This is a genomic window from Paenibacillus guangzhouensis (assembly GCF_009363075.1).
Classification (GTDB): domain Bacteria; phylum Bacillota; class Bacilli; order Paenibacillales; family Paenibacillaceae; genus Paenibacillus_K; species Paenibacillus_K guangzhouensis.
On the sequence record NZ_CP045293.1, the window covers coordinates 3,056,585 to 3,171,927 of the forward strand.

Annotated in this window: 113 protein-coding genes (2 of these 113 running past the window's edge); 21 read left to right on the top strand and 92 right to left on the bottom strand. The window is 47.6% G+C overall.

Annotated elements, in window-relative coordinates:
• The 23 genes from GCU39_RS13760 to GCU39_RS13870 all read right to left on the bottom strand — a co-directional run.
• Nucleotides 1-392, bottom strand: the 5' portion of a protein-coding gene (locus tag GCU39_RS13760; RefSeq protein WP_152394048.1) for a hypothetical protein. The gene continues 43 nt to the left of window position 1, outside the view; 392 of the gene's 435 nt are visible here — the first part of the coding sequence; the start codon lies at nucleotides 390-392; the stop codon falls past the left edge of the window.
• Nucleotides 393-522: 130 nt separating this feature from the next.
• Nucleotides 523-1,377, bottom strand: a complete 855-nt coding sequence (locus tag GCU39_RS13765) for a TlyA family RNA methyltransferase (protein WP_152394049.1) — start codon at nucleotides 1,375-1,377, stop codon at nucleotides 523-525.
• 14 nt (nucleotides 1,378-1,391) lie between these two features.
• Complete coding sequence (gene dxs, locus GCU39_RS13770; protein ID WP_193726922.1) at nucleotides 1,392-3,281, bottom strand: 1-deoxy-D-xylulose-5-phosphate synthase; 1,890 nt, start codon at nucleotides 3,279-3,281, stop codon at nucleotides 1,392-1,394.
• 1 nt (nucleotide 3,282) lies between these two features.
• Entirely contained in the window at nucleotides 3,283-3,888 is a 606-nt protein-coding gene (locus GCU39_RS13775) for a hypothetical protein (RefSeq protein WP_152394051.1), read from the bottom strand.
• A gap of 145 nt (nucleotides 3,889-4,033) precedes the next feature.
• Nucleotides 4,034-4,915, bottom strand: coding sequence for a polyprenyl synthetase family protein (locus tag GCU39_RS13780; protein WP_152397236.1), 882 nt, complete (start codon nucleotides 4,913-4,915; stop codon nucleotides 4,034-4,036).
• A 31-nt stretch (nucleotides 4,916-4,946) separates the two neighbouring features.
• Complete coding sequence (gene xseB, locus GCU39_RS13785) at nucleotides 4,947-5,216, bottom strand: exodeoxyribonuclease VII small subunit (protein ID WP_152394052.1); 270 nt, start codon at nucleotides 5,214-5,216, stop codon at nucleotides 4,947-4,949.
• Nucleotides 5,209-6,567 carry an exodeoxyribonuclease VII large subunit gene (gene xseA / locus GCU39_RS13790; RefSeq protein WP_152394053.1) on the bottom strand — a complete coding sequence of 453 codons (1,359 nt, stop codon included), beginning with the start codon at nucleotides 6,565-6,567 and terminating at the stop codon, nucleotides 5,209-5,211. Before xseA ends, xseB begins: the two co-directional genes overlap by 8 nt.
• A gap of 11 nt (nucleotides 6,568-6,578) precedes the next feature.
• The gene (folD, locus tag GCU39_RS13795) at nucleotides 6,579-7,436 is read right to left on the bottom strand and encodes a bifunctional methylenetetrahydrofolate dehydrogenase/methenyltetrahydrofolate cyclohydrolase FolD (protein ID WP_152394054.1); all 858 of its coding nucleotides are present in this window, start codon (nucleotides 7,434-7,436) and stop codon (nucleotides 6,579-6,581) included.
• A gap of 111 nt (nucleotides 7,437-7,547) precedes the next feature.
• Nucleotides 7,548-7,994 (bottom strand): transcription antitermination factor NusB, encoded by a 447-nt coding sequence (gene nusB, locus GCU39_RS13800; RefSeq protein WP_152394055.1) that lies wholly within the window; start codon nucleotides 7,992-7,994, stop codon nucleotides 7,548-7,550.
• Between the two features lie 150 nt (nucleotides 7,995-8,144).
• Nucleotides 8,145-8,375 (bottom strand): DUF2273 domain-containing protein, encoded by a 231-nt coding sequence (locus GCU39_RS13805; protein WP_152394056.1) that lies wholly within the window; start codon nucleotides 8,373-8,375, stop codon nucleotides 8,145-8,147.
• A gap of 13 nt (nucleotides 8,376-8,388) precedes the next feature.
• Nucleotides 8,389-8,928 (bottom strand): alkaline shock response membrane anchor protein AmaP, encoded by a 540-nt coding sequence (amaP, locus tag GCU39_RS13810; RefSeq protein WP_152394057.1) that lies wholly within the window; start codon nucleotides 8,926-8,928, stop codon nucleotides 8,389-8,391.
• Nucleotides 8,929-9,038: 110 nt separating this feature from the next.
• Nucleotides 9,039-9,446: an Asp23/Gls24 family envelope stress response protein gene (locus GCU39_RS13815; protein WP_152394058.1), complete on the bottom strand. Its 408-nt coding sequence runs from the start codon at nucleotides 9,444-9,446 to the stop codon at nucleotides 9,039-9,041.
• Nucleotides 9,447-9,583: 137 nt separating this feature from the next.
• Complete coding sequence (accC, locus tag GCU39_RS13820; protein ID WP_152394059.1) at nucleotides 9,584-10,927, bottom strand: acetyl-CoA carboxylase biotin carboxylase subunit; 1,344 nt, start codon at nucleotides 10,925-10,927, stop codon at nucleotides 9,584-9,586.
• A 15-nt stretch (nucleotides 10,928-10,942) separates the two neighbouring features.
• Nucleotides 10,943-11,431 (bottom strand): acetyl-CoA carboxylase biotin carboxyl carrier protein, encoded by a 489-nt coding sequence (gene accB / locus GCU39_RS13825; RefSeq protein WP_152394060.1) that lies wholly within the window; start codon nucleotides 11,429-11,431, stop codon nucleotides 10,943-10,945.
• 141 nt (nucleotides 11,432-11,572) lie between these two features.
• Complete coding sequence (locus tag GCU39_RS13830) at nucleotides 11,573-12,388, bottom strand: SpoIIIAH-like family protein (protein ID WP_193726923.1); 816 nt, start codon at nucleotides 12,386-12,388, stop codon at nucleotides 11,573-11,575.
• 29 nt (nucleotides 12,389-12,417) lie between these two features.
• Complete coding sequence (gene spoIIIAG, locus GCU39_RS13835; RefSeq protein WP_152394062.1) at nucleotides 12,418-13,056, bottom strand: stage III sporulation protein AG; 639 nt, start codon at nucleotides 13,054-13,056, stop codon at nucleotides 12,418-12,420.
• 33 nt (nucleotides 13,057-13,089) lie between these two features.
• Nucleotides 13,090-13,860 carry a stage III sporulation protein AF gene (spoIIIAF, locus tag GCU39_RS13840; protein WP_152394063.1) on the bottom strand — a complete coding sequence of 257 codons (771 nt, stop codon included), beginning with the start codon at nucleotides 13,858-13,860 and terminating at the stop codon, nucleotides 13,090-13,092.
• Between the two features lie 34 nt (nucleotides 13,861-13,894).
• The gene (gene spoIIIAE / locus GCU39_RS13845; RefSeq protein ID WP_152394064.1) at nucleotides 13,895-15,088 is read right to left on the bottom strand and encodes a stage III sporulation protein AE; all 1,194 of its coding nucleotides are present in this window, start codon (nucleotides 15,086-15,088) and stop codon (nucleotides 13,895-13,897) included.
• 18 nt (nucleotides 15,089-15,106) lie between these two features.
• The gene (spoIIIAD, locus tag GCU39_RS13850) at nucleotides 15,107-15,496 is read right to left on the bottom strand and encodes a stage III sporulation protein AD (protein ID WP_152394065.1); all 390 of its coding nucleotides are present in this window, start codon (nucleotides 15,494-15,496) and stop codon (nucleotides 15,107-15,109) included.
• Between the two features lie 8 nt (nucleotides 15,497-15,504).
• Nucleotides 15,505-15,708, bottom strand: coding sequence for a stage III sporulation protein AC (gene spoIIIAC, locus GCU39_RS13855; RefSeq protein WP_018755121.1), 204 nt, complete (start codon nucleotides 15,706-15,708; stop codon nucleotides 15,505-15,507).
• 54 nt (nucleotides 15,709-15,762) lie between these two features.
• Entirely contained in the window at nucleotides 15,763-16,284 is a 522-nt protein-coding gene (spoIIIAB, locus tag GCU39_RS13860; RefSeq protein ID WP_152394066.1) for a stage III sporulation protein SpoIIIAB, read from the bottom strand.
• Entirely contained in the window at nucleotides 16,277-17,278 is a 1,002-nt protein-coding gene (gene spoIIIAA / locus GCU39_RS13865) for a stage III sporulation protein AA (protein ID WP_152394067.1), read from the bottom strand. The genes spoIIIAB and spoIIIAA overlap by 8 nt, the downstream gene beginning before the upstream one ends.
• 76 nt (nucleotides 17,279-17,354) lie before the next feature.
• Nucleotides 17,355-17,621, bottom strand: coding sequence for a YqhV family protein (locus tag GCU39_RS13870; RefSeq protein ID WP_152394068.1), 267 nt, complete (start codon nucleotides 17,619-17,621; stop codon nucleotides 17,355-17,357).
• A 164-nt stretch (nucleotides 17,622-17,785) separates the two neighbouring features.
• Here GCU39_RS13870 and comA point away from each other — a divergent pair, with 164 nt between their 5' ends.
• The 3 genes from comA to GCU39_RS13885 all read left to right on the top strand — a co-directional run bounded on the left by comA (nucleotide 17,786) and on the right by GCU39_RS13885 (nucleotide 19,925).
• The gene (comA, locus tag GCU39_RS13875) at nucleotides 17,786-18,604 is read left to right on the top strand and encodes a phosphosulfolactate synthase (protein WP_152394069.1); all 819 of its coding nucleotides are present in this window, start codon (nucleotides 17,786-17,788) and stop codon (nucleotides 18,602-18,604) included.
• A gap of 21 nt (nucleotides 18,605-18,625) precedes the next feature.
• Complete coding sequence (locus tag GCU39_RS13880; protein ID WP_152394070.1) at nucleotides 18,626-19,375, top strand: 2-phosphosulfolactate phosphatase; 750 nt, start codon at nucleotides 18,626-18,628, stop codon at nucleotides 19,373-19,375.
• Between the two features lie 85 nt (nucleotides 19,376-19,460).
• The gene (locus GCU39_RS13885) at nucleotides 19,461-19,925 is read left to right on the top strand and encodes a DUF441 domain-containing protein (RefSeq protein WP_152394071.1); all 465 of its coding nucleotides are present in this window, start codon (nucleotides 19,461-19,463) and stop codon (nucleotides 19,923-19,925) included.
• Between the two features lie 193 nt (nucleotides 19,926-20,118).
• On the opposite strand, the gene GCU39_RS13890 is transcribed toward GCU39_RS13885, so the two are convergent.
• The gene (locus tag GCU39_RS13890) at nucleotides 20,119-21,372 is read right to left on the bottom strand and encodes an aspartate kinase (protein ID WP_152394072.1); all 1,254 of its coding nucleotides are present in this window, start codon (nucleotides 21,370-21,372) and stop codon (nucleotides 20,119-20,121) included.
• Nucleotides 21,373-21,577: 205 nt separating this feature from the next.
• Here GCU39_RS13890 and GCU39_RS13895 point away from each other — a divergent pair, with 205 nt between their 5' ends.
• Nucleotides 21,578-21,808: a 3-dehydroquinate dehydratase gene (locus tag GCU39_RS13895; protein WP_152394073.1), complete on the top strand. Its 231-nt coding sequence runs from the start codon at nucleotides 21,578-21,580 to the stop codon at nucleotides 21,806-21,808.
• Between the two features lie 121 nt (nucleotides 21,809-21,929).
• Here GCU39_RS13895 and efp read toward each other — a convergent pair whose 3' ends face one another.
• The 4 genes from efp to GCU39_RS13915 form a co-directional block, all read right to left on the bottom strand.
• Complete coding sequence (efp, locus tag GCU39_RS13900) at nucleotides 21,930-22,487, bottom strand: elongation factor P (protein ID WP_152394074.1); 558 nt, start codon at nucleotides 22,485-22,487, stop codon at nucleotides 21,930-21,932.
• Nucleotides 22,488-22,528: 41 nt separating this feature from the next.
• A complete protein-coding gene (locus GCU39_RS13905) occupies nucleotides 22,529-23,602 on the bottom strand; it encodes a M24 family metallopeptidase (protein WP_152394075.1) in 1,074 nt (357 codons plus the stop codon).
• A 47-nt stretch (nucleotides 23,603-23,649) separates the two neighbouring features.
• Complete coding sequence (aroQ, locus tag GCU39_RS13910; protein WP_152394076.1) at nucleotides 23,650-24,087, bottom strand: type II 3-dehydroquinate dehydratase; 438 nt, start codon at nucleotides 24,085-24,087, stop codon at nucleotides 23,650-23,652.
• An 87-nt stretch (nucleotides 24,088-24,174) separates the two neighbouring features.
• Nucleotides 24,175-24,729 (bottom strand): YqhR family membrane protein, encoded by a 555-nt coding sequence (locus GCU39_RS13915; protein ID WP_152394077.1) that lies wholly within the window; start codon nucleotides 24,727-24,729, stop codon nucleotides 24,175-24,177.
• 172 nt (nucleotides 24,730-24,901) lie between these two features.
• Between GCU39_RS13915 and GCU39_RS13920 the strand changes: the two genes are divergently transcribed.
• Complete coding sequence (locus GCU39_RS13920; protein WP_152394078.1) at nucleotides 24,902-25,849, top strand: DUF1385 domain-containing protein; 948 nt, start codon at nucleotides 24,902-24,904, stop codon at nucleotides 25,847-25,849.
• A 24-nt stretch (nucleotides 25,850-25,873) separates the two neighbouring features.
• A complete protein-coding gene (locus tag GCU39_RS13925; protein WP_152394079.1) occupies nucleotides 25,874-26,179 on the top strand; it encodes a hypothetical protein in 306 nt (101 codons plus the stop codon).
• A 71-nt stretch (nucleotides 26,180-26,250) separates the two neighbouring features.
• Here the strand turns inward: GCU39_RS13925 and GCU39_RS13930 are convergent, their stop codons facing one another.
• The 20 genes from GCU39_RS13930 to adhE form a co-directional block, all read right to left on the bottom strand.
• The gene (locus GCU39_RS13930) at nucleotides 26,251-27,225 is read right to left on the bottom strand and encodes a patatin-like phospholipase family protein (RefSeq protein ID WP_152394080.1); all 975 of its coding nucleotides are present in this window, start codon (nucleotides 27,223-27,225) and stop codon (nucleotides 26,251-26,253) included.
• A 72-nt stretch (nucleotides 27,226-27,297) separates the two neighbouring features.
• The gene (locus GCU39_RS13935) at nucleotides 27,298-28,911 is read right to left on the bottom strand and encodes a family 10 glycosylhydrolase (protein ID WP_152394081.1); all 1,614 of its coding nucleotides are present in this window, start codon (nucleotides 28,909-28,911) and stop codon (nucleotides 27,298-27,300) included.
• Between the two features lie 188 nt (nucleotides 28,912-29,099).
• Nucleotides 29,100-29,525, bottom strand: coding sequence for a transcriptional regulator MntR (gene mntR, locus GCU39_RS13940; RefSeq protein ID WP_152394082.1), 426 nt, complete (start codon nucleotides 29,523-29,525; stop codon nucleotides 29,100-29,102).
• A 93-nt stretch (nucleotides 29,526-29,618) separates the two neighbouring features.
• On the bottom strand, nucleotides 29,619-30,323 hold the full coding sequence (locus tag GCU39_RS13945; RefSeq protein WP_152394083.1) for a cytochrome c biogenesis CcdA family protein: 705 nt from the start codon (nucleotides 30,321-30,323) through the stop codon (nucleotides 29,619-29,621).
• A 15-nt stretch (nucleotides 30,324-30,338) separates the two neighbouring features.
• Complete coding sequence (locus GCU39_RS13950) at nucleotides 30,339-31,148, bottom strand: metal ABC transporter permease (RefSeq protein ID WP_227793632.1); 810 nt, start codon at nucleotides 31,146-31,148, stop codon at nucleotides 30,339-30,341.
• Between the two features lie 21 nt (nucleotides 31,149-31,169).
• Nucleotides 31,170-31,949 (bottom strand): metal ABC transporter ATP-binding protein, encoded by a 780-nt coding sequence (locus GCU39_RS13955; protein ID WP_152394084.1) that lies wholly within the window; start codon nucleotides 31,947-31,949, stop codon nucleotides 31,170-31,172.
• A 29-nt stretch (nucleotides 31,950-31,978) separates the two neighbouring features.
• Complete coding sequence (locus GCU39_RS13960; RefSeq protein ID WP_152394085.1) at nucleotides 31,979-32,968, bottom strand: metal ABC transporter substrate-binding protein; 990 nt, start codon at nucleotides 32,966-32,968, stop codon at nucleotides 31,979-31,981.
• 245 nt (nucleotides 32,969-33,213) lie between these two features.
• Nucleotides 33,214-35,196: a methionine--tRNA ligase gene (gene metG / locus GCU39_RS13965; RefSeq protein ID WP_152394086.1), complete on the bottom strand. Its 1,983-nt coding sequence runs from the start codon at nucleotides 35,194-35,196 to the stop codon at nucleotides 33,214-33,216.
• Between the two features lie 368 nt (nucleotides 35,197-35,564).
• A complete protein-coding gene (gene yidD / locus GCU39_RS13970; RefSeq protein WP_152394087.1) occupies nucleotides 35,565-35,816 on the bottom strand; it encodes a membrane protein insertion efficiency factor YidD in 252 nt (83 codons plus the stop codon).
• 5 nt (nucleotides 35,817-35,821) lie between these two features.
• Nucleotides 35,822-36,289 carry a Fur family transcriptional regulator gene (locus tag GCU39_RS13975; RefSeq protein ID WP_152397238.1) on the bottom strand — a complete coding sequence of 156 codons (468 nt, stop codon included), beginning with the start codon at nucleotides 36,287-36,289 and terminating at the stop codon, nucleotides 35,822-35,824.
• A 164-nt stretch (nucleotides 36,290-36,453) separates the two neighbouring features.
• Complete coding sequence (locus GCU39_RS13980; protein WP_152394088.1) at nucleotides 36,454-38,646, bottom strand: stalk domain-containing protein; 2,193 nt, start codon at nucleotides 38,644-38,646, stop codon at nucleotides 36,454-36,456.
• Nucleotides 38,647-38,813: 167 nt separating this feature from the next.
• A complete protein-coding gene (locus GCU39_RS13985) occupies nucleotides 38,814-40,439 on the bottom strand; it encodes a glycoside hydrolase family 3 protein (RefSeq protein WP_152394089.1) in 1,626 nt (541 codons plus the stop codon).
• Nucleotides 40,436-42,034 (bottom strand): response regulator transcription factor, encoded by a 1,599-nt coding sequence (locus GCU39_RS13990; protein WP_152397239.1) that lies wholly within the window; start codon nucleotides 42,032-42,034, stop codon nucleotides 40,436-40,438. The genes GCU39_RS13985 and GCU39_RS13990 overlap by 4 nt, the downstream gene beginning before the upstream one ends.
• On the bottom strand, nucleotides 42,009-43,847 hold the full coding sequence (locus GCU39_RS13995; protein ID WP_152397240.1) for a cache domain-containing sensor histidine kinase: 1,839 nt from the start codon (nucleotides 43,845-43,847) through the stop codon (nucleotides 42,009-42,011). The genes GCU39_RS13990 and GCU39_RS13995 overlap by 26 nt, the downstream gene beginning before the upstream one ends.
• A 21-nt stretch (nucleotides 43,848-43,868) precedes the next feature.
• Nucleotides 43,869-44,696, bottom strand: coding sequence for a carbohydrate ABC transporter permease (locus GCU39_RS14000; protein ID WP_152397241.1), 828 nt, complete (start codon nucleotides 44,694-44,696; stop codon nucleotides 43,869-43,871).
• Between the two features lie 2 nt (nucleotides 44,697-44,698).
• Entirely contained in the window at nucleotides 44,699-45,583 is an 885-nt protein-coding gene (locus GCU39_RS14005; protein ID WP_152394090.1) for a carbohydrate ABC transporter permease, read from the bottom strand.
• Between the two features lie 113 nt (nucleotides 45,584-45,696).
• Nucleotides 45,697-47,094 carry an extracellular solute-binding protein gene (locus tag GCU39_RS14010; protein WP_152394091.1) on the bottom strand — a complete coding sequence of 466 codons (1,398 nt, stop codon included), beginning with the start codon at nucleotides 47,092-47,094 and terminating at the stop codon, nucleotides 45,697-45,699.
• A gap of 194 nt (nucleotides 47,095-47,288) precedes the next feature.
• The gene (pflA, locus tag GCU39_RS14015) at nucleotides 47,289-48,035 is read right to left on the bottom strand and encodes a pyruvate formate-lyase-activating protein (protein ID WP_152397242.1); all 747 of its coding nucleotides are present in this window, start codon (nucleotides 48,033-48,035) and stop codon (nucleotides 47,289-47,291) included.
• A gap of 52 nt (nucleotides 48,036-48,087) precedes the next feature.
• Nucleotides 48,088-50,349, bottom strand: coding sequence for a formate C-acetyltransferase (gene pflB, locus GCU39_RS14020; protein ID WP_152394092.1), 2,262 nt, complete (start codon nucleotides 50,347-50,349; stop codon nucleotides 48,088-48,090).
• Nucleotides 50,350-50,523: 174 nt separating this feature from the next.
• Entirely contained in the window at nucleotides 50,524-53,142 is a 2,619-nt protein-coding gene (gene adhE, locus GCU39_RS14025; RefSeq protein WP_152394093.1) for a bifunctional acetaldehyde-CoA/alcohol dehydrogenase, read from the bottom strand.
• 373 nt (nucleotides 53,143-53,515) lie between these two features.
• Here adhE and GCU39_RS14030 point away from each other — a divergent pair, with 373 nt between their 5' ends.
• Nucleotides 53,516-54,235, top strand: a complete 720-nt coding sequence (locus tag GCU39_RS14030) for a Crp/Fnr family transcriptional regulator (RefSeq protein WP_152394094.1) — start codon at nucleotides 53,516-53,518, stop codon at nucleotides 54,233-54,235.
• A gap of 36 nt (nucleotides 54,236-54,271) precedes the next feature.
• Here GCU39_RS14030 and GCU39_RS14035 read toward each other — a convergent pair whose 3' ends face one another.
• The 12 genes from GCU39_RS14035 to GCU39_RS14090 all read right to left on the bottom strand — a co-directional run bounded on the left by GCU39_RS14035 (nucleotide 54,272) and on the right by GCU39_RS14090 (nucleotide 65,137).
• Nucleotides 54,272-55,582 carry a sensor histidine kinase gene (locus GCU39_RS14035; RefSeq protein ID WP_152394095.1) on the bottom strand — a complete coding sequence of 437 codons (1,311 nt, stop codon included), beginning with the start codon at nucleotides 55,580-55,582 and terminating at the stop codon, nucleotides 54,272-54,274.
• On the bottom strand, nucleotides 55,582-56,286 hold the full coding sequence (locus GCU39_RS14040; RefSeq protein ID WP_152394096.1) for a response regulator transcription factor: 705 nt from the start codon (nucleotides 56,284-56,286) through the stop codon (nucleotides 55,582-55,584). The genes GCU39_RS14035 and GCU39_RS14040 overlap by 1 nt, the downstream gene beginning before the upstream one ends.
• A gap of 88 nt (nucleotides 56,287-56,374) precedes the next feature.
• On the bottom strand, nucleotides 56,375-56,761 hold the full coding sequence (locus GCU39_RS14045; RefSeq protein WP_152394097.1) for a hypothetical protein: 387 nt from the start codon (nucleotides 56,759-56,761) through the stop codon (nucleotides 56,375-56,377).
• A gap of 100 nt (nucleotides 56,762-56,861) precedes the next feature.
• Nucleotides 56,862-57,200, bottom strand: coding sequence for a hypothetical protein (locus GCU39_RS14050; RefSeq protein ID WP_152394098.1), 339 nt, complete (start codon nucleotides 57,198-57,200; stop codon nucleotides 56,862-56,864).
• A gap of 227 nt (nucleotides 57,201-57,427) precedes the next feature.
• Nucleotides 57,428-59,506 (bottom strand): copper-translocating P-type ATPase, encoded by a 2,079-nt coding sequence (locus GCU39_RS14055; protein WP_152394099.1) that lies wholly within the window; start codon nucleotides 59,504-59,506, stop codon nucleotides 57,428-57,430.
• A gap of 208 nt (nucleotides 59,507-59,714) precedes the next feature.
• A complete protein-coding gene (locus GCU39_RS14060) occupies nucleotides 59,715-60,557 on the bottom strand; it encodes a DegV family protein (protein ID WP_152394100.1) in 843 nt (280 codons plus the stop codon).
• Between the two features lie 115 nt (nucleotides 60,558-60,672).
• Nucleotides 60,673-61,236, bottom strand: coding sequence for an FAD-dependent oxidoreductase (locus GCU39_RS14065; protein ID WP_152394101.1), 564 nt, complete (start codon nucleotides 61,234-61,236; stop codon nucleotides 60,673-60,675).
• Nucleotides 61,237-61,311: 75 nt separating this feature from the next.
• A complete protein-coding gene (locus GCU39_RS14070) occupies nucleotides 61,312-61,902 on the bottom strand; it encodes a GNAT family N-acetyltransferase (RefSeq protein ID WP_227793570.1) in 591 nt (196 codons plus the stop codon).
• Nucleotides 61,886-62,602: an HAD family hydrolase gene (locus GCU39_RS14075; RefSeq protein ID WP_152394102.1), complete on the bottom strand. Its 717-nt coding sequence runs from the start codon at nucleotides 62,600-62,602 to the stop codon at nucleotides 61,886-61,888. The genes GCU39_RS14070 and GCU39_RS14075 overlap by 17 nt, the downstream gene beginning before the upstream one ends.
• A 22-nt stretch (nucleotides 62,603-62,624) precedes the next feature.
• A complete protein-coding gene (locus GCU39_RS14080) occupies nucleotides 62,625-63,716 on the bottom strand; it encodes a nucleotidyltransferase family protein (RefSeq protein WP_152394103.1) in 1,092 nt (363 codons plus the stop codon).
• Nucleotides 63,717-64,165: 449 nt separating this feature from the next.
• Complete coding sequence (locus tag GCU39_RS14085) at nucleotides 64,166-64,693, bottom strand: YfiT family bacillithiol transferase (protein WP_152394104.1); 528 nt, start codon at nucleotides 64,691-64,693, stop codon at nucleotides 64,166-64,168.
• Nucleotides 64,694-64,711: 18 nt separating this feature from the next.
• Nucleotides 64,712-65,137, bottom strand: a complete 426-nt coding sequence (locus tag GCU39_RS14090) for a GNAT family N-acetyltransferase (RefSeq protein WP_152394105.1) — start codon at nucleotides 65,135-65,137, stop codon at nucleotides 64,712-64,714.
• A 111-nt stretch (nucleotides 65,138-65,248) separates the two neighbouring features.
• Here GCU39_RS14090 and GCU39_RS14095 point away from each other — a divergent pair, with 111 nt between their 5' ends.
• Entirely contained in the window at nucleotides 65,249-65,992 is a 744-nt protein-coding gene (locus tag GCU39_RS14095; RefSeq protein ID WP_152394106.1) for an MOSC domain-containing protein, read from the top strand.
• Here the strand turns inward: GCU39_RS14095 and GCU39_RS14100 are convergent.
• From GCU39_RS14100 to GCU39_RS14115, 4 genes are all read right to left on the bottom strand, one after another.
• The gene (locus GCU39_RS14100; protein WP_152394107.1) at nucleotides 65,986-66,456 is read right to left on the bottom strand and encodes a GNAT family N-acetyltransferase; all 471 of its coding nucleotides are present in this window, start codon (nucleotides 66,454-66,456) and stop codon (nucleotides 65,986-65,988) included. The two genes, GCU39_RS14095 and GCU39_RS14100, sit on opposite strands and share 7 nt — an antisense overlap.
• 36 nt (nucleotides 66,457-66,492) lie before the next feature.
• Nucleotides 66,493-67,284 carry a lipid II flippase Amj family protein gene (locus tag GCU39_RS14105; protein WP_152394108.1) on the bottom strand — a complete coding sequence of 264 codons (792 nt, stop codon included), beginning with the start codon at nucleotides 67,282-67,284 and terminating at the stop codon, nucleotides 66,493-66,495.
• A 189-nt stretch (nucleotides 67,285-67,473) separates the two neighbouring features.
• Nucleotides 67,474-67,767 carry an antibiotic biosynthesis monooxygenase family protein gene (locus GCU39_RS14110; RefSeq protein ID WP_152394109.1) on the bottom strand — a complete coding sequence of 98 codons (294 nt, stop codon included), beginning with the start codon at nucleotides 67,765-67,767 and terminating at the stop codon, nucleotides 67,474-67,476.
• Between the two features lie 95 nt (nucleotides 67,768-67,862).
• Nucleotides 67,863-69,071, bottom strand: coding sequence for a peptidylprolyl isomerase (locus tag GCU39_RS14115; RefSeq protein WP_152394110.1), 1,209 nt, complete (start codon nucleotides 69,069-69,071; stop codon nucleotides 67,863-67,865).
• A 210-nt stretch (nucleotides 69,072-69,281) separates the two neighbouring features.
• On the opposite strand from GCU39_RS14115, the gene msrB reads away from it, so the two are divergent.
• Nucleotides 69,282-70,247, top strand: coding sequence for a peptide-methionine (R)-S-oxide reductase MsrB (gene msrB, locus GCU39_RS14120; protein ID WP_152394111.1), 966 nt, complete (start codon nucleotides 69,282-69,284; stop codon nucleotides 70,245-70,247).
• Nucleotides 70,248-70,322: 75 nt separating this feature from the next.
• On the opposite strand, the gene GCU39_RS14125 is transcribed toward msrB, so the two are convergent.
• Entirely contained in the window at nucleotides 70,323-70,607 is a 285-nt protein-coding gene (locus tag GCU39_RS14125; protein WP_152394112.1) for a HesB/YadR/YfhF family protein, read from the bottom strand.
• A gap of 198 nt (nucleotides 70,608-70,805) precedes the next feature.
• Here GCU39_RS14125 and GCU39_RS14130 point away from each other — a divergent pair, with 198 nt between their 5' ends.
• Complete coding sequence (locus tag GCU39_RS14130) at nucleotides 70,806-71,759, top strand: L-lactate dehydrogenase (protein WP_152394113.1); 954 nt, start codon at nucleotides 70,806-70,808, stop codon at nucleotides 71,757-71,759.
• Here GCU39_RS14130 and melA read toward each other — a convergent pair.
• From melA to cdr, 3 genes are all read right to left on the bottom strand, one after another.
• Nucleotides 71,756-73,054 carry an alpha-glucosidase/alpha-galactosidase gene (melA, locus tag GCU39_RS14135; protein WP_152394114.1) on the bottom strand — a complete coding sequence of 433 codons (1,299 nt, stop codon included), beginning with the start codon at nucleotides 73,052-73,054 and terminating at the stop codon, nucleotides 71,756-71,758. The two genes, GCU39_RS14130 and melA, sit on opposite strands and share 4 nt — an antisense overlap.
• Nucleotides 73,055-73,191: 137 nt before the next feature.
• Nucleotides 73,192-73,452 (bottom strand): metal-sensitive transcriptional regulator, encoded by a 261-nt coding sequence (locus GCU39_RS14140; protein ID WP_152394115.1) that lies wholly within the window; start codon nucleotides 73,450-73,452, stop codon nucleotides 73,192-73,194.
• A gap of 19 nt (nucleotides 73,453-73,471) precedes the next feature.
• A complete protein-coding gene (gene cdr, locus GCU39_RS14145) occupies nucleotides 73,472-75,976 on the bottom strand; it encodes a CoA-disulfide reductase (protein ID WP_152394116.1) in 2,505 nt (834 codons plus the stop codon).
• 184 nt (nucleotides 75,977-76,160) lie between these two features.
• Between cdr and GCU39_RS14150 the strand changes: the two genes are divergently transcribed.
• On the top strand, nucleotides 76,161-77,015 hold the full coding sequence (locus GCU39_RS14150; RefSeq protein WP_152394117.1) for an AraC family transcriptional regulator: 855 nt from the start codon (nucleotides 76,161-76,163) through the stop codon (nucleotides 77,013-77,015).
• A gap of 65 nt (nucleotides 77,016-77,080) precedes the next feature.
• Here the strand turns inward: GCU39_RS14150 and GCU39_RS32530 are convergent, their stop codons facing one another.
• The 6 genes from GCU39_RS32530 to GCU39_RS14175 form a co-directional block, all read right to left on the bottom strand.
• On the bottom strand, nucleotides 77,081-77,359 hold the full coding sequence (locus GCU39_RS32530) for a DUF6171 family protein (protein ID WP_227793571.1): 279 nt from the start codon (nucleotides 77,357-77,359) through the stop codon (nucleotides 77,081-77,083).
• A 113-nt stretch (nucleotides 77,360-77,472) separates the two neighbouring features.
• The gene (gene aspA / locus GCU39_RS14155) at nucleotides 77,473-78,897 is read right to left on the bottom strand and encodes an aspartate ammonia-lyase (RefSeq protein ID WP_407671679.1); all 1,425 of its coding nucleotides are present in this window, start codon (nucleotides 78,895-78,897) and stop codon (nucleotides 77,473-77,475) included.
• A 164-nt stretch (nucleotides 78,898-79,061) separates the two neighbouring features.
• Complete coding sequence (locus GCU39_RS14160) at nucleotides 79,062-80,276, bottom strand: MFS transporter (RefSeq protein ID WP_227793572.1); 1,215 nt, start codon at nucleotides 80,274-80,276, stop codon at nucleotides 79,062-79,064.
• Nucleotides 80,277-80,408: 132 nt separating this feature from the next.
• Entirely contained in the window at nucleotides 80,409-81,074 is a 666-nt protein-coding gene (gene thiE, locus GCU39_RS14165) for a thiamine phosphate synthase (RefSeq protein WP_152394119.1), read from the bottom strand.
• Nucleotides 81,071-81,904, bottom strand: coding sequence for a bifunctional hydroxymethylpyrimidine kinase/phosphomethylpyrimidine kinase (thiD, locus tag GCU39_RS14170; protein ID WP_152394120.1), 834 nt, complete (start codon nucleotides 81,902-81,904; stop codon nucleotides 81,071-81,073). The genes thiE and thiD overlap by 4 nt, the downstream gene beginning before the upstream one ends.
• Nucleotides 81,905-82,194: 290 nt before the next feature.
• Complete coding sequence (locus tag GCU39_RS14175; RefSeq protein ID WP_152394121.1) at nucleotides 82,195-83,889, bottom strand: M3 family oligoendopeptidase; 1,695 nt, start codon at nucleotides 83,887-83,889, stop codon at nucleotides 82,195-82,197.
• Nucleotides 83,890-84,169: 280 nt separating this feature from the next.
• Between GCU39_RS14175 and GCU39_RS14180 the strand changes: the two genes are divergently transcribed.
• The 3 genes from GCU39_RS14180 to GCU39_RS14190 all read left to right on the top strand — a co-directional run bounded on the left by GCU39_RS14180 (nucleotide 84,170) and on the right by GCU39_RS14190 (nucleotide 86,992).
• A complete protein-coding gene (locus GCU39_RS14180; RefSeq protein WP_152394122.1) occupies nucleotides 84,170-85,216 on the top strand; it encodes an ABC transporter substrate-binding protein in 1,047 nt (348 codons plus the stop codon).
• A 71-nt stretch (nucleotides 85,217-85,287) separates the two neighbouring features.
• The gene (locus GCU39_RS14185; RefSeq protein ID WP_152394123.1) at nucleotides 85,288-86,214 is read left to right on the top strand and encodes an ABC transporter permease; all 927 of its coding nucleotides are present in this window, start codon (nucleotides 85,288-85,290) and stop codon (nucleotides 86,212-86,214) included.
• The gene (locus GCU39_RS14190) at nucleotides 86,198-86,992 is read left to right on the top strand and encodes an ABC transporter ATP-binding protein (RefSeq protein WP_152394124.1); all 795 of its coding nucleotides are present in this window, start codon (nucleotides 86,198-86,200) and stop codon (nucleotides 86,990-86,992) included. Before GCU39_RS14185 ends, GCU39_RS14190 begins: the two co-directional genes overlap by 17 nt.
• Before the next feature lie 74 nt (nucleotides 86,993-87,066).
• Here GCU39_RS14190 and GCU39_RS14195 read toward each other — a convergent pair whose 3' ends face one another.
• Nucleotides 87,067-88,029 (bottom strand): acetylxylan esterase, encoded by a 963-nt coding sequence (locus tag GCU39_RS14195; protein ID WP_152394125.1) that lies wholly within the window; start codon nucleotides 88,027-88,029, stop codon nucleotides 87,067-87,069.
• Between the two features lie 97 nt (nucleotides 88,030-88,126).
• A complete protein-coding gene (gene fabF, locus GCU39_RS14200; RefSeq protein WP_152394126.1) occupies nucleotides 88,127-89,365 on the bottom strand; it encodes a beta-ketoacyl-ACP synthase II in 1,239 nt (412 codons plus the stop codon).
• Between the two features lie 138 nt (nucleotides 89,366-89,503).
• Between fabF and GCU39_RS14205 the strand changes: the two genes are divergently transcribed.
• A complete protein-coding gene (locus tag GCU39_RS14205; RefSeq protein ID WP_152394127.1) occupies nucleotides 89,504-90,367 on the top strand; it encodes a helix-turn-helix transcriptional regulator in 864 nt (287 codons plus the stop codon).
• Here the strand turns inward: GCU39_RS14205 and GCU39_RS14210 are convergent.
• The 11 genes from GCU39_RS14210 to GCU39_RS14260 all read right to left on the bottom strand — a co-directional run bounded on the left by GCU39_RS14210 (nucleotide 90,312) and on the right by GCU39_RS14260 (nucleotide 98,099).
• Nucleotides 90,312-91,412 (bottom strand): sensor histidine kinase, encoded by a 1,101-nt coding sequence (locus GCU39_RS14210; protein ID WP_152394128.1) that lies wholly within the window; start codon nucleotides 91,410-91,412, stop codon nucleotides 90,312-90,314. The two genes, GCU39_RS14205 and GCU39_RS14210, sit on opposite strands and share 56 nt — an antisense overlap.
• Nucleotides 91,402-92,088, bottom strand: coding sequence for a response regulator transcription factor (locus tag GCU39_RS14215; protein ID WP_152394129.1), 687 nt, complete (start codon nucleotides 92,086-92,088; stop codon nucleotides 91,402-91,404). The genes GCU39_RS14210 and GCU39_RS14215 overlap by 11 nt, the downstream gene beginning before the upstream one ends.
• Before the next feature lie 55 nt (nucleotides 92,089-92,143).
• Nucleotides 92,144-92,743: a class I SAM-dependent methyltransferase gene (locus GCU39_RS14220; protein ID WP_152394130.1), complete on the bottom strand. Its 600-nt coding sequence runs from the start codon at nucleotides 92,741-92,743 to the stop codon at nucleotides 92,144-92,146.
• A gap of 170 nt (nucleotides 92,744-92,913) precedes the next feature.
• Nucleotides 92,914-93,633 (bottom strand): DNA alkylation repair protein, encoded by a 720-nt coding sequence (locus tag GCU39_RS14225; RefSeq protein ID WP_152394131.1) that lies wholly within the window; start codon nucleotides 93,631-93,633, stop codon nucleotides 92,914-92,916.
• Between the two features lie 33 nt (nucleotides 93,634-93,666).
• Nucleotides 93,667-94,545 (bottom strand): radical SAM/SPASM domain-containing protein, encoded by an 879-nt coding sequence (locus GCU39_RS14230; RefSeq protein WP_152394132.1) that lies wholly within the window; start codon nucleotides 94,543-94,545, stop codon nucleotides 93,667-93,669.
• A 108-nt stretch (nucleotides 94,546-94,653) separates the two neighbouring features.
• Entirely contained in the window at nucleotides 94,654-95,316 is a 663-nt protein-coding gene (locus GCU39_RS14235) for a GNAT family N-acetyltransferase (protein ID WP_193726925.1), read from the bottom strand.
• Nucleotides 95,317-95,339: 23 nt separating this feature from the next.
• Nucleotides 95,340-95,924 (bottom strand): DJ-1/PfpI family protein, encoded by a 585-nt coding sequence (locus GCU39_RS14240; protein WP_152394134.1) that lies wholly within the window; start codon nucleotides 95,922-95,924, stop codon nucleotides 95,340-95,342.
• A 28-nt stretch (nucleotides 95,925-95,952) separates the two neighbouring features.
• A complete protein-coding gene (locus GCU39_RS14245; RefSeq protein WP_152394135.1) occupies nucleotides 95,953-96,540 on the bottom strand; it encodes an HAD family hydrolase in 588 nt (195 codons plus the stop codon).
• Nucleotides 96,541-96,563: 23 nt separating this feature from the next.
• Nucleotides 96,564-97,121, bottom strand: coding sequence for a hypothetical protein (locus GCU39_RS14250; protein WP_152394136.1), 558 nt, complete (start codon nucleotides 97,119-97,121; stop codon nucleotides 96,564-96,566).
• A gap of 74 nt (nucleotides 97,122-97,195) precedes the next feature.
• Nucleotides 97,196-97,591 (bottom strand): zinc ribbon domain-containing protein, encoded by a 396-nt coding sequence (locus GCU39_RS14255; protein WP_152394137.1) that lies wholly within the window; start codon nucleotides 97,589-97,591, stop codon nucleotides 97,196-97,198.
• 34 nt (nucleotides 97,592-97,625) lie between these two features.
• A complete protein-coding gene (locus tag GCU39_RS14260) occupies nucleotides 97,626-98,099 on the bottom strand; it encodes a GNAT family N-acetyltransferase (RefSeq protein WP_152394138.1) in 474 nt (157 codons plus the stop codon).
• Nucleotides 98,100-98,260: 161 nt separating this feature from the next.
• Here GCU39_RS14260 and GCU39_RS14265 point away from each other — a divergent pair, with 161 nt between their 5' ends.
• Nucleotides 98,261-98,470 carry a DUF6199 family natural product biosynthesis protein gene (locus GCU39_RS14265; protein WP_152394139.1) on the top strand — a complete coding sequence of 70 codons (210 nt, stop codon included), beginning with the start codon at nucleotides 98,261-98,263 and terminating at the stop codon, nucleotides 98,468-98,470.
• A gap of 47 nt (nucleotides 98,471-98,517) precedes the next feature.
• Here GCU39_RS14265 and GCU39_RS14270 read toward each other — a convergent pair whose 3' ends face one another.
• A complete protein-coding gene (locus GCU39_RS14270) occupies nucleotides 98,518-100,440 on the bottom strand; it encodes a bifunctional 2',3'-cyclic-nucleotide 2'-phosphodiesterase/3'-nucleotidase (RefSeq protein WP_152394140.1) in 1,923 nt (640 codons plus the stop codon).
• Between the two features lie 261 nt (nucleotides 100,441-100,701).
• On the opposite strand from GCU39_RS14270, the gene GCU39_RS14275 reads away from it, so the two are divergent.
• The 4 genes from GCU39_RS14275 to phnE (GCU39_RS14290) all read left to right on the top strand — a co-directional run bounded on the left by GCU39_RS14275 (nucleotide 100,702) and on the right by phnE (GCU39_RS14290) (nucleotide 104,127).
• Entirely contained in the window at nucleotides 100,702-101,667 is a 966-nt protein-coding gene (locus tag GCU39_RS14275; RefSeq protein WP_152394141.1) for a phosphate/phosphite/phosphonate ABC transporter substrate-binding protein, read from the top strand.
• 86 nt (nucleotides 101,668-101,753) lie between these two features.
• Complete coding sequence (gene phnC, locus GCU39_RS14280; RefSeq protein WP_152394142.1) at nucleotides 101,754-102,524, top strand: phosphonate ABC transporter ATP-binding protein; 771 nt, start codon at nucleotides 101,754-101,756, stop codon at nucleotides 102,522-102,524.
• Nucleotides 102,521-103,333 (top strand): phosphonate ABC transporter, permease protein PhnE, encoded by an 813-nt coding sequence (gene phnE, locus GCU39_RS14285; RefSeq protein ID WP_152394143.1) that lies wholly within the window; start codon nucleotides 102,521-102,523, stop codon nucleotides 103,331-103,333. Before phnC ends, phnE (GCU39_RS14285) begins: the two co-directional genes overlap by 4 nt.
• Nucleotides 103,330-104,127 (top strand): phosphonate ABC transporter, permease protein PhnE, encoded by a 798-nt coding sequence (gene phnE / locus GCU39_RS14290; protein ID WP_152394144.1) that lies wholly within the window; start codon nucleotides 103,330-103,332, stop codon nucleotides 104,125-104,127. Before phnE (GCU39_RS14285) ends, phnE (GCU39_RS14290) begins: the two co-directional genes overlap by 4 nt.
• 50 nt (nucleotides 104,128-104,177) lie before the next feature.
• Here the strand turns inward: phnE (GCU39_RS14290) and GCU39_RS14295 are convergent, their stop codons facing one another.
• The 4 genes from GCU39_RS14295 to GCU39_RS14305 form a co-directional block, all read right to left on the bottom strand.
• Nucleotides 104,178-108,401, bottom strand: coding sequence for an S-layer homology domain-containing protein (locus tag GCU39_RS14295; protein WP_193726926.1), 4,224 nt, complete (start codon nucleotides 108,399-108,401; stop codon nucleotides 104,178-104,180).
• A gap of 310 nt (nucleotides 108,402-108,711) precedes the next feature.
• Nucleotides 108,712-109,359: a response regulator transcription factor gene (locus GCU39_RS14300; RefSeq protein WP_407671681.1), complete on the bottom strand. Its 648-nt coding sequence runs from the start codon at nucleotides 109,357-109,359 to the stop codon at nucleotides 108,712-108,714.
• Entirely contained in the window at nucleotides 109,334-110,005 is a 672-nt protein-coding gene (locus GCU39_RS31975; protein ID WP_227793573.1) for a sensor histidine kinase, read from the bottom strand. Before GCU39_RS31975 ends, GCU39_RS14300 begins: the two co-directional genes overlap by 26 nt.
• Nucleotides 109,941-114,488: an AAA family ATPase gene (locus tag GCU39_RS14305; RefSeq protein WP_227793574.1), complete on the bottom strand. Its 4,548-nt coding sequence runs from the start codon at nucleotides 114,486-114,488 to the stop codon at nucleotides 109,941-109,943. The genes GCU39_RS31975 and GCU39_RS14305 overlap by 65 nt, the downstream gene beginning before the upstream one ends.
• 241 nt (nucleotides 114,489-114,729) lie before the next feature.
• Between GCU39_RS14305 and GCU39_RS14310 the strand changes: the two genes are divergently transcribed.
• Nucleotides 114,730-115,343, top strand: partial view of a winged helix-turn-helix domain-containing protein gene (locus GCU39_RS14310; protein WP_152394146.1) — the 5' portion only. It continues 562 nt past the right edge of the window; 614 of the gene's 1,176 nt are visible here — the first part of the coding sequence; the start codon lies at nucleotides 114,730-114,732; its stop codon lies beyond the right edge, outside the window.

Below are 115,343 nucleotides of genomic sequence, written 5' to 3' on the forward strand. Positions count from 1 at the left end.
TCCTTCTCATCGACATAGAGGATGCCATCGATGTCGCTATATAGCAGGAAATAAGGCAACAGCCGATCTCTTACGCTGCTGGCCGTCCACTCGATGGGCTTACGATCACGCGCCACCTTGACCAGATAGGTCTGTCCATCCCGCCTGGCAACGTAATCCACGAATAAACGGCTATCTAATTGTATATCATTCACAAGAAAATAAAATGGGATTCGAACCTTACCGCCGATGATCTCATAACCGTCCTGTTCCATAAGTTGGTAAGCAACGGTCTGCTCATTCATATCGGCATGGATTGGCACGCTTGAGTAGTTCGTACGAAGTGGGGAATGCAGCCATCTTCTAAGTCCAAAATAAGCCCATAGTACAGCGATTACCACGATTCCAATCATGACAATTCCATCACTGTGTCCCATTACGAATCACCTCGAGAAATATATTCGAGGCTGCGCACCAATTTCCTTTTTTTCAAGACAGATCAGGAAGGCTATCCTTCATATTGTGGCCTCAAGCAAAAGAAACTCACCCTTTGGTGGATGAGTTTCCTGTAAACGTGTTCGCTGCTTCTTGGACGACTGCCGCAATACCAGCTTCATCCAACGGTTCAGCTCCGCCTTGCACGTCGGATGGTCCCTTCCATTCCCAACATGCCAGGAATTCGATATTCCCTTCTCCACCGGTGATCGGGGAAAAGGTTAGGCCTTGTAGCTTAAATCCTAATTCAGACGCGAAAGTCAGAATGGAGGTCAGTACCTCTGCATGAACCTTGGGTTCACGCACAACTCCTGACTTTCCAACCTTCTCACGCCCTGCTTCGAACTGCGGCTTGATCAGCGCTACAACTTGTGCAGGTGCTTCAAGCAACTCAATAAGAGGCGGTAGAATGATTTTGAGTGAAATAAACGATACATCAATCGATGCCATATTGGGCTTTGGCCCTGTCAAATCTGCCGGCGTCGTATACCGGAAATTGGTTCGCTCCATGACATTCACACGCTCATGGTTCCGCAGCGACCAATCCAGCTGATTATAACCTACATCAATCGCATAGACATAACTTGCGCCATGCTGCAATGCACAATCGGTGAATCCACCCGTCGAAGCACCGATATCCAGCATCACACGATCGTTCATATCAATCTCGAAATAACGGAGCGCTTTCTCTAGCTTCAACCCGCCCCGTCCTACATAAGGATGCAGCTGCCCCTTTACACGTAGTTCTGTAGAACGCGGAATCTTCGAACCGGCTTTCTCTAACCGCTCTCCATCTTTGTTCAACACGATCCCCGCCATAATAGCGGCTTTCGCTTTCTCACGACTTTCAAAAAAACCTTGCTCAACGAGCAGAACGTCAAGCCGCTCTTTCTGTTCAGACATGCCATTTCCCTCTTCTATTTCGCTCGCGACCGAATGCGCGGTTTCATTTTCTTAATCTCAGCCATGACATGTTCAACGGTCAGACCAACTTCTTGACGTTGTTCCTTTACGCTGCCATGTTCAACGAAGTAATCCGGAATTCCCATGAGCTTCACACGCATATCGTAGATATCATGTTCGGCGAAGTGCTCCAGAATCGCACTACCAAGTCCACCCATTTGAGCAGTCTCTTCAAGTACGATCAGATCCATTCGCTCCTTAGCAAGCTGCTGCAGCATCGCTCCATCTAATGGCTTAATGAATCTCGCGTTAATTACACGGACATTCAGCCCTTCCCGTTTCAGCTGCTCTGCAGCCTCAAGCGCAACTTGAACCATCGGGCCAATCGCTGCAATCGCGAAAGATTCGCCATCACGCAGTACTTCCCATTGACCGATAGGAATTGGCGTCATCACAGGATCGTATGCCACACCGACTCCATTCACACGCGGGTAACGAACTGCAATCGGTCCATCGTTATATTCCACAGCCGTCTTCAACATATGCCGCAGTTCATTTTCGTCCTTCGGCATCATCATCACCATATTCGGAATATGCCGCATGAAGGAAATGTCGTACACCCCCTGATGGGTCTCGCCATCTGCGCCGACGAAGCCTGCACGGTCGATTGCGAAGATCACATTCGCGTCTTGACGGCAAATGTCATGGACAATCTGATCGTACGCACGCTGCATGAATGTTGAGTAAACCGCATAGATCGGTTTCATGCCTTCCATCGCCATCGCTGCACATAGAGTTGCAGCATGCTGTTCCGCAATCCCAACGTCGATCATTCGATCCGGGAATCGCGCTGCGAATTTCATCAACCCAGACCCGCCAGGCATCGCAGGCGTAATAGCAACGATTCGATGATCCTGTTCAGCAAGCTCAATGATCGCATCGCCGAACACTTCCGTATACATCGGGTTCCCTACAGCCTTTACCACTTGACCCGACTCAATTTTGTACGGCGTAATGCCGTGCCATTTATGAGAATCTGCTTCTGCAGGAGAGTAGCCTTTTCCTTTGGTCGTTAGGACATGCACGAGTACGGGCCCATTCACCTGACTTGCTTGCTTAAACGTATCTTGCAACGATCCAAGATCATGCCCATCGACAGGACCCAGATATGTAAACCCGAGTTCCTCGAATAGTACGCCCGATACGACAAGATATTTCAAGCTGTCCTTTAGACGCTCTGCTGTCTTCGCGAGTTTACCGCCGATGGCAGGAATTTTCTTCAAGAAGCTTTCGAGCTCTTCTTTGGCGCGTTTATATGTTTTGTCCGAACGAATTTTACCTAAGTAATGATGCATTGCGCCAACATTGGGTGCGATCGACATTTCATTATCGTTCAACACCACGATCAAATTCTTCTTCTCATGCCCGATATGATTCAGCGCTTCGAACGCCATCCCGCCGGTTAACGCACCATCGCCAATCACAGCGATGACACGGTTATCTTCCCCTTTGAGATCACGTGCTGTCGCCATCCCCATCGCCGCAGACAAGGAGGTACTGCTATGCCCGGCTTCCCAGACGTCATGTTCACTCTCGGAGCGTTTGACGAAGCCGCACAATCCTTTATATTTGCGAAGCGTATCGAACTGGTCTCGACGACCTGTTAAAATTTTGTGCACATAAGCTTGATGCCCCACATCAAAGATGATTTTATCTTTCGGACTATCAAACAAGTAATGCAAAATAACCGTGAGCTCGACAACACCCAAGTTCGGCGCAAGATGTCCCCCTGTGACCGATAGTTTCTCGATCAAAAATTGACGAATCTCTCCCGACAATTGAGCGAGCTCCTCAACCGAACATTTCTTTAAATCGTTAGGTTGATTAATCTGTTCGAGTAACACGTTATTTTCCTCGCTTTCCATTGTTCGGTTTGCTTTTTTTCTTAGTGAAAATTCGAATGTGGAGTCTTCGTTCCAATAGATCGAAGAACTTCCCGATCGAGAGCACGATCGCAGTGGCGTAGTGAATCGCAAAACTTTTGCCAACCGCCTTACCTCCAACCGTGAGTGCAGATACTAATCCTGCAAATACAACACTCGTGACCATTCGAATGATTTCATTGCCTTGATCCATGGAGAGAAGCAAATTACCGACGACGAGCGCGCTAGCGGCACCACTGATGACCCCCGTCATATCGCCGATGACATCATTACAAATATTTGAGAACCAATCCGCATTGCGGATAATATAAATTGCTTGTCTCGAGCCCCTGACACGTTCTGCTGCCATCGCGTGAAATGGTTTCTCGCTCGCAGCTGCTGCCGCCAGGCCCATCATATCGAACACGATGCCAATGAGGATGAGCAGTAAGACGATGATAACACCTACACCAAATCCGACACCAGACAAGACCGTTGTTGAAATAACCGAAAAGATACAGGCCAATATAAATGTAATAATAGAAATAAAAATACTCCATTTCATGGAGTGCTTCAATGAAAATTTCATTGTGGGAAGCCAACACCAGGAACTTCATCGATGTGCCCTTTAGCGAATTTTTAGCCCCGCCTTCAGAAACGGTAGACTGACTAGAATACTGTACCACTCTACGTACGACTTATTATATCATAATACTGTATTTTATACGCAGCAATTAATGGTCGCGTTTCATTAAATAATCAGCTAACTCGATGAGTCGCTGCGGGTTCATAAGGTTCGCGCCTTCAATCGCTTCTTTAGCTTCCCGCGTCAACCGCTCGATCTCCACCTGCGACGCCTCGATCCCGATAAAGAATGGATAGGTCACTTTGCTCTGCGCCACATCACTTTGCGTCTTCTTGCCGAGCTTCTGCTCATCTCCAATCAGATCGAGCACATCATCTTGAATTTGGAATGCCAATCCGATCTGCCGTCCGAAAGTCTCCAAGGCCGTGAGTTGTTCCTCTGACGCGCCCGCAATCCGTCCGCCTGCACGAAGCGAGAAGACGATGAGATCACCTGTCTTATGTAGATGAATGTATTGAAGCTGTTCGAGCGACGTAATACCTTGCTCGCCGATCATATCCGCGGCTTGTCCGCCAACCATGCCTTTCGCACCAGCCATAAGAGAGAGCTCATCAACGATAGCCAGCACCTGGTCCGCAGGGATGTGATGCTGCTTCGATGCTTGAACAACCTGATGGAAAGCGTGCGTTAAGAGCGCATCGCCGCCGAGAATCGCCATCGCTTCCCCATACACCTTGTGATTCGTCAGCTTCCCGCGGCGATAATCGTCATTATCCATCGCTGGCAGATCGTCATGAATTAACGAGTACGTATGGATCATCTCGATTGCGCCCGCAACGGGCATTGCAGCTGGAACTATTGCCGCGCCGCCAACAGCTTCCGCTGCCGCAAGAACGAGGATCGGACGAATGCGTTTGCCGCCTGCAAGCAATGAGTACAACATCGATTCACGTAAGGATGCAGGCATGTCCCATCCAGCCGGAATACTGTTTTTGAGCGCCTCTTCCACCGCTGTTCTGGATCTTGTCATATAGGTTGTAAAGTCTTCTGTCTCATGTAACTTAGCCAACAGTATCCCCCGCATCATCGGTTATTCCTGTGAAAGGTTTCTTGCGGAATTCCCCATTCTCTTCCACCAGCGCTTCGATTTTCCGTTCCACTTGCTCGAGCTTCTGGCCGCATAGCTGCGACATCATCATGCCTTCTTGGAACAGCTCGATCGCTTTCTCGAGCGGCACGTCCCCGCTCTCAAGCTCCTCGACGATCAATTCCAGCTTCTGTATCGCCTCTTCGAAGCTTACTGGAGCTTCCTTCTCGGCTTTCTTAGCCATCCTTGTCCTCTCCCTTCATTGACCATACTTGGCATTCCAGTTGTCCGTCATTCACTTTCACGTGTACCATATCCCCTGGCTGCACATCCGCCAGCGATTTAATCAATCGCTTCTCTTGCTCATCATAGACAAGACTATATCCACGCTGCATGACCTTAAGAGGACTCAGCGCATCGAGCTGCTTCATCCCTGTCATGAGCTTTAGCTTCTGTTCCTTGAGCATCGCCTGCATCGATTGTACAAGTTGATGCGTCTCCGACTGCACCCGCTTCCGTGCGAAAAGCACCTGTTCATGCGGATTGCGTCTCACAAGACGATGCTGCAGCTTCGAAGATCGCTCCTCCGACTTGCGAAGTAGCCCCTGGATGCGATAATGAAGCTGTTCCGTCAGCCGATCCAGTCGCTCCGCGTGCTGCAGCAAATATTTGCGCGGATGGACGAAATACGGGGAACGTCTCAACCGCTCCAGTCGCTCGCGTTCTTGCTGCATTCGCATCGCTAGCGCATGCTCCAACCGCTGCTCCTGACGGCGAAAATGCTGCCTGAGCTCCTGATGATGAGGTACCGCAAGCTCTGCAGCTGCCGTAGGCGTTGCCGCACGCAAATCGGCCACAAAATCCGCAATCGTAAAATCGGTCTCATGCCCCACAGCGGAAATGATCGGAATCGCGGATCCATATATGGCACGCGCCACGATCTCTTCATTAAATGCCCATAACTCCTCAAGCGAACCGCCGCCACGGCCGACGATCAAGACATCGGCTTCTTGCAATCGGTTCATCCCTTCAATCGCCTTTACAATGGAAGGCGCTGCTTGCGTTCCTTGCACGAGTACAGGATAGAGGAGGATCGGCACGGAAGGATAGCGGCGCTGAAGTGTAATAATGATATCTCGAACGGCCGCACCGGTAGGCGATGTAATGACCCCGATCGCTCTAGGGAACCTCGGCAGAGGCCGCTTCCGATGCGCCGCGAATAATTCTTCTTCATCCAGCTTCTTCTTCAACTGCTCATATGCAAGGTAGAGACTCCCGATGCCGTCGGGCTGCATATGCGTCGCATAGAATTGATATTGACCGTCTCGTTCATAGACCGATACATTGCCTCGTGCGATGACTTTCGTCCCTTCCTTCGGACGGAATGCCAGACGCTGGTTATGAGAAGCAAACATAATCGATTTGATCCGACTGTCGGCATCCTTCAATGTGAAGTACATATGACCGCTTGAATGGTGGGTGAAGTTCGAGATTTCTCCGCGAATCCAGACGTCCTGCATCAAATCATCGGACTCGAGCTTCATCCGGATATATCGATTCAGATCTTTAATGGATAATATGCGCTCTCCCGCCATTGACTTCATCCTTACTTCAGACCATGTGCTCTACGAGCCGCGATCAGTGTATTTTGCATCAGCATCGTGATGGTCATTGGACCCACGCCTCCAGGTACCGGCGTCACGGCGCCAGCCACTTCGAGCACATCTTCATAATCAACATCGCCTGCTAATTTACCATTGTCTAGACGATTCATCCCGACATCAATCACAATCGCACCTGGCTTCATGTACGTGTGATCCACGAAATTCGCGCGTCCGATTGCCACGACAAGAATATCCGCCTGTTTCGTAATTTCTCGCATATTTGCTGTTCTGGAATGGCACATCGTTACCGTTGCATTCTCACGTTGCAGCAGCATCGATACCGGCTTGCCGACAATATTGCTGCGTCCGATGACAACTGCATGTTTGCCTGCGATTTCGGTGCCTGTACGTTTGATCAACTCGATGACACCCGCAGGAGTACACGGCAAGAGACTATCGTCACCAATCATCAGATTCCCGACATTAATCGGGTGGAACCCGTCAACATCCTTCTCCACGGCAATCGCATCGATGACTGATTTCTCGTGAATATGCTTCGGCAGCGGCAATTGCACGAGAATCCCGTGAATATTCGCTTGATGATTCAATGTATCGATCAGCGCAAGCAGCGCTTCTTCTGTCGTTGATTCAGGCAAACGATGCACCTCGGAATAGTAACCCAACTCGATGCATGCTTTCTCTTTACTGCCGACATAGACTTTGGAACCTGGATCTTCCCCTACAAGGATAACTGCCAGCCCCGGCTCGATGCCTTGCTTCTTCAGACCAACAACTTCTTCTTGAATTTGTCCTCGAATGGACGCGGATACGGCTTTACCATCAATTTTTACTGCTGTCATGGTTTTCTCTCCCCTTCATATCAATCGCGAATCAATTGGTTTTTTTGATCTGTCAACAAAGCCTTCGAAAATTGTATTGCTCACACTTTGTTTACACAATGAAAAAGCCAATTAATTGGCTTTAATCTGCTCTAGCTCACGAATCATCTTCCCGAGAACACCGTTCACGAACTTACCGGATTCATCCGTACCGAAATGCTTGGCGAGTTCAATCGCCTCGTTGACAACAACCTTTGGCGGAACATCTTCACTGAATACCATCTCATAGCATGCAAGGCGTAGGATTTGACGATCTACACGCGATAGACGGTCCATCTGCCAGTTCTTCAAATATTCGGAGAGCAGGTGATCGATCCGTTCTTTATTCGTCCACGTGCCGTGAACAAGACTCAACACATACGTGTTCATCTCGCTGAAATTGCGAATCTCGATCTCCGTCTCATTCTCTTCTTTCACTTCCGTAAGCACCATGGCTACGGCTTCTTCAGCAGCCACACCATTCATTTCCATTTGGTATAAGCTCTGTACTGTAATTTCTCTCGCTAAGCGCCGCTTCATATTGTTCCTCCAAAAGTTATAATCGTCTTCACGTTGCCATCCCCGCTCTATCCTAGTATGGGACGGTTGTGATATAAAAAAACCTATGAACTGCTCCTAATCCGATTCCAAGGAAGGCGGAGTCATAAAATTAGGAGTCGCTCACAGGGTTCATTTAAACATTCTCCATCTGCCCGTCAGCCATTCCCACATCCGAGCCCATGGAAATAAGCTGCCCAGCTTCAAATCTCGTTGTTTGCCCAAGGTGTACCCAATAAAAATAATAAAGGCGAAGAACAGCATGTCCCAAAAACCAACGATAAAATAAATCAATCCTAGAAAGATCCCTGCTGCTACTCCGAGTATGCGTCCCCCGTGACTTTCCCAAATCTGCTTCAACATCGGAAAATCACCTCTATTCTACTCTAGACTTAAAAGATTGTGACTGCACAATATTCGCGATGAACACCGATACCGTCGCTACGGGAATGCCAGTGACCTCCGTAACATGCTCGCGAACTTGACGTTGAACTTCTTCGGTCAATTCTGGAATTGAGGTATCACCATCTACGAACGTGCGAACGATCAGTTCAAGCCCAGCCTCAGAGACACGGATTTTCACTTTCAAATCCTTAACCCCGCGAGCTCTGGATGCCGCTTTGAGCGCCAAGTTCTCGATGGTCTCCATCGAAATATGAATGTCGCCATGTTCATTACGCAGATCGATTGATTGGTGATTTGTGCGATCTCTTCGAATCGAGATATAGAAGAACCGGAGACTAATTAGAATGATGACAGCCGCAGCCGCGGTTACCACGTTATCAAGCCATAACTCTGTATCCATTAGCAAGGAGCGATCCATTACATTTGTAGCGTAGAGCAGCGTGAAGACGGCAACGGCTCCGATGACGATGCTATAGAAGAATAACAGGAGCCTGTCCAAAATTTTAATCATGCAAATGCATGCCTCCTTAAAATTAGAGCAAACCCCTGACACATATACGGCCCGGGGTTCTCCATTTGTAAAAGGTGACTCAGTCCAACAGGTTGCCGAGGATGGCTGAATTACCTTACCCTTTGTTGTGATTCTTCTTCTTCAGGCTTCTCTGCTGTCTTAAAATGCACGCCGTGAATATGTACGTTCACTTCAACAACATTCAGTCCCGCCATCATCTCAATGGAATGTTTCACGCTGCGTTGAATTTCAGCGGATACTTCCGGAATGCGATGACCGTATTCCACGATGATTGATACGTCAACCGCAGCTTCACGTTGACCTACCTCTACTTTAACACCTTTGGATAAGTTCTTACGCCCTAATAATTCAACAATGCCGCCTGCAAAGTCTCCGCTCATTCCAGCTACGCCGTTAACCTCTACTGTTGCTAAACCAGCGATCACTTCAATCACTTCAGGCGCAATTTGAATCGAGCCTAAATCTGTCTTTTCATAATCCATAGGGATCATATTCATGAATGTAAGCACCTCCAATAAGTTTGCGATGCAGTTCCGATCTTCGCATCTTATTATACATACTATATCATTTAGCAGGAATTATGACAAACCTAGGCCTATCCAACTGCCTGCGTTAAAGCCTGTATAATTCGCGATTATACCTCGTATTCTTCAAGGAATTTAATATCGAAATCGCCATCAATAAACTTCGGATGTTCAAGTAGGCGTTGATGGAATGGAATCGTTGTATGAATCCCTTCGATAGCAAATTCGCCGAGTGCGCGCTTCATCTTCGCAATGGCTTCCTCGCGTGACTCTCCCCATACGATAAGCTTCGCAATCATCGAATCGTAATGCGGCGAGATCGTATATCCTGGATAAGCGGCGCTATCCACACGAACACCTAGACCCCCTGGTGGAAGATAGAATGAAATATGACCTGGGGAAGGCATGAAATTCCGATCTGGATCTTCCGCATTAATACGGCATTCAATTGACCATCCATGGATCTGAACATCCTCTTGGCTAAACGACAACGGGTTGCCTTCCGCTACCGAGATCATCTCTTTAATCAGGTCCACGCCTGTGATCATCTCTGTTACCGGATGCTCGACCTGAATCCGAGTGTTCATCTCCATGAAATAGAACTCACCGTCCGGAGCGAGCAAGAATTCAAGTGTACCTGCGCCCGAATAATTCACGGCCAGCGCTGCACGAACCGCTGCTTCACCCATCTTCGTACGAACCTCAGGCGTCAGCACCGCACAAGGCGCCTCCTCGATGAGCTTCTGTCTACGACGCTGTACGGAGCAATCCCGTTCGCCAAGATGTACGGCGTTACCATGCTTGTCAGCCATAATTTGAATCTCGACGTGCTTCATGCCTGTTAAGAATTTCTCTAGATAAACGCCGGCATTTCCGAAAGCTTTCTGAGCTTCCTGTTGTGCCATCGTAATTTGCTGAATTAAGGCTTCCTCATTCTCCGCTAGACGGATCCCTTTACCGCCACCGCCTGCCGTTGCTTTGATAATAACAGGATAGCCGATATCGCGAGCGATCATCATCGCTTCATCTAAATCTTGAATCAATCCGTCCGAACCTGGAATAACCGGTACATTCGCATCTTTCATGGTCTGCTTTGCTACAGCCTTATCGCCCATACGGCTAATCGCTTCCGGCGATGGACCGATAAACGTCACGTTGCAAGAGTCGCAGATCTCCGCGAAATCTGCATTCTCCGCCAAAAATCCATATCCTGGATGAATGGCATCGCATTCCGTTAACGTCGCAACACTCATAATATTCGCCAAATTCAAATAACTGTCTTTGGACAACGTCGGTCCTATGCAATAGGCTTCATCAGCCAATCTAACATGCAGCGAATCCCGATCCGCTTCGGAATAGACAGCCACGGTCGATATTCCCATCTCACGCGCTGCACGAATAATACGAACCGCGATTTCACCGCGGTTAGCAATTAATATTTTCTGAAACTTCATGTTCGAGGCCTCCCTTTATTCGGCTTTCACTAAGAAAAGAGGTTGTCCGAACTCAACCAATTGACCGTTCTCCACGAGCACTTCAACGATCTCGCCTTTAACTTCTGCTTCCAATTCGTTCATTAATTTCATCGCTTCAATGATACATACAACCGACTTTTCCTTCACCTTGTCGCCAACGCTTACAAATGCGCTCGCTTCTGGACTGGAGGCGCTGTAGAAAGTTCCTACCATCGGTGACACAATTTTATGTAGATTGCTATTCGTCTCTTGTGCTACAGGCGCAGCTTCAGCTTGAACTGGAGCTACTGGCGCAGCCGTTGCTGCTGGAACAACTTGCGGTTGGTACGTTGGCTGAATTGGTGCAGCATGAACATTGACAACTTCGGTTTTACCTGGTTTGCGAATAAAAAGTCGTGTACCTTCGTTTTCAATTTCTAGCTCCTGAACGGATGTCTGATCAATCAACTTGATCAATTCTTTGATCTCGCTCAATTTAAACATGTATATATTCACTCCTTCAGCTTTGTTGACCCATTGGAAATAACCGGTACAGCCTGACACTTATACCGTTAGTATTATATCATAAACCTTTAAAATGGAAAGAGCCCAGTTTTTCTGGACTCTTCGCATAAACCTTCCAATTTATGGAGCGACGCGTTGGACGCTCACTTTGTCTTGTGTAATTTTCAATTCTTTGACGAGCAAGTCGACGATATGCACCGCTTCCGTAATTTCTAACTGATCACTGGCTACGACAACCTTGAATTTATCATTGTCGAGTTGAATCGCAGCTTTTCCGAATTGCTTGCGAAGCTCTTCTTCCAAGGTTGTAATCTTCTGTTCTTGACTCTCGATCGCGGACATCTCTTGTTCTGCTTTCATGGACTCGTCAGGAGATTTGCTCATGTCGTTCACAATCGCTTGGAGTTTATCGATTTGCTCGCTGTAATTTTGATTGCGTTGTTGCTGTACCGCTGCCAACGTATCTACCGAGCTCGCTCCTTCTTTGCTCAGTTCATCGAGAATCGCTTCATCTGTCTTATCGGAGGCGAGCACTTTGCTGTCCGCTGCTTTTCCTGCATCGCCAGCTTTAGCATCCGTTGCTTTGTCGGTTCCTTTCGTTGCATCCGATGCTTTGTCGGTTCCTTTCGTTGCATCCGTTTCGCTTGGTTTGCCCTTATCTGTCGTCGTGCCTTCTGTAGATTTATTCGCATCTTTTGTTGCATTCAGATTCGGATCTGTTACTTCATCCACTTTCACTTCCGTCAGACTATCCGGCGTTCCGTTTAAACTCGCTTCTGTAGCATTTTTCTTCGTTTGCTCGACTTGACCGTTCTGCGCTACCTTATTTGTATTAGTGTTCGTGCTTGCCGGTTCTGTGAACAAATAATACGCCGATAGTACCACCATAATGCTAAGCATGCTTACAAGCCAAATCGTTTGTCTTTTTGTATTCATTTTCATATTCCTCCTAAGGTTTATTATCTTTATTGCGCTTGTTTGCGCGGGGCAACTGAAATTTTGGAATAAGGGACGCTAAAGCCTTTCTCAATGGCATCAATGATTAAATTTTTAACAATGCGGTTCTCCGCACCCTTTGCTACAATGACAACCCCTCGAATTTTCGGTTTTACCTTCTTCACGATCGCCGGTGTCTGGTTGCCTGATACTTCGAGTGTTACAATCTCGCCGTCTCGTGAATACTGTGTGACATGACGCTTCGCGCCATTTGGATCCGACTCATCCGTAACTTGCTGACTATCTTTCATCTGCCTTTGATACACAATCTCTTCTGTTGAATCAATCGTAACCGCTGCTTCTACCTCGCCTACACCGACAATAGTCTCCAGAATGTTTTTCATTCGATTCTCCATGACCTGTTCAATCGAGGCATACGAGGATGGATCTTCTGGCGCAGGGACTGCTGTCGTCTGTTCATTTGGCGGCTCTCTGCCTTCATTCACGGAATCTACTTGCTTGACATTCATATGATTGAAGGCTGCGAAAAGGAGCAGTCCGATTCCGACTAATCCGAGAATGAGCAGCCAGCGGAAGGTCTGAACCCGTTTCGTCCCCCCAGGTCCACCGCCGACCCACTTCTCAAGCGATTGCAGCCATTTTGCCATTCATGTTCACCTCCAATTTTTTCAGTTCTCCAATTAATGAAGCTTCGTATCTTGCCCCAAATAAATATTGATTCGATTCGCGGCGACGCCCCAATTCGTCTTGAGGATGGCTACCGCATGATCGCTAAGCGCTTGCTCTTCTGGCGTTGCCTGTGCTTCCATTGGCTGGGCTTGCACTGGCGTCGCCTCATTCGCTTGGGTTCCAATTGGATCGATCTGAATATCCACTTTCACACCTTCAACGGGCTTCATTGCAGCGATCGGATCTCTTGTTTCTGGCTGCTTCACCTCTTGCTTCGAGTTAGGATCAAAATAAACTTCAACCGATTGAATATTCGGCTTCTCCAGTTCAGAATCCGTCTGCTCTGACTTCGAGGTGGAAGCCTTATTCGACTGCGTTAAGTTGCTGATCTTCACTTGGACCTTAGCGACCTGCGCTCCCGTCTCCTCTTCCATCTGTGTCTTGATCTGAGCGGCAAGCTGTGTCTCTACGGATTGAATCACTTTCTCCTCTTGCTTGCGCTTTAGCCGATCCCCCTCACGCATAATCTGATCTACACCAACGAACTTCCTTCCTTGACTCGTCCGCTCACTTATCTCGGTGTAATTCTCTGCGAGTTGATCCGCAAAGCTGTTGCGGAATATCGACATGATGGGGGTCATGATCGTGATTAGAATCAGTAAGCTGATCACTAATTTGACGTATCGCTGCATGGACCGATTCGGTAGTATCAGATCGATGAATGTCGCGAGCAAGATAATGAATATGATCTGCTTCAACCATCCCCCGAGCCATTCCATCATGGATCATCGCCTCCTTGAGGCCATCTGTCCTGCTTCATCGCATCATCACCGTCACATTCGCTGCCGTGAGCATGATCGTAATCGCCAGGAAGAACATCAGACCGACAGCCGCTAGCGCCGCGAACACATAAATCATGCTCTTCCCAATGGTCTGCAGACAGGTCACGATCGGACTATCGCCCAGCGGCTGCATCACGGCACCGGATATGTTGTAGATGAGCGCCAGCGTAAGTATCTTGAGCGCCGGGAACGCGCAGAGGAATAAGATAATAATGACGCCTACAAGACCGATTGCATTCTTCACGAGCAAGGATGCGGAGATGACCGTGTCCGCAGCGTCCGAGAACATTTTGCCGACGACGGGAACGAAGTTGCCTGTAATATATTTGGCCGTTCGGATCGTAACGCCATCTGCTGCCGCACCTGTAAACCCTTGGACAGAGATCACACCGAGAAAGACGGTTAACAGGATTCCGAGCAAGCCTACGCTAACGTTTCTTAGTAAATTCGCAAGATGTGTAACTTTATACTTATCCGACAATGTACTCACAATGTGTAAGACAGCCGAGAAGAAGAGCAAAGGGAAGACTACCGCATAGATAATGGTTCCAACCGTGTTAATCATGAAAATAATTAGCGGATGCATGACCGATACCGTAACGACGTTCCCCATGGAGGCGAGAAGCGTGAATAACAGAGGAATCATCGCCATCATGAAGTGAATCATGCTCTCGATGGCTTCTTTCGCATATCCAATCGCGACATTAAAACTATTAATCGCGATGATGATTATGATCATGTACGAAATGGAATAAGCGACCTTACTCACTGCATTTCGTTCAAATGCGGTCTGCAGCGTCTCGAGAATCATGCTGAATACGGTAAGAATCACGATGGTAACTAGCAGCTTGCCGTTATAGATCACTTCATGAAGGAGGAACTTCAGCAAGCCTTGGAAAGCGTATTTCAGACTAAACCCTTTTCCTTCAGGCAGGAGCATGTCCATGAAGCTGGGCGACTGCTGATCCGGGAAAAATCCTCCGTACTGCTTCATCAACTTATCCCAATACTGCTCGATCTCTCCTGTCGGTAAATCCTGAGCCTGACTCTGAACAAGTCCATCCATGGGTGCTGCCGCCACCAACTGGGTCGTCCAACTAATGAAGAAACAAAACATGAAGATTAATACCATGCGCAGCTTCGTATGATCTTCACCTATTCGGATCATGGCTTCATCTCCATTCATTTACGCCGGCAGCAATTGAATGACTGTCTCGATGATGATGCTGATAATTGGGATGGCTAGCACCATAATCAACACTTTTCCAGCAAGCTCAATCTTGCTCGCAATACTCTCTTGTCCCGCATCCTTCACGATCTGTGCCCCGAATTCAGCGATATAGGCAATCCCGATAATCTTCAGAATCGTCTTCAAGTAGACAAGTTGTATCCCCGAGCGTACGGCCAAGTCTTCCAGCACTTGAATGACCGCTTCAATCTTCCCGATCAGGAACAAGAATATCGCGATGCCTGTGAAGGTGGTGATTAGAAAAGCGAACATCGGCTTCTGCTCTCGAACAATCAGAACAAGTACCGTAGCGATCAGTCCAAGACCGACCATTTGAATCATTTCCATCTCATCACCTACTGAAAGAGAAAGATCGTCTTAATCTCTTGAAATAAATCATTGAGGAGCCGAACGACCATAAACAATACGACGACGAATCCGATGACCGTCACCCAATGCGCCATATCCTCTTTGCCCATTTGCTTCAACACGGTATGAATCATTGCAATGATGATGCCGATACCTGCAATTTGAAAAATTGCGCCTACATCTATGTTCATCCCTTTGGCACCTCTCCAAATCTACTTCGCTCTGTTGGAAGTGGAAGTAGATTGTTAGTAGATCAATATAACGATTAATGCTCCGGCGAGAAGACCGAGGCTCCTGCACATTTTCTCATAACGTCCTTGCTCTTGTTGTGCCGCTGATTCTTCATGCTGCAGCTGATTGATGGCAAGGCGAATATGTTTGATTTGGTCGTTCCTATCACTCGTTCCAAGGGTGAAGCCGAACTGATAGATGATATTCTTCTCACTTTGTTTCATCGCGGTATGTTTCCACTGTTCTTCAACAGCTAGCTGCCAGCTCTCTTGCGCCGTGAGACTCGTCCGATGATCCGTGAGTCGCCTCGCTGCTTCTGTAAAAATCGACTTCAGCGGGTCTGAAAGCTGCTGCCCGATTTTGTCCAGTGCATCGGCTAGCGGCGTAAATCCATATAGGATTTCCGTCTCGAGTCGCTGCATCGCCAAAATAAAAGCTCGAATCTGCTTCGGTCGATTGGCGAATTGCGCTGCTTGATAGAAACCGAATAACGTTCCGGATACAATCACCAAGATTGCGCCGATTAATTTAACCATCCAACCCGCCACCCTTCATAACTAGTCCTTCGGGGTGTAGAAGTCTTCGCCTGGCGTCATAGAATCGTCTGCTGATGCCACGGCCGGAACGCCGAAGTACGACATAAGACTGAAAGAGTTCGTCCGACATCAGCTTGTTCAGTACGGGCCTGCGAAGCACATCCTCCAGTTCACCGCCATGCGCGGTTGCGATCACGCGAATGCCTGCATGAAGCGCTTCACGAATGGCGTCAGCATCTTCTGGCCTACCAATCTCGTCAACAAGCATGACATCCGGTGACATCGAGCGGATCATCATCATCATGCCTTCGGCTTTGGGACAGCCATCGAGCACATCTGTTCTTGGGCCGACATTAAAGCTCGGTACACCTTTCATACAACCTGCAATCTCGGATCGTTCATCGACAATGCCTACCTTGAGTCCTTTCCATTTGGCTTCTGGATGTCTCCACTGCCCCGTACTCATGAGCCGAGCCAGATCTCGTATCAATGTTGTCTTTCCATGCTGGGGCGGTGATACGATCAGCGTATGATGAACCGTCTGGTGTCTAAAATCGAGGAGATAGGGTATGATTGCATCGCCAACGCCTTGCATTTCACGGGCGATCCGAATATTGAAGCTTGTAATATCGCGCAAATGATCGACATGCCCCTTCGTGAGAACAGCTCGTCCTGCTAGTCCAATGCGATGTCCACCTTGAATCGTGATGTACCCCTTCCGGAGTTCTTCTTCCATCGTGTAGAGAGAATGGTTTGTGATGAAGTCGAGGAGCCGGTTGCCATCTTCTCTTGTTGGTCTATATCCCTCATCTGGCGAATCCGTTAACACTCCACGTTTACTTACATAATGGAACTGCCCTGCATAATTCAATTCCAAGGGGCGTTCCTGACGCACACGAACTTCTTCGACACGATCAAGAATGGGTTCTTGCAACTTATGTAACAGCTCCTGAATACTGCTTGGAAAAATAGACACCCACGTTGAACTTTTCATCGTAAGAACCCCCATAGTTGTCCTAGCGTTTACCACATATGTATGCTTGTACGAAGGTTTTATGCCTAAACTCGTCCTATTTTTTGAAGATTCCAAATAGAATGCAGCTAATGCCGAGCAGTACCCAACCGATCTTATCCCAAGATAACTTCTCCGCAACCCCAACGAATCCAATCGTGGTGGTCGTAATTAAGACGAGCGGTCCGACTAATGCGAGCGAGCTATTCACAATGAGCGCCTTCTCCACTTGATTGAATCGTAGCATCAACAATGCGGCGATGATCTCAATCGAACCCGATATGACGCGAAGCGTCGCCATACTAAGTACAATCTTGTTCAGCATCCCATACTCCCCTTTCTTTTCATTTCATTTAATGTATGCTGGCTTGTCTTCAAATAGGTCAACACAATCGTGTCGAAATTAAGTTTGGAATAGGCACATGACTAGGGGTGACAGCATATATTGCTTGCATGAATTCAATCAGGCAACAAGAAGGAGCGTTGATTATGGAAGTCATAACAAGTCCGTGTTGGCATCCCCGTCTAGCGGATCCCTCCAATGTACGCACGCAGAAACCTAGAGCAACCGGCAGAACGATGGTTATAGACAAGGGGCTTGGGCCAAGAGCATTTGAGGACTTAATGCATACCGTCGGCAATTATATTGATATCCTTAAGCTTGGTTTCGGTACCTCCCCGTTGTACCCCACTGAAATCATTCGGCAAAAAGCTGAGCTCGCCAAACAATACGGCATCTGCTTGATTCCGGGTGGAACTTTTCTGGAAGTTGCCGTACAGCAGGGTGTTGTACCTTCCTTCTTCGATACGATTGAGGATTTAGGATTTACAGGGGTAGAGGTCTCCGACGGAACAATCGATTTATCTCGCGTGCTCCGAACGGAACTCATTTCGCGCGGGATCGATAGAGGATTTCGTGTGTTCTCCGAATATGGGAAAAAACTGTCGGGCAAGGGGATTGATTATGCTGAGTTGTTAAATACGATCTTGGAAGATCATGATCAAGGTTCGGAACTCATTACCATTGAAGGACGGGAGTCTGGGATGGGTGTTGGGATCTATAATGAACGAGGGGACTGTAAAGAAGAGGAATTTGAACGAACGCTGCTGCATATACCGAATATGGACTGGATCTTATGGGAAGCGCCTCTGAAGAGTCAACAGCTCTATCTCATCGAGAAATTAGGCCCCAAGGTCAATCTAGGCAACATCCCTCCTCAGGAGGTCATGTCGCTCGAAGCATTAAGACGGGGATTGCGATCTGATACGTTCGAGCTTCTCCATCAATCCTACGATTATAGTATTTAACTTATTTAGGAGTGGAAGACCATGCAGGTAGATGTGATCGCCAGTGTTAACGAGGCGAGATCGGATGATTTTATTCATAAAACAGCCATCGTCATTGACGTTCTACGCGCGACGAGTACGATTATTACCGCATTAACACATGGCGCGAGCGAGGTTCTGCCTGTAGAGACGGTGCAGCAAGCAAGATCTTGTCAACAATCGGGCGATATTCTCGGAGGTGAGCGATTCTGTCGAAGAATCGCTGGATTTCATGCGGGGAATTCACCTTATGAATATATGACGGAAGAGATACGAGACAAGAAAGTCATTCTCACCACCACCAATGGAACCCGAGGGATCCAAAAATCACATAAAGCATCGCATATTCTCGCCGGCGCGCTATTGAATGCTTCAACCTGCGCAAACGTCGCATTACAACTTCGCAAGGATATTGTTCTGCTCTGTGCCGGTGCACAAGACGTATTTGCTCTTGAAGACGGACTCTGCGCTGGATTACTCATTGATGAGCTTATGAAGCAGAGCGATATGGATGCCGTCGTTCAAGTGAACGACTTCGGATTAGCGATGCATAGCGCATATATTCAACATGAAGATCGCATACTTCACGCGCTGCTGCATTGTGCGGGCGGACGAAGATTGTCGAAGATCGGATTCAGAGAAGATGTCGAATATTGTGCCGGGGTGAACACCGTTCCACTTGTCCCTTACGTCTCCGGCCAATCAGCAGCAATGAAACCATTCACCCAGGATACGCCGCTGCTATTCAGATAGATGCTCCGATTCGTGAAATCAGTTCTAAAACAAGCTTCTGTTCATACACTTACTCTATGAATCCAAGTGGGACAGGAGCGTTACGATGAACGGCGAAATCATTATGGTTGTGCTTATTATCATCGGCTTAATTAGCCGCTCACCTATTATTACAACAGCAGCCTGCCTGCTCCTGATCGTGAAGCTGGTCCATCTGGACCGCTATCTGCCGACGATTGAACGTCGAGGTCTGGAGCTCGGGCTGCTATTTCTCACGATGGGCGTATTAGTTCCTTTTGTCTCCGGACGGATCGCAACCAAAGATGTCTGGGCTACGATCACATCTTGGCCAGGCCTCATCGCCATCGCTGGCGGTGCGATGGCTACGGTAATGAATGCCAAAGGGCTTGAGGCGTTAAAAATAGACCCACAAATTATTGTGGGTCTTGTACTTGGTTCGATCATAGGTATTACCTTCTTCAAAGGGATCCCGGTCGGGCCTTTAATGGCTGCGGGACTTACTGCGATCATTATGAAGCTTATCCAAATCATCCTCAACCGCATCTTATAGAGGAAGTTCAAAAACTCATCTTTGAATCACGAAGCTTTCCGTGAAGTATATTCGACATCGAATCTTGCGTTCACCCTCGAAGTCCGATGCTCATTTAGGTTTTGCCTAAACTCCGCTTCTCCTTCTTCAGCTTCTCGCAACCTTCTCGGTGCTGAAAATCTAACTTTTTGAACCTTTATTTTAAATTTAAAAATTAACGACGAACTTGCGGGCCGCCAACAACGGCCTGTTCTGCTGTGTCCAGACCATATGCGGTATGCAAAGCGCGGACGATGTCATGCAATTTCTCGCTATCAACAACGCAAGACGTCTTAATCTCCGATGTACTTACCATCTTAATGCTTACGCCTTGTTGAGAGATGACTTCGAACATTTTCGCTGCCACACCTGGGTTGCTGACCATGCCGGCACCAACGATCGAGACCTTCACAAGGTTCGTCTCGGATGTCACATGATCGTAAGGGACTTCGTCACGAATGCCATGAATGACCTCAATTGCACGCTCGCAATCATCCAAGTTAACGGTGAAGGAGAAGTCGGCTGTTCCGTTCTTAACTCCGCTCTGTACGATAATATCTACGTTAATTCCCGCTTTGGCAAGCGCTGTGAATACTTGCGCCAATACCCCCGGTAAATCCTGCACACCAAGAATACTGATTCTTGCCACGTTCTTATCAAATGCAATTCCGCTAACGACTACGCCCTGCTCCATGACTGTCTCCTCCTTCACGACCGTACCTTCATTATCTGTAAAGCTAGATCTTACCACTAGACATACATTGTTATGCTTTGCATATTCAACGGCACGCGGGTGAAGTACCGCAGCACCAAGATTCGCTAATTCGAGCATTTCATCATACGAGATCTCATCCAATTTACGAGCGCATTTTACAACGCGCGGATCTGTCGAATAGATGCCGTTCACATCCGTATAGATCTCACAGACATCTGCCTGAATGGCAGCTGCGAGCGCAACGGCTGTCGTATCTGATCCACCGCGTCCAAGCGTCGTAATCTCGCCTTCATCCGTCATCCCTTGGAAGCCTGCAACAACGACAATTTTCCCTTCGTCGAGCGCAGTATGGATACGATCTGGCTGAATATCTGTAATTCGTGCTTTTCCGTGTACAGCCTCTGTCCGAAATCCTGCCTGCCAACCCGTGAAAGAAACGGCCTCATGCCCTAACTGATGAATCGTCATGGACAATAGCGCAACAGAGATCTGTTCGCCAGTCGTGAGCAACATATCCATCTCACGCGCTGGTGGATTCGGATTAAGCAGTTTGGATTGATCGATCAGATCATCCGTGGTGTCTCCCATTGCGGATACAACAATGACACAGCGGTTTCCAGCTTCTTTTTTCTCTACAATTCGTCTAGCAACGCGCTTCATTCGCTCTGTGTCCCCAACAGAGCTACCCCCAAATTTCATGACGAATAAAGCCAATGTTGTCTCACTCCCTATTGAACAACTGTATAATAATTTTGAATATTATAACATAATCCTTCCGTCTTGTGGAAAAAAACAAGAAAAACGCGATATTTTCGTAATTTCTCACATACTTTTAACAGAATTTTAAGATAGTTTTAATGTTCGCCCTGTACAATAGGCTCATAAGTTCAATAACTTTATCATTTCGGAGGTGTCTCCTATGACAAAACAACTTATCAACTTTCAGAATAAAACAATTCCTGTATTTTACACTTCGATGAATAAAAAAACATTAACAGCACTTTTAACAGCCCTTGATTCTAAAATGAAAAATGGTAAAAAAGCGATCAAGAAATGCTTGGATACCTTAATCAGCATTGAAATTATCGGCTGCGAAGCCATTCTTCATTCGAAGCGTGAATCCGATACGTTGGCATTATCCCTATTCTAGGATTACGATCAGCTAATCAACTTTACGGTCTCTATATCCCCTACATATAGAGGTAGTTATACAACAAACCCCTTTCGACACATCTGTGCTGAAAGGGGTTTGTTGTATTGTAGTATATTCCTTATGCGCGGGAGCTGTATTTACCTTCACGTGTATCGATGATAAGTACATCGCCTTCATTAATGAATAGAGGCACTTGAACGTTATGACCTGTTTCGAGCTTCGCGTTCTTCGTTGCGCCTTGTGCTGTATTACCTTTTACGCCTGGCTCCGTCTCAGTAACTTTAAGCTCAACCGTTGTCGGCAAGTTAACTCCAAGAATTTCACCTTTATAGCTGACGATTTTAACGTTCATGTTCTCGACTAAGAAGTTCAATTCCCATTCCAACTGTTCTGCTGTCAGGCTGAATTGATCGTAAGTCTCGTTGTCCATAAATGTATATTCTGTGCCGCTGTTATATAAGTATTGAACGTCACGGTTGTCGATTTGCGCACGACCAATCGTCTCACCTGCACGGAATGTACGCTCAACGGTATTCCCGTTGCGAAGGTTCTTCAATTTCGAACGTACGAAAGCTGCGCCTTTACCTGGTTTAACGTGTTGGAAATCAAGTACGGTGAAGATATCGCCTTCTACTTCTACGGTCAATCCTGTCTTAAAATCGTTTACTGAAATCACTAAAAATTCCTCCTAAAGTTCGTATCCTGCCTAGCCCATTCTTACATATCTAATTGAAGATAGTCTTTCTTCGAATGAGTTAATATTTTAATCCCAGTCTCCGTGATGACAATGTCATCCTCGATACGTACACCGCCGATGCCCGGCAAATAAATGCCTGGTTCTACAGTAACGACCATCCCGGGTTTTAAAACCATATCACTGCCCTTGGCAACGCGGATCGATTCATGAACCTCCATCCCAAGACCGTGTCCGGTACTATGGCCAAAATATTCTCCATAACCATACCGTGTAATGATATCTCTCGTCAAGGCGTCCGCTTCGGCCCCAGTCATTCCCGGTCGAATGTTCTCGACGGCATGCAGCTGTGCTTCTAGAACGATATCGTAAATCTCGCGATGTTTCGCAGACGGTGTTCCTAATGCGACCGTACGTGTAAGATCCGAGCAATATCCTTTGTATAACGCGCCGAAATCGAAAGTAATCAGTTCATTCCCTTGAATGACACGCGGACTCGCTACACCATGAGGCAAAGCAGACCGTTCTCCAGACGCTACGATCGTGTCGAATGAGGAAGACGTTGCACCGTTCTTGCGCATGAACATTTCCATCTCGAGCGCAAGGGATTCCTCGGTTACACCTGGTTTGATCATCGGAAGAATATGCGCGAATGTAAGGTCTGCTAAATCGCAAGCCTCTTGCATGATCGCAAGCTCTTCCTCATCTTTAATATTACGAATATCTTCAACCAAGTCGGATGTCGGAATTAGATCGATGCCAGCTAGCTGCTCCGCATACTTCGTATACGTACCATAAGATACATGGGCTTGTTCGAATCCAAGACGTTTCACTTGCCCGCCCAGCAATTCACGGACACTCTCCATGACGACTGGTTTGTGCTGAACAATGTCATAACCCTTCACTTGACTGTTCGCTTGCTCGACATATCTGAAATCCGTTAAGAAGTAGGCTTTATCCTGTGTGATCAAGACATACCCGGAACTTCCTGTAAACCCCGTCAAATACCGGCGATTATATTCATTCGTAATTAGAATTCCTTCCAATTGAGAAGCTTGCATTGCTTGTCGAAGTTGAACTACGCGTTGATTGTCCATTGTTCCATCCTCTTTTCATCCCAAATTGAACTGCCTATAATCCGTCATTATGCAGATAAATGCCGATAAAGAGCGAGTAAACCTAACTCATAGCTCACGGCACCAAAACCGGCGATTTGTCCAATGACAACGGGTGCAGTGACGGATACGTGCCGGAACTCTTCCCGCTTATGGATATTCGACATATGCACCTCAACCGTTGGAATCGCTACACCGCTAATGGCATCGCGAAGTGCATAACTGTAATGCGTGAGCGCTCCCGGATTGATCAATATCCCATCCACATGCTGATAAGCTTCTTGGATCCGATCAATTAATGCACCTTCATGATTCGATTGGAAGAACTCTACAGCCAGTCCAAGCGATTCCGCTTGCGCGCTCAGCATCGATTCAATATCCTTCAGCGTAACCGTACCGTACACGCCAGGCTCTCGAATCCCGAGCATATTCAGATTAGGACCATTAAGTACTAGAATTTTTTGCATCGATTTCATCACCCGTCTTATGTACAATGTGGAACGTGTACCACACGATATTTTACCATAGGTCGGGGTAATTTGAGAAGCTGTCTCTCATGAATTCGTTGCCCCGCTAGGCTCAGGCATGTGTCCCATCCCCTGTTGATCCTTACCTTTCTTCGCATGCCCCGGTTCTCTCCCGCGTTCATCTGTATATTCTACGGCCACGGTATATCCGATAAACAATCCCCATAGCAAGAATAGACAAAACTCCGTAATGATCGTCGTTCTGCTCAGCTTCGTAAGCAGGGGCATCATATGCATCATTGGACCAACTAAGCCATATAGAATTACCCAGCAGACAATCCCATAGCCAATCCCAGGCCACGGGCCCTTCAGCTTGCGCAAACAAAAAGTATAGATCAGGGTTGCTAGGATCGAGAAGAAGATAAAATAGACCCAGCCCACGATTTGCCCCCGCCAGGTCATTAAATACAAATGTTTGTAGAATGGCTCTGCCAAATAACCCGGGAAAATCGTCGTAAATTGAAATATATAAAACACCCACCGCATGCCGCCCCAGATCAATCCCGCAAAAAAACCGATTTGCAGAGCGAATTTAAATGGATCCGTTAGCGTAGATTTCGTCTGCTCTTCATGTTGTATCATCTGAATTCAACTTCCCTTCATCTTTATATGTTCGCTAGTATGTGCAATTGCTGGAATCGTAAACAAGTGGAATTTCAACGCTAAATTCGTTACAATAAGAAGGAATCCGTTAACGAAGTGTGATGATGATCACGACTAATACGAATTGAATACACTAGGGAAGGTGAACTCGTTGTCGAATAACCAGAAAGCCGCTGTATACGGTGGACAAGCTGTGCTCGAAGGCGTCATGTTTGGCGGTAAAAATGTCAATGTGACAGCGGTTCGGCGCAAAAATAACGAAATTACATTTTATGAAGTACCGAAAAATGATAAACCATGGGTCAGCGCCCTCAAGAAAATCCCATTTATCCGCGGTGTAGTAGGGATCGTTGATTCCAGCGCCAAAGGGTCGCAGCATTTGAACTTCTCTGCCGAGATGTTCGCTGAAGATGAAGTGGATGATCCAGAAGAGAAGGCCAAGCTCAAAGAAAAGGAAAAATCCGGGTTCAACCTCGCAATGATCGTCGGGGTTGCCGTCGCGGGTATCATTGCTTTTATCTTTGGAAAAGTTGTTCTAACTTTAGTGCCAGTTTTTATAGAAAATCTGCTCTTTGGAAAAGCATTCGATAATAAAATATTACACAACCTTATTGAAGGCATCATCAAAATTATTCTTCTCTTAATTTATTTGTGGGCGATCTCGCTGACACCGCCAGTGAAGCGGTTGTTCCAGTACCATGGTGCAGAGCACAAAGTAATCAGCGCCCATGAAGCAGGTCTAGAACTGACGGTTGCCAATGTCCAGCGATTCAACACGCTGCATTATCGTTGTGGAAGCAGCTTCATTATTTTGTCCGTCATTGTTGGTGTTATTATCTACTCCTTCTTCACCTGGGATACGTTAACGGAACGGATCATCCAACGTCTCCTGTTACTGCCCGTCGTGCTAGGCGTATCGTATGAAGCGCTTCGCTTCACGAACATGCTCCGTGACACGCCAGTGCTCAGATACCTCGGATATCCGGGCCTATGGCTGCAGCTCTTAACAACCAAAGAACCGACAGATGACCAAGTCGAAGTATCAATCGCTTCCTTCAATCGAATGAGAGAGCTGGATCAGCAAATCTCTAAAGGGTAATTCATTTCGAGAGGATGATGTATTATGGTGAATCGGCATCGGATTTCCTTCATTGTCATTATGGCGTTAGCAGCGCTCGGGATCGTGTACTCCATTCTGAATGGAAAGTACGGGCTGCTCATCCCCGTGATCGTGTTCGGCGTTGTTTTCCTGCTCTTGAAATTTCCGCCTGGACGCTACCGCAGAACGCCTAAGGTCAAGGTATCACAGCGGACAGAAGCAAAATACGCGAAGTCACAGAAAACAAAACGCAAGACGGTCCCGTTCCGTGTCATTGAAGGGTCCAAAGGCAAAGATGACGGCGATGATAACATCCCGCGATTCCACTAGAGAACGAACCATCACTAAATCGATACAATAAAAAGCTCCTGATTTGCTTACGCAGACCAGGAGCTTCTTTTCTATTTCTTCCCTGAAGGATTCGATTGGAATTTCTTAAATTGTAATTCGTACCCTTCATACGTCCATCGCTCGAAAAATTGAGTTCCCGCTAGAAGACCAGAATCATATAAGCTGGCACTCTGCTCCGGCGTGATCTCAAATTGGGTATTCCGGATGCCTAGCGTTGGGATCTTAATCGTACGATATCGGTTATGCTGCTCAATGTAACGTTCATCATGGGCAGACATCATTGTCTCGAACATCGCTTCGAACATGGTAAATGGTCCTCGAATCGCATGCGGTTGTTGATCCTGCTTCCCGACCATCTGAAATCCAATCGTCGGAACCAGCTGCTTGGTTCTAGGATTACGTTCCTTCTCAAATAGCCAGAGTGGAAAATTACTGAGCAGGCCTCCATCCACGATATAAGAAAACTGCTTCGAGAATGGTTTCGCCGCGCCTTGCACCTTCCAACTTCGGATCATGACGGGGTCGAAAAAATAGGGAATGCTGGTACTCATTCGGATCGCCTTGGCAATTTCCAGCTTGTTCGGTTCTATGCCATAGAGCGCAATATCGTCCGGTAGAACCAGCAGCCTGCCATTGGAAATATCCGAAGCAATAATCCTCAGCTTATCAGGCGCAATATCACCGAAAGTTCTAATGTTCTTCTCCAGCAGCAGCTTTCGAATCCACGCTTCTAACGCTTCACCGGAGTATAACCCTTTTTTCAGCAATACGCGCGTAATCGGTCCAATCACCTTGATATTAAAAATAGGGGCGCGCTTCAAGAACGAGGTGAAGGGGGTGCTCATAATGATCTCCCGCATCTCCTCCGCAGTATACCTTGCTGCGATCAATGAAGCGACGATTGAACCTGATGATGTTCCTGCTACACGATGAAAGGTCACACCATGATCCTCGGCTGCTCGTACGGCTCCTGCTAGCGAAACTCCCCTAACACCGCCGCCCTCGAACACCGCATTCACGAGCATCCGCCCACCCCCTTCATGACATATCCATAGAACGTCTATTCGATGTATATGCCTGTAAGGGATGTCTTTATGTTAACGAGAATAATAGGTTTTCAATTGATCTGCGACGCCAAGCACGTTCGCTTGCAGATTCTTCGCTCGGAAGAATAGACTTCCAGCAACGCCTCCGCTCTGACGGTTATAATCCAGCTGATCGATGATCGTACGACTGCTTGACCATCCTGCCTCCGTCGTTCCAAGCTTATAGGCAGCATGGCCTACATAGAGCAACACATTCGTCCCTTTCGTTTCTTTGACCCACCAATCGACAAGCTTATCATAGGGTGCAGCCTTCGTTCCATTGTTCCAGTAAATTTGAGGTGCGATATAATCAATCCATCCGTTCTGAATCCATGTTCTTGTATCCGCGTATAGATCATCATAACTATTCACACCAGCGCTTGTCGGCGAACCCGTCGCGTCCAGCTTACTGTTGCGCCATACTCCAAATGGACTGATCCCGTATTTCACATGACGCTTCGATTGGTGGATTTGCTCGCCAAGCATGCGTACGAACTGATTGACATTGTCTCGGCGCCAATCTCCTTTATTGCTGAATTGTCCGTTATTATATGTGGTATAGCTTGCATCATCTGCGAAAGGCTCTTTATCTTGCCCATATGGGTAGAAATAATCATCCAAGTGAACGCCGTCTATATCGTAATTGTTCACGACCTCCATAATCGCTTGCAGAATATGTTCACGTGCCGCCGGGATCCCAGGATCGAACATCAACTTGCCTTGATGGCGCACGACCCAATCCGGATGCTGGACCGCAGGGTTATTGGCAGATAGATTCTCGGTTTTATTATCTACGCTTACTCGGAACGGATTGAACCAAGCATGGAATTCCATTCCCCGAGCATGTGTCTCCTCGATCATGAAGGCTAACGGATCGTAGCCAGGATCTTGCCCTTGTACCCCTGTCAGATACTTGGACCACGGCACAAGCTTCGACGGATAGAAGGCATCGGATGCAGCACGTACCTGTACGAACACGGCATTCATGCCTACATTCTTCAGATCATCCAGCAGCTTCGTAAATTCCGCCTTCTGCTGCTCGATTTGGAGTCCTGCCTTGGAAGGCCAGTCCAGATTATAGACCGTGGACACCCAAGCGCCGCGCATCTCCTGACTCGGGTTTGGATTCGGCTTCGGGTTTGGGTTCGGATTTGGTGTTGGGTCCGGATTCGGATATGTATCGTCATTGCCAGTCGATGAAGTCATCGAAATCGTACGTGAGGCGCCGTCCCATACGACGGTGACGCCCAAATTCTCAGCCACGAATCGCAGTGGCACAAGAACACGAGAATCTCGAATTGTTACCGCTTCATCGAGCTTTACCTCATTGCCATTGACATTCGCCACACGATCCTTCTCTTGTAAAATAAGCGTATTATTGTTCTGGTAGATTGTTGCGGTTCTATCCTTCCAATCTACCGTTGCGCCTAGCGATTCACTAATGACGCGCAGAGGCACCATCGTCACATTCGTACGGGGTGCCAAATATGGCGGCACGTCCGTCGCGACCTGCCGGTCGTTGAGGAACAGGGCAATTTCTTTCGTCTGACTCGCAGCGAATGCTGTCCAGGACGGGATCATAAGTAACATCATCAGTGCAATAAGTATCGTTCTACTAAACTTCATTCTCTACCTCCTGTTTCTAGTAATCATTCTATTATAAACGTCCAATTAATAGACAGCAAAACAACCCACAAAGTTGCGGGTAATGTGGGAATAAAGAAAGATTCGTAATCGCAATAAAGCAAAAAAAGCGCCCGCTCCCTTAGGAGACAGACGCTCTCTTCACTTGATGCGAATCAAAATCATTACGATTAGGATTCGTTATTCAGTTCATTATGTATCTCTTGCAGTTGGCGCAACCGCTCGGGATCACGCTTGAAGTATTCGACCAGCGTCTCAATGCAAGTGATCGAATCCCAACTCAAGTGATGTTCAATCCCTTCGACATCCGTGTAGATATTCTCATGTTGTACACCAATGATCGTTAAGAAATCCTCCAACAAATGATGACGATCAACGAGACGTTTCCCCATCTTCTTCCCTTTGTTCGTGAGGATCAAGCCACGGTATTTCTCATATATGAGGTAATTATCCTTATCGAGCTTTTGAATCATTTTCGTCACTGAGGAGGGATGAACTTCAAGACCTTCTGCAATGTCAGATACCCGTGCATAGCCTTTTTCGTCAATCAGTTTGTAAATTCGTTCCAAATAGTCCTCCATGCTCGGTGTAGGCATTGGTTCCCCTCTTTTCCAACATTATAAATTGTACTTCAATATGATACATGTTTTGCAGGACCAAATGCAAGTCTATCCGAACATTCGTGTCTTTTAGAACTTCAGCCATTCCGGCGTAATGGATTGCAGCCAGATCGTAATGCGGCTCATCTGATCAGTAAATAAGAGAATCGCCATGATGATCATAATGACACCGCCAATCTTCATCAGACGATTCGAATATTTCAGAATCCAACGTGTTGAACCAATGAAAAATGCAAATATAAAGAACGGTACCGCAAACCCAATCGTATACGCTGTAATCAGCCGGAGCCACGCATTCGGTTCTGTCGCAGCAAGTCCAATGATCGCGGTGAGAATCGGCCCTACACATGGTGACCAACCCGCAGAGAACCCAATCCCGAATACGAAGGAACCAATGTAACCAGCCGGCTTAAATTTAAACTGAAATTTCCGTTCTTTCATCAGAAACTGCGGCTGGAATAATCCAACGAGGAATAACCCCATCACGAGAATTAATATCGCGGAAATCTGACGAATCAAATCTTTATAATCTACAAATAAGTCCCCTACGAGGCTCGCACCGTAACTTAGCGCATAAAAAACGACCGAAAATCCTAATACGAAAAAGAACGTATGCGACATAACCCGCATCCGCACTTCACGCGTGTTCTGTTCGGTCTTCAACCGATTAACAGACACCCCTGTAATGAATGATATGTAAGAAGGATACAGCGGCAAACAGCAGGGCGAGATAAAGGAAGCTAGTCCCGCCCAGAAAGCAATCCATACGCTCATGTAGAATCGTTCCTCCTAAATTTTCAGTCCTCGACGGACAATCATGGTCACAATCAAAATCAGGATCAAAATGATAACAATTGTTGCCCCCGGTGCGAGACTCCACACACCTGCTACCAAGAGACCGGCAATGGCCGCAATCTCAGCGATAATCACTGAGAAAATTATGGATTGGCGGAATCCCCGCGCGATCAGCAAGCTGCAGGCGACAGGAATCGTTAACAAGGCGGAGATAAGCAATGCACCGACAATTTTGATCGATACGCTAATAATTAATGCTGTAAGAACGGTGATCATAATGTTCAACGCTCGTACGGGTAATCCCGACACAGCTGCTGCATCCTCATCGAACGTGAGCAGGAACAACTCTTTCCAGAACACGGCTACGACGATAAGAACAAGGACTGCAACCCCAGCCACGACATAAATGTCAAGATCCGTTAACGTATAGATACTGCCGAACAAATAACTAGTTACGTTCAAATTAAAGTTCTTCCCTAACGTGAAGAAAAGTGAGGCGAGCGCTACCCCACCCGACATAATGATCGCAATGGAGAGCTCTGCATACGTCTTATAGGCTTTACGGAGCCGCTCTATCGCAAAAGATGCAATCAGTGCGAAGATGAGTCCAACAACAAGTGGATAGACCTGCAGTAAAAACCCAAGTGCAACACCAGCAATCGTGACATGTGCGAGCGTATCCCCAATCATGGACAGCCGCCGTAACACGAGAAAAGTTCCCATCAGCGGTGCAACCACCGCGATGAGAACGCCTCCGACGAACGCTTTCAAGAAGAAACCGCTTGTCATTAACTCGATAATCATATTCAATTCCGTTCGTCCCCTTTAACGTGATTCTGTGTCTCGTACCGTAAGTGTATGTGATAGATCCAAAGCCTCGCAGTTCTCAATTTCATGGGAGTGCTTCACATAGAACTTTAACTTGCCGCTCTGCTGTGCAGGTTCTTTTCCCAAGTAGGCTTCGATCATATCCATGTCATGAGATACCATCAGGAACGTCATACGATGATGCTGATGCATATGCTGTACAAGCTGGAAGAAGTCATGCTGTGTCTCAATGTCAATGCCGACTGTCGGCTCATCCAGGATGAGCAATTCTGGATTATTGATGAGCGCCCGAGCCAAAAATACGCGCTGCTGTTGACCGCCTGAGAGCTGACCGATCCGCTTGGATGCAAGATCTGCAATACGCATCACGTCCATCGCATCCGAGCATTTCTGAATATCTTCCTTCGGAATCCGTCTCGCAACATTTCGTCTCCCATACACCCCGGACTGAACAACCTCACGAACAGTCGCCGGGAACAGAGGGTTAAATGAATTTTTCTGCGGTACATAGCCGATTCGCTGCCAGCCGTTAAATTGATCAATGGGTTCTCCGAACAGCTCGATGTTGCCACTCTTCGGCTTCAAGAGACCTACAATCATTCGCATTAACGTTGACTTCCCTGCACCATTAGAGCCGATGAGCCCGACGAAATCCCGCTGCTGTACAGCAAAATTCAAATCACGAATGACCGATTGATCTTGATAGTCAAATGAGACATGCTCGAGCCGAATCACATCTTGATGGCACCGTGCATTCGTAGATGATTCAATCGTCATTATCGCATTCCCCTTTACTTGTTCTCACTCTATTGTAAAGCCTGAACTAAATTTTGCAAATTGCGTTCCATTAATGTAACATAACTTTCACCAGATTTATCTTGTTCCGGTGTAAGACCTTCAATGGGGTTCAACACAAGAGTTCCTACTTTCGCTTCACTCGCCAGCATCTTCGCAATTTGATCCGATACCAATTCCTCGAAGAAAATGTATTTCACATCGTGTTCCTTTACATACTTCGTCAATTCAAGAATATCTTGGCTGCGTGGCTCGGCTTCAGGCGACAATCCCATGACGGATTTCTGGGTTAGCCCGTAGTCCCGTGCTAAATATCCGAACGCCTGATGCGATACGACAATCTCTTTCTTCGTGGTCTTCGCGAGTTCGGTCTCGAACTTCGCATCTAAATCTTTCAACTTCTGCTCGAGTTTCGTATAATTCGCCTCATAATCTGCTTGGTTCGCAGCATCGATCGCTATAAAACTATCTTTAATATTCTTCGCCATGATCAGCGCTGACTTCGGACTTACCCACGTATGTGGATCAAGATACATATCTTCGCCATGAGCAGCTTCGTTGTCATGATTGTGTTCATCTTCATGCCCGGCTTCCTCACCATGATGATGACCATCATCACCTTCGGCATGAATCAGATCAATCCCATGACTCACTTCAACCGTCTTCAGCTTCGCATTTTTATCTAATCCTTGCAGGAAATTCGGAATCCAGCCCTCAAGACCTGCCCCATTGTATAGCAGCAGTTGCGCTTTGGAGGTAACCGTAATATCCTGGCTCTTCGGCGTCCAGTCATGCGGCTCCACGCCCGTCGGGATCAAATTCATAACATGAGCATGATCGCCTCCGATCTGTCTTGCAAAATCATAGATTGGGAAAATGGTCGTTACCACGTTCACTTTGCCCTCTTCCAACTGCATCGCATTATTCTGTCCACAAGCAGCTAGCATGATCGCTAGGATCATGAAGATCGCTCCTATTTTATATTTACGCATCGATTTCATCGTCAATCCCCTCCCAAGGTTTTGTTCTTAATCGTAAACATTACTGTTAGGATTATAAGGAGTTTCATGAAACCTGTCAACATCAAATTATCCCCACAAACCGAACTATAGAAAATCTATTCAAATTCCCCCATGTCTCTATATGGTATAATCTCACCACTCTGAATCCCCTTCATACCTTCTAATGCAAGCAAAAAGACCGATAAGACGCCATTTTCATGGCTCTTACCGGTCCTTTCTCTATCTTATTTCACAATAGCGCCGTTCGGCATCGAATCCGGCACCGTAGCAAGCGTCAACTGATCTCCTGCCGATGCTGCAAGAATCATGCCTTGCGACAGCTCGCCGCGCAGCTTCACAGGCTTCAAGTTCGTCACACAAATGACCTTGCGTCCAACCAATTGTTCAGGCGTGTAGAACTTCGCAATACCCGATACGACTTGGCGCTGCTCATACCCTAGATCCAATTGGAGCTTAAGCAATTTATCCGCTTTCTTCACCGGTTCAGCGGCTAAGACTTGAGCAACACGCAGATCAACCTTCATAAAATCGTCAATCGCAATCTCTTCCACATCAGCTGGTGCTTCAATGACTGCCGCATCCCCCGATTGTTCAGGCGCTGCTTCTGCTGCTGGTGCTACACCGCCAGTCATCGATTGTGCGATGTAAGCCACTTCAATCTCCGCATCCAGACGTGGGAAGATCGGATCCCCTTTGACTAACTTCGTACCCGCAGGGATTAAACCGAAGGTATGGGTGCTGTCCCATGCTGTTAACTCGCCTGATTCTAAGCCAAGCTGCGCCCAGATCTTCACAGGCGTCTTCGTTAAGAATGGCTGCAATAACACGGAGCTGATTCGCAGCGCTTCGACCAAATGCACCATCACGGATGCGAGCTCTCCACGTTTAGCTTCATCCTTCGCAAGCGCCCACGGCTGTGTCTCATCAATGTACTTGTTCGTCCGGCTGATGAATCCGCCAATAGCAGCGAGTGCTACGGAGAACTCCATCGTATCCAGTGCTTCCTCGGCCTTCTGCACCGTCTGAAGCGCAGTTTCGCGAAGCGTCGCATCGAATGCTGTCACATCGCCTGCATATGCCGGAACTTCGCCGCCAAAATACTTGTCTACCATGGCTACCGTACGGTTAAGTAGGTTACCAAGATCGTTTGCAAGATCGGAATTGACACGCTCAACGAAGCCTTCTGGCGTGAACGATCCATCCGAGCCGAATGGCACTTCACGCAGTAAATAGTAGCGAAGCGCATCCAGACCATAACGATCGATCAAAGTAACAGGATCGACGACATTGCCTTTTGATTTGGACATTTTGCCGTCTTTCATAAGCAGCCAGCCATGCGCGAATACCTTCTTCGGCAGCGGCAGATCCAGCGCCATCAGCATGATTGGCCAATAAATCGTATGGAAGCGCACGATCTCTTTACCAACAAGATGCACGTCAGCCGGCCAATAGCGATTGAATAGCTCGTCATTGTCAGATCCGTAGCCAAGTGCCGTAATATAGTTCGACAACGCATCGATCCATACGTAGACGACATGCTTCGGATCGCCTTTCACTTTTACGCCCCAATCGAAGGTCGTGCGGGACACCGCAAGATCCTCAAGACCCGGCTTGATGAAGTTGTTCACCATTTCATTCTTACGCGATTCCGGCTGGATGAACTCCGGATTTTCTTCGTAAAAGGCGAGGAGACGATCGGCATATTTGCTCATGCGGAAGAAGTAGCTCTCTTCCTTCACAAGCTCAACAGGTCGACCGCAATCCGGACAGTTGCCATTCACGAGCTGACGCTCAAGGAAGAACGATTCACACGGTGTACAGTACCAGCCTTCATATTCGCCCTTATAAATATCCCCTTGTTGCAACAACCGATCGAAGATTACTTCCACCATCCGCTTATGACGGTCTTCTGTCGTACGAATGAAGTCATCATTTGAAATATCGAGCTTCTTCCACAGCTCTTGAATACCAGATACGATATCATCTACGAATTGCTGCGGCGTCTTCCCTGCTTCCTGCGCTTTACGCTCGATCTTCTGACCATGCTCGTCCGTTCCTGTTAAATAGCGGACATCAAATCCACGCAGACGCTTATAACGAGCCATAGCATCCCCTGCAACCGTCGTGTAGGCATGACCGATATGCAGCTTGTCGCTTGGGTAATAGATCGGGGTTGTAATGTAGAACGTGTTCGCTGATTTACTCATTGAGAAAGACATCTCCTTTAATGTGATGAGAATACAAAAAAACTCCCGCCCGTAATGGGACGAGAGTATGCTCACGTGGTACCACCCAAATTCCCTCTCTACTTCACAATAGAAAGGCTCAACCAGTCTGTGTCAGACTGTCCATTAACGCTGGGCACGCTGCAACCTTACAATAATGCTCGCACATGAAACATTGACTTCCTGCGCTAACACCTTGCTCGAGAGCAAATCCTCCAGGACCATTTTCCATATCCTCGCCTATACCGGTTTTCAGCTTCCCCGGCTCTCTGATCTAGGCTACTTACATGTACTTATCCCTTCCTCGGATAACATATATATCATGAATATAACGAGTCCGGCCTCCAATGTCAAGGTTGCGGGTTTCCAGTCGATTCCGGCTTCGACTTCGGTGGAGGAACCGGATCATATCCGCCAGGATGAAAAGGATGGCATTTGCCAATCCGTTTGATCGCGAGCCACGAACCTTTGGCAGGACCATGGACATCGATCGCCTCAAGCGCATATGCCGAGCATGTCGGATAGAAGCGACAGGTTGGCGGTTTCATTGGCGAAATGACTTTACGATAGAAATGAATCGGAGCCTTCAGCACCCATTTCATCTCTCCTACTCCGAACGAGCAGCAGTCCCACGTGATGGGCTGCCAGGATCGCCAGCTTCAGCCGCAAGGCAATCTTTACAATAGCCGAAGACTTCGAACTTATGCTTCACAACTTGGAACTGGTCAGGGACGTCCGTTAACTGCATCGGGCAGAATGTAATCGGATACGTCTTTTCGCAAGTAAGACAGATCAAGTGATGATGGTGATGATTCTCCGCACACCGCGCTTTGAATTTCACCCCTTCTTCGAACATAATCTGCTCGAGCGCACCAAGTTCCTGCATGACACGCAAGTTCCGATATACGGTATCGAAGCTTAATCCTGAGTAATGCTTACACATATATTCATACACATCTTTAGGTGTTAAATAGCCCTCAGACTCTGCGAACAATCTCGCCAACGTTCGACGCTGATCGGTGATACGCAGACCTTGTTTGGACATGATCTGCACAATTTCTTCTGTCTTGAGCAACGTCCATCCCCCCATCTGATCATTACGTGTCCATTGATACATCCATCCTCTTATAATGCAACATTATTAGACACCCGTCAATCGAACGGCAATACACGCTAACAAGCATGCATAAAAAAACCGTGAGGCCCTTCAGATAAAGGACCGCACGGTCATAGATATGTTTAGGATTGAGGCTTCTGAGCGAGTGGAAGGAACAACATGCTGACAGGCAAGTTGCTGCCGGACACTGGCGTGAAGAGAATCGTGACAGATTCCTCTGCGCTTCCTGTACGGTAGATGACACTCGCGTCGTTGCTGTTCACCAATGTTCCATTACTCGGTGCTTCAGTCATCTGACCGTTCACGACGAAGATCCCTTTGTAGATGCCGCCGCGTGGGTTAAATGCGATAAGCGTGTTCGGCGCAACATGGTTCAGTCTGATGGTGTACATAACACCATAGTTCCCCATATTGATGCTTGGCATGCCGTTCGAGTTATCGACCCCGTTCAGATATAAGTCATCGTTATTATCAGCGAGCGAGATGCGGGACGGCTTGTCGCCAACCACTTGGTTCAACTCAATCAGGCGGTTCGCATTCTCATACGTTCCGCGAATATGAATATTATCACGGTTGAGCAGCGTTAAGCTCGGCAATGTCTTCAGAATGTCTTTGCCACTTTCGACAGCTGCAACTTGATAAGTGACTTCGGAATCCGAGCTCACATCGCCCATCAAGCTAACGACATGCCCTGGTTTCATTGCTTGCGCGCTAAGCTCCGTGAAGATCACTTTCGTCTCACCTGGTTGTAGTGTCGTCGTCTGTCCAAGGAATCCGCTATTCACGGATTTGAAGTAGCGTTCAACGGACGATTTACCTGTTAGTGATTCATATTCATTCGGTCCAGCAAACCCAACATCCTTCACCGTTACATTCGTCGGCATCGTGCCTGGATTCGTGACGACAACATACACCTTCAAGTTCTGACTCGATACATTCTTATGGTGAACAAGGAATCTTGCTTCACCTTGAATCGTGTCACGGAAGACGATGCCTTCTTGGGACAAACTCTCTGGACTGTTACTGCGAAGCAACGTCTGCTGTGAATCCGTAGATGAGAATGGCGCTTTGGCTAGTTCCAAAATATCATTCTTCTGCAATGTAAATTTCTCGCCAATCGGAGTATATAACTTGAAGAAGTCATCATGCAGATACATCGTTTCATTCGTGATGGTAATCGTCTTCTGGTATTCTCCAACTTGACCAAGACGATCCGTTACGCGTAATGTAATCGTCTTCTCACCTGGCTCGAAATAACCGATCGATTTGTTTAACCATTCCGTTTTGGTAATTTGTCCTTCATCATCTGTACTCTCATCCTTAAAAGTGATCAATTCACCCATTTTGTACGTATCTTTGTCCGTTGTGAACATCGCCACTGGCGGCAAGTTCTTCGGTTTGACTTCGATTGTGACCGAGTATGGTTCACTCCATACACCGTTCGCATTCATGACCCAATGCGTGATCGTATGTGTTCCCGGCTCCGCAAAGATGTTCTCATTGCCTTCCCAGCGGTGCTGTACAATCGCTAGCCCACGTGGGTCTGAGGATTGATCTTTATAAGTAACCGGCGTCTGCTCAGCGAAAATCTCGCCCGGAGAAACGGTAAAATTCGCAGTTGGTGCAGCGTATAGGTTCAATGTAATTTTCTTTGCAACATTATCAACGGAATAAGGGATGTTTAACGCTTTTGTAATCGAAGTAAGCGGAACCATGAATACATCTTTTTGTTGATAGGCGTTACCGCTTGCTTTGTACGATTTACCATTGATCGTATAGGCTGAATTATTTGTTTTGAAACGAACTTCCTGCTGCCCACTCTTCAGAATGGTTTCTTTGGTTGCTGAATCATATTTGACAACAAATCCTGCTTGCTCCGCAATCGAGCGAAGAGCGATGTAGGAGATGCCGTTCGTCACTGTCAAAGGCTGAAGCGCCAATACTTCTTGACCATTACGATACATCTTGTTGCTGTTCATCATCAGTACCAGTACATCCTCAGATTTTACCGAAGTAACATCTGGGTCAGGTGTCACTGTCCCTGGATTGGTTGGTGTGGTTGGGTTCGTAGGTGTGGTCGGATCCGTAGGATTCGTCGGATCTACCGTACCATCTGTTTGTTGATTGTTTTCCGTTCCCGGCGCTACGGCCGATCCATCATTTGGCGTGTTTGGTGCCATATCCTGCGATTTTTGCTGCGTATTATCGCTTTGTGTCGATCCTGGCGTCGTGCTTGCTTCAGCAAAAGCCGGCAAAGCAATGCAGAGCTGAGCGATAATGAATGTCGATATGAGTGCTGTTTTAAATACTTTCATAAAGAACTCCTTCTACACGTGTCTATATATTTGATGAAGCATCCGCGGCTTCTTTCCAAGTATATAGACGTTGAAAATTAAAGAAAGTTTCTTGATTGTTAAAATATTATGAAAAAAGACCGACATCCGTTGTCCGTAGGATATCGGTCTGTAGCCTTTATTATTGCCTAATTGACAGCCATTCCAAACGAATAATCAGATGAAAGCGTAACCGGAAGGCGGCCCTGTGCAGGAATGTTCCCCGTCAATACTTTGGCTAATGCCCCCATCGTCATCGGACGATTCTCATAACAGCATACATAACGTTTGACTTCAGGGAACTGATTGAGATCATATGGGTTACGAGTCGACGCAACAGTTAAGTTCACATCCGGTCTTGACGCGATTTGTCGAACAATGGCTACTTGCCCTTCATGCAGCTCCGATACGGCGTTATATGTCACAACGACGATTTGCTCGTAATCTGCAGCATGCGCTAATGCCGAAGCCACCTCTTCGGAAGTTGGATGCGTGCTTAAGCGCAGTTCCTTCACATTCATCCCCAGTTCAGTAAGAGCAGGCCCAAGTGTGTATGCTTGCTCAATTGGTTCGTCTACCTCTGTATGATGCCGCACTTCCGGCCAGATCACGAGTGTTGGTGCTGTCGTATCGAATGCCGACTGTCCTTCATCCTTCACGACGGTAATACTCTTCTCTGTCAGCTGACGAATCACGGCTTTACTCTCTGGTGTGCCGAATTGCTCCGTAATTTCACCGGTTAGAGGTTGAATCTCGGCCATGCGGCGTTTCTCTTTCAGTGTTAGAATTCGCTCGACAGACGTATTAATCTGCTCTTCGGACAAGCGCCCTGAGCGTACAGCTTGCACCAAAGCCTCGATGGCAGCAACCTGCTCCCCTAACGTATGACTGACGAGGACAATATCTGCACCACCTTCAATGGCCATGACAGCGCCTTCCGCAACGCCGAACTCTTTGGAAATCGCATGCATTTCAAGGCAATCTGTGACAATAACGCCGTCATACTTGAGCTCGACGCGAAGCAAGTCGTGAAGCACCTTGCGTGATAAGGTCGCAGGAATTTGATCTGGTTCGAATGCCGGGAACATGACATGAGCAGTCATAATCATATCGACGCCAGCTTGAATCGCTTGAATGAACGGAGCAAGCTCAAGCTTCATGAGTCGTTCACGATCATGCGGCACGGAAGCGAGCCCATAATGCGAATCTACAGCCGTATCACCATGTCCCGGGAAATGTTTGGCTGTCGCAACCACATCCGATGCTTGGTAGCCTTCAATGGTTGCAATACCAAGCTCACTAACAAGCTCTGCACTCTCGCCATAGGAACGAACGCCAATGACAGGGTTCTTCGGATTATTATTAATATCGAGGCTCGGTGCGAAATTCACATTAATCCCCATCAGACGAAGCTCTTTCGCACAAATGACCGCCGCATCATACGCCAGTTGCGCATCACGTGAAGCGCCAATGGACATATTGCCTGGAACCAGGGTCACTTGATCATTATCAATCCGTGCGACCATACCGCCCTCTTGGTCGATGCTGATAAAGAGCGGAATGTCGGAATGCTTCTTATTAAATTGCTGCAATGCATAGGATAGGTCTGCCATTTGCTGAACATGCTTATAGTTGCGACGGAAATAAATGACCCCGCCAATATGATGTTTCTCAATCAATTGTTCGATATGCGCATCCGATGTATACGCGTTGAATCCGCAAATCACCATTTGTCCGATTTTTTGTTCTAATGATAACGCCGCTAATTTGCTCATTCTTCCTCCGCCTTTCTCTCCCGATAATCTGAAGGGGTCATGCCTGTGTACTTCTGGAATACTTTGGTGAAATATCTTCGTTCCATATAGCCAACCAGCGACCCAATCTGAGTAATGCTCTTATCGCTGATTACGAGCAACGACTTTGCGAGTTCCATCCGCTGCTTGGTTAAATACTCAACGAAAGTCTCCCCAAAGTAATTTTTGAACAATAGACTAAAATAACTGCAGCTAATGCCCAGGTGATCCGCAATCTCATCAATGCCGATATCCGAACCGAGATTACGTTGTATGTAGTCCTTGGCTGAGATCATCAGCAGTTCACTCGACTTCTTGCTCGATGTGACGTCGAGCGCACGGTTCACAAGTTCCGTAATGACGACGAGCAGCTCCTTCAGACTCACTTTATACCCGAATTTCGCCCATACCTCTTCCTCTTCCGCAGCGGACAGCACATCCATCTCCCGCATCTCTCGCAAGAGATGAATCACGATGTAGTAGAAGAATTTCTCTGCCTGCGCAAGCGAGTTGTCTGTGGATACAATCAGACTCGTCTTCAGGACGTGCAAGGATTTCTCAATTTTTCCGCGGTCACCGTGCCGCAAGCCTGAGACAATCTCTTCGATCAGCTCCCACTGGGAGCCTGTCGGCTCCGTTTGACTCGGTACGCTGTCGCCGACCGAAATGATCTGTTCCTTCTCAGGGTTCGTAAGTAGATAGCGCTGAATATTCTTATACGATAGCGCAAGCTCACGAATTAAGATAGGACCTCTGTCATAACCGACGCTCACAGTCATTTTGATATTATCCTTTACCGCCTTTTGCAGGCAGGCTGCCCACTTCTGAATCTCTTCCTTGCTCACATGGAAGGAATCATGGTAGAACTGAATAATGAGGCACCATTCCCCTTCACGTGTCTGCAGTGCCGCATACTTCAAGTGGAATTCTTTGAGCGCATCCTGAAGGACGTTGCTGACGGCGAAATTCCACAACTTCCGCTCATTATCATTCCAAGTCACCGATTTCACCGAGTACTGATCTAGATCGACAATCATGACTACATACTCTAAATCCTCGATACGTTGATCTTCATGTGAGATGAAATAATTCGCATCGCCATTCGAATACCCCATAAGCACATCGAACATCATTTTCTCATAAGCCAAATCGATCATCTTGCCCCAGCGGCGCTCAGCCATCTGCTTCTCCATTCGGGACGTCCGTATCATGCCGGCAATCCGTCTCACGACGTCCTCTAGGTTCTCATAATTGATCGGCTTCGAGATATAGTCGCGTACCCCATGCTGCAAGGCAACACGAGCATATTCGAATTCCTCATACCCCGTGAGCATTAGAACTTCGCATTCTGTATCGATCTTACGTAACTCTCGCAGGAAGTTCAGTCCATCCATGACAGGCATCCGAATATCACACAGGATCAAATCAGGCTGCTCTTCCTTCACAACCTCAAGCGCTTCAACACCATTGCGTGCCAAAGCTACGATCTCGATATCCATCTCCTGCCATGGAAGCACCATCTTCAAGTTGTTCAAAATGTGGATTTCATCATCAACGAGCATCGCTTTTAGCTTCATACACTTCACCTGGCCCATACTTCGGAATTCTGACTCGAATTGTCGTTCCTTGATTTTCTTCTGAACAGATATAGACACCATAGCGGTATCCGTATTGGATCCGAATGCGGTCCGCCACGCTCCGCAGCCCCAGACCTCGACGTTCATTCATCACGACATCCTGTCCTTCCTGGATAAGGATATCATCATTTTTCAAGTACTGGAATTTGCGCAGCTGACGATTCGAGATCCCGATCCCGTTATCTTGAATCGTGATAACAATATCCTCCCCATCGACATGACCCGTCACTTGCAGGAAGCCTTGATGCGTGATGCCTTCAAATCCATGCTGGATCGAGTTCTCGACGAGCGGCTGCAGCGTTAACTTCAGAATCATCGAATTCAATACTTCTCTTGGCATTTGGATATCGAAATTGAATAATTCATCGAATCGAAACTTCTGGATTTCGAGATAGCTTCGGAGATGCTCGATTTCTTGCGAGATCATGATCTCTTCTTTATCTTGAATACTAATACGCAAAATATTGCCGAGTCGATAGACCATCTGGCTAACCTTGCGCCCCTCATTCTGAATCGCCAGCACATTAATAGACTCAAGTGTATTAAATAAGAAGTGGGGCTTAATCTGCGCTTGCAGTACACGAAGTTCAGCTTGAGCCTTATGCTTCTGCTCCTTCTTCACTTCTTCGAGCAAGTTGTTGACCTGAAAGATTAGGCTATTGAAGCCCTTCGATAAAAGATACAACTCATCATTGCCTTCTTCATCCACACGAGCAGATAAATCCCCATTCTCTACCCGGCGCATGAAGCGTACAATGCGAATGATCGATTTGGTAATTCGATTCATGAATAACCAGAAGAAGAGGAACGCAGCGAGCAGACTGATAAATAGAATTCCAACGACCCATTTTAGGAAAATCCCCATGTCCTGCGACAGCGAGTTCCAAGAAGTCGTTGACACAAGGTACCACTGCTGATCCTTCAGCTTGTTCATCGAGACGACACTCTCATGTTGATTGAAATCATCCCGATAGCTCTGATAGCTGGAATTGAATTTCATCGGTTTGCCAAGATATTGATTAATATTTTCCCCATTATAGCTTTCTTGCGTATCATAGAGAATTAACCCGTCTTCATTCACGAGGAAAAAGCGGGTATCTTCTAAATTTTTACTATAGCGGAAGTCATTAAAAATGCGCTCAATCTCCCAGTTTTTAATCTGAGTAATTAGCACACCGATATTTTTCATCGTCGTTAATTCTTTGACCATCCGAATCTGCGTGAAGACAGGATCCGTACCTGTAATCTCTTTATATTCATAGGGACCAACCCATTTCGGCGCCCCGTTCAGTTCAACGACCTCTTGATACAGCGGCTCGCGCTTGAATCTTGCGAATGGCAAGGCCGTGAAGTTCTCTTTCGTAAAGATCGAAGCAATCGTCGCATCTTTAAGATTGTAGGCAAAGGCAAAGCTAATTGTCGGATGGCTGAAGAGATTGACCCGAAAATTACGTTGATTCTCATTCAGCTTCAACTGTTTTGCATCAGATAGATCAAGTTCACGGGAATTGACCGCACCGATCGCGGTCTGGACCACATTCCCTGCAATCCCGTTCTCCGTGACCTTGTCCATCTCACTAAATACGAATTGAATGTTCTGGCTAATCGCCTTGAGTGAGAATTCTGCTTGTTGACTATACCTCTTCTCTATCAAATCAAAAGTGACGAAGTAAGTGATAACCCCTACGAGAACAAGCGGGATAATGATGAGTGTTATAAAAGCCGTAAATAGTTTGAGTCTTAAATTCATCATCATAATCCCGCTCTCCTCCGGTTACCCCTTCACACTACCAGCTGTAACCCCTTCGATAATCTTCTTTTGTAATACAGCATAGATGACCATAACCGGTACGACACTATAGACGATACCCGCTGACATCTGTGCATAGTTCGATTGATACGCATCCCGGAACTGCACCATCCCCGTTGGAAGCGTTCTAAGTTCATCGTTCGAAATGAAGTAATTCGATAGCAAGAACTCATTCCAGTTCCCTAGGAAGTTCACGATAAAGACCGTGACGATCGCGGGAATCGTAAGTGGCAACACCATTTTAGCAAAGATACCGCCTACGCTCAACCCGTCCACAACCGCCGCTTCTTCAATTTCAGAAGGGATGGACTTCATGAACTGCGCCATGATGATGACCGTGAATGGAATCGCATTCGCAACATACGGGATAATGAGCGCCAAATGTGTATTTAGGACATTCATTTTCTGCATCAATAGATAGATTGGCAGCATCAGAGATGTATTCGGAATCAACATGCCAAGTAGAATCAATTGGAACAACAGCGTACTGATCTTGCCGAACCGCATTCGCGTCACTGCAAAGGACATCATCGCACCAATGAGAATCGTTACGCAGGATGACAGCACGGCAATGTACAAACTATTTAAGAAATAAACGTTGATCTTCGCATTGACCCACGCCGTTACGTAGTTGTCCCATACGAAATGCTCTGGTAGACCGAATGGACTTAACGCAATCTCAGAGTTATTGAGTTTGAAGGATGAAAAGATAACGAAAAGAAACGGGAACAAAATGATGAGCAAATAGCCCATTAGGACGATGTGGTTAATACTCTTCTTCAATGCTCTCATCATTAGTATTCAATCCTTTCGCTCCGTCTCGCAATCAAGACCTGATACAAGACCGTCAGAATCATTGTAAATACGAAAATGATGACCGAAATCGCATTACCGTATCCATATTTGAAGTTCGTGATCGCATATTTGATCATATATGTCGCCATAACGTCCGTCGATCCTGCAGGACCGCCTTTTGTCATTACGATAATAATATCCGCTGCCTTCATCGCACCTGCGATCGAGAGCATAATAACAACCGATACAACCGGCATGATCAGCGGCATTGTTATTTTCATCGCACGTTGGTACCCTGTCGCGCCATCAATTTCTGCCGCTTCATCTAGATCTTTAGGAATCGAGAGAATGGCCGCGAGCACCATAATAATGTAGAATCCAGTCCACTGCCATCCATTCGTGATCAAGATCGATAACATGGCAAACTTCGGATCACCTAACCAGTCAATTGCTTCGGCACCGAAGAACCCTAGAATCTTGTTAAATAAACCAACATCATAGTTGTAGATAAAGCCCCATAGTATCCCGATGACCGCCGTCGACATCACCGTTGGCATAAATACAGCCGTCTTGTACAAAGATTTAAACCGCTTCACATTCGCTATCATCAAGGAACTAATGACGATAATAGGAACCTGAATGAAGCAAGAGAAAAGAATAAAATATCCGTTATTCTTCACTGCGTTCCAGAACGTCTCATCGGTTAATGCTTTCGTATAGTTCTTGATTCCCCAGAATTTCAAATTATCTGATACACCGTTCCAATTCGTCAGACTGTAATATACCGCATTAATTAGCGGGTAGATAAAAAACATTACAAATAACACTAGGGCCGGAATAACAAAGAGCGCGTATATATAAGGGTTTCTCATCGCTTTGTTCATAACAGTATCCGCTCCATCCTCCAAAAAAATTGTAAATCGTTGTGTCAAAAAGTGAAAAGGGGCGCCACCAGTCAAGTAGCGGGTGGCGCCCTTCTTATCAACACATTCTAGAATTATTCAGCCGAAGCGTTGGCTTCTTCTTGAACTTTTTGAATGGCTTCTGCTGCTTTCTCAGGTGTTGTTTGGTTTCCGATCAGTTTCTGGATCTGAACGCCAATTTCAGTTGTCACATCTGCTGGTACGATCGCATCGAATGCAGCGTAGGATTTGTTTACGTGTGTCAGTACACCAGCGATTTCTTTCATTAATGGATCTTTAACCGATGCATCAACTTTTGCTTGATCCACTTTCATCGAAGGCAATACGCCGTCTTCAACCAAGCCGCGAACCTGCATATCTTCGTTGTACAAGTTTTTGATGAAGGATTTAACCGCTGCTAATTTTTGCGGATCTTTTGCTACTTCAGCGGAGAAGCCATAACCGTTGTTCACGTCTTGCATCAAGGACGTTTGATCACCTTTACCGTTCGTGAATGCAGGAAGGTTGAAGAATCCGACTTTACCGACCAACTTTCCTCCGTCTTGACCTTCTTTGAACAAGACGGATGCCCAAGTACCGTCGAACATCATGACTGCATCACCATTGAAGAATTGTGTACGCATATCAGCGTACTCAAGACCAAGCTCGCCTTTTTTGAAGTAACCTTTGTCTACCCAATCTTTATGTGTTTTGAATGCCGCAACAACATCAGCGTCTGTCCATTTTGCATCGCCTGTGTTGAATTTCTCAGTTACATCCTCACCTGCTGTACGGGACCAGAGGTTGTTCGTGATCATCAGAGGTACCCAAGCGGCTTTGGAACCTGCTGCAAGAGGGATTTTACCGTCTTTTTTGATTGTCTCAAGCAACGTTTGGAACTCGTCGAACGTTGTAGGCACTTTCAAACCTTTTTGCTCGAAGTATTCTTTGTTGTAGAATACCGCTTCAGCGGATGCGCCGATTGGCAAGCCGTATACTTTGCCGTCAACTGTCCAAGGACCTAAGTTCGTGAATTTATCTTTGATGCCAAGCTCGTCAAGGATTGGCGTAATATCAAGCATTTTGCCTGCTTTTGCATATGTTTTTGCATCTGGGCTACCGAATGCATCGAAGATGTCAGGTACGCTGCCGGATGCCATTTCGCCTCTCAGCTTTTCTTTACGGTTCACGTCGGAGTCAACGCCATCTAATTTGAAAGTAAGGCCTGGAACTTCACCTTGTGTCTTCGCAACGACTTCTTCAAGCATTTTAAAGCGAGTTTTCTTTTGCTCCCCAACTTGCGTATGACGGATTGTCATTTCGAACGGCTTCGCTTCTTCCGGTTTTGCTTCTTCCGGTTTCGTTTCAGTTGTCGTCGATGTGTTGTTATCCGTTGTCGCTGGCTTCTCTTCTGCTGTTTTCGAACCGCAACCTGTAAGCGCGATCGAAGCAACGAACACGAGTGTCAGGAACATCAATAGACTTTTCTTCATTTTAGAAGACCCTCCCAATAACTTTTATTTGTTTGCTACACCTTTATTATAGGACTTACTGCTTATTATGTAAGGACGTCATTTCGATGATCGAGGGATAAAATCATCTACAATCCAAATTACATTAGATAAAATTACAACAAAAGAACTGTCAATTTCTAGATTCCGAAATTGACAGTTCTTTATTCATAACTTTATATTTGAATCATTTTGCCTTCTTGAATCCCTTGCTCAATCAAGCGGTAAGCCTGTTTCACTTCATCTTCGGTAGGAGAAGGAACGCCTTGAAGCGGGTACTCCCGGCCAAGCTGCTCCCACTTATAGATCCCCATCTGATGATAAGGCAAGATCTCGAATTTCTCGACATTCTTCAAGGTGCCGATGAATCGACCGAGGTTCAATAAGTCATCCTCATCGTCATGAATACCTGGAACGTATACATGACGGATCCAGACTTTTTTCCCATGATCCGATAACCAACGCGCCGTCTTGAGCGTATGCTCCACGGACTGCGAAGTCAGCTTCAAGTGCTTCTCTGGGTTGATATGCTTAATATCGAGCAGCACGAGATCGGTCACTTCCATCAAATGCGTCATCCGTTCGGATTCCGGATCGTTGAATCCATTGGAATCCAGCGTCGTATGCAGATCCCAGCGTTTCTTCACTTCCCGGAACAATTCCGCAACGAAATCGGCTTGCAAGGTTGGTTCACCCCCGGAGACGGTTAGACCGCCTCCAGAGTTTTTGTAATACGGAATATATGGCTCAATTTCTTTGATGATATCATGAATCGTAACATGCTTGCCTTCAGATGTGTCCCACGTATCGGGATTATGGCAATACTGACACTTCATCGCACAGCCCTGCATGAATAACACGAAACGAATTCCTGGTCCATCAACGGTGCCAAAAGTTTCTAGTGAATGAATACGTCCCTCCACTCGCTTCACGCATCCTCTCTGCAATGCTCTGTGTAGCTATAACGTATATATATTACATGGAACCATGGAACGTACGGTTGATAACGTCCATTTGTTGTTCTTTTGTGAGCTTGATGAAGTTAACTGCGTAGCCCGATACACGAATCGTAAGCTGCGGATAGTTCTCTGGATGTTCCATCGCATCTAACAGTTGCTCACGAGCAAATACGTTCACGTTCAAGTGATGCGCGCCGCTGCCGAAGTAGCCGTCCATCATCGAAGTCAAGTTCGTTTTGCGTGTTTCTTCATCTTTACCCAGTGCTTTCGGCACGATCGAGAACGTGTTGGAAATACCATCTAAGCTATGCTCATACGGCAGTTTCGCTACGGAACTTAGGGAAGCAAGAGCACCCTTTTTATCACGTCCGTGCATTGGGTTCGCACCTGGAGCAAATGGCTCGCCAGCTTTACGTCCGTCAGGTGTTGTACCTGTTTTCTTACCGTATACAACGTTCGAAGTGATTGTAAGAACGGATTGTGTTGGCAAGGAATTACGATATGTTTGGTGCTTACGAATCATGCCCATGAATGTCTCGACAAGCTCGACTGCGATGGCGTCAACACGATCATCGTTGTTACCGTAGTTCGGGAATTCGCCTTCCACTTCAAAGTCAACAGCAATGCCGTTTTCGTTGCGGATTGGACGAACTTTCGCGTATTTAATCGCACTGAGGGAATCGGCAACAACCGACAATCCTGCGATACCGCAAGCCATTGTGCGAAGAATGTCTTTATCATGAAGCGCCATCTCAATACGCTCGTAAGAGTATTTATCATGCATAAAGTGGATGACATTGAGTGTGTTCACATACAGCTTCGCAAGCCATTCCATCACATTGTGATAACGTTTCATAACTTCATTGTAATCCAATACGTCTGAAGTGATGCGCGGGAATTCTGGGGAAACTTGTGCGCCAGATTTCTCGTCTACACCGCCATTGATCGCATAGAGCAATGCTTTGGCAAGGTTGGCACGAGCGCCGAAAAATTGCATTTGTTTACCGATACGCATCGCGGATACGCAGCATGCGATACCGTAGTCGTCGCCGAAGTATGGACGCATCAGATCGTCATTTTCATACTGGATGGAACTTGTCTCAATCGACGCTTTTGCACAATATTTTTTGAAGCCTTCAGGCAATTTAGTCGACCATAGTACCGTTAAGTTCGGTTCTGGTGCAGGACCTAGGTTGTACAAGGTATGCAAGAAACGGAAGCTGTTGCGCGTTACGCGTGTCTCGCCATTGACGCCCATACCACCGATGGATTCTGTTACCCACGTTGGGTCACCACTGAACAATTCATTGTAGTCTGGTGTACGCAAGAATTTAACGATACGCAATTTCATAACGAAATGGTCAACAAGTTCTTGTGCTTGTTCTTCAGTCAATGTGCCTTCTTGAAGATCGCGCTCAACATAAATGTCGAGGAAGGATGACGTGCGTCCTAAGGACATCGCTGCACCATTTTGTTCTTTAATTGCTGCAAGGTATCCGAAGTACAGCCATTGGAACGCTTCTTTCGCATTGGATGCAGGCTTCGAGATATCGAATCCATGCATTTCACCCATTTTCTTCAGCTCGCCTAATGCGCGAATTTGTTCGGAGATTTCTTCACGATCACGGATAACTTCCGGTGTCATGGAATCAAGCTCCAGATTCTTGAGATCTTGTTGTTTTTGCTTAATCAAGAAGTCTACACCGTATAATGCTACGCGGCGGTAGTCACCGATAATACGGCCACGACCATAAGCATCTGGAAGACCTGTAATGATACCCGCTTTACGCGCTGCTCTCATCTCGGATGTATAAGCATCGAATACACCTTGGTTATGTGTCTTACGAATATCTGTGAACATGTGAATGATCTCTTGCGGCAATTCGAAGCCGTATGCTTTACAAGCATCGATCATCATTTTGATACCGCCAAATGGTTGAATCGAACGTTTGAAAGGCTCATCCGTCTGAAGACCAACGATTTGCTCTTTATCTTTATCTAAATAACCAGGGCCATGGGATACGATTGTTGATGGATGATTCACATCCACATCCAGGACGCCGCCATTCGTGATTTCTTTTTTCGTTAGTTCGGATACGATCTTCCAAAGGGCCGTTGTATTCTCTGTAGGGCCTGCCAAGAAAGCTTCGTCACCAAGGTAAGGCGTAATGTTCAATCCGATAAAGTTATTTACGTTTACCTCTCTGCTCCATTTACCGTCTTTAAATCCACGCCATCCATTCTGTTTGTCCATAACTTCTCTTTCGATCACCGACATCGAAATCCCTCCGTTATTTCTATTTTCGCCACTCTTCAGAGCAGCTGGTCATACTTTGTAACTTTTTTCACTATCTCGTTACATCCTTATTCTAGCTCATTTATTGCAATAGAGGTGTGACATCCATCACACCTCTACGCATCCAATTCCTACATCTGTCGAAATCGTTAAAGTTTATTCAAATTTACCGTAGAAGGCGTTGCGATAAACGTCGGCAAGTTCGGTGACGAGCGGCAATTTCGGGTTAGCCGTTGTACATTGATCCTCAAATGCACGATCTGCCAAGTAATCTACGCGGGATTCGAAGTCCTTCGGATCAAAGCCAAGCGCTTGGAACGACTCCGGAATACCTAATTTTTTGTTCATATCACGAATCGCGTTAACCAAGCTGTTGACGCCCTCTTCGGTCGTCTTCGCTGGCAATCCTAGGATACGCGCAATTTCAGCGTAGCGCTCGTCAGCCACGAAATGATTATATTTCGGGAACGAAGAGAACTTCGTCGGTTTCTTCGCATTGTAACGAATGACGTGCGGCATCAAGATCGCATTGGTACGTCCGTGTGCTGTGTGATATTGGCCGCCCCATTTATGCGCCAAGCTGTGGTTGATGCCTAAGAAGGCATTCGCGAAGGCCATCCCTGCAATCGTGGATGCATTATGCATTTTCTCACGCGCAATTGGGCATGCTTCATTCGCAGACTTCTCTAGATATTGGAAGACAAGCTGGATCGCTTTGATTGCAAGACCATCCGTATAATCGTTCGCCATAACCGATACATAAGCTTCGATCGCGTGCGTTAATACGTCCATGCCTGTATCCGCAACAGCTACGCGCGGCAAGGAGTATACGAATTCCGGATCGACGATCGCTACGTCTGGCGTTAGCTCATAATCAGCAAGTGGGTACTTCGTATTGCCTTTATCTTTATCCGTAATAACCGCGAACGATGTTACCTCCGAACCCGTACCGGATGTCGTAGGAATTGCAACGAATTTCGCTTTTTTGCCCAGACGAGGGTATTTGTAAATCCGTTTACGGATATCCATGAACTTCTGCTTCAAATCGTTGAAATCGGTGTCTGGATATTCGTAGAATAACCACATGCCTTTCGCGGCATCCATCGGTGAACCACCGCCGAGCGCGATAATGCAATCCGGTTGGAAGCTGTTCATGAGCTTCGTACCACGTTCAACCGTTGTTGTCGATGGATCTGGTTCCACATCCGAGAAGATTTCGATCGCAACCGGCGTTTGACGTTTACGCAAGTAATGTTCCACTTTGTCAACATAACCGAGCTTCACCATCATTGGGTCAGTTACGATTAAGACGCGGCTGATATCCGGCATTTTTTCCAAGTATTGCGTACTTCCTTTTTCGAAATAAATTTTATTTGGAACTTTGAACCATTGCATATTCACAGTACGATGCGCCACCCTTTTCACGTTGATGAGATTGACTGCCGTAACGTTCGAGGATGTCGAGTTACGTCCATACGATCCGCAACCTAGCGTGAGTGAAGGCAAGTTGGTATTATAAATATCTCCGATCGCACCGTGCGTCGAAGGGGAGTTCACGATAATCCGGCCTGTCTGCAGACGATCCGCGAAGCGAGCGATAACATCTTGGTCGTTCGAATGAATCGCCGACGAGTGACCCATACCGCCAAAGGCAACCACTTCTGCTGCACGATCGATACCTGCTTGAGCATCTTTCACTTTGTAGCAAGCAAGAACGGGACTTAATTTCTCAGCTGACAATGGGTATTGCGGACCAACGCCTTCCAGTTCAGCGACGAGCATTTTCGTACCTTCCGGAACTTTAATGCCTGCCATTTCAGCGATTTTCGTTGCTGGTTGACCTACGATCACTGGGTTCACCGCGCAAGTATCGCCTTTCATCGCGCTGCCAGTCAATTTCGCAGTTTCTTCTTTTGTTAAGAAGTAGCACCCGTTATCTGTCATCGCTTTTTTAACTTTATTGTAGATCGGCTCTTCAATGATCACCGCTTGTTCGGAAGCACAGATCATGCCGTTGTCAAATGTTTTGGATAGAATAAGATCCGTTACCGCTTGTTCAATGTTCGCTGTCTTCTCAATGAATGCCGGCACGTTACCCGGTCCAACGCCAAGAGCTGGTTTACCGCAGCTGTATGCCGCTTTGACCATACCGGATCCGCCTGTCGCTAAGATGAGCGCCACATCAGGATGATGCATCAGGGAATCGGTTGCTTCCATCGAAGGGAACTCAATCCATTGAATGCAATTTTCCGGTGCGCCATGTGCGATTGCTGCATCGCGTAGAATGCGTGCCGCCTCCACACTACATTTCTGTGCGGATGGATGGAATCCGAAAATAATCGGGTTGCGAGTCTTGATGGAAATAAGTGCTTTGAACATTGTAGTCGATGTTGGATTCGTTACTGGCGTAATCCCCATTACGATCCCGACTGGTTCAGCGATCTTCTGGAAGTTCTCGAAGGAATTGTCTTCGATCACACCAACGGTTTTATCATATTTAATGCTGTGGTAGATGTACTCGGTCGCAAAAATGTTCTTCGTAATTTTATCTTCATATACACCACGACCTGTTTCTTCAACAGCCATTTTCGCGAGTGCCATGTGCTTGTCGAGTCCTGCGAGCGCCATCGCCTGAACGATATTATCGATTTGTTCTTGATTGAATCCCATAAATTCATTCAATGCTGATTTTGCGTTCTTTACAAGGGAGTTGATATGTTCTTGCACAGTAGGTACAGTTTTTTCGGCTTTTGATGTTTCTGTTTTCATTGCCATTTTCTCCATCCTCCATTTTAGCCCATTATTTGGCACTTCGAGATACCACCATTTTAAAATAATGTTCTCGAAATTTCTACTTTTTTCTTACGTTTGCCTTACAACTTGATCATACCGTATTGTTCCCGGAATATCTACGTGAAATCATTCACAAAGTGTGAACATATTGTGAAACAATTCACATGAGTGTTTCTTTCCTTGTCCCTTTCTTCATCGTCAGTGATTTTTTCCACAAATGTTTACTGAATATTCAAAATTACATAAAAATTAACGCTATTATGTGATCAAAAACGTGTTAAAATAAGTTTGTGAAGAAATGCACATCCTATTTTTTAACAACACAAAAAGTGAATATCCAGAGGAGGGAAATGATATGACACTTCTATCTCCAACCGATCTAGAAAGAACAGGCAACACTAGCGTATTCTCAGACACCAACTTCAATCGGTTATCTGTCGTCATGAAAGAACGAATTTTTCCGGAGGGATCCCATTTATTCTGGGAGGGCGATCCGACTGATAAATTGTTCTACATTAGCAAAGGCCGCGTTAAAATAACCAAATCGACAGATGAGGGCAAAGAGCTAATTATGTATATGTACCAAGCTGGGGACTTAGTCGGGAATGTAGACCCATTCAACCAAGGCAAACACAGCTTCACGGCAGAAGTCATGGAAGAGACTGAGATTGGTATTATCGAGCAGAAGGATCTTGAGCTTCTACTCTGTCAGCACTGCGACTTCTCCATTGAGTTCATGAAATGGATGGGACAGCATCATCGCCTGACACAGACGAAATTCCGTGACTTAATGCTCTATGGGAAGCCAGGTGCATTATGCTCCACATTGATTCGACTCAGCAACTCGTATGGTGAACCTCACGGTGAGCACATTCTAATTAACAAGAAAGTTACACATACGGACTTATCCAATATGATCGGTGCGACCCGTGAGAGCGTAAACCGCATGCTCAGCGACTTACGCAAGAAGGATGCCATTGAATACGAAGGCGGACTCATCGTTATTAAAGACATTAAGCAGCTGCAAGAAATTTGCCATTGCGAGAAATGTCCATTGTCCATCTGCCGCATCTAAAAATAAAGACCGCCTAGCATCACATGTAGGTGGTCTTTATTTTGTCTTATATTCAAATGTAAATCTTGCACCGCCTTGAGGAGATTCCAGACATTCGACCTTCGTCTGTAGTTTATCTGCAATATGCTTGCATATCGCAAGCCCAATTCCAGTCATCCCCGCTTCCCCAATGTAATTCCGTTCAAATACTGATTCGCGTTCAGCAATGGGCACCCCCGGCCCGTCGTCATCAACGATCATTCGAAATCCGTTCGGCACTTGTTCGAGCGTAACAGTCACTTCCGATGCGGCATACCGTACAGCATTCTGCAGATAATTCATGATCAACTGAAAAATTTGCTCCGCGGGTACAACATGCTCTATGGATGCAATCTGCAATTCGATCTTCACTTGGCGTTCAGCTGCCACGGGTCCGAGGAGCTGTACAGCTTGCTCTACTAGCTCGCTCACATCTACCTGCGTCATCTTCCACGCTTCATCTAACGTCTCGAGTCTCGTAAGCTGCAGGAGCTTATCGACCAACTGAATCAGACGCTTCGATTCCTTCGATACAACATCTACCCCTTTCTCAACCGAGACAACCTGATCCTTGATCGCCTCTGCGTAGCCTTGAATAGACATTAATGGCGTTCGCAATTCATGCGATATATTTTGAAGAAATTCCGTCTGCTGTTGATGATGCCTACCAATACGCTCGGACATGGACTGAAACGTATCCATCAATTGCCCAATTTCTGTATGATCACCCTTCGGTAATCGAACGCGTCGATACGAGGGGTCAAATCGGCTAACAGCCTCTTTCAGCTTCATCAGCGGCCTTGTTGTATTCCATACAAGCCACAACCCAACCACAAAAATCACGACAAAGCTTATAATAACGGACCGAATCGAGAGATGGAGGATACGATCGGACACTTGATTTAAGATATCCATCGGCGTATAGATCACAATACGCAGGCCATTCTTCAGATTCTGATGGGTATACATCATTTTCTCTTGATTCAGTTCGAAGAAGTGGTCACGTTTGTTCATAGAAATATGTGCACTTCGTCCAATCATTTCATCATCGCCTGCTGCAATAATCTTATCTGCTTTATCCAGAATAAAGAAATCGGCGTAATACATCCGATCCCGGAAGCGAAGCTCTAGATCATCCGAACTCAAATCTTCCGGATCACCGCCTTCAATGATTTGAATCCCTTTCTCCATCTGAATCCGCAATTGATTCCGCGCTTGGTCCATTAACATCCCGTCGATGAGCCGATCCACCATATAGACCGTCGTCGATACAGAGAAAACCATCACTATAATCAGCGCAATAAAAATACGTCCTCGTATCGTACGCATCAGGTTCTCACAGTCCCTTTGTAGCCAAAGCCCCACAACGTGTCAATATGGAAGATTGCACCCGCATCGCCAAGCTTCTTGCGGAGCCGCTTGACCAAATCGTCAACGACACGGACTTCACCCATAAAATCATATTTCCAGACTTGCTGGATCAACTGCTCCCGACTAAAGGGACGTTCCATATGATTCACGAGGAAGATCAGCAAATCGTATTCACGGGAGGTAAAGGAGATTTCCGTACCATCAACTTCAACATGGCGCAGCTCGTCGCTGATTCTCATATTGCCTACCGTCAGGTACTTTTCCGGTAAGGATGTCGCTGCATCATCCCTATGCTTATACATTTGTACGAGCCGCAGCATCCCTTTCACACGGCCAACAAGCTCGCGTGGATGAAACGGCTTGCGCAGGAAATCATTGCAGCCAAGCTCTAGGCCAATGATGCGATCCTCTTCTTCTCCGCGCGCTGATATCATGATAATCGGCATCTCCGTAAACGTTCGTATGGTGGTTAGCAGAGACAATCCATTGATGCCTGGCATCATAATATCGAGGATCAGACAGTCCGGTCCCTCGGAGCGAATGCGATTCACGAGTTCATGCCCATCAGGGAACGACGTCACGCGAAACCCATCTTTTCGTAAATACCCTGATATAAGCTCTAAAATATTCGGATCGTCATCAACGACAAATATATGAGACATTGCACGTTTCCTCCCCTCTCCTACCCACTAAATACATGCTTAGATACTACAAAAGGCAGGAAGACCTCCGTCCTCCCGCCTCACGTGTTTATTTCTTACTCACGGTGTTTGTTGCTTTTACAGCTTTTGTTACTTTCTCTTTTTTCTTAGCATGGTGCAGTTTTTTATGTTTTTTTGGATGCTTTTTGATTTTTGCCGTTTTATGTTTTGCCTTTACAGCTTTCTTAACAACTTTCACGGTTTTCGCTTTTTCTGCTGCTGGTTTGGATACTTTCGTCTTTACAACTTTTGCAACTGCTGTTTTGGACGGTACTTTTGCTTTCGTTGTTACTTTTGTTGTTACCTTTGCAGCAGCTTTCGCATCTGCTTTCTTCGCCGTTGTTGTTGCATCCGCAGCAAATGCTGCTGTTCCTGCACTAACCACCATCAGCGCTGCTGTTAATAAAGTGACAACCGTTTTTTTCAAATTCATCATTGGGTAATCTCCTCTCAATTGGGTATGACCTTATATTAGCGCCCAATTGTGAGAGGATTTTCGAATAATGATGTGAAAAGTATATGAAAATCCATATTATTTATTTGGCTTTCACTTTTGCTCGGATCGTGGATTCTTTCACCACAATCTCGAGAATATCATCTTCCTTAATGATCATATCCATTCTTTTCTCACTTGTCAGCGCATCACCATTGAGGAGAATTCCCCAGTGAAGCCGTGAGTCCAAGGCAACTTCATTCACCGATACGATATCCTTACCATCTGCTGTTAATTTGATGACCCCGCTGCCTTCCAGCAGCTGTCTTAGTGTAATACCTTCTTTATACTTACTTAGAACGGAATTCGTAAGATTCGGAACAATATTCCCACCATTAATTCCAATCGCGATGGTAGGAACAGTCTTCGCCTGCGTACTCATTTGTACTGAGGCTTGGGAATCGAGATGATCTGTTGTAGAACACGATATGATGAACAAACTTAACATCAAAACGTATATTCCGAGGACTATTTTCTTTGAATTCATCGTCGACACTCTCTTTCCGCACATAATCTAACCACTCTATTATGATACAGTTTGTACGAAAAAGGGTATCAAAGCGATTACAAAATGATTTTTCTCATCCAAAAGTCCTGACTTATAGGAATTTACACCCATTTAGACTTCTGTAAACGTAATGCATTTAGTACAACAGATACAGAACTTAGCGCCATCGCAGCCCCTACAATCCAAGGTTCTAGCAAGCCAAAGGCAGCGATCGGGATCGCAATCGTATTATATACGAGCGCTAAGAACAAATTTAGTTTCATATTATTCATCGTCTTGTTACTAATTTGTATAGCATCCGCGATTGAATTTAAGTCTTCTCGCATAATGGTGACATCCCCTGCATCCATCGCCACATCCAAGCTCGGACCGATCGATATTCCGATATCCGCGACAGCTAGTGCAGCTGCATTGTTGGAAACGTCGCCTACCATCGCGACTTGATGGCCATCTGTCTGTAAAGTTCGGATTGCCTCCGCTTTCTCATCGGGATGCACTTCAGCAAGAACATGAACGATCCCAACCTCATGCGCAATAGAGTTCGCCGTACGACGGTGATCTCCTGTCATGAGCACGACTTCAATGCCCATCTGCTTCAATCGTGCAATGGCAGAGGCCGTCGTTTCTTTCACGTCATCCGATACCATCAGTGAACCGACATACGTCCCGTCAAGCGCTACGAGTATCGCTGTTCTGCCTGTGGATTCCAATACAGCCAGCTTAGGCTCGGCAGCACTGAATCCAATGTGGTATTGACTCAGTAATCTTCTGGTGCCAATCACAAGCTCATGACCATCGACGACAGCACGAACGCCATAACCTGCATAAGATTCAATATCTTCTATGGTTATCGCATTATGAACGAGATTTATCCCGCGTTCCTCAATCCCCCGGACGATCGCTACAGCAATCGGATGATTAGAGTTTTGCTCTACGAGCCCAATCCACATCAACATCGTCTCCGTGTTCAATCCGCTGCTGATTTGATCAAGATGATTCTCTAGTGCAACTTCAGCGAGCTTAGGCTGCCCCTTCGTAATCGTCCCGCGTTTATCCAACACGATCGTATCCACTTCATGTGTGGACTCGAGGAACTCGGCTCCTTTGAATAGAACGCCTACCTCTGCTGCACGGCCTGAACCTACCATAATGGATGCTGGTGTCGCTAGACCAAGCGCACAAGGACAAGCAATTACCAATACAGAGATTCCCGCTTCGAGCGCAGCCGCAAGATCCCCAGCTTGGAATACCATATACCATAATCCAAACGTGATGATTGCAATCACAACCACAATCGGAACAAACACACTCGCAACAGAATCTGCTACACGTTGTATTGGTGCCTTGGATTGTTGCGCTTCCTCAACGACTTTAATCATTCGAGATAATACAGTCTGACCACCGATTCGATCTGCCCGTAGATAGAAGCTAGTATCCCCATTGATCGTTGCACCGAAGACTCGGTCACCGACTTGTTTGGAGACAAGGTTGTGTTCTCCCGTCAACATCGACTCATCCACGAACGAAGTCCCTTCAACGATCGTTCCATCTACAGGAATTTGTTCTTTCGGTTGAACGATCAATATATCATTCACTTGGACCTCTTGAATCGCAACCTGAACGGGCTGCCCTTCGCGCATCACTGTCGCCGTATGGGGTCTTAATCGGATTAAGGATTTCACTGCCGCCGAATTCTGGCCCTTGGCGAGCGACTCAAGCAGCTTTCCTATGAGTACCAGTGTAATCAGGAGAGCACTTGTCTCAAAATAAATGCCAGGCATATAGTGATAGTGGTTCGTCCATTTGACCATCGCGACCAGACTATAAACATAGGCAGATGTCGAACTAAGCACGACCAGCACATCGAGATTCGCAATACCGCGACGGAGTGCTTGGTATGCACCCACATAGAAGGAACGTCCAATCCAGAACTGCACAGGCGTAGCAAGAACAAATTGTACCCAAGGATTCAATAAGAACGAAGGAACATAAATTTTCGTCCCCGCGAAATGCGTGATCATTACCCATAAGAGAGGTAACGATAGAATCACAGATAATATCAAATTCTTCTGCTGCCCAGCAAGAGTATCGTGACGATTCTTCATTATTCGATTGTCTTCGAGAGCACTCGACTTCTCGAATGCATCCATATTCCGAACTTGCAATTCCTTCTTTTCCATCGTCACAACCTCATTCCATCCCGCATAACTCATTCTATTTATTTCGATTTTTCAACCGATTCATACCTTATTCCTTTATCATAACAACCCCCCACCCCCCGCGCAACATGTTTCACATTGGGAATTGTAGAAAGCTTCACTTCCACAGAGAAGCAGAGAACAAATCAAAAAAACATGCGGAGGGACATCCGCATGTTAGATGATTGCATTATGATGAATAAGTTACGAGAATACCACCTTCACCCGCGTAAGTACCGATGACCGGACCCATATTTGTAATAATGACTTTATCGAACGGGTATTTGTTCATCAGATCCTTCATGAACGCTTTTGCCCGCTCTTCGCAGTTCGAATGAGCGCAAGCAATCCATGATGTGTCGGCGTGATGCCATGTTTCGCCAACCTTTTCCATCAGATGTTTCATTGCTTTTTGGGTGCCGCGCAGCTTCTCAACGACCTCAACTGATCCTTCCTCACTCGCTTGCATCAGTAATTTGATATTGAGCACTGAAGCTACTTTGCCTTTAAGGCGGCTTAATCGTCCACCTTTAATTACATTTTCCAATGTATCTAATGTAAATAATGTATGCGAAGATTTAATAAGTCCATGAATTCGGGTAATCAATGGTTCAAAGGCCATTGTACGTCCCCACTCGGACGCGCGAATCGCGATCAAGCCAAGACCCATGGATGTCGTCTTCACATCAATGACTTCTAATTCACCGGTGAAGCCTTCATCTCGATACATCTCTTTCGCCATTAATGCATGTTGATACGTACTACTCAAGACGGAAGATAACGTCAATACAAGAATGGGTTGCTCCGGATCCGCCGCCTTAAATTGAGTTAGGAACTCCATCGGCGAAGGACTCGATGTCTTCGGAAGCTCTTCGGACGCTTGCATCTTCGTATAGAACAATTCCGAGTCCATATTGGATTTGAACTGCTCATGACCAAATTGAACGCATAGCGGTACTAATGAGATGTTGTACTGTTCTGAGAGCTCCTGTGTAAGATCTGAGCTGCCATCTGTAATGATTTTGATAGTCATAGATTCGTGATTCTCTCCCGTCATCATGATGTTACTACGTATCCGTATCATTATACTGACATCATGACTCGAGTTCAATACTAGGTATTTTCCTATTGTCGTATTTTCATAGCTTTTAAGATTTCAAAACATCGTGGTCCACATAACGCTCACCGTTTAATGCGCTGATGATGTTAATCGCTACTTTGGCACCGTCACCGGCTGTAATAATGGTGTGAACGCTTGTGCCTGCAACGGTACCCGCCGCCCAAATGTTCGATAGATTCGTACGTCCATCGTTATCAACTGCGATCACAGTCTTAATACGCGGTTCCCGGCCTTCTTTTAACTCAAGCCCGATATGATTCGCAAGATCTGTCAGTGCGCCAGTTGCGAGCAGAACATGCTTACCCGTATAGTCGCCACCTTCGGTATGTACGATAATCCCCTCTTCCGCTTTGGTCACGTTCGTCACTTTCGCTTCCACATATTCCGCGCCAAAGCTTGCAGCTTGCTCTAAACCTTGGGCAATGAGATCTGGTCCTGCGATTTCTTTGATACCGTAATGGTTCAGCATCCATGCACGTTTGGTTATACTCTGATTGCTATCCAGAATCAATGTAGATTTACCTGCTTTTGCAGCGAAAATCGCTGCGCTTCCGCCTGCCGTACCGCCGCCAATAATAATTACATCATACATTTCCATCTCTCCCTTATCGAAATATGTTCCTTAAACAACCTAATTATACTTTTTTTCCGAGCGGGTTACTAGCTCTTATGACTTTTGGATGAATGGTTCAAAGGTAACCTCGTGCCGCAGAATCGAGTATAACTTAACACTCTCGAACTGCCCCCGAATGAAGAGCTGCTCACGAATTACGCCTTCGTAGGTCATGCCGAGCTTCTGCATCACCCGCTCCGATCCAGTATTAGCCAAGTTGCAACGCGCCTCCAGCCGATTCAGATCCATCTTCTGAAATCCGAATTGCAGTACTGCGTTCGCTGCCTCGCTCATCAATCCTTGATTCCAAAAGTCTGCCGACAAGGCATACCCGATCTCTGCGCGTTGGTGTTCCGGTGCCCAATAGACGAATCCGCAGGTGCCAATAAACTTGCCGCTCGATTTATGTTCGATTCCCCAATTCGTCACCTGACCGTCCCGATAACGTTGCTCAATTGCGTCAAGGAATAATTCTGAATCACGCAGCGTTCGATGGGTGTTCCACATGGTATAGCGCGTTACTTCAGGATTGGAGGCATACGCGAATAAATCCCGAGCATCGCTTCTCCGCATCTTACGCAGGACCAGATGATCTGTCTCGATCCGCGGCAAATGTCTGAATAGCTCTTCAACGTTCAGTATCATCAGCCGCACCCCCGCTTGTTACTTGCTCTCTAGTGCGAGCTATACCTTCAATGTGCTGAATCAATTGATCGAGTGGCTTCTCGGCCATTGACTTTAACCTCACGTCCTGAATCGTGAACGATAACCGATGGGTTAGCGCATTGGGAACCGCAACGCCATACAGCCCTGCGGCTTTGGCAGCGGTGAGGCCATTCACAGAATCCTCAAAAGCAATAGCTTCATGCCCCTGAACCCCTAGCTTCTTGAGTGCTAGGAGATACAAGGCAGGATCGGGCTTGACTTGTTCGACGTCATCGGCTGTACAGATACATTCATACCAATCGTAAATCTCATACTTCTTCAAATAATGCTCAATCCAGCTGCGAGGGGAACTCGATGCCAGCCCAATCTTAAGCCCCGCACGCTTCGCATATGACAAATAGTCCAAGATCCCTTCGCGGAGTTCTTGCTTCTCCATTTTGGATAAAAAAACGGTACGCACTTCGGTTCTTAGCTCCTGTTCGCATGATTGACCTTGCAGCTGATCTTCCAAATACAGATAAGGATTGAAAGCTTCATGACTAGCTCCGATCGCACTTGTGAACAACTCTTCCGGAAATGGAATGCCATACTTCGCAAACACCTGCTGAAGCGCTTCGTACCACGGGGTTTCCGTATCCAAAGTTAATCCATCAAAATCAAACACCACTGCCTTAATCAATGACTTCCCCTCCATCCATCATCTATCGGTCTTCTAGCGGTAAACACATATAATCTTCATCCCAATATTGGTCATTCCACCGCATTGCGCGTTCTTCACGGCCATACATGCGGAACCCGACTTCCTCATAAAGACGTCTTGCCGTCTGATTCGATCTCACAATTGTTAAGGTTAATAGCTCAAGTCCAGCCAGCGTCCTTGCACGCGCAATGGCTTGCTGCAGTAAGGTTCTTCCTATCCCTTGACCTTGCTCGGAAGGTGTCACGTACATGCCCCAGAGTACGCCTTTATGCCGGAACTTCACGCCGGACTCTCGATAAAATCCAATGACGCCGACCAATTCCTGCGCTTCTGTCCACGCCCCCAACACGAATCGATCCTTGGTGCTCACGATTTTCGATCGCATTTTTTCCATGGGATTGCGCATCGCCTCTGCCAGACTCTCACCAAAATACTCGGGATAGAGCCTTAAGCCTTCAAGTCGCAACTCTGTAAATGCATCAACGTCTGTCTTCAGGAGCTGACGGATATGAATCGTCTTCGATTCGATATCCTCTTCACTCGCATGGGTGATCACTTCTAATTGGGGCCACAGGTAACGCCAGTTTTTCGACTCAATGCGATGTAAAAAATAGTCCACACTCTCAAAATAAGGCCCACGCCGCACCTTCATTTCAAATAAATCATCCAGACCGTGAGGGGCGATAACTTCAATCCGATCTTGTTCAGTGACACGAACCGCAACAGCCGTAGCCGTCTCGGGCCACCGAAGCATCGCGTCAGAGATCGAATGATATGGCGTGTGATGATTACGAATGTGCATACGCGCTTGGTTCTTCACGGACCATTCATATTGGGGCATTTGCTTGATGAGCTCCCTCTCGAATGATCGATCTCGTTCCTCTTCCATTGATCGCGCATCATAATAAATCACATCGACGTCATTGAGCGGTGTGCGTGTGCGGCATTCATGAAGGCGATCCCAGACATAATTGCGTATGAAACCCGCCGCAATCGCGCCTTCATTCAGTCTGAGAGTCTTAACAAGTCGCAGCGCATCCATGATCTCCTGATCCTGCGATATCCAATGTATCAGCTGTTTCTCCCATTTCAATCCCCTTCACCGCCTCTGCCTGTCAAGTGCATCTATTATAATCCATATTGGAAATCAAATGTGTATAGATTTGGAAAAAAAGACAGTTTTCTTGGAAGTGTCAAACTCCAGAAAACTGCCTTTATGACGCTCATATCGAATGAAATCCTTAAATTCTTGCCTTCACCTGTTGTATAAGAAAAGCCGTATCTGATACAGTCATGATACGGGGATATTTACCCTATATTCACAAATCAGTACATGCACATCTTAAACACCAGTCCAATTGCGTCGCAGAACGATTCCCAAGCATGCATGGTTCATCCAAACCTGATGCAGGAGGTTAGAACAATGAAAATGTTTGCTTCCAAGCTTCGCGTATCTCTTGTTGTGTTGGTGTCCATCTGTCTGCTCGGTACCCAATCTTCGCTCGCCCAGGACCATCAACTGGTCGGTCGCAAATTATAATTCTAGGACCAGCCCATACGTTCTCGCAAAGTCGTAATATGGGCGGTGTGATGCTTGCCATGCCATGCATAGATGCCTAAGTTCGTCGCAAGCTTCACCTCGCCCGAATCCGGATGAACGAAAGACTTATCCCACTGCTCTGTCTCCAGACTGCGAATCAACATCACCCAGCGGTGATGAAGCATCTCTAGGAGCTTAAGCGATACCTCCACGGGTGCATGCCGCGCATCGTTAAGCTCAGCCCATGCTCCTTCCTCATAGGGCTTGATGGTAGGCAGCTCTTCTGTGAGAGCTAGCTTAAACCGAATGTAACTGTTCATATGACTATCCGCCACATGATGGACAACTTGCCGAACAGTCCATCCTTCAGGGCGGTACGGGGTATCTAATTGATCCTCCGATAGCCCGGCCACAGCTTCACTTAGTCGAGCAGGCAGATCTTCAAGATCTCGTATCCATGCCTCACGTAGTTCCCCTGAAATCTCTCCTGTATGCTGAAATTTACCAATCGGAAACCTAAGCTCCTCCATGTTTATCCCCCTGATCGACTATTCCTCATCAACGATATATTCACAACGGAAACGCTCAACGCCTGGGTATTTCTCACCAAGGCTGAATACAGTAAACCCGATGTTACGATAGAAATCCGCTGCTTCCTCATCCGTCTCCGCAACGATCGACTTTGGATTCATGAGTCCGATTAGCTCAAGCATCATCTCGCGTCCGTGCCCCTGTTCCCGGTTCTCTGGCCGAACCGCAATATGCTGCAAGATCAGATTCTGATCCCCATCCATTGTAAATCCGACAATACCAATGACCTCATCCTCTTCGATTGCCCCATATAATTGCATCTGCTCCTCGTGCTGATAACGTCCGACGGCCTGCTCTATGCGCTCAGGATCAGGAAATACGGAATAACCAATCAATTCACGAATTTCTTCCTCACCCAGACGATGCTTGATTTGTTCTAACATGATCTTTCACTCCAATGTATATAGATTACGAAACTTCTTCGAACTCCCATTATATACGATCACGGGATCTGTTAAAATATAAACGATAAGACCTACATACGGAGGCAAAACATGAACCCTATTGGAACTATACAATCGCTCTTTCGATATCCTGTCAAATCGATGCGCGGCGAGCAGATCACTTCGACGCAAGTCGAACCCTACGGATTCTATGGCGATCGTAGTCACGCATTCATAGATCCGGCCAAAACCGGCTGGTCCCGCTTCATCACGGCTCGCAAATATCCCCAAATGCTAAGCTACCAAGCAGCCCTGGGGCAAGACGGCTCCGACGATTCATTCCCAAGCCTAACGATTACGAATGATCATAACGAGACATTTACATGGGATGAAGGATTCTTGCAGCATATGCGCGGGCAAATCCGCGAGGACATTACGATGGAACAACATCTCCCGAATAGTCCTACACTCCTCGCTGTTGATGCTTCTAGCATTTTGCTCGTTACTGAAGCGTCGATAAGACAATTGGAACAATTGTGGGGTAAGCCAGTAGATCCTCGCCGATTCCGCCCGAATATCGTTGTTCAGACACCCGACAACACACCCTTCATCGAGACCGACTGGATTGGTCAACAAATTCAGATTGGGGAGGGGGAAGATGCCGTACGTTTACAGATCGATGAGCCCTGTGAACGCTGTGTGCTGATTACAATCGATCCCGATACGTATCAGCGTGACCCTTCCCTGCTCAAAACCTTGCATCAGGAACGTCAAGCATTCTTCGGCGTCTATGCTTCCGTCGTGAAGACGGGAAGGATTCGGCAAGATGACCTCTTGCAGATTACAAATCAATAGTGCTTGAAATATAAATCGTACGTGTAGAAATGTTCGTCGCGTATATAACCGAGTGATTCGTAGAGGCGTTGGGCTGTCTGATTGTCGTATGCTGTTGACAAGGTCAACCCTTTGGCGCCTGATTCCTGAGCGTAGCATTTCGCCCGGTCCATAAGACCGCGCCCAACACTCTGCTTCCTTGCTTCGGGAGTAACGTACAGATCATTCAAGATCCACAATCGCTGCATCGAGACTGATGAGAATGATGGATATAACTGAACAAATCCAAGCCCCGTGCCCTCCTCAGGCGATGCATACGCAATGAATACGATAGACTCCTTCTGAGAGATTCGATCCTTCAGAAAGGCTGCCGCGCCTTCTAAATCTGAAGACTGACCGTAGAACATGCGGTATTGATTAAATAAAGGCGCTAATGCAGGTACATCCTCGACCACCGCTTGTTTGATCCATATGGAATTCTCCATGTTAATTGCCTCACTTTCTCCTACATAAAATTGGTTCTAGATTCGTGCCGTCATCCATTCAATCCATAGGACAGCTGGCATAAATATGACTTGCCCCAGAATCGTGCCTGCTAGACGAGACATCATCATGAGCCCATAAACCTTGCCAAGTCGATCCTGATCTTCTTCATTTCGAAGTGCGCGATCAGTAAGCAGCGCAATCTGTGGATCAATCAGCACGGTCATAATGATCGTGGCAATCCCATTAATGAGTCCCGAAGACTGTGATGCAGCGATACCGGATACCGCGATGAATGAAGCATAAAGTGCTGCTAATACCCCGACAGTATAGATCGAAGTCACAACACAGTTCAGCAATAACAACCGCTTCGGAACATTATAGATTCGCAAGGCTCTCAGCATCTTCAGTGTCGGTCTTCGAAGATGCGTACGAGCGTGCTTCAGCTTGTCCAGCGATACACTTGTAAGCATCTTCGGGATCGATCCTGACACCTCTAAGTGGGAAATCATGCGACCCGCAAGAAATACGACGGATGGGAATAACAGCATGGCGAGCACCGTGCCAATGGATGCGGAACCGATAATCAGACGGAAATATTTCTCCAGCGGAAAGCCTGCGTTCTGTTTGGCATAATCAATCATCTTCCCGACCATGACACCTTGCAGCATGTTCGACGTGCGTGCGACGAGGACGATCATCCCTGATAGGGTTAGTGAAACCGCCAATTTACCTGTTCGCACACCTGCGAACCGAACGGCATAAGACAATGTCTCAGAGGTATGTATAATCATCGTGAGCAGCGAGACAATCAGTAGTTGTTGCAGCATCAATTCGCCTCCAATGCACACAGCACAACCCACCATCGAAGGTTCTGCGAGGTGGGTTGTGCTGTGTAAATGCGCTAGTCATAAACATGTATCCACCGAGAGATTGCACGCTCTCATTGTACCACTTTTTACCAAGGATGATAAGATCGTATGTTCTGACAAAATGTATTCTTTTTTGCACAATGATGTCTAAGGGATGACGGAGATGAAATGCTCCACGACTGGAAACGGATCATAATAATGATGCAATAACGCCTTCCATGTTTGATACGCTTCCGAGCCCCGGAATCCGACCGTGTGATCTTCGAGCGTCTCCCAGCGTACGAGCAGGATATATTTATGCTCATCTTCAAGACATTTCTGCAATTCATGGTTCACGTACCCCTGCATGCTTGATATGATCTTTGAAGCTTCACGAAAGCTTGCTTCGAACGATTGCGCCAAATCTGGCTTCACTTGCAGCATTGCCACTTCGAGTATCATGATCTTGTGCTCTCCCTTCGGTACATTTTTCTTGTAGTATAGGAAGAGCACCCCTCCACCCTAAGGCAGCACGGGATGCTCTTGTCGCTCAGACATTATTTGGCTGGTGTCGCAGCTGGATCTTTTTTAGCCATCTTGTCTAGTGTATTCGTAATCTTTGCTTTATCGCGCAGTCCTTGAATGTACTCGCTCGACATCTCGGAAATTTTCTGCTTGGTCAATTGCTCTTTAATCTCCACTTTTTTATCATCAAGCGTCGGGTTAATCGCTTCTTTCTTTTCCGTTACTTTAATGATGTGATATCCGTAATCCGACTTCACTGGCTCACTGATCTCGCCTACTTTGAGTTTGAATGCAGCTTCTTCGAATTCAGGCACCATCTGACCTTTGCCGAAGAAGTTCAGATCCCCGCCGTTCGCCTTCGAACCGGTGTCTGTCGATTTCTCTTTGGCAAGCGTTGCAAAATCGGCTCCGCCTTTTAATTCCTTCTCAATCGCATCCGCTTCTTCCTTCGTCTTCACGAGGATATGGGAGGCACGTACTTGCTCAGGCGTAGACATCGAAGCTTTGTTGGCTTCATAATAATCTTTGACCTCCTGGTCTGTGACACTCACCTTCGGAGTCAATAATTTCGTTAATTGCACTTGCGGAACCATTTCCTTGCGCAGCGCCTCGAGGGTTAAGTTATACTGCGTAAGCATTTGATTGAAGCCTTCCTCACTGCCGTAGGATTTCTTAATATTCTCGACTTCCTTATCGATATCGGCTTCGGAGACGGTAATCTTCTCTTTCTTCGCCTCTTGGCCGACCACCTCGTACATGATCAGACTATTCACCGTCGACGTACCGCCTGCTTCCAGCATGGCGTCATAGAGCTGATCTTTGGTAATATCAGCACCGTTGACGGATGCAACGACGGACTTGCCCTTATCAAGCGGCGGCTTCAACGTCACGAATACAAGACCGATGAGTAGAACCGCTGAGATCACCATCCAGACCGGCGTCATATTCTTTCTCGGCGATACAGGTGCTGCCGCGATGGCTTGATGCTCAGTTGGGGATGCAGATGCGGCAACTTGCTCCGATGTAAATTCCTCATCTTGCACTTCCGACGGTTGTACCAGATTTTCGTCCGATTCAAGCGCTTGTTCCTGCTGCTGCCCTTCTATCTGTTCAACCTCAGGATGGGCTTGTCCAGCAACCACCTCAGCCTCTTCATGTGCAGATGTGTTCTCTGACCCCTCTGAAGATCCCGATGCAGCTACCTCCTCTTCCGTCAGATTCTTCTTTTCTTTATTTTCCACGTCATAACTCCCTTTCAGCTTTCATGGTATGAGTATACTTTCCACACACTATACCAGAACACCTTTTTACAAACCTTAATCTTAGATAAAAAACCAATGGTATTCCTTAATGAAGCTTTAAGGTTTACGATTTCCGATTTGTAACACGCCGCCACATCTATTATGATAAAGATCATAGTAATCCTTATTGAAACGGAGTGAAAAATAGCCATGTCAGCTGCAACGAATCAAGCATTAGCGACTTTTGCCGGCGGGTGCTTCTGGTGTATGGTATCCCCCTTTGATGAAATGCCCGGCATTCATCAGGTCGTATCCGGATACACAGGCGGGCATACCGTAAACCCAACCTACAAGGAAGTCTGTTCCGAGACGACAGGTCATTACGAAGCCGTCCAAATTACGTTCGACCCTGCGATCTTCCCGTATACGAAGCTGCTTGAATTGTTCTGGCAGCAGATAGACCCAACAGATGCAGGCGGACAGTTCTATGATCGCGGCCAATCATATCAGACGGCAATCTTCTATCACACGGAGGAACAACGCGAACAAGCCGAAGCATCGAAGCAAGCGCTAGAGATGAGCGGACGATTCGATAAGCCTATTGTCACGGAAATTCTACCAGCTGCTGCGTTCTATCCAGCCGAAGATTATCATCAAGGCTATTACCGGACGAACCCTTCGCATTACAAGCGGTACCGCACCGGATCAGGTCGCGATGCTTACATTACGAAGCATTGGGGAAAGACCTTCAATCAAGAAGAACTTCGGGCGAAGCTTACGCCTATTCAGTATGAAGTCACGCAAAACAGCGGCACGGAGCCGCCGTTCCGCAATGAATTCTGGGACCATCATGGTGAAGGAATCTACGTCGACATCGTCTCCGGCGAACCGCTATTCAGCTCGCTCGACAAATTCGATTCCGGATGCGGTTGGCCGAGCTTCACGAAGCCGCTTCGCGCCCATCAAGTCATTGAGAAAGTCGATATGAGCCACTTCATGATCCGTACAGAAGTACGAAGCAAAGAGGCTGACTCCCATCTTGGTCATGTGTTCAATGATGGACCCGGCGAGAATGGTCTTCGCTATTGCATCAATTCTGCTGCCCTTCGGTTCATTCCTGTCGATCGACTGGAAGAGGAAGGCTACGGGATCTATCGAAGTCTGTTCAAGTCATAACGTCACCGAATTGTTCTGATCAAACATGAAACGCCGAACTCCAGCCCCTTAACGAGCGGATTTCGGCGTTTCGCTTTATACAGTCGGCATGAAAAACTTGATCTCCTCTCCCTCGCAATCGATCGTTAAATTACGGCCTTCGAGGAACCATACATCCTGCTCTTCCATATAGAAGGTAATCTGATCCTCCATAATCATAAGTCCTGCTGCCATCGGTCGATCATGCTGGATCCCCAGCCAATATGGCCCCATGTCACTCATGCCGCAATAACGAACAAAAATACGAACGACATCCCCTCGTGCAAATCCCCATTCCTTTTGAAAACATTCTACAGCGGATGATGTCACTTGCAGCTTCATCGATTACCCTCCTCAATTTCAATGACCTTATCGTTATATATTCAAGATGTAAGCGGTTAAACCCAACATTTTCATAAAATTGCCACGGATATTGCATACAGATCTCCGATTAGAGGGTACACTGAATGGGGACCTATGCCCTTTTTTATACCTATGATTGACAATCATTAATTTTTCTGAGAAATGGAAGTGTTACGGATGAATGAACATCAACAACGTGTTACGCGCGTCGCCTTGATTGGCTCCGGATTCGTCGGCGCAAGCTATGCTTTTGCATTACTGAATCAAGGCATTACAACAGAACTTGTCATTATCGATAAGAATGAGTATAAAGCGGAAGGGGATGCGATGGACCTGAACCATGGGATTCCGTTCGCACCTTATATGAAAATATGGGCAGGAGATTTTGAGGATTGCCGCACAGCGGATCTTGTCGTTATCACGGCTGGAGCGAACCAAGCCCCGGGTGAGACTCGGCTTGACCTGATCAATAAGAATGCTTCGATCTTCAAAGGCATTGTTGACGGCGTCATGAAGAGTGGTTTCCAAGGGATCTTCCTCGTGGCGACCAATCCCGTCGACGTCCTGACCTATGTGACGCAGCAGTATTCTGGATTGCCAGCTGGCCGTGTATTCGGTTCAGGAACGATCCTCGATACTGCTCGTCTGCGTTTCTTGCTCGGACAAGAGTTCGACATTGATCCGCGCAGTGTGCACGCCTATGTCATGGGTGAGCATGGGGATACGGAACTGCCAATCTGGAGCAACACGAATATCGGGGGCAGATCGCTGCGTGACTATCAGCAGAAGCAAGGCTTCCCGACCCAAGAGAAGCTGGACGAGATCTTCGTCAACGTCCGCGATGCAGCTTATCAAATTATCGAGCGTAAGGGTGCTACCTATTACGGGATCGCAATGGGACTTGCTCGCTTAACCAAAGCCATCCTGTGGAATGAAAACGCCGTTCTTTCGGTATCGACGCTCCTGACAGGACAATATGGACTAAATGATGTATACCTTGGCGTGCCGGCTGTCGTTAACCGCTCTGGCGTTAGAGAAGTCGTCGAACTTAAATTAGCCGAGGATGAGCTTCAGAAGCTGCATCACTCGGCCAATATTCTTAAACAGGCAATTCAATCCATTAAGCATTAAACATATTTAGGCAAATAATCTCCATGGGCCTCAATCAGTTCATCACACATCGCGATGATATCATCCATCGACAGCTCTGCTGCTGTATGCGGATCCAGCATTGCGGCGTGGTAGATGTGCTCTTTGCGGCCCGTCATTGCAGCTTCGATCGTCAAGAGCTGTGTATTGATATTCGTACGGTTCAATGCCGCACATTGCGGTGGAAGATCCCCCACATACGTAGGCGTTACCCCATTACGATCCACAAGACATGGCACCTCAACGCAAGCCTCGCGCGGCAAGTTCGTAATCAATCCCGTATTCATCACGTTACCGCCAATTCGGAACGGCTTATCCGTCTCAATCGCTTCCATGATGTGTGACGCGTATTCATGTGTACGTTTATGCGTTAGATCGTTATTATTCACGAGCGAATCGCGCATTCTTTTCCAACCTTCGATTTGCTCGATGCAACGGCGCGGATACTCGTCTAACGGAATGTTGAATCGCTCGATTAATTCTGGATAATTGCGTTTGATGAAGTACGGATGGTACTCCGCATTATGCTCCGATGATTCTGTGATATAGTAGCCGAATTTCAGCATCATTTCATAACGAACCTTATCATGATGGCTCTCTTGTTGCTTCAATGCCGCAAGACGTTTGATTTCTGGGTACAGGTCTTCTCCATCCTTCGTTACGTTCAGCAGCCATGCCATATGGTTAATACCCGCGATTTGATACTTCACACCTTCTGGATTCAGGCCTAAGTCATGGAACAAGCCCGGTACACATACTTGAACACTGTGGCACAGGCCTACCGTCTTAATACCCCCATACGTATTCATGACATTGGTTAACACGGCCATCGGGTTCGTGTAGTTCATGAACAACGCATCTGGACATACTTCCTGCATATCCCGAGCAAAATCGAGCATCACCGGAATGGTGCGCAGATTACGGAAAATCCCGCCAATACCTACAGTATCCGCAATCGTCTGACGTAAGCCGTATTTCTTCGGAATTTCAAAATCCGTAATCGTACAAGGGTCATATCCGCCCACCTGAATCGCATTCGCAACGTACTTCGCCCCACGAAGCGCCTCTTTACGATCCGTGTAAGCTACGATTCTGCACGTGCTTCCAAGCGTATTTTTAAGATTGTTCAGCATTTTCTCCGAATCTCTAAGACGCTCCATATCAATATCAAACAAGGCAATTTCGAATCCTTGAAGCGCTGGGGTCATCATGCTATCGCCTAGCACATTTTTGGCAAATACTGTACTTCCCGCACCGAGAAATGTAATCTTCGACATCTGTTTCCGCCTCCATCAGGTTCATCTATCAGAGCCCTCAATCACTTGGCCCTCTTGTATTCAACTATACTCAGCCCAAGATGCTTGCACTATGGAAGGAAACAACATGAATATGGAGAAATGCAATATTTTACCGATTATCTACTCTTCACGAGCATCTGTACCGCTTCCTGGATCACATCGTCCGGATTATTGCCTTTGGTGAGTTCTTCCTTCACGCATTCTGCTAGATTCGTGCCTACGACAAGACCAATGGTACGGTCTACCGCTGTGCGGATCGCTGAGAGCTGCGTAATGACTTCCCGGCAGTCCTTCTCATTCTCCATCATGCGCAGTACGCCTTGGACCTGTCCTTCAATTCTTCGCAATCGATTGCGCATTTGATCCGTATATTCCATCCCTGTTCTACTCCTCACATTAAATAAATAGATTGAGTCCCGCGTCCTCCGCATCACCAAGATAGGTAGCCACGCCGCCGTATTCAACGCCATCGATCAGTTCTTCTGCTTTGATGCCCATAATGTCCATGCTCATCGTACAAGCCACGAGCTTCACGCCTACGTCGATCGCATTTTTCATTAGCGTCTCCAAAGAATCGACATTTTTACGTCCCATCGCATATTGAATCATTTTCGCGCCCATGCCGCCCATGTTCATCTTCGACAATGGCAATGCTTTCGGTCCTTTCGGCATCATCATGCCGAACATCTTCTCCATCATGTCCTTATCTACCGCCACATCGCTTGGTCCGGATTTGCGCAGCACATTCAGGCCCCAGAAGGTAAAGAACATCGTCACCGGTTTACCCATGGCCGCCGCCCCAGTCGCAATGATGAACGAGGCAATCGTCTTATCCAAATCCCCGCTGAACACGACCAACGTTGCGCCATTTTTCGATGGGCCTGATTGCTGGGCTACAGTTTCCGTTTTTGCAGCTGTTCCCTTCTGGATGAGCACACGGCATACTTTATTCTCGAATGTCGATTCGAGCAGCGTATTCCCTGTTTTCTCGCACCATGAAGCAATATCACTGCTGAACCCTGGATCTGTCGCGGAGACTTCGGCAACCTCGCCATCTTTCATTTTACTCATCGTCTGGTAGACCTGTAAAATCGGCCCCGGACACTGAAGACCGCAAGCGTCAACCGTCACCTGAATCGTGCGGGGTTGCTCGGCTGTTTGCTCCGTCGTCTCTCTTGCAGCGGCCACGGTTGGTTCCGCTTCGGCGACGAGGGTCTCCCCCTGCTGTTTACGCTTCTCCATCTCTGCTCGCTCCCTCCGGATCACACTATAAGTCTTGTATCCGCCGTCCACATTTTTCACCTGACGACCATGCTCCGACAGAATCCGTGCCGCAAGATAACCGCGCAGCCCGACTTGGCAAGAGACATAGACCGTCTGATCCACCGGGATGTCCTGCATCCGATCACGCAATGCGCCGAGTGGAATATTGATCGTCCCTGGAATATAACCCGCTTCCCGCTCGATCGGTTCGCGAACATCAATCACGAGTCCGCCTTGTGCGATAATCTCATCGATCTCATGCCACTGCACCGTCTCGACTAGGCCATCGACGATATTGGAAGCGACATATCCGGCCATATTCACCGGATCTTTTGCGGATGAGAACGGTGGCGCATAGCTAAGCTCCAAATCTGGTAAATCGAGGACCGTTAAGCCGCCTTTGATGGCCGTTGCGATCACATCTATACGCTTATCCACCCCATCGGCTCCGACCGCTTGCGCGCCATAAATTTGGCCCGTTTCTTTGTTGAACACAAGCTTCAAGGAGATCGGAGAAGCGCCGGGATAATACCCTGCATGTGAGCTTGGGTGAACATGCACCACTTCATAATCGATCCCTAGCTTACGTAGTGTCTTCTCATTGCTTCCTGTCACGGCCGCTGTCAGATCAAATACCTTCACAATCGCTGTGCCGAGCGCACCAGCATATGCCGCCTTCTTGCCGTTGATATGATCTGCAACCAGTCGTCCTTGACGATTCGCGCCCCACGCGAGCGGCACCATCGTCTTAAACCCATGAATATAATCCTGTACTTCAACAGCATCGCCGATCGCATAAATACTCGAATCGCTCGTCTGCATCGATTCGTTCACCTGAATCGCACCGCGTACGCCGAGATCAAGCCCCGCGTCTCTTGCAAGCTGATTCTCCGGCGCTACGCCAATCGCAAGGATGATCATATCGGTGTGAATTCTTCTCCCACTCGTCAATTGAATCGTCTTGCCTTGTGCTCCAAATGATGCAACGCCATCTTCTAGAATAAGGTCAATGCCATGAGATGTCATATGCTGCTGGACAATCGCGGCCATCTCCACATCCAGCGGTGCCATGACCTGATTCTGCATTTCAATCAGCGCCACTTCAAGCCCGCGTTCGCGTAAATTCTCCGCCATCTCCACGCCGATGAATCCTCCGCCAATGACAACCGCATGCTTCGGCTGTTCTTGATCCACATAGGATTTGATCCGGTCTGTATCCGGGATGTTGCGAAGCGTGAACAAGGAAGCGCCTGCTTCTTCGATCCCTGGAATTTGCGGGCGAATCGGCTTCGCGCCTGGTGATAGAATCAGGAGGTCATAAGCCTCTTCGTAGGTCTCGCCTGTCATCACATGCCGCACCGAGACAGCTTTACGTTCCCGATGAATGGCTGTCACTTCGCTATAATTCCGAACATCCAAATTAAATTTCTTCGACATCCCTTCGACGGTCTGCACCAATAACTTCTTGCGATCCTTAATCACATCACCTATATAATAAGGCAGTCCGCAATTGGCGAACGAGATATGTTCTCCGCGCTCGAACATGATGATTTCATCCTGCTCACTGAGTCTACGCAGACGTGCTGCTGCACTCGCGCCTCCCGCTACGCCGCCTACAATAACGATCTTCTTCCCCATGATGTTAGCTCCTCTCTATTTCCCCTACAAAGGGTTGCTATTTCCAAGCGATTCATGACCTTTGTAGGAACCTCAAAATGTTTATTTAAAATACCCCACGGGGTATATTATACGACATAACCATTCCCAAGTCCAGTGACCTGTGGTAGGCTGTCCGTATGAGACTTTGTGAGAGGTGACATCTATGAATCGCGAGCCCTTCATCCGCATGGTAGTCAATCCTTACCCCGCGCCCGGCGAGTTGGAACCATTATTTAGCGGAGAGTCACAGACCGAGCCGCTCCACCACATGGGGCCAACGTTTATCGATTATTATCTCGTCCATTACGTCATTTCAGGGCGCGGAACATTTCTGCTTCGCGGACGAACCTATGAATTAAGTGCGGGAGACAGCTTTTTTATTTTCCCAAAAGAAATGTATAAATACCAAGCGGATGCCGAAGAACCTTGGCATTACTGCTGGATGGCCTTCCTCGGCACTGGCGTCGACCCGCTCTTGCAGCAACTGCAGATCACCCCACAGAATCCGATCGTACATACAGCAGATCACAGACGTATGGTTCCTTTATATCGCAAGCTATACAATACGTTGCAGCTAGGTGACCCTTTATGCGGGATGGAGAGTACAGGGTATATGAAGCTCATCTTCGCGTCATACGGACGATCCCAAGCAGCTTACAGCCATCTCCCGCCGCTGGATGCTAAGTCGGATATTGAACGCCAGGTGGAGCAGGCTGTAAGGTGGCTGACTTACCAATATGCTGAACAGGTATCCATCGAGCAAATGTCCCACGCATTAGGCTATAACCGAATTTACCTGTCCAAAATGTTCAAACAGATCATTGGGATGTCGCCTATGCAGTTCCTAACGAAAATTCGTATGGAACGTGCGCAATCCATTTTGGGTACGAAGCTTACGATTGATCAGATTGCTTCATCCGTCGGATTCAAGGATTCGCTGTATTTCTCGAAGCAGTATAAGAAGTTCCACGGCATCGCGCCATCCGAACATCGTGCACTTCTGCATAACAAATCCTAGAATGGAAGCTTGGACAAAAAAATGAAGCGGTCCGAAGTTCTTACAACTTCAGACCGCTTCTTCGATTACATCCATTTCCTAACGGGTTCGCCCCACTTGGAGCCGTGCCGGTGAAGACATCGGGTATTCAACAACTTCGCCATGATGACCATAATACAGCCGCATACTCGGCATTCCCTGCCCTCGAATTCCTGACAACGCTTGCAAGATTCGAGTCGATGATGATAGGTGTCATCATCGACCAAATGGAATGAATCTGAACGCTCGATTCTCTTAATCATGCGCTCAATCGATTCATCCGTTATCATTCGTGAATCGGTGCAACCTATGCAGTTCTCACTCATCCATAATCACCGCCTATCTTTCCATCGCGTGGGATTGGAAAGATTTTACGATAATTATGGATGATTGACAGTAATATTCCTCACAAAAGCGATATGAATTCTCTTACCCAATCCTATTCCCGGTCTAACAGCGCAGCGCCAGCAATGCCGGGGTGCGTCATTTCGAAAGGATCCAAGATGATATTCAACTCTTCTTCACTTAGCAGGTTGTGCTCTAGAATCAGGTCACGCACAGCTCTTCCCGTCTCGATCGCAAGACGTGCAATTCGCGCAGCCGCTTCATAGCCAAGGTGCGGATTCAAGGCGGTGATGATACCTACGCTGCGATCCACATAGTCCTTGCACTGCTCGACGTTCGCTTCAATGCCTTCCACACAATCTTTACGGAACACCTGGAAGACTTGATTCATGATGCGAAGGGACTGCAGCAGATTGAACACAAGAACAGGCTCCATGACGTTTAATTCAAGCTGACCCGCTTCCGATGCGAGGCAGATCGTATGGTCGTTACCAATCACTTGGAACGCCACTTGATTGACAACTTCGCACATGACGGGGTTCACTTTGCCCGGCATGATCGAAGAACCTGGTTGACGCGCTGGCAGTCGAATTTCGCCAAGCCCCGCGCGAGGTCCAGAGGCCATGAGACGCAGGTCATTTGCTACCTTAGACATGTTGATCATGCAAACCTTGAGCGCGGCGGATACTTCCGTATACGCATCCGTATTCTGCGTTGCATCAATCAGATCTTCCGCATTCTGCAGAGGCAGTCCGCTGATCGAAGCTAGACTCTCAACGACGCGCGTAATATAACGAGGATCAGCATTAAGTCCGGTTCCCACCGCTGTTGCGCCCATGTTCACTTCATAGAGATGCTGTCTTGTCTGACCGATCCGATGAATATCGCGCTGCAGTACTTTCGCATAAGCTGCGAATTCTTGCCCAAGACGAATCGGAACGCCATCTTGGAGATGCGTTCTGCCCATTTTGATCACATGATCGAATTCAGCAGATTTCTTCAAGAACGCTTCGCGCAGTTCTTCCATCGTAACGAGCAGCTTCTCGATGCAATTGAGTGTGGCAATATGAATGGCCGTAGGGAATGCGTCATTCGTCGATTGTGCCATATTCACATGCGTATTCGGGCTGATCGCGAGATAATCCCCTTTTTCCTTGCCCATCAGCTCCAGAGCGCGGTTCGCGATCACTTCATTCGCATTCATGTTAATCGATGTGCCTGCTCCGCCTTGGATCGGATCAACAACGAATTGTTCATGCAGCTTGCCGGTAAGAATCTCATCGGCTGCTTGTACGACATATTCTCCGATATGGACTGGCAACCGTTTAATCTCCATATTCGTAAGCGCCGCGGCTTTTTTCACCATCACGATCGCTTTAATTAATTCTTCATCCATGCGATATCCCGTAATCGGGAAGTTATCAATTGCGCGCGCTGTCTGAATGCCGTAATAGACGTTCGCCGGCACTTCCTTGGTGCCTAGAAAATCCTTCTCAAGACGTACTGCTTGTACCATCATTCATTCCCCCTGTTAGGTCAGAGCTATTATAGAACGGTTCCTGAAGCGGTGACGAATCGTTCGTAAGCGTTTACAGGACCATTATATCATATGAAAATATTAAATCTAGTAAGAACCCCAAACCTCCCAGTGCGCTTGGGATTCTACCATAATTCAAGTACAGTTTAAGCTTTCAATGTGCTGTGTTCCGAGTCATGCCGGATATCGATGCCACGTCGGTTGCCAAGCGTAAGCGAACTGATGCCGCTCGCTACCGCTAGAATTGCAAGCCCGATCATGAACGTCGAGATACCGAACCAATCCAGACAAGCCCCCGTCGCAAGCAGTGCAACTTGGAACATGATCCGGTCCAGCATACCGCGGAAAGAGAAGAATCTTCCTTGTGCTTCCTGCGGAATCTTAATCTGGAAGATCGTCGAGATCATCGGGAAGAAGAAAGCTACGGCGCAACCGAACACCGCAAATGATCCTAGTACCGCGAACCGGTTCTCGCTGAAGGACAACCCAATGAATGCTAATGCGAACAAGAACATGAACACATTGGAATACAACATTAAATTGCGGGTGCCGATTATTTTTTTCGCGAAAAGACTAATGACGAGAATGCTCGTGCCTTCTACCGTATAGATCCAGCCCATTAAATCCGGCGAATGCTGGATCGTGCTGAACTTAAGCACCAACAGGTTGAAGCCGCCTAGGAACAGCGTCAACACGCCTGCATTCATCAGCGCAATTAAAATCGCGGGCTCCTGCCGAATCATCGGAAAAATCTCCTTGAACTTCATCTTCTCTCGAATGCGCGCCGCTGATCCTTCAAGCCGCGGAATACGTATCCATGGGTTCAATGCCACAAGGATCACATAGAAAATGAGTGATAACAGATATAGCGTGAATAAATCGAACACGACCACCATCACGCCCGCCAGCGCCGTTCCCCCGATCCGTGCGATCGTCGAAATATTGAAATATACGCTGTTCGCTTTGAGCAGCTGATCCTTCGGTATGATCGCGGGCAGCGAAGCTTGAACCGCAGGCATATAAACCGTTGCGGCAAGCTGCATAATGACGACGGACAGCAGCATGAATGGTATCGATTGGAAATGCAGCGCCGCAAACATCGAGATCGGTGCCAAGCAGCGGAATACACTGGTGAACAAAAGGATTTTGCGTTTGTCGTACTTGTCGACCCACACGCCTGCCTGCGGAGAGATAAGCACTCCAATAAATAGGCCGACCATCAGGATAAGACTCTTACCAAAATCCGTTGGGACCAGATGCTGCATAAATTGCAAATTCGCGATTACACTAATCCATATGCCCGTTCCGGCAACGATCTCCCCCAGCATCAGAATCATAAACGTTCGATTACGTAATAACAATCGGTCTACCTCCTCTAGAAAAACATATTTCACCATTATATCACCATAACGGAGGAGGTCATGCGAACATGTATAGAATATTTAAACCGCCGTTAGCTGCTGTCCAGTCCCCGGTACTGTTCTTAAAGACGTTCAGCTCACGTCCTCTTCGCGCGTCACTTGCTGCAGCAGATTCGATGCCGCCAACGTCACGTCGCCAGCCATTGTAATCGCCGAGACTACCGCAACACCATCTGCCCCTGCATCCATAACAGCACCGGCTCGTTCTGCCGTGATCCCGCCGATTCCAACAATCGGAATCGTTATGCCTTGCGCTCGCAACGTGTGTATCAGCTTCGTTCCTTGCACAGCCTGGGCATCCAGCTTCGTAGATGTGGCATAAATCGGACCAATGCCGAGATAATCCGCCCCTTGATCCATGGCCTGCTGTGCTTCTTCAAGGTTATGCACGGACACGCCAATGATTCGGTCTCCGAGAAGCTTCCGAACCTCAGGCAGCGGGGCGTCGTCTTGACCAATATGTACGCCATCCGCCTGTAGAGCCGCGGCCCATTCGATATCATCATTCACGATCAATGGGATCCCATGCTGCCGGCATCGCTGCTGAACCTGCCGTGCAAATGCATCTCTTGCCTTGCCCCCTAATGCATTCGGCCCTTTCTCTCGCAATTGCAGTAATGTGATGCCCCCTGCAATCGCTTGCTCTACGACTTCTAATGCGTTGATCTTACAATTGGTGCTGCCCATGACCAAATACAGCTTCAAACATTCTCGAATAAGCTTCACGTCAGCTCTCATGCACGCACCAACTCTCCGAAAGCGAAATGATTCGTCGGTCCCTGCCCTTGGCCAATCCCGAAAGAATGCACAATGGCGGCTTGAATGAAAAATTTAGCGACGGAGACGGCATGCAGTAGATCTGTCCCTTTGGCTAGTTCCGCTGTTAAGGCTGCTGCGAAGGTACAACCCGTCCCATGGGTATGGCGCGTATCCACACGGTGAGAAGCGACTTCTGTGAAGTTCGAGCCATCATAGAACAGATCTACGACCTGACTGCCGCTTGACGCATCGTGTCCGCCTTTTAGTACAACGTGACGTGTCCCCATTTGAATCAAGGCTTTACAGGCATCTTTACGCTGCTCCATGTTGTGAATCGATAGCCCCGTTAACGTCTCCGCCTCCGGGATATTGGGAGTAATGACATAGGAGAGCGGGATCAGATCTGCTTGGAGTGCACGTACGGCCTCACTTCGCAGCAGCTCAGAACCGCCTTTCGCAATCATGACCGGATCTACGACCACATGCTTCCAGTCAAATTTGCGAATCTGCTCCGCAACCACGCGAATGATCTCTGAATCGAATAGCATGCCCGTCTTCACCGCATCGACACCTAGATCCGTGCCTACCGATTCGATCTGCTGTCGAACCGCATCGGGAGACATCGGATAGACCGCTTGCACGCCAAGCGTGTTCTGGGCTGTAATCGCCGTTATCGCAGTCATCCCATACACCTGCAGCTCTTGGAACGTCTTGAGGTCAGCCTGAATGCCCGCTCCACCGCCGCTGTCCGAACCTGCGATCGTTAATGCTTTTGCGATGGGTGAATGCTTAGTGAATCGATTTTTCATATGTGCTCCCAACCTTTCTTGCATACGAGATCGGGAGCGAAGGCTAATCGCGCAGCATGAACATAAGACTGGAGCACCCTTCTTATCGATGAGATAAAGGCGGTATCGTCTCCCCCAAAAAAACACTATGCGCGAGGGCATAGTGTTCTTCCGTACACATGTGTTCACTTCCTACGCTGGCATTACCCAACAGGTTCTAACGGTCTATGACGGATTAGTCATACTCTCAGCTTGCTTCCACAGGCTCCCGATCTGCATATGCGATTGTATAATCATTCATTCTTCATTGTTTACAATACGGTATCATCCACCGCATTCAGCCAATTTTCGATAACGTCAACCACGGATGCGACACATCCATCTTCGAATGGCGAGATCAGCTTCGCTTCCTCAACAAGCGCTAGGAAAGATTTGCTGCCACCTTGCTTACAGAGGTGCAAGTAATCCGACCAAGCCTGCTCCCGGTTCTCGTGCATCTTCTTCCAGAATTGGAATGCGCAGATTTGGGCGAGCGTGTAGTCGATATAGTAGAACGGTGAACGGAAGATATGGCCTTGCTGATGCCAGAATCCGCCGCGCTCCAGATAGTCTTGATCCTCATACTGACGATGCGGCAAATATTTGCGCTCAATGTCGCGCCAAGCCTGTTTACGTTCAGCAGGTGTTGCGTTCGGATTCTCATAGACGAAATGCTGGAATTCATCCACAGATACCCCATAAGGTATGAACAATAGCGCTTCCGCCAAATGATTGAACCGATATTTATCCGTATCTTCCTTGAAGAAATACTCCATCCATGGCCAGCAGAAGAACTCCATGCTCATTGAATGGATTTCGCAAGCTTCATATGTAGGGAAGGCATATTCCGGCGTCTCGTAATCACGGCTCTCGAAGACTTGGAACGCATGGCCGACTTCGTGCGTTAGTACATCGATATCATGCGAGGTTCCATTGAAGTTCGAGAAAATGAACGGTGAACGATAACCGCTGATATAGGTACAGTACCCCCCGCTTTGTTTGCCTTTCTTCGCAACAAGATCCATCAAACCCTTATCCATCATGAATTGGAAAAATTCATCCGTCTCCGGTGACAATTCCGCATACATTTTCGCGCCATTCGCAATAATCCATTCAGGATCGCCCTTCGGCGTTGCATTCCCGGATTTGAAGCTGAATTTATCATCATAGTAATGCAAGCGGTCGACGCCAATCCGATTCCGTTGACGTTCTTTGAGCTTCGTCGCGACAGGAACGATCTTCTCCTGCACCTGTTTGCGGAAGTTCGCCACCATCTCGGCATTATAGTCCGTACGGCTTAAGTTCGCGTAAGCCATTTCCACATAGTTGTTGAAACCTAGCTTATGCGCCATTTTGGTTCTTAGCTTCACCATCTCGTCATAGATCCGGTCAAATTCCGCTTCGTGCTCGGTAAAGTAAGCATACTTCGCTTCCGAAGCTCTACGGCGCATGTCACGGTCCGTGGAGAGCCCGAACGGAGCCAATTGCGATAGCGTACGCTCTTCCCCTTCGAATGGAATCCGTGCTGCAGCGATCAATTTCGAATATTCCGTTCCTAGCTTGTTCTCAGCTTGGAGGTCTTCAATAATGTCCGGATGGAATGTCTTCAGCGACAATTCTGCGAGCTGGAAGAGCTGACGCCCCCACTTCGCTTCTAATCCTTCACGGAATTGCGAATTCACGAGCGCACGATAATAATCAGTTATGTATTCTTGAATGACAGGACCTGTCTCGTCGATAAAGTCTTGCTCCGCCTTATAGAACTCGTCGTTCGTATCAATGGAATGGCGAATCATCACGAGCTCGAATTGCGTACTCACATCACTGCGCAGCTGATTGATTCTGCCGATTAACGCATCCTGTGCCTCCAGCGTTGTTGCCTCGTTAAATTCCTGGATCAGCGCCTTGAATTGCTCCTCAATCTTGGCCACATCCGGTCGTTCATAACGATACTCACTAAACTTCACACTGACACAACCTTTCGCTTAAAATGAATAAATTAGGAAATATCTTCTATTATACGATAAAAATCTAGTTCCTTCTAATATATATTTTTGTCGATAGATTCTTATACAGCACCTCGAATATCTATGCAAAAATAAATGTTTGACGGATTTGTTAACGCCTATTAAACTATGAATAATATTATTTACCAATGTAAGATTTTTGATTTTTTTTGCTCTATTACTTTATGGAGTAAAAGGGTAAAAGCGTTAATGAGACAAAAATAGAAAAGGGGTAATTGAAATGAAGAAAAAGCTAAGCTTGCTACTCATCATGTCCACTCTCCTTATCGCTCTTGCCGCTTGCGGTCAGAAGACTGCGAGTGATACTCCAGGTAGCGGAAGTACGACATCAGAAGGCGCTGCTAGCGACGGAAAGTCTTATACGATTGCGATCTCGCAGATTGTTGAGCATCCCTCGCTCGACGCAACGCGCGAAGGCTTCATCGCAGCGCTGAAAGACGCAGGAATCGTAGAGGGCACGAATTTGAAAATTGATTACAACAATGCACAGGGCGATAACACGAACAACTTGTCCATCGCACAGAAAATTGCTGGCGGGAAGAATGACCTTGTCTTCGCGATTGCCACACCATCCGCACTCGCTGTTGCGCAGCAAGTGAAAGAGACTCCGGTCGTATTCGCTGCTGTGACCGACCCGCTCAGCGCAAAGATCGTCAGTAACTTAGATCAACCGGGAGGCAATATTACCGGGGCATCCGATACGAATCCGGAAGCAACGACGAAGCTTGCCGATTTCATTGCAGCGAACTTCCCGAACATTAAGAACGTTGGACTTGTCATTAATGAAGGTGAGCCGAATGCCGTCGTCATGGCGAAGAAGGCAGAAGAAGAATTCAAGAAACACAATATCGGCCTCGTCAAAGCGGCTGTCACCAATACATCGGAAGTGAAACAAGCTGCGGAATCGTTAATCGGCCGTGTCGATGCGTTCTACATCACGCTAGATAATATGGTCGTAAGCGGCGTAGACGGTATTATTCAAGTAGCCAATGACAAGAAGCTTCCTTTCTTCTCCAGCGATCGCGATACGGTTGAGAAGGGCGCATTCGCTACCGTTGGCTTCAAGTATTTCGACCATGGTTACCAAGCAGGTCAAATGGCCGTCGACATTCTGAAGAACGGCAAAAAACCAGGCGAAATGAAAGTATCCATGCAAGAGAAGCTCGATCTGATCTTGAACTTGAAATCCGCTGCTGCGCAAGGCATTACCGTAACGGATGACATGAAGAAGGCCGTACAAGACCCTGAAAAAAATATTATTCAATAATGAACTTTCAAGTGGAGTGAACTTCAAGCGAGTTCACTCTTTTTTTCTAACTAACTTAGGAGGTTGTATGTATGGTAGATTCGTTAATCGGAGCGATAGAACTTGGTCTTCTATATGCTTTAATGGCTGTTGGCGTGTACATCACGTTCCGTATTCTCGATTTCCCCGATCTAACCGTAGACGGTAGCTTCGCAACGGGAGGCGCGATTGCAGCGGTCATGGTCTCACATGGATATTCGCCGATCTTGGCAACCATCGTAGCGCTGATTGGCGGGATGCTCGCTGGTGCATGTACAGGGCTGCTTCATACGAAAGGGAAAATTAACGGATTGTTATCCGGGATTCTCATGATGATTGCCCTCTACTCCATCAATATGCGCATTATGGGCCGACCGAACATTTCCTTGCTTGGATCGGATACCCTCTTCACTGGGAACCATCCATTGATCTTGATGCCTATCGTTGTCATTGTGGTGAAGCTGTTACTGGACTACTTCCTGCATACAGATCTCGGCCTTGCGCTTCGAGCAACAGGCGATAACGCACGCATGATCCGCAGTTTCGGTGCTCACACCGACAATACGACGATTCTAGGCCTCAGCATTTCCAATGGATTAGTCGCATTATCAGGCGCACTGATTGCGCAGCAATCCGGCTTCGCAGATATTTCAATGGGCGTTGGGATGATCGTTATCGGCCTTGCATCGGTGATTATCGGGGAAGCGATCTTCGGTGCAAGAACGGTATTCTGGGCGACACTCGCCGCAATCTTGGGATCTATTGTCTACCGGATTGTCGTTGCATTCGCTCTCCGCGTGGAATGGCTCGATGCTTCAGACTTGAAACTAATTACAGCGGTAATTGTTATTGTTGCTCTCTTCTTGCCATCCTTCCAGCGCTCTGTGCGGCAGAAGAATATTGCCAAGAGACGCGCAGCTGAATTATCAGCCATCGCAGCCAAGCAAGAAGGGGGTACACGCAATGCTTCAAATTTCTAACGTCTCCAAAATGTTTAATCCCGGAACACCGGATGAGAAAATTGCACTAACGAATATCCAGCTGCAGTTGAATCCCGGTGACTTCGTTACCGTCATTGGTAGTAATGGCGCAGGTAAATCCACGCTCATGAATATTATCTCCGGCGTGATGACCCCGGACTACGGTGACGTACGAATCAACGGTACAGCGGTTGCTCATCTTCCAGAATTCCGCCGCAGTCGCTGGATTGGCCGTGTATTCCAAGATCCAATGGCGGGAACAGCCCCGCGCATGACGATTGAGGAGAATCTTGCAATAGCCTATACGCGCGGCAAGTCTCGCGGTTTATCATTTGGTGTGAATAAGAAGAAACGTGAATTTTTCTACGAACAGCTTCAACGTTTGGGTATCGGACTCGAGAATCGCTTGCGCGCCAAAGTCGGGTTGCTGTCCGGCGGCGAGCGCCAAGCATTAAGTCTGCTGATGGCGACGTTCACGAAGCCGCAGATCCTGCTGCTCGATGAGCATACAGCGGCACTCGATCCATCGCGCGCCGAACTCATTACGACGCTCACGGAGAACATCGTTCGCGAGATGCAGCTCACGACGCTTATGGTGACGCATAATATGGATCAAGCCATTCGTCTCGGCAATCGACTCATCATGATGGATAAAGGTCGAATCATCATGGATGTAAGTGAAGAACGCAAGAAGACGCTCACTGTCCCGCAATTGCTCGGCGAATTCGAATTAATCAGCGGACAGGCACTCTCAGATGATCGCGTCGTCCTAGGGTAATACGTATGAAGCCCCTATCGCATCACGTATGCGATAGGGGCTTCTTTATTCCTACATAGCGTAGAACAGTATCGTTAGTATTGTCCAAGAAAGAACTGAATGGTCTTGTCCCAGAATCCTGGCAAATATTCATGCCCGAAATCCGGGAAGATCTCGACACGTTTCTTCGATGTTATTTTGTTGTAAGCAGCGAATTGCGTGGAAGGCGGACAAACCGTATCAACAAGTCCTACGGCCATCATCACTTCGCCTTGAATTCGATCAGCCAAATGTTGAAGATCTATGTACCCTAATTTCTTGAATATTTCCGTCTCCCGCTCATGTTGCGGATCAAACTTTCGGAAGTATGCTCGAAGCTCTTCATAAGCGTCCTTCGCCAAATCCATCTCCCAGACCCTTCGATAATCACATAAGAATGGATACATCGGCGCCAATTTCTTCACACGCGGTTCCAGTGCGGCACATGCGATGGTCAATGCTCCGCCTTGCGATCCACCGCAAGCGAACAATTGCTCCGGATCGCATTCTGGCAAATGCAAGGCAATACGTGCGAGCTGTGCAGTGTCCAGGTAAATATGCCGGAACAATAAATTGTCTGGATGATCGTCTAAACCGCGAATAATATGCCCATTGAGTGTATTCCCTTTCACACCGCCGACATCTTCGGATAATCCCCCTTGACCACGTACATCCATGGCAAGCACGGAGTAGCCGAGTGATACGAGCGCAAGCTTATCGGCCCAATCCCCGGCATTCCCGGTATATCCATGAAATTGGAGAACAACGGGATGTTTATCCGCAGCCTGCTTCGGACGCAGATACTTCGCGTGAATGCGGGCACCTCGCACGCCGTTGAAATACAAGTCAAAACATTCGGCGCCTGGTGTCTGGAATTGGCTCTGTACAAGCTCAGTTTCCGGATCGGTCGCACGCAGTTCCTTCAAGGCACGTTCCCAATAGGCGTCAAAATCATCGGGACGTGGATTGATTCCTTCATATTCGAATAATTGCTGTAACGGTAAGTCAATTAACGGCATATGGATCTTCCCTCCACCTCAATTATGATTGCGTTATCCAGATGGTAGGGTATCTGAGCAAGTCTGTCAATCTCTATTCATGCCCGCATCATGACAATTACGATTCGTATTTTTGCATAAGAATCACCGCATTATGGCCACCGAAGCCGAAGGAGTTCGACATCCCAATCCGTAGATTGGCTTCACGAGCAGCATTTGGGACATAATCCAGATCGCAAGCTGGATCGGGTTGATCCAAATTAATCGTTGGCGGGATGACCCCTTCCTGCAGCATCTTCACGAGGGCAATCGCTTCAACTCCGCCGGAAGCGCCAAACATATGACCAAGCATGGACTTGTTCGCCGTCACCGGTACGCGATATGCAGCTTCGCCGAATACCCGCTTAATCGCCGCCGTCTCAGAAATATCGCCAAGTTCGGTACTTGTCGCATGGGCGCTAATGACATCCACTTGCTCCGGCGTGATGCCAGCGTCACGGAGTGCCAGTGTCATTGCCCGTGAAGCGCCCAGTCCTTCGGGATGAGTCGCGACCATATGGTATGCATCCGAGGTTGCACCATAGCCAATAACTTCCCCATAGATCGTCGCATTTCGCTTCAATGCATGCGTAAGCGATTCGAGTACCAATATCCCGGCGCCCTCCCCCATAACAAACCCATCTCGCGCTTGATCGAATGGGCGGCTTGCTTGTTCAGGCGCATCGTTGCGCGTGGATAGAGCCGTCGCATTGCCGAAGCCTGCTAATGAAATTTCTGTGATTGCGGCCTCCGCCCCGCCTGCAATGATGACATCCGCTTCGCCTAAGCGAATCGAACGATATGCTTCGCCAATCGCTGTGTTGCCAATGGAACAAGCCGTTACAGGCGATAAGGTCGATCCTAACGCTTGATATTTCATACTGATGAGCGCCGCAGCCATATTCGTGATCATCATCGGGACTAACGTTGGACTAACACGCTCGGGTCCACGCTCCTGCAATACGCTGTCTTGTTGTAACAAAGTCTGTATGCCGCCAACACCAGAACCGACATAGACACCGAACCGTTCATGGTCGATGTGATTCATTTCCAGCCCTGCTTGTTCTACGGCTTGATCTGCCGCTGCGACCGCGAATTGACAGAAGCGATCCATCCGTCTTGCTTCCTTGCGCCCAAATAAAGCCTCTGCATCAAAGTCTACTACCTCTCCTGCAATTTTCGCTTTATGTCTTGCTGTATCAAATGACTGAATCGTTGAGATGCCAGATTTCCCTTGCACCATTGCTTGCCATAAGGTCTCGATATCATTCCCTAGCGGTGAAATTACGCCCATTCCTGTAATTACGACTCTCTCCATAGTGAGTGCCTCCTCTATTACAATTGTATTGACGTTATTTTTGCACAGGAGTTATCATATTACAAGTTGTAGTTTATCCTAGTATAATAAGTACCAGGTACTATGCTCAAGAATATGATATGAAGGGCGGAGTTCAGGATGAACCACCATGCACGACGACAAGCACTATCTGATTTTTTGACCAAACAACGAGCGAAAGTCCAACCCGAAGCGCTCGGATTGCCGCTCGGCACACGACGTAGAACCCCAGGCCTGCGAAGAGAAGAAGTCGCTCAACTGGCTGGTGTCAGTACCACATGGTACACCTGGCTGGAGCAAGGCCGCGATATCAAAGTATCCGCCTCGGTCTTGGATTGTGTCGCGACCGCACTGCGACTCACGAGCGATGAACGCAAGTATCTTTTCTCGCTTGCGCTCGATTCAGGCACGCCACAGATTCCGCTTACCGCAGAACAACCGGAGATCCCTCCTTCGTTGCAGCACATCCTGCAAGAGTTAACGCATTGCCCGACGATCATCTCAGACCGCCGGTTCCAAATCGTAGGCTGGAATGTTGCGGCAGCGCATGTATTTATTGATTTTCAATTGATTCCGCGAGAAGAGCGCAATCTCATTCAACTGCTATTCGCACGCAAGGAATTTAAGAGTCTAGCTGGCAATTGGTCCGAATTCGTCAATGGCTTCCTCTCGATCTTTCGAACGTATTATGGTCAATATGTTGATGACCCCTGGTACGAGCAATTTCTTCAAGACATGCAAGCCGCATATCCTGAATTCGAGCAGCTCTGGAATCAGAGTCAGGTCAGTTCAGCACCCGATGTTGTCATCGAATTTCGACATGCCAAAGCAGGCAAGATGCTATTCCATCTTACCTCCTTGCAGGTTCAAGGCGCACAGGACTTAAGGTGCAGTATCTATACACCCGCTCCAGAGTCCAATACCGAGATCAAACTACGTAAACTGATGCATCCGAAAGCTTCGCCCGCGGAAGCTGAATCGTAAATGCAAAATGCCCGTTGTTATGTTGTAAAGTAATATCGCCATCATGCAAGAGAGCAATATTTCTCGCGATCGACAACCCCAGTCCTGATCCGGATTGAATAGCATTCATACTCCTCGCCTGATCCGCTTTGTAGAATCGATCGAAGATATGCTGCTCTTGCTCGCTTGTCAGCGGTACTCCGTCGTTCTCAATGGTAATGAACACATAGGTAGGGTCCACATGGAACTTTGTCTGGATGACACCAGGTCGACGTGAGAACTTGAGCGCATTGAGCAGCAGATTATCCATAGCGCGAATGATTTTCTCTGGATCTGCAATGACATATTCGGGATGACTGCCGACCGTCCATCGCATGGCCACTTCATATTCTTCCGCGATCGGTTCGAATTCCGTAAGCAGCTGCTCCAACATTTCTCGAACATCCATAGGGGTTTTGTTCACCTTGACGTCATGAGAGGTCAGCCTTGTATATTCGAACAGATCCTCAACCAGATTTTGCAGCTGCGTTGCTTTTTTGTACGTATTCTGAACGAAACGTTCATGCTCTTCTTCATTCTGATACGATTTGTTCATCAACAAGCCTAGATATCCGATGATACTGGTGAGCGGCGTCCGTAGGTCGTGAGAAATTCCGGTGATGAGATCCATTTTTGATTTTTCCAACTCACGTTCTTTATTCTGCTGTTGGAGCAGTGCTTCTGCCATCTCATTAATGCGGTGGGCGACGGTGCCTAGCTCATCTTCACGGAGGACAGGAACACGGTAGTTCAGGTCTCCTTGCGATATCATTTTCAACCCCTCAGCCATCTGAAGAACATCGTGGACAATGGGACGTGTCATCGTGAAGAAGAGCAACATGAGTCCGCCGAAAAAAATGATCGGGTCAAGTACAAATAAAAAGCTTTTCAGGGGGAGAACCTGCGAGGCATATTGATAGATCGAGAAGAACATGAACAAAATAACGATGCTCAGAATGAACCGCCAAAGTATCGCGACACGGATGCTCTTCTTACCGCTAATACGGTCCCATAATTTATTGATCAATTTTGTAGCCAACCCCCCATACCGTCTTAATGTATACCGGGCTGCGGGGGTTCAGTTCAATCTTCTCGCGTAAATTACGGATATGGACCATCACCGTATTATCCGAGAATCCAGTTACTTCCTTCCAGACGAGCGCATAGATTCGGTCCACATTGAATACCTGACCACGGTGAGTAGCCAACAATTCCAGAATCGAGAATTCAATCGGCGTCAGGCTGACTTCCTGTCCTCTCACGGTGACTTGATGCTGCACTCGATCAATCGTAAGATCCTGTACTTGAATCACTTCGTCGCTATTCAGCGCCGAATTGGAAAGGGTTAGGCGTCGAAATTGGGCTTTGACACGCGCGAGCAGTTCGAGCGGATTGAACGGTTTGATCATATAATCATCCGCGCCTGAGGTTAGACCTGTTATTTTATCGATGTCCGCGTCTTTGGCCGATAACATAATGATCGGAATGCCAGAGGCCTCCCTAATCTTCATACAAGTAAGAATCCCATCCATACGGGGCATCATGACATCAAGAATCATCAGATGGACCCGTTCGTTTTTTAGCAGTTCCAGTGCGGCCACTCCATCAGCCGCCTCAATCACCTGATAACCTTCATTGCGAAGGTAAACATGGATGACATCCCGAATTTCGGGATCGTCATCGACTACGAGCACAGTTGGCATGACGCTTCACCTCCTACAAATATCGTAATATATGAACATTCGATCGGATACATGTTCAACATACTTCATCCTCGATTCGATTTTTCCGGCACACATAGACACAAGCAGGCGGAATATTGAATGCCACGAACTTAATTTTCTCCACATCAAAATATCGGCTCAGCTCCCGCTTCATTTGCAAAGAATACTGAAAGGCGATGAATTGCCCTCCCGGTCGGAGCGATTGGTAAATTTCTTCCATGAGCTGATGTCGAAGCAATGGACTGAAGTTGAAAAAAGGCAATCCGCTAATAATACAGTCATAAGCCCCCAAATTGTGGCGACGAGCTTCTGCTCGTAAACAGAGTGCGTCCTCAGCGACATGGAACTTGGGATACGCCTCTTGAAGTCGATCGCGCATTTCCTTGTCTTTCTCGAATAAAAATACGTTCACTGGATCAAGCGAGCATTTCTTCTGATACACGAGCTCAGCTAAATGTGCCGTAATCGCACCCGTTCCCGACCCTAACTCCCCCATGCAATGCACAGCTTCCCATTCCACTTCATTCAACATACGATGCGCCAGAAATTTAGAGCTTGGCGTAATACTCCCAATCTCCTTTGGGTTCACCATAAACTTTTGCAAAAATAACCACTTATCTTCAGCCCAATTCATCGCTAATCACTTCCTTTCTACGTAAGACCAAGTGTAGCGAACAAATCTGAAGTTCTGAGGGAGCAAAATCTAAAGAAATAGTGAAGACGTCTCTTCACGAAGAAAAAGCCGCTCCCGTACAACATCCCGAGCAGCGACTTTCTAGCAGACTTCCCTATTCCATTCCTGTTCTAACAGATACACGTTTTCTTCTTCATTCCGAGATTTCCACGTTCGGCGATTTTGTTCATATATTCCGTAGCGAGTGGAACCTTACAAGCCGTCTCGCCCATATCCACACGAACAGGACCGATGATCTCCGCAACGCGCATTGCTTCCTCATGAAGCTCTCTTACAGATGCACCTACTGAAATAACGAAGCTGTTCATCGTATACCGTACGCGATTCCGCTCCGTATGAATCGTCTCCCCAATGTGCTGGAGCAGCTGGCGAATCTCCCCTATGTCGAGCTGATCATCAGGCGTAATCATCACATAATTCGCATACGTACTCCAACCGCACGTTGCAATCATCTCTGAAGGAGATTTCATCCATTCCCATGCAAGCTCAAGCGCATAGGGACTCTCTGCAGCGATATTGGCAACCGTATATTCCGCAAGAGAATACCAATACGCGCCGTTCACCCACTGCTCTAGCATGTCCTTCGTCACAGTCTTTGGGTTCACTGTCAACCCTGCCAAATACATCGCATCCGTATTCCCCGTATCGTAGAGGGCTTTGGCCAATGCCTGATCCTTCTTCACGTCCTTGACAAGCTTCTTCATATCGCCAATACGAACACCAAACAGCGGTTCCTGCGCACCATGACGGATGAACGTCTTCTTCGTCTGCTCCGTGCCCATGGCTTCCAGCTTATCCATGACTTCTTCTAAAGTGAAGGCCATCTGCATCACAACTCCTATCCATTCGTAATTCCAACGCGCTTATGTGCCGAACCGCTGCCGATATCCGCATTTCCGGCACAATTCTTCGACGACTTCGCGGCGCGAGAATCCATCGACCATACGATTCGCTCGATCACTCTCAATAATCTCGGAGAAGTTCGTCTGGTTCACATTCCCAAGATTAATGACCCCTTCGCCATCCAAACAGCATGGAATGACCGTTCCATCGACGAGAATCCCGGCTTGATTACGAAGCCCGTGACAGAAGCCCGGCCCTTCGATTTCAGGCGCCCCGAGGCTTGGCCATTGGAATTCATGATCCATATTAATATAGACACGGTCTGCGATTTTCAACCCACTGCCGCGCTTGAACTGCTCTTCAATCCGATAATCCAGATTAAATTCTCGTTCAATGATCGACAGGATCTCACGGTTCCGGCTGCGCTCCAGATTCGTCTGGTTATCTTCATCGAGGTTCCATAATCGCAGCGAGAAAATAATGTTCGTCTTCTCCAACGCCTCTTTAACGAAATCGAGCACCATCTTCACATAGCCTTCTTTATCCGTTGAACCTTCGTGCCCATCGAAGCTATGCAGCGAGAAATTCATCTGACGCAGCGCCGGCTTGCCCAACAGCTTCTCCTTGTTCTTATGGAGCAGCGTTCCATTCGATGTAATGTTGACTTTAAACCCTTTCTCCGCGCTAATGTCGAGCAGTTCATCGACCTTCGGATGAAGGAGAGGTTCACCTTTGACATGAAAATAAATATATTCCGCGTGAGGCTTAATCTGATCCAGAATATTCGTGAACGCATCCACCTTGATGAAGTTCGCCTTACGACCTGTTTGCGGGCAGAAGGTGCATGCTAGATTGCATATACTTGTAATCTCTATATAAAATTTCTTAAACTTCTTCACGTGCCGATTCTCCGTTTCCAATGTTGACTTATCGATATCCATCCTTCCAATCATGACACAAATGAATTCATAAGATCAATAGTGAAAATATCGGCAGAAAAGTACCCCTTATATATAGATACTGAAATCCGCCCCGTATGGAGTAAAGTTACACTTCTGCGCAATACGCTGTGAGCTGATATTATCCCATGATGTACTATAAAGTGCTATTCGGCCTTCGGCATGAATCTGATGGCACCACCGGCGTACGACGAGAGCTGCGAGCCCTTGTCCACGATAAGCTTCAGCCGTATACAAACTTGCCTCCGACGCAGTATCCGAAGTTCTCGCGCTGCAACAGACCGAGACGGCTTGACCATTGACCACGTACCCTATGATCGGACTCTTGGTTTCGACGCCATCCTGTAAATCTGCAAAATGCATATCTAGCAAATAGAGGTTGTTTCCAGTTATGTGCACGACGTGTTCGAGCTCTTCTATTTCTTGTAGAAGATTCCCCGAATAAACATATGCTGGCCCCATCCAGATGCGCTGAATCGGTCGGTACTGTTCGATGGTACGGCATAGCAGTGAGATCGATACAGGATCATGGATGGAATCTTGTAACTCTTCGACGAGAGACTCCGGTGCCAACTCATGAAAATAAGCTTGAATACTGTCCCGTGTCTTCCCAATGAACAGCAACGGCGCACCGGAATCATCCCCCTCATTGATCCCTGTCAATCGCCCTTCCGTATTCAATCGATAGAGCGTTCTGGTCTGGATCTTCATTAGCTCTATATCCGAGAGCGTCCTCATCGCAAAATCTCTACCACCTTCGGCGGCGTATAAGGATAATCTATCTGCTGCTTCACTTCGTGCATGGCATTCGTTCCTGCGAACAATTCGATCATATACAGACCAAGGTCAATGGAGGTCGCAACCCCGCCGGCTGTTATGACATTGCCATCTCGAACAATGCGCTCCTGAACGACTTCGCAATATTCCGATAGTAGATCATACGCCCTAGGGTGGGTTGTTGCTTTTTTTCCATGCAGCACACCTGCCGCTCCCCAGAGTAATGAACCTGTGCACACCGAAACTTTATACTTCACATCCTGTGCTTCACGCAGCCAATTTACAAATGTCTCATCGTAGCGAAGCTTCCGCGTCCCCATCCCGCCAGGCACGAATACCATGTCGTAGTCTGCCAACGGGGGTCTTACGCGCTGAACTTTCACCGTCATACCGAGCTCGTCCGTAATCTCTTCAGTTAATCCGCAGATGTCCCACGATATCCCCTTCGAGGCTTCGAATTGATTCAAATTGTAGATCACGTCATAGAATCCAACAAAATCAAGAAAAGTTACGCCATCAAATAACACAAATGCGATTTTCATAATGCACCTGCACCTCTCCCTCTATCATTCAATTTAACATTTTATCCACGGTTTCCACCCAATGACCTGCCTGATCAGCAAGCAAGGTATGCCAACCTAAAGCGGATGCAGGAACCAAATTTTTCTGCTGGTCATCTACATAGAGGCTAGGTCCGATCGGATGCAGTTTCTCATGGGCAAGTTGATACATTCGTTGATCTGGCTTACAGTAGCCCACTTCGCTTGAGACGGTCATGTTTGTGATGTAGTGTCGAACAGGGGCAAGTAACGGAGTAATCCATTCACCGCGATGATTCGTGAGGAGGTGAAGATCAGCCGATCGACTCCATGCCGGAATACGTTCGATCGCAGGTAACGGCGTGAGGTGGTCATACAAGATACGTTCCACCTCTTGAGTGGTTGTAGCCGGTAGATGGGACGCCATCCATCCAAAGAATGCGGTTGCTGGAAGAGCTCCCGTCCATAATCGATGACGTAGTTCTTCTTTAAATAGACCATGCATCTCCGCCGCTGAACGATCCGTCGCGAAGGTCACCATCTCCTCCCAGAACGTTGGAGAAAAATTCGAAATAAGTACACCTGCGACATCGAAGATTAATTGTGGTCTATCCTGCATCGAGCAACTCCTTTTCCGATGGATTAGCCTGTCGTGATTCGGACATCAATGACACGATTCTGATCCAGATCGATCCGCAGCCAAGAATTATCGATGCTAAACGCACTTTGTTCTATACCAAGGCGATAGGTTAGTTGATTGGCTTGATCAGAATGCATTGAAACCGTAGGATTTCCCAGCAGCGCAATAACATCTTGCATCATCAAGCCTCTTAACTCGTGAGTATGTAATAAATCCGACACCATGCGAGCACGACTCTCAGGAGCATTCAACCACCGCTCTAAGTTAAAATGAGCATAATATTGATTGGATGCAAGTTGGACGAAGGTTATCAGCATAACGAGCAAGGCACTTCCACTTAACACACTTCTTCCCCAGCGTCGTCTGGACTCTATCCAACCCAAATAATGCCGCAAGAGAAAAAACCAGACGACGCCTGGCAGAATGACGACAGCGATAGATCCCCATGAAATCGTAATATCTAGCGCGCGGATCACGATGAATAGCAGAGCATACCCCGCTAAGTAGATGACAAAAGATATCCCTAAACAGATCGAAAATACTTTATGTTGAAAGTTCATTTGCGACCCTCTTTTCATCTATGAATGACTCCTTGCTAGAGTAGTCAGCTGGACCACATGATGTCATTTCAAATCTACCCGCCAAACAGAACATCCATGATCGTACCTAACTTCCCAGTCTTATGACCTGCAAGGACGTCAGGATCATAGATCTCCACAAATCCGCATTCCAGACAAGAGACAAATAGATAGTGATGATGCTGAATATCGAACATTTTACTTAATCCCGACCCTGTCATCGCGACTTCCTTCGTATTGCAAGCGGTACACTGACATTTAACACACGTGAACCGTTCTTCGATCATGTCTGCGATGCTTAATTCTTCGCATTCTTCTTCATCATCTGTCAGCATCGGATCGTGAAGCTCTTCAAAATCATCTTCTGAAATTTCATGCAGCTTCCGCTTGCAAGCAGGACATCTCCCGTGATGGATCGTGACTTCTTCATGACACCATGGACATTCGATCATCTGCTTCCCTACCTTCTCATACGATCAATTCACTTCAAATGCGATGCGGAAGATCCATCGCAAGCCGGATCATATCGCGACACGGAATGCCGTTCTCCTCAATCGGTTCATCATAATGGCGAACGAAGAAATCCACATCAACGCCTACAATCCGGAATCCGCATTTCTGATACAAATATAACTGCATCACACTCGAGTTCCCTGTACCTATCTCGATCGTCTTTGCTCCCAGTCGACTAGCCTCATGAATGGCCTGATGCACCAGCCTTGTCCCTATTCCCTGACCTTGGCTCTGCTCATCGACAGCGATATTCACTATCTCTACGGTCGCTGGACGCGTTGGCAGCAAGACGAATTCCCCGACAAGGCGATCTCCGAGGTACGCTAAGGTACAAAGTCCTCGGCTATAATACGCGTCTACCATTTCTTTGGATGGATCTGCCGATAATAATAAATCATATGGAATTGGATCAATGGAAGAATCGTATGTTCTTAAAGTTAGCTCCATGCTCCACACTCCTTTCATAACATGCAATAAACTGTTCTCCCTTCCACCTACCATTTTCGGGTGATATGCTAGGATTTGGAAGATCGTTTATTCCTAGTTTAACATAGATGGATCATGATTTTGATGCGGATCGTAGATAAATTTCGAGAGGAGTTATAATCATGCCCATTTTTATTGGCATCATTTTTCTTATCATCGGCATCCTCCGCTGGAAGTACCCTGCCATCGGTTGGCGGCCGAGAGAACGCTGGATGGTCAATCGCGATGACGAACCTAGCGATACCTATCTGTCTATCGCGAGGTATCTCAGCTTCATCATGATCCTCGCTGGCTCGATTTTCCTCCTCATCGGCATCCTCAGCATATTCTGAACAACAACGAAACCCCTGGACCGTTCGTCTAGGGGCTTCTGTATGAATCAGCGCAAATCCAGTGTAAAGATGCCAAATCCTTGATCATCCATCCTCCCCGTATCGTGAATACGTGTGTTGTCTTCCAAGTACTTCACCGCAGCTGGAGCGCTTCGAAACGTGATATTCACAGGTGCGTCAATCGGAGCAATTCGCCAGTTATGGTCCGCCCTCGGATCGAGATGGCGTTCCTGCATCAGATAGTCCATCAACACTTGCTTATTTTCCTCTGCCGAATCTATGACAACCTCTGCCTCCGCCAAGCCCGGGAAATTACCACCGCCATAGATGCGATAATTATTCGAGACGACAATAAATTCATCCTCCAGCCCGATCGGTTCGCCATTCACCTTCAAATTAATAATTCTACACGCATATACGTCACGGATCGTTCCGTCAGGATGGTATTTGGCAGGCTGAGTCACATCAATCTCATACGTGATGCCATCGATGATATCAAAGTTATAGACGGAGAATAACGGGTTGAGCAGCGGCTGCTCCTCAGGGTTCGAAGGGTCAATCTGATGATACGCACCTGCTGACATTTCCAGCCATTCACGAACGACCGCACCTGTGACCTTAACCGCCTTAAGCAGATTGTCGTACAAATACAGATCACTTGCGCTCTTAATCGCGATCGGGCCGGCATCGATATCGGTATATTCCGAAGGACCATTTCGCCCCGCCTTAAAGGGCGAACCAACGGATAGAATCGGCACATCCTTGTCCTGTGGACGATTGGCGGCGATATATCGCTTGGCATACCATGTCTGCGCATTCGTCACGATTTGAATGGAAGGATCGTCTTGCACAAAGGCAAAGTAACTATAAATAGGGCCACTCGACATGCCTATTGGCGCATTCGCATAATCAACAGTCGCTTGATGTGCAGCGGTGATTAGCTCGACTAGCTCAGCGTCGGGATCTACGAGCGGCTTCCCATCCTTGCGGTCAAAGATGGATCGGTTATGAGCACGCGAATCGATGACCGTCCACCTGCCGTCCGCACGAGCTAAGTCCAAATCGATCACGCCCAGCTCCGCACCGCCGTACCCAGATTGTACCGCGGCAACGCCATGTATCGTCCCTTTTTCCCAATTAATTGCCGGCAGCGGATTTCCTTGCGGGTCCTTGAATGACAGATCTAGTGACTGTAGATCTCGCGTCGGGAACACTTTGTGGGTATGGGAGAATGTAATCGCATCGATGCCTGGCACTTGACTCAGGGACAGCACCTTATTTTCAGCACCGACTGCACCTCGATCTGCACCATCAAAGCCGGTATGCGCCAATGCGACGACGACATCCGCGCCTTCCGCTCGCATGCGGGGCACGAATTTCTCCGCCGTCTGGACGATATCGTCTACCGTAACTTTCCCTTCCAAATTTGCTTTGTCCCACTCCATAATCTGTGGCGTGACGAGACCGAGTAGGCCGATGGTCAGCTCATGCTCCACGCCGAACTGATCTTTGCATGGTTTGTGCAATAAAATATAAGGTTGGAATTTATTCTTGCGCGCTTCGCCTTCGCCTACGTAAACGTTCGCATTTACATAGGGAAAATTAGCGTTTTCCATCACTTGTTCCAAATATTCAAGTCCATAATTAAACTCATGGTTGCCAAGCGTCGCGGCATCATATTTCATCGCGTTCATAACGGCATAGACGGGGTGCATTGCATGAAGATCCGCTGGTCTCGACTTAGCAAAATACGTACCTAGCGGGGTACCTTGAATCAAATCGCCGTTATCCACCAGCAGCGTATTGGCTACCTCTGCCCTAGCCTCATGAACTAGTGAAGCTGTCCGCACAAGGCCAATCTCTGAAGTCTGTACATCTCTGTAATAATCATAATCCATCAGATTGGCATGTACATCCGTTGTCTCCAATATTCGCAACGTAATTAGCGGTTCCCTGCGCATATTATCCATCGCCTACCTCATTCCCCTCTCTCTCACTTCATCCTTCCATGCTACTATCCATAACTATAGCTTGTTTTTGACGGGTTGTAATTTACATGAATTTCACATCTTACAGTCCGATAACATTCTTCTCCATTTTTCATATTCATTTTACACAAATACCCATCCCAGTTAACCCTTGGCTCTTTATTCCGTGTTACGCTCCTTAATGTCAGATGCTTCTATCTGATCGATTACTAGAATATATGAATTTTGGAGGGGAACTTGAACATGTTCAAAAAAGCAATGACAATCTGCATGACGATGATCCTGGCAACAGGCCTAGCCGCATGCGGATCCAAAAATGCAAGCAGCGAAACGACGGTGAACGCCGATTCCGCTAGTCCAGCAGCAAGCTCAGCTTATGTACCTAAAGAACTTAACGTCCAATTCGTCCCATCACAAAACGCGGATACACTCGAAGCGAAAACAAAGCCGCTGGAGAAATTGCTCGGCGACCGCCTAGGTATCCCAGTTCATGTCTCCGTATCACCAGACTACAATACCATCGTTGAGGCTATGGCTTCCAAGCAGGTTGACGTAGGATTCCTGCCGCCGAACGCCTATGTCCTAGCTCATGATAACAAGAAAGCCGTTGATTTGCTGCTCCAAGCACAGCGTTTTGGCGTAGATGATGCAACAGGCCAACCGACGACAGAGAAGGTTGATTTCTACAAAGCAATGATCGTCGTGATGAAAGACTCCCCGATTAAAACACTCGCAGATTTGAAAGGCAAAAAAATTGGTTGGCAGAACGTTACCTCTTCCGCCGGTTATGTGTTCCCAGCAGCGGAGTTGAAGCAAGCTGGTGTCGATCCGGACAAGGATGTGCAAGGCGTGACGATCAAAGGACATGATGCAGCGTTGATGGCGCTTCTTAATGGACAAGTCGATGCAGTCGCTAACTTCCAAGATGCGCGCAACACGGTCGCTGGCGATGTACCTGACGTATTCGAGAAGACGCGTGTGCTACATTTCACGGCCAAAATCCCGAACGATACAGTCAGCGTTCGCAACGATATGGATCAAAGCTGGAGAGACAAAATCAGCCAAGCGTTTATTGACATCACGAATGATACCGAAGGCGCTACAATCATCAAAGACATTTACACACATGTCGGTTATGTTAAAGGCGACGACAAGAACTTCGAACCTGTACGCGAGTACGCGAAAGCCGTGGGCCAAGAAATTAAGTAAGCGATCACGGGCAGCACCGTTCATGAATTCTCATGACGGTGTTGTTTCTATTTTCATTCTATAAATAGAGAGCGAGTGTTACAGATATGATTACTTTCGAGCAAGTATCCAAAACATATCCGAACGGGACAAAAGGACTTAACAATGTGAATTTAACCATCCACGAAGGCGAACTCGTCGTCATCGTCGGCTTGTCCGGCGCGGGGAAGTCAACGCTGCTGCGTTCCATCAACCGGCTAAACGACATTACGGCCGGAGAAATCAAAGTGAATGGCAAGTCCGTCACACGGGCGTCCGGTGGCGAACTACGCCGAATTCGCCGCGACATCGGCATGATCTTCCAGAGCTTCAATCTAGTCAAGCGATCCACCGTCCTGCGCAATGTGTTATCTGGGCGTGTGGGATATCATTCGACGTTCAAGACGATGTTCGGCATGTTCCCAAAAGAAGATGTAGACCTATCGCTGCACGCACTTGAACGTGTGAATATCCGCGAGAAAGCCTATATCCGTGCCGATCAATTATCGGGTGGTCAACAGCAACGGGTGTCCATCGCTCGCGCCTTGGCGCAGGAAGCTCGTATTATCCTTGCGGACGAGCCTGTCGCATCGCTGGACCCGCTAACCACACGCCAAGTGATGGACGACTTGCGACGGATTAATCAAGAGATGAACATCACGACCATCATCAATCTGCACTTTATTGACTTGGCGCGGGAATATGCGACACGTATTATAGGACTACGTGCTGGCGAAGTGGTCTTCGACGGTACGCCGGAGGAAGCGACAGATGAGGTATTCGCCGAGATCTACGGACGTCCGATCCTGCAGGATGAACTGCTGGGAGGCGTCTCATGAAGTCTTCGCTCACCCAGACGGCGCCGCAGCAGCCGCTGTCCAAGCCCCCGATCACCGATCGATATCGAAGAATCGCCACGTGGCTCATCTTTCTAGTCGTTCTTATCGTATGTTCCATTCAAACCAAGGTAACCCCCTATCAATTAATTGTGGGTTTGCCTCAGATGGGATCGCTCTTGCAGGAAATGTTCCCGCCGGATTGGAGCTACCTTCCGACCGTCTGGGGACCCATGATGGAGACCATCCAAATCGCGATCATGGGCACGACCCTTGGCGGATTGCTCGCGATCCCTGTCGCGCTATTGTGCGCGTACAACATCATGCCGAACCGCTGGGTATCGATTCCGGTACGAATGGTGCTTAACTTTGTACGAACAATTCCGGATCTGCTCTTCGCCGCCGTATTCGTCGCCATGTTCGGCATCGGCCCTTTCGCCGGGATGCTCGCCCTCGTCTTCTTCTCCTTCGGCATTATAGCGAAGCTGACGTACGAAGCGATCGAAGCGATCGACCCTGGACCGCTCGAAGCGATGACCGCCGTCGGCGCGAATCGGATGCAATTGATCATGTTCGGCGTCGTGCCGCAGGCCTTGCCCTATTTCGTCTCCTATTTCCTCTATACATTCGAGGTCAATATTCGAGCTGCAGCGGTGCTTGGGCTAGTAGGAGCCGGCGGGATTGGGCTGCTGCTCGACCGTGCACTTGGCTTATTCCGTTATGACCGCGCGTCCACCATTATTCTATTAACACTCGCGATCGTACTCGTCATCGATTACGGCAGTGCCATGATTCGGAGGAAATTGCTATGAAACCTGATGCTCTACAGAGACCCCTGAGCTCGCGCATTCGCTTCTGGGGCATTGCCGTACTGCTCCTTGTCGTCTATTATTGGGCCATTACAGGCATGCAATTCGATGGCATACAGCAGACAGCAGGAACGGTATCGAAATCGATTCTGACAGGTTTCCTGCATCCGGATTGGTCGTTCGTCTATATTCCCGAGGGGGAAGATCTGCTTCGAGGATTGCTGGATACGCTCGTCATCTCTATTCTAGGAACCGTCGTTGCAGCCGTTACCTGTATCCCCTTCGCCTTCTGGGCTTCCTCCAATATGAGTCGGCAATGGGCTGTCTCGGGCAGCGGAAAAGTCGTACTTAGCATTATTCGCGTCTTTCCGGAGATCATCGTAGCCATCCTGTTCATCAAAGCCGTCGGTCCCGGCTCTTTCGCCGGCGTACTCGCGCTCGGCATCCATTCGATCGGCATGCTCGCCAAGCTCTATGCCGAGACGATCGAGAACATTGATCCAGGACCTGAAGAAGCTCTGCTCGCTTGTGGCGCGAATCGCCTTCAAGTGCTCCGTTACGCTGTTCTGCCGCAAGTGATTCCGCAGTTTTTGTCGTATTCCATCTATCGCTTTGAGATCAACATTCGGTCTGCAACGACGCTGGGGCTGGTCGGTGCAGGCGGGATCGGAACGCCGCTTATTTTCGCGCTTCAAGTTCGCAACTGGAACCGGGTCGGCATCATTCTGCTAGGCATCATCCTCTTGATTATTCTGACCGACCTCATCTCGGGGTGGCTGCGCAAACGCATTATATAATCTGAATGCTATAAAGGGAGATCTCTTAAGAGATCTCCCTTCTGCATGTTCTATTTCGCCTGATGCTGTAGCAGTGCAATGATCAAGGTTACCGCTTCGGCTCTTGTCGCCGTTTGGTTCGGAGCGAACTTGTTGTCACCCGTACCCTTCACCAATCCTGCTTCAGCAACCGCCGCGATCGCAGACACGGCCCAAGTCGGCACGTCTTTCGCATCCGCGAAGGTTAGCTTCGCATTCGGATTCACCTGCAATCCTGATGCGCGAACGATCATCGCGGCCATCTCCGCACGGGTAATATGCTGATTTGGACGGAAGGATTGATCTGCATACCCCTTCACGATGCCCGCTTCCAGCGCAGACGCTACGAAAGATTGGGACCAAGCCGGAATCTGCTTCACATCCTTGAAGTTCAATGGGTAGTTCGAGCTGGATAATTGCAGTGCACGCGCGAGCAGCGTAATAAACTCCGCGCGATTGACCGATTGGTTCGGACGGAAGGTGCTATCTTCATAGCCTGTCACGAACCCTGCTTCCAGCGCCTTCTGAATCGTAGCTTCAGCCCAGTGACCGATGGTATCGCTCATCGATGCCGATGGCGTCGTGCCTGTGTGACCATTGCCGGTCTGACCTTTGCCGCCATTGCTCGTATCCGGCTTTGTCTCCGTTACGGGTGGCTTTGTCTCGCTTGGCGTGTTAGGTTTCGGTGACGTCGGATTCGGTCCTGGATTTTCTGGCTTCGGTCCAGGTGTCTCCGGTTTTGCCGACTTATTGATGCCAAATTGGTCAACGATGAACGGCTTCGCATCATTGATATTCTGATCGATTTCGTACGTGATGGCTGTGAGTTTATCGCCGTCAATCGTTACTTTCACGAAGTTCTGAACCTGGCTGCGCATCGGACGGGTATTATCACTTGGATCCGGACCGTATTTCGCCGCATGATTCTCTTCTGCTAATTCGAAGAGGTTATAGAATGTATCGCCGAGCTCTGGCTTCTTATTCTTGTAATACACTTTCGGACCTGCGGTTGCCGGAATCATATAGATCGTTCCATCCGGGCGAACTGTATATTCCAGTTTCTTGCCGTTTACGGTCTCTGTAATTTTCTCTGTTGCTGCTGCCGTGCCATCCTTCTTGATTGGCTTCGTGCGCGCATAGATGTGGTCATGGCCTTGCACCACGAAATCGATGCCAAGCTCAGCCATTAATGGAGCCACTTTTGTTCTTACGCCGTTTGCACCCATAATGTCCTTGTCCGTCGCATGATTGGACGTCGTATAAGGTCCTTTGTGGATATTCACGATGATCCACTTCTTGCCTGCCTTCTTTGCAGCTGAGACATCTTGCTTCAGCCAATCGATTTGCGCGGCCGAGAAATTCGCATAAGCGTCCGAATTTTCATTCGTGTTCAATATGATGAAGTGCGCGTTGCTGTAATCATAGGAATAATATGCGCCTGTCTTTGTATCGGACCCTGGCGCCTCTTGCAGGTTGAAGTGATCGATGAAAGCATAGTTCTTGTCTTCGTGGTTCCCTGCTGCCGGTACGATCGTGATATTGTTCAAGCTGGACTGGGAATGTCCTAATAACCAATTCCACTGCTCTTCCTTCGTTCCTGTATCCACGATATCGCCGTTATGGAGCACGAATTTTACATCCGGAACGGTCGCCATCGATTTCGCAAGCGTCTCGGCGGATAGAATCGCCTCATCTTCCGTCTTCGCTTGCGTATCCGCAAGATCGATGAACGTAAATGCACCATTCACAGGAGCCGTTTGGAACGTACCTACTTCACTCCAACTGTTCAATGCCGCATCACCTACGCGGAAGTAGTAGGACGTATTGGCCTTCAGACCCGTCGCTTCCGCTTTATGAACGCGTTCTGTACCCGAATTCGTCGAAACGTACGAACGTCCCTTGAATTCCGCTGCTAGCGCGAAATCTGGTGCTCCACCTTTGACCGATGCCGCTTCAATGACTTGCAGATCATTGCCTTCCGAGGCGAGCGGCGTATACCATGTGAAGCCTTTCGCTGTCGTCGGATCGCCTTTGAACGTGACGGTTACTTTACTTACAGGGACTTGAAGATTCGTGACGATCACCGGAGCCGAGTTCGTTCTGCCGCTCACGGCACGAATGACGAACTGATACGTCTTCTTCGCATCAAGACCATTTACCGTATACGTATAACTTGTTTTCTCCGCTTCATGTGGTACAACCACGTTCCAATTCGAAGAGATTTGATCGTTCTTCTCATAAATCCGGTAGCTCGTAACATTCGAGCCTTGCGGCGCATCCCATGTCAGTACCATGCTGCCGTCTTCCGTGGCTGTTAACTTCGCATTTTTCACCGGATTCGAAATTTCATCCGATTTCTGGATCGTGTACGTGTCATAGAGATCCGTCGATCCGCCTACCGTCGTTGTATAAGCTTCGAAAGATAACGTTTGATCGTTCACATTCACACCAGTGAACATTTGCTTGTTCGGTTGACCGTATTTCGCTGCGTATTCGAAGACTCCCTTCGGTTGATAGACTTTGTCTCCCGCCGCATTCGTCAAGAGATACAGTGTGCCTCTCGGATCCACTACTTTCCCTTGCGCATCTGGTTTCATATCCGTTAGCGGCTTATTGGCATACATCTGATAGCTTCTTGTGTACGTGTGGTCATGTCCACCCAGTACCATATCAATGCCAAGCTCGTCGAATACTTTGGTCAAGTTCTCGCGAATATATTTCACGTCGCTGTCTGAATTATGGTTCGCGACGGAATAAGGCGATTTATGCAGGAAGACAACCTTCCACTTCTTATCCGTCTTCGCCACTTCGCTGCGCAGCCATTGAACTTGCTTCTCATAGACATCTTTGTAGGATGCGTTGCTAGCGATATATTCCGTATTCAGCACCATGAAATGCGCTGGGCCGTAATCCACGCTGTATACCGAACCGGCAGGCGCTGCACCTGTATTGGACCGCTCCGGCAAATTGAAATGCGTTGTGAAATTGCTATAGTTTTTGCTCTCATGGTTCCCCACCACAGGGACCAAAGTGTAGTTCATGAGGACATTTTTCGCTTGATTGAAGAACCAAGACCACTGCTCTTCTAAATCCCCATTATCAACCAAATCCCCAGAATTCAAAATGAACTGGCTGTTCGGGAACGCACGCACACCTTCTTCCAGCGTGTGGTTCCAAATATCGAAATCCCCTTTGGATGTTCCTTGCGAATCTGTTGTGTAGAGGAACGTATAATTGCGGTTATCGACCGCTTCTGTCGTAAACGTTCCGATCTCACTCCAATTGTCGGCCTGTCCGTCTCCTGCACGGTAGGCATATTTCGTTCCAGGCTGCAAACCATCGGCAATGACTTTATGACTTGCGAAAAGCGTCGGTTTGTTGCTTGTTTTATCTGCTTTGGATATGTACACACTGGCCGTTACCGAAGCTCCCTCATATGTGCGAACGTCAACCGACGGGAACACATTCCCATTTACTTTCGAGGCTTCGACGACTTCCAATTTCGTTGCGGTCACCGCAGGATTCGTATACCAAGCAAAAGCACGGCTGGTCTGCGGATTGCCGTTGAACGTCATCGCGATCGATTCCGGCTTGCCTTGCACGCCTGGCAGCGGCGTATTCGGGTCTACCGGCGGGTAAGCCACTAACGACATATCCCAATACAGATCAGAGCTGCTGCCTCTGTTCTGATGAATTTCAGCAGCAAGAATATTTATGCCGTTGCGAAGTTTTCCCTTTACAGCTGATGTAAGATCCACGGTTGCGATATTCGGATCGCTTTTATTATTTGGGCTAGTCGTTAAATAGTCATGACCAATCTTGACACCTTCACGATAGATTTCTGCGCCGTTCAAATAAAGAACTACGCCGTCATCGTATCCGAACAGTCCTTCAATCTTACCGAAGCTCTCGATATTCGAAGCATCGAAGGTTGTACGGAAATAAGAGGTAATGTACTTACTCGACTTGCTCGAACCATAGTTAATAACAGTCTTTAACCCGCCGAATTCAGTCGTTTTTACGTCTGATCCATCATCTTTATACCCTAGCGGCGCAGACCCTGATGCCCATGTGGAATCATCATAGACATCCTGCCAGACCGATCCTTGATCGCCGCCTTGGTCATAATATTTCCATGTCGAATTGCCTGGCAATAAGATCATCGGCGTATTCGATGCGGCAAGTGCCGTCAGTGATGCGCCTTCCTCGGATTCCGCTCCATACGCTGGTCCCCCACCAACGATGATGCCTAGCATCAGGGTCAGGGAAAGTAGCATTGAAACTACCTTTTTGAACAAGATATTCATGTGTAATCTCCCTTACATGTATTATCTGTCGTTAACAGATAATCCCATCGTAACAAGGGTATGTTAGCCGACTGTTCGGACAACATGGACGTTCTGTAAATTATCATGATTATTTTCATGAAATTACATAAAAAAGAGGAACCCCTGTCGTTCGGAGTTCCTGCATGACTAGCGATTCCATCACCGCAATATGCCTTGGTCGCTGCGCATAACGAGATTTACAAAATCTCAATCACATGTTAACAAACTTATGCGCGTATTATAGAAGACGCTGCAGCTGGACAATCGCTTGCGCACGATCAACGACGTCCAGTTTGCTATATAGATTACTGATATAATTGCGAGCCGTACCTTCTGCAATGAATAGTGCCTCGGAAATTTCTCGGTTATTCATCCCTCTCATCATAAGCTGGGCCAGCTCCTTCTCCCGTTCCGTCAGACTAATCCGACCAAGTTCCGAACGATCTAGAAGCTCCCGCTCCTGTGCAAATTGCGATAATTTCGCTGTGAGTTTGGCTGCGACGGCAGCCGGAAGAATGAATTGGCCATTCACGGTATCTCGGATTGACGCAATCATTTTATCCCCGTCCATATCCTTGAGCATATAACCGTTCGCGCCATTCGCCATTCCCTCGATGATATATTCATCTTCGAGGAACGTCGTCAGAATAAGTACAGGTATCTCTGGACATGACCGCTTGAGCTGCTTCAGCGCCGTGATCCCATCCATGACAGGCATCCGGATGTCGAGCAGCACCAGATCTGGCCTAAGCGCTTCCGTCAGCTCACAGGCTTCTTGTCCATTCTTCGCGACACCAATCACTTCGAAATCCTCTTCCAAATCCAAAATCGTCCGCAGACCCTCTCGCGTTAACAGCTGGTCATCTGCGATAATGATTCGAATCATGCGTATCATCCCCCCTTGTATCCCGATTCGCATACGGCAATTCGATGCGCAGCAGGCAACCCTGATCCAGCGCCGCGTCCACAACGAAGCTGCCGCCAAGTTGTTCAACACGCTCGCGCATCGCCGATAACCCAAATCCTAACTGGATCTCACTTGCGCCTATCCCGCAATCCTTCAACTTCATCTTCAACATCCCGCTGGCAAGCTCCAGGGTGAAATAAAATTCGCTGCTCTCGCCATGCCGAATACCGTTCGTGAGTCCTTCCTGTAAGGCATGATAGATCGTTTTCTTATGCACCAATGATACTTCTGGCAGTTTGCCGATGGAAGTATGAATAATCGCCCCCGTATTCTGCTGCGTATCCTTGATCAGTTGATGCAGCGCTTGAACGAAATCATAATATTTATCTTCCCTCAACATATGCACGGAACCTCGAATTTCTTGGAGCCCGTGCCTCACAAGGTCTTGCGCTTGCCTTAGCCGATTCAAGGCTTCCTCTCGATCGATATCTAGCAATCGTTTGCCCGCTTCAATCTGTAGAATCGTCGAGGTTAAGGTATGACCTACAATATCGTGAATGTCATGCGCAATCCGGTTCCGTTCTGCGTAGACGGACATCTCGGAGAGCGCGGGCCGCTGTCTCACGCATCGCGCGCTCAAGACTCCGGGTTCGTTCCTCCACCTGCTGCTCCAGATTATCCTTCAAATATTGAATGCCTGTATAGAGATGCGCGTTTTTAATTGAAATGGCGCACTGCGCTCCGAGAAGCTTCAACACGTCGAGTCGATCCGCTGTAAAGACGCCGGGTGTGAGCTTATTTTCGATGTAGAGAAGAGCGACCAGTTGATTCTGATGCAGTATGGGCAGACAAAGCACGGATCTTAGCTTCTGGTTGCTAATGTATGGAATCCGCATGAACAGCCCTTCATGAGCAACATCTTGTAAGACTAACTCCTCCCTCGTTCTCGCCACATATCCGATTAACGACACAGGGAGAATATCCGATGCTTCCTGCAGCGGAATCGACGACAAATGCAAGGCTTCAATTGACCCGTGAGCTTCTACAACCAAGCGACCATTATCATCGACGATGATCGCACCTGATTCCGCACCTGCATTATGGAGCATAATTCTCATCAACGTATGAAGCAGGCGGCTCATTTCCATCTCCCCAGATAATACCTGAGCTGACCTAACGACGGAAATATAGTCAATGCGTGCGAGCTCTGATTCACGCTTCACTTGCAAGAAGTGAGGGTACTTCTCTTCTAAATCGGCTACTTTCGCATGCGCACCCCATTGCAAATACGCTTCGTATGCTTCGGTCATATACATTTTGGCTAACTGCTGTTTCCCTTGTCGAAGTCCATATCGACCATAACTTTCTGATATCATGGCAAGATCATGAAATAACCCATGCCGTTTGGCTTGATCGATCGCCTGCTCGTACAGCAGCTCAGCTCGTTTGTTCTGCCGTTTCACTCTCGCAACTTCCGCTTGAATCCATAGATATTTGTGCGCATAGTTCTCTGGGCTTCGCTTTGCGTATCGCCGATAAACGTACATTCGTTTGCGAAGCTTCGACATATATGCACGTTGTTCCTTCGGACTTGCATCCTCATATAGCTGCGTCCATACGATCGATTCATATAAATAATGAACCATGTTATCGCCTTCAAATGCGGGCCGTGATGCAATAAGCGCAGCCGCCTTCGTCAGCGCTTCCTTCGCTTCCCCGTAATGGCCGAAGATATACCCTGGCAAATATTGCAGGACGTAGACCAGCTCCTGCACCATACACGTTGGATCTCCATGGACGGATTCAGCGAAGTCCTCATGCCAAACGTCCGTCTCTGCGTAAGGGTCATCCGGTGAGCGATAACCCGTTAATCGTACAAGGAGCGCAGCGAAGACCGCTGCCTGCTTCCAATGTAAATTGTTGTTATTGCGCTGAAGACTACGCCCATGCGCGATTAATCGCTCATAAATGTCGCCGAGCGGATATCCGTAATGCAGCATGACGCTGCAATTAATCAATACACTCTGATTGCTGTGCCATAAATCTCCGGATTCAAGCCCGACATAACCTGCTTGCTTCGAGAACGTATCGAGCAGTGACGGAGCATATTGACGCCAACTATCGAAGCACAGCGAAAATACGGTTAATACCTTTACATACAAGACAGGATGCGGCTTCGCGAATTCGCAAGCGATCAACCCCCACTTCGCAGCCTCTTCTGTCTGATGGAACAAGTAATAAGTGGATAATGCATATCCAACAAATCCAATCGATGCTTCTGGAGACATCCCCTTATCCAGCGTCATTTGAATCATGGTAAGGGTACATGAAAGCCAGCCCTTCTTATTGGTGATGAACAGTGCATTCGTGGTATGTACGAGGATTGACATCGCCAACTGAAGCCTATCATCCGTCATACTCTTTACTCGCTCTAGAGAATGTCGTGAATGCTTGCGTAATTTACGCTTCACTTGGAACCATTGCGTTACTAATTCCGTTGTACTCGGGTAGAAGTGATGATTCAATCCTAGCAATTTCAGCGCGGTACGACTTAACATCATCACTTCCTCATAGTTGTCGCGGTTGGCTTCGATCTGAATCTTCATCTTATAGACACGAGCCTTCTCTAGATCCGTTACTGCTCTGTGGATCAGAAGATGGAACAGATCATTTGCCGTATCGAAGTTCGCGCATAGGAACTCTACTTCTGCCCGTTCTTGATATGCTTGAAGCGTTACAGCATAATGTGATTCCCAACTCTCTTCCCCTAGTAAATCGGTTGCATCCCGCAAATAACCAAGGGCTGTCTCGAACGCTGTCGACCGCTTAGCCGTTAGCCCTGCCTGTAAGCTGATCTGTGCACCCAGAAGACGATAGGATGCATCCATGTTGTGCTTTGACGTCAAATGAAAGTGATTCGCTGCTTCGAACAACACTTCCTCCTGTCCTGCTTGTACACGTTCAGCCAATATCAGGCCAATCTGCAGATGAACAGATGCCTGATCGGCGATAGACACAAGCGAGTAAGCCGCCTGTTGAATCCGGTCGTGTTGGAACATATAAATAAGCCCATCCTCACCAATCCCCTGCAGCAGCTGCTCTTGCATAGCGATTTGCAGCGCCTTTAAACATTGTAAAAGGGTTCGATGCGTAATGGCAGCCAGCATGTTCATATCGAATTTACGTCCTATGATCGCGGCTCTTCCGATTAGGAACATGGTCTCGGCAGGTAGATGCAGAAGTTTGTCCGAAATATATGCAGCCACATTATCCGCAATATTCATTTCGTTGATGTTCTCTAGATCCCACTGCCACTTCCGAACGGAATCGTCCCAATAAATATAGCCTTCATCCTCTAAATCGCGCAAAATTTGCCTGACAAAAGATGGATTGCCTAACGTCTTATGCCACAGCGTTCTAGCTAAAGTCACTGTCTCTTCAAGTTCGACTTGCATTGCCTCGCTGAGCAACTGCTGTAAATCACTTAAGCTGAGGGAGGATAATCGAATGTGTTCGGCTTGCCTCTCACGAGATCGCAGTTGTTCATTCAGTGATTCTAGCGGAGATCTCGTGTTCTCTTGCGCTGTATCATCTCGGAACGTCCCGATAACAAGCAAATGACTAGTCTCTGGATCTTCCATTAGCAACCGGAGACATTGCAGCGTCTCTTCATCACCCCATTGCATGTTGTCCAGGAACAAGATCAGTGGATGCTCCTGATGTAGAAATAACTGGATAAATCGAATCAGAACCAATTGAAATCGCTGCTGCGCCTGGGCAGCAGGAAGCGATGCAACTGACGGCTGCTTCCCGATCAACAATTCCAAGCGAGGGACAAGCTCGGTTAATAATTGCCCATAACCCGCCAAGGTACGGGCAATGCGCATCTTCCATACATCGGTCTGCAGATCATCTTCCAGAAGCACCTGATCAATCAGATGATTGATCATCTGTATCCACCCTTCATATGGCAGCGCGGAATGGTGCGGTTCGTATGTGGTAACGCCAAAATAACCTCGAATCAATCCAGGTTCCCGGAAGGTCTCTTTGACGAAAGACGTCTTGCCAATTCCTGCGCTTCCGCTAACCCATACCACCTCCGTTGTCCCCGCTGCTGCTCGCTTCAGCGCCTGTAAGAGCCGGGCTTGTTCAGGCTTTCGCCCATAGAATCCCTGATCCGTTAGCCGGCGATCCGGCAAGTCCTCATTTCCAAGCACGAAAGGATCAATCAGACCAGACTCGCAATAACTTCGGTAGCATTGTTCCAAGTCGCTTCGCAAACCGTAAGCACTGGTGTATCGTTCTTCCGGCATTTTGGCGATACATTTGTCGACTAGAGCGGATAACATATAGGGAATGGACAAATTTCTTGTTTTCATCGGTTCCGGCTTACTGGCCAAATGATGATAGACGATATCCGCTGCATCCTTAGGCACAAAGGGCAGCGTTCCTGTAAACCACTCATAGAGCACGATGCCGAGTGAATAAAAATCAGATCGATAATCAGCGGTCAATCCTGTCCTGCCCGTCAGCTCTGGCGAAGTATAGGGGAGCAGAGAATCAGGTCTTGTCTCCATACGCAAGGGACTGTTTCCAACAGATCGGCTTGCGCTCATTCGGACATCAGCGATGACAACTTCGTACGTCTCTGGATTCACAATAAAATGAAGTGGCGTCAGTTCCCGATGCATGATCTGCAATTGGTGAAGCTGGTGTAAGCAATCTACTGCTCCTAGTGCTATGGCGATCCGGTCCCTGAGTTTCAGATTGTTGCCGAGCGATTGCATTAGGTGTGTCATCGTATATCCGCCATGATCCTCTATAATAAGAACCGGACGCTCACCATCCATAACCAATACGATGGGCTCTATGAATCCCTTCCCTCCGAAATGACAGAGCAGTGCATACTCCTCTTGGAAAGCGGTGATCATGGAAGTACCTGGGTACATATCCCGCGTTGTTTTGGCAATTACAATTCTGTTGTCATCGATCTTGATCATTCGGCACAACATCATCTCTTCATTGCTTCCGATCGACTCCAAGAATCGATATCCTGTGAATTGCAGCATTACAGCGCCCCCGTTATCTTTTATGGTTCCATTTTCCATATACCGATCAACCTCGTCATCTCCTTATTATACCATTCAAAGGAAGAATGTGGATGCTATGACTAAATGATATTCATGCTAAGAACAGAATCATTGTAGAGATAAATGGGGAAGAACCAGTAGTGACTCGTGTCATCAATTTGTCATATGACAACCATGGAGCAGAAATTGAATCGCTGACACCCTGCTGTCAGGTTTATCGATTATAATAGGATGAAGAATCCTTCGATGAGGTGAAAAAATGGCTGCGCTCACACTTACGAAGCAACAAGCTAGGAAGTTCTTAATGTACTATCACGGATTAAGCCGCGATGCCGCTTATATCGGCAAAGAAGGCATCCTCTCCTTCATCCGTCAAGTGGGCTGCATTCAATTCGATCCGCTGAATGTTGTCGGGATGAATCATGAGCTTGTCCTTCAATCACGCATTCAGCATTTCGACCGCAACGAATTAAGAGAATTGCTCTATGAAGATCGCAAGCTAATCGATTACTGGGATAAATGCATGTCTATCTTCCCTGTGGAAGACTGGCCATTGTTCGCCAAGCATCGCGCCCGCTATCAAGGTTGGTGTGATCAGAACGAGGCAGCAGTAGGCCGCGTACATGCCGAGGTTAAGCTTCGGGGTGTATTATGCTCCAGTGATGTAGATGAAGAAGAGATTGTGGATTGGGCATGGGGGCCTGCAAAATTATCGCGGGCGGCGCTTGAAGGCATGTATCATGCGGGTCATTTGGTCATTCAGCATAAAGTGAAGACACGCAAATATTACGATCTGGCTGAACGCTGGATTCCACCCGAACTTTACGGGATCCCAGACCCTTTTGAGGATATGGGAGATTTCTACGCATGGTA

Excerpts from the sequence above, each read along its gene's own strand:
- GCU39_RS13765 (WP_152394049.1), bottom strand. The coding sequence starts at position 1,377 with ATGTCTGAACAGAAAGAGCGGCTTGACGTTCTGCTCGTTGAGCAAGGT.
- GCU39_RS13775 (WP_152394051.1), bottom strand. The coding sequence starts at position 3,888 with ATGAAATTTTCATTGAAGCACTCCATGAAATGGAGTATTTTTATTTCT.
- GCU39_RS13780 (WP_152397236.1), bottom strand. The coding sequence starts at position 4,915 with ATGACAAGATCCAGAACAGCGGTGGAAGAGGCGCTCAAAAACAGTATT.
- xseB (WP_152394052.1), bottom strand. The coding sequence starts at position 5,216 with ATGGCTAAGAAAGCCGAGAAGGAAGCTCCAGTAAGCTTCGAAGAGGCG.
- xseA (WP_152394053.1), bottom strand. The coding sequence starts at position 6,567 with ATGGCGGGAGAGCGCATATTATCCATTAAAGATCTGAATCGATATATC.
- folD (WP_152394054.1), bottom strand. The coding sequence starts at position 7,436 with ATGACAGCAGTAAAAATTGATGGTAAAGCCGTATCCGCGTCCATTCGA.
- nusB (WP_152394055.1), bottom strand. The coding sequence starts at position 7,994 with ATGAAGCGGCGCTTAGCGAGAGAAATTACAGTACAGAGCTTATACCAA.
- GCU39_RS13805 (WP_152394056.1), bottom strand. The coding sequence starts at position 8,375 with ATGTTGAAGCAGATTTGGGAAAGTCACGGGGGACGCATACTCGGAGTA.
- amaP (WP_152394057.1), bottom strand. The coding sequence starts at position 8,928 with ATGATTAAAATTTTGGACAGGCTCCTGTTATTCTTCTATAGCATCGTC.
- GCU39_RS13815 (WP_152394058.1), bottom strand. The coding sequence starts at position 9,446 with ATGAATATGATCCCTATGGATTATGAAAAGACAGATTTAGGCTCGATT.
- accC (WP_152394059.1), bottom strand. The coding sequence starts at position 10,927 with ATGAAGTTTCAGAAAATATTAATTGCTAACCGCGGTGAAATCGCGGTT.
- accB (WP_152394060.1), bottom strand. The coding sequence starts at position 11,431 with ATGTTTAAATTGAGCGAGATCAAAGAATTGATCAAGTTGATTGATCAG.
- GCU39_RS13830 (WP_193726923.1), bottom strand. The coding sequence starts at position 12,388 with ATGAATACAAAAAGACAAACGATTTGGCTTGTAAGCATGCTTAGCATT.
- spoIIIAG (WP_152394062.1), bottom strand. The coding sequence starts at position 13,056 with ATGGCAAAATGGCTGCAATCGCTTGAGAAGTGGGTCGGCGGTGGACCT.
- spoIIIAF (WP_152394063.1), bottom strand. The coding sequence starts at position 13,860 with ATGATGGAATGGCTCGGGGGATGGTTGAAGCAGATCATATTCATTATC.
- spoIIIAE (WP_152394064.1), bottom strand. The coding sequence starts at position 15,088 with ATGATCCGAATAGGTGAAGATCATACGAAGCTGCGCATGGTATTAATC.
- spoIIIAD (WP_152394065.1), bottom strand. The coding sequence starts at position 15,496 with ATGGAAATGATTCAAATGGTCGGTCTTGGACTGATCGCTACGGTACTT.
- spoIIIAC (WP_018755121.1), bottom strand. The coding sequence starts at position 15,708 with ATGAACATAGATGTAGGCGCAATTTTTCAAATTGCAGGTATCGGCATC.
- spoIIIAB (WP_152394066.1), bottom strand. The coding sequence starts at position 16,284 with ATGGTTAAATTAATCGGCGCAATCTTGGTGATTGTATCCGGAACGTTA.
- spoIIIAA (WP_152394067.1), bottom strand. The coding sequence starts at position 17,278 with ATGAAAAGTTCAACGTGGGTGTCTATTTTTCCAAGCAGTATTCAGGAG.
- GCU39_RS13870 (WP_152394068.1), bottom strand. The coding sequence starts at position 17,621 with ATGCTGAACAAGATTGTACTTAGTATGGCGACGCTTCGCGTCATATCG.
- comA (WP_152394069.1), top strand. The coding sequence starts at position 17,786 with ATGGAAGTCATAACAAGTCCGTGTTGGCATCCCCGTCTAGCGGATCCC.
- GCU39_RS13880 (WP_152394070.1), top strand. The coding sequence starts at position 18,626 with ATGCAGGTAGATGTGATCGCCAGTGTTAACGAGGCGAGATCGGATGAT.
- GCU39_RS13885 (WP_152394071.1), top strand. The coding sequence starts at position 19,461 with ATGAACGGCGAAATCATTATGGTTGTGCTTATTATCATCGGCTTAATT.
- GCU39_RS13895 (WP_152394073.1), top strand. The coding sequence starts at position 21,578 with ATGACAAAACAACTTATCAACTTTCAGAATAAAACAATTCCTGTATTT.
- GCU39_RS13905 (WP_152394075.1), bottom strand. The coding sequence starts at position 23,602 with ATGGACAATCAACGCGTAGTTCAACTTCGACAAGCAATGCAAGCTTCT.
- aroQ (WP_152394076.1), bottom strand. The coding sequence starts at position 24,087 with ATGCAAAAAATTCTAGTACTTAATGGTCCTAATCTGAATATGCTCGGG.
- GCU39_RS13915 (WP_152394077.1), bottom strand. The coding sequence starts at position 24,729 with ATGATACAACATGAAGAGCAGACGAAATCTACGCTAACGGATCCATTT.
- GCU39_RS13925 (WP_152394079.1), top strand. The coding sequence starts at position 25,874 with ATGGTGAATCGGCATCGGATTTCCTTCATTGTCATTATGGCGTTAGCA.
- GCU39_RS13930 (WP_152394080.1), bottom strand. The coding sequence starts at position 27,225 with ATGCTCGTGAATGCGGTGTTCGAGGGCGGCGGTGTTAGGGGAGTTTCG.
- GCU39_RS13935 (WP_152394081.1), bottom strand. The coding sequence starts at position 28,911 with ATGAAGTTTAGTAGAACGATACTTATTGCACTGATGATGTTACTTATG.
- mntR (WP_152394082.1), bottom strand. The coding sequence starts at position 29,525 with ATGCCTACACCGAGCATGGAGGACTATTTGGAACGAATTTACAAACTG.
- GCU39_RS13945 (WP_152394083.1), bottom strand. The coding sequence starts at position 30,323 with ATGAGCGTATGGATTGCTTTCTGGGCGGGACTAGCTTCCTTTATCTCG.
- GCU39_RS13950 (WP_227793632.1), bottom strand. The coding sequence starts at position 31,148 with ATGATTATCGAGTTAATGACAAGCGGTTTCTTCTTGAAAGCGTTCGTC.
- GCU39_RS13955 (WP_152394084.1), bottom strand. The coding sequence starts at position 31,949 with ATGACGATTGAATCATCTACGAATGCACGGTGCCATCAAGATGTGATT.
- GCU39_RS13960 (WP_152394085.1), bottom strand. The coding sequence starts at position 32,968 with ATGAAATCGATGCGTAAATATAAAATAGGAGCGATCTTCATGATCCTA.
- metG (WP_152394086.1), bottom strand. The coding sequence starts at position 35,196 with ATGAGTAAATCAGCGAACACGTTCTACATTACAACCCCGATCTATTAC.
- yidD (WP_152394087.1), bottom strand. The coding sequence starts at position 35,816 with ATGAAATGGGTGCTGAAGGCTCCGATTCATTTCTATCGTAAAGTCATT.
- GCU39_RS13980 (WP_152394088.1), bottom strand. The coding sequence starts at position 38,646 with ATGAAAGTATTTAAAACAGCACTCATATCGACATTCATTATCGCTCAG.
- GCU39_RS13985 (WP_152394089.1), bottom strand. The coding sequence starts at position 40,439 with ATGAGCAAATTAGCGGCGTTATCATTAGAACAAAAAATCGGACAAATG.
- GCU39_RS13990 (WP_152397239.1), bottom strand. The coding sequence starts at position 42,034 with ATGAAGCTAAAAGCGATGCTCGTTGATGATGAAATCCACATTTTGAAC.
- GCU39_RS13995 (WP_152397240.1), bottom strand. The coding sequence starts at position 43,847 with ATGATGAATTTAAGACTCAAACTATTTACGGCTTTTATAACACTCATC.
- GCU39_RS14000 (WP_152397241.1), bottom strand. The coding sequence starts at position 44,696 with ATGAGAGCATTGAAGAAGAGTATTAACCACATCGTCCTAATGGGCTAT.
- GCU39_RS14005 (WP_152394090.1), bottom strand. The coding sequence starts at position 45,583 with ATGAACAAAGCGATGAGAAACCCTTATATATACGCGCTCTTTGTTATT.
- GCU39_RS14010 (WP_152394091.1), bottom strand. The coding sequence starts at position 47,094 with ATGAAGAAAAGTCTATTGATGTTCCTGACACTCGTGTTCGTTGCTTCG.
- pflB (WP_152394092.1), bottom strand. The coding sequence starts at position 50,349 with ATGTCGGTGATCGAAAGAGAAGTTATGGACAAACAGAATGGATGGCGT.
- adhE (WP_152394093.1), bottom strand. The coding sequence starts at position 53,142 with ATGGCAATGAAAACAGAAACATCAAAAGCCGAAAAAACTGTACCTACT.
- GCU39_RS14030 (WP_152394094.1), top strand. The coding sequence starts at position 53,516 with ATGACACTTCTATCTCCAACCGATCTAGAAAGAACAGGCAACACTAGC.
- GCU39_RS14035 (WP_152394095.1), bottom strand. The coding sequence starts at position 55,582 with ATGCGTACGATACGAGGACGTATTTTTATTGCGCTGATTATAGTGATG.
- GCU39_RS14040 (WP_152394096.1), bottom strand. The coding sequence starts at position 56,286 with ATGTCTCATATATTTGTCGTTGATGACGATCCGAATATTTTAGAGCTT.
- GCU39_RS14045 (WP_152394097.1), bottom strand. The coding sequence starts at position 56,761 with ATGATGAATTTGAAAAAAACGGTTGTCACTTTATTAACAGCAGCGCTG.
- GCU39_RS14050 (WP_152394098.1), bottom strand. The coding sequence starts at position 57,200 with ATGAGTACGCAGGCGAAGACTGTTCCTACCATCGCGATTGGAATTAAT.
- GCU39_RS14055 (WP_152394099.1), bottom strand. The coding sequence starts at position 59,506 with ATGGAAAAGAAGGAATTGCAAGTTCGGAATATGGATGCATTCGAGAAG.
- GCU39_RS14060 (WP_152394100.1), bottom strand. The coding sequence starts at position 60,557 with ATGACTATCAAAATCATTACAGATGGCAGCTCAGATCTTACACAGGAG.
- GCU39_RS14065 (WP_152394101.1), bottom strand. The coding sequence starts at position 61,236 with ATGTATGATGTAATTATTATTGGCGGCGGTACGGCAGGCGGAAGCGCA.
- GCU39_RS14070 (WP_227793570.1), bottom strand. The coding sequence starts at position 61,902 with ATGATACTGAACGTTGAAGAGCTATTCAGACATTTGCCGCGGATCGAG.
- GCU39_RS14085 (WP_152394104.1), bottom strand. The coding sequence starts at position 64,693 with ATGGAGGAGCTTAGGTTTCCGATTGGTAAATTTCAGCATACAGGAGAG.
- GCU39_RS14090 (WP_152394105.1), bottom strand. The coding sequence starts at position 65,137 with ATGTTAGAACAAATCAAGCATCGTCTGGGTGAGGAAGAAATTCGTGAA.
- GCU39_RS14095 (WP_152394106.1), top strand. The coding sequence starts at position 65,249 with ATGAACCCTATTGGAACTATACAATCGCTCTTTCGATATCCTGTCAAA.
- GCU39_RS14100 (WP_152394107.1), bottom strand. The coding sequence starts at position 66,456 with ATGGAGAATTCCATATGGATCAAACAAGCGGTGGTCGAGGATGTACCT.
- GCU39_RS14105 (WP_152394108.1), bottom strand. The coding sequence starts at position 67,284 with ATGCTGCAACAACTACTGATTGTCTCGCTGCTCACGATGATTATACAT.
- GCU39_RS14110 (WP_152394109.1), bottom strand. The coding sequence starts at position 67,767 with ATGATACTCGAAGTGGCAATGCTGCAAGTGAAGCCAGATTTGGCGCAA.
- msrB (WP_152394111.1), top strand. The coding sequence starts at position 69,282 with ATGTCAGCTGCAACGAATCAAGCATTAGCGACTTTTGCCGGCGGGTGC.
- GCU39_RS14125 (WP_152394112.1), bottom strand. The coding sequence starts at position 70,607 with ATGAAGCTGCAAGTGACATCATCCGCTGTAGAATGTTTTCAAAAGGAA.
- GCU39_RS14130 (WP_152394113.1), top strand. The coding sequence starts at position 70,806 with ATGAATGAACATCAACAACGTGTTACGCGCGTCGCCTTGATTGGCTCC.
- melA (WP_152394114.1), bottom strand. The coding sequence starts at position 73,054 with ATGTCGAAGATTACATTTCTCGGTGCGGGAAGTACAGTATTTGCCAAA.
- GCU39_RS14140 (WP_152394115.1), bottom strand. The coding sequence starts at position 73,452 with ATGGAATATACGGATCAAATGCGCAATCGATTGCGAAGAATTGAAGGA.
- cdr (WP_152394116.1), bottom strand. The coding sequence starts at position 75,976 with ATGGGGAAGAAGATCGTTATTGTAGGCGGCGTAGCGGGAGGCGCGAGT.
- GCU39_RS14150 (WP_152394117.1), top strand. The coding sequence starts at position 76,161 with ATGAATCGCGAGCCCTTCATCCGCATGGTAGTCAATCCTTACCCCGCG.
- GCU39_RS32530 (WP_227793571.1), bottom strand. The coding sequence starts at position 77,359 with ATGAGTGAGAACTGCATAGGTTGCACCGATTCACGAATGATAACGGAT.
- aspA (WP_407671679.1), bottom strand. The coding sequence starts at position 78,897 with ATGATGGTACAAGCAGTACGTCTTGAGAAGGATTTTCTAGGCACCAAG.
- thiE (WP_152394119.1), bottom strand. The coding sequence starts at position 81,074 with ATGAGAGCTGACGTGAAGCTTATTCGAGAATGTTTGAAGCTGTATTTG.
- thiD (WP_152394120.1), bottom strand. The coding sequence starts at position 81,904 with ATGAAAAATCGATTCACTAAGCATTCACCCATCGCAAAAGCATTAACG.
- GCU39_RS14180 (WP_152394122.1), top strand. The coding sequence starts at position 84,170 with ATGAAGAAAAAGCTAAGCTTGCTACTCATCATGTCCACTCTCCTTATC.
- GCU39_RS14185 (WP_152394123.1), top strand. The coding sequence starts at position 85,288 with ATGGTAGATTCGTTAATCGGAGCGATAGAACTTGGTCTTCTATATGCT.
- GCU39_RS14190 (WP_152394124.1), top strand. The coding sequence starts at position 86,198 with ATGCTTCAAATTTCTAACGTCTCCAAAATGTTTAATCCCGGAACACCG.
- GCU39_RS14195 (WP_152394125.1), bottom strand. The coding sequence starts at position 88,029 with ATGCCGTTAATTGACTTACCGTTACAGCAATTATTCGAATATGAAGGA.
- fabF (WP_152394126.1), bottom strand. The coding sequence starts at position 89,365 with ATGGAGAGAGTCGTAATTACAGGAATGGGCGTAATTTCACCGCTAGGG.
- GCU39_RS14205 (WP_152394127.1), top strand. The coding sequence starts at position 89,504 with ATGAACCACCATGCACGACGACAAGCACTATCTGATTTTTTGACCAAA.
- GCU39_RS14215 (WP_152394129.1), bottom strand. The coding sequence starts at position 92,088 with ATGCCAACTGTGCTCGTAGTCGATGACGATCCCGAAATTCGGGATGTC.
- GCU39_RS14220 (WP_152394130.1), bottom strand. The coding sequence starts at position 92,743 with ATGAATTGGGCTGAAGATAAGTGGTTATTTTTGCAAAAGTTTATGGTG.
- GCU39_RS14225 (WP_152394131.1), bottom strand. The coding sequence starts at position 93,633 with ATGCAGATGGCCTTCACTTTAGAAGAAGTCATGGATAAGCTGGAAGCC.
- GCU39_RS14235 (WP_193726925.1), bottom strand. The coding sequence starts at position 95,316 with ATGAAGATCCAGACCAGAACGCTCTATCGATTGAATACGGAAGGGCGA.
- GCU39_RS14240 (WP_152394134.1), bottom strand. The coding sequence starts at position 95,924 with ATGAAAATCGCATTTGTGTTATTTGATGGCGTAACTTTTCTTGATTTT.
- GCU39_RS14245 (WP_152394135.1), bottom strand. The coding sequence starts at position 96,540 with ATGCAGGATAGACCACAATTAATCTTCGATGTCGCAGGTGTACTTATT.
- GCU39_RS14250 (WP_152394136.1), bottom strand. The coding sequence starts at position 97,121 with ATGAACTTTCAACATAAAGTATTTTCGATCTGTTTAGGGATATCTTTT.
- GCU39_RS14255 (WP_152394137.1), bottom strand. The coding sequence starts at position 97,591 with ATGATCGAATGTCCATGGTGTCATGAAGAAGTCACGATCCATCACGGG.
- GCU39_RS14260 (WP_152394138.1), bottom strand. The coding sequence starts at position 98,099 with ATGGAGCTAACTTTAAGAACATACGATTCTTCCATTGATCCAATTCCA.
- GCU39_RS14265 (WP_152394139.1), top strand. The coding sequence starts at position 98,261 with ATGCCCATTTTTATTGGCATCATTTTTCTTATCATCGGCATCCTCCGC.
- GCU39_RS14270 (WP_152394140.1), bottom strand. The coding sequence starts at position 100,440 with ATGGATAATATGCGCAGGGAACCGCTAATTACGTTGCGAATATTGGAG.
- GCU39_RS14275 (WP_152394141.1), top strand. The coding sequence starts at position 100,702 with ATGTTCAAAAAAGCAATGACAATCTGCATGACGATGATCCTGGCAACA.
- phnC (WP_152394142.1), top strand. The coding sequence starts at position 101,754 with ATGATTACTTTCGAGCAAGTATCCAAAACATATCCGAACGGGACAAAA.
- phnE (WP_152394143.1), top strand. The coding sequence starts at position 102,521 with ATGAAGTCTTCGCTCACCCAGACGGCGCCGCAGCAGCCGCTGTCCAAG.
- phnE (WP_152394144.1), top strand. The coding sequence starts at position 103,330 with ATGAAACCTGATGCTCTACAGAGACCCCTGAGCTCGCGCATTCGCTTC.
- GCU39_RS14295 (WP_193726926.1), bottom strand. The coding sequence starts at position 108,401 with ATGCTAGGCATCATCGTTGGTGGGGGACCAGCGTATGGAGCGGAATCC.
- GCU39_RS14300 (WP_407671681.1), bottom strand. The coding sequence starts at position 109,359 with ATGATTCGAATCATTATCGCAGATGACCAGCTGTTAACGCGAGAGGGT.
- GCU39_RS14305 (WP_227793574.1), bottom strand. The coding sequence starts at position 114,488 with ATGGAAAATGGAACCATAAAAGATAACGGGGGCGCTGTAATGCTGCAA.